This window comes from Streptococcus parasanguinis (assembly GCF_047463195.1).
GTDB lineage: Bacteria > Bacillota > Bacilli > Lactobacillales > Streptococcaceae > Streptococcus > Streptococcus parasanguinis_R.
The window spans coordinates 115,343-230,685 of sequence record NZ_JASHEI010000001.1 but is presented as its reverse complement, the minus strand read 5'-3'; the positions used below and the strand labels follow the sequence as shown (position 1 = coordinate 230,685).

At 42.2% G+C, this 115,343-nt stretch carries 111 protein-coding genes and 1 other annotated feature (1 of these 112 cut by a window edge); of the genes, 17 read left to right on the top strand and 94 right to left on the bottom strand.

Annotation, left to right across the window (positions count from 1 at the left end; translation table 11 throughout):
* Nucleotides 1-246 precede the first annotated feature (246 nt).
* Both QM870_RS01080 and QM870_RS01075 read left to right on the top strand, forming a co-directional pair.
* Nucleotides 247-1,056 (top strand): phage integrase N-terminal SAM-like domain-containing protein, encoded by an 810-nt coding sequence (locus QM870_RS01080; RefSeq protein ID WP_414368165.1) that lies wholly within the window; start codon nucleotides 247-249, stop codon nucleotides 1,054-1,056.
* A 305-nt stretch (nucleotides 1,057-1,361) separates the two neighbouring features.
* Nucleotides 1,362-1,661: a hypothetical protein gene (locus QM870_RS01075; RefSeq protein WP_003004863.1), complete on the top strand. Its 300-nt coding sequence runs from the start codon at nucleotides 1,362-1,364 to the stop codon at nucleotides 1,659-1,661.
* A 204-nt stretch (nucleotides 1,662-1,865) separates the two neighbouring features.
* Here the strand turns inward: QM870_RS01075 and rplL are convergent, their stop codons facing one another.
* The 34 genes from rplL to QM870_RS00905 all read right to left on the bottom strand — a co-directional run bounded on the left by rplL (nucleotide 1,866) and on the right by QM870_RS00905 (nucleotide 40,467).
* On the bottom strand, nucleotides 1,866-2,234 hold the full coding sequence (rplL, locus tag QM870_RS01070; RefSeq protein ID WP_003001622.1) for a 50S ribosomal protein L7/L12: 369 nt from the start codon (nucleotides 2,232-2,234) through the stop codon (nucleotides 1,866-1,868).
* Between the two features lie 74 nt (nucleotides 2,235-2,308).
* Nucleotides 2,309-2,809, bottom strand: coding sequence for a 50S ribosomal protein L10 (rplJ, locus tag QM870_RS01065; protein WP_003001722.1), 501 nt, complete (start codon nucleotides 2,807-2,809; stop codon nucleotides 2,309-2,311).
* A 38-nt stretch (nucleotides 2,810-2,847) separates the two neighbouring features.
* Nucleotides 2,848-2,982 (bottom strand) — a sequence feature (ribosomal protein L10 leader region).
* Nucleotides 2,983-3,043: 61 nt separating this feature from the next.
* Nucleotides 3,044-3,841 (bottom strand): formate/nitrite transporter family protein, encoded by a 798-nt coding sequence (locus tag QM870_RS01060; RefSeq protein WP_049472301.1) that lies wholly within the window; start codon nucleotides 3,839-3,841, stop codon nucleotides 3,044-3,046.
* 167 nt (nucleotides 3,842-4,008) lie between these two features.
* On the bottom strand, nucleotides 4,009-4,713 hold the full coding sequence (locus tag QM870_RS01055) for a glucosaminidase domain-containing protein (RefSeq protein ID WP_021153281.1): 705 nt from the start codon (nucleotides 4,711-4,713) through the stop codon (nucleotides 4,009-4,011).
* Nucleotides 4,714-4,862: 149 nt separating this feature from the next.
* Nucleotides 4,863-5,465, bottom strand: a complete 603-nt coding sequence (yihA, locus tag QM870_RS01050; protein ID WP_070662235.1) for a ribosome biogenesis GTP-binding protein YihA/YsxC — start codon at nucleotides 5,463-5,465, stop codon at nucleotides 4,863-4,865.
* 11 nt (nucleotides 5,466-5,476) lie between these two features.
* The gene (gene clpX, locus QM870_RS01045) at nucleotides 5,477-6,709 is read right to left on the bottom strand and encodes an ATP-dependent Clp protease ATP-binding subunit ClpX (RefSeq protein ID WP_003007442.1); all 1,233 of its coding nucleotides are present in this window, start codon (nucleotides 6,707-6,709) and stop codon (nucleotides 5,477-5,479) included.
* Between the two features lie 208 nt (nucleotides 6,710-6,917).
* Entirely contained in the window at nucleotides 6,918-7,427 is a 510-nt protein-coding gene (locus QM870_RS01040) for a dihydrofolate reductase (RefSeq protein ID WP_021153282.1), read from the bottom strand.
* 146 nt (nucleotides 7,428-7,573) lie between these two features.
* Nucleotides 7,574-16,135: a CshA/CshB family fibrillar adhesin-related protein gene (locus QM870_RS01035; RefSeq protein ID WP_414368159.1), complete on the bottom strand. Its 8,562-nt coding sequence runs from the start codon at nucleotides 16,133-16,135 to the stop codon at nucleotides 7,574-7,576.
* 203 nt (nucleotides 16,136-16,338) lie between these two features.
* Nucleotides 16,339-17,178, bottom strand: coding sequence for a thymidylate synthase (locus QM870_RS01030; RefSeq protein WP_070465999.1), 840 nt, complete (start codon nucleotides 17,176-17,178; stop codon nucleotides 16,339-16,341).
* A 79-nt stretch (nucleotides 17,179-17,257) separates the two neighbouring features.
* Nucleotides 17,258-18,217 (bottom strand): ROK family glucokinase, encoded by a 960-nt coding sequence (locus QM870_RS01025; protein WP_049493019.1) that lies wholly within the window; start codon nucleotides 18,215-18,217, stop codon nucleotides 17,258-17,260.
* 86 nt (nucleotides 18,218-18,303) lie between these two features.
* A complete protein-coding gene (locus tag QM870_RS01020) occupies nucleotides 18,304-18,822 on the bottom strand; it encodes a hypothetical protein (RefSeq protein WP_024055631.1) in 519 nt (172 codons plus the stop codon).
* A gap of 9 nt (nucleotides 18,823-18,831) precedes the next feature.
* The gene (locus QM870_RS01015; protein ID WP_414368156.1) at nucleotides 18,832-20,700 is read right to left on the bottom strand and encodes an ABC-F family ATP-binding cassette domain-containing protein; all 1,869 of its coding nucleotides are present in this window, start codon (nucleotides 20,698-20,700) and stop codon (nucleotides 18,832-18,834) included.
* Entirely contained in the window at nucleotides 20,697-21,908 is a 1,212-nt protein-coding gene (locus QM870_RS01010; protein ID WP_414368154.1) for a CCA tRNA nucleotidyltransferase, read from the bottom strand. Before QM870_RS01010 ends, QM870_RS01015 begins: the two co-directional genes overlap by 4 nt.
* Entirely contained in the window at nucleotides 21,905-22,672 is a 768-nt protein-coding gene (dapB, locus tag QM870_RS01005; protein ID WP_414368151.1) for a 4-hydroxy-tetrahydrodipicolinate reductase, read from the bottom strand. Before dapB ends, QM870_RS01010 begins: the two co-directional genes overlap by 4 nt.
* 10 nt (nucleotides 22,673-22,682) lie before the next feature.
* Nucleotides 22,683-23,531: a DegV family protein gene (locus QM870_RS01000; protein ID WP_003007460.1), complete on the bottom strand. Its 849-nt coding sequence runs from the start codon at nucleotides 23,529-23,531 to the stop codon at nucleotides 22,683-22,685.
* A gap of 3 nt (nucleotides 23,532-23,534) precedes the next feature.
* The gene (locus QM870_RS00995; protein ID WP_003001888.1) at nucleotides 23,535-23,909 is read right to left on the bottom strand and encodes a DUF1149 family protein; all 375 of its coding nucleotides are present in this window, start codon (nucleotides 23,907-23,909) and stop codon (nucleotides 23,535-23,537) included.
* Nucleotides 23,910-24,110: 201 nt separating this feature from the next.
* Nucleotides 24,111-24,548: a hypothetical protein gene (locus QM870_RS00990; RefSeq protein WP_414368148.1), complete on the bottom strand. Its 438-nt coding sequence runs from the start codon at nucleotides 24,546-24,548 to the stop codon at nucleotides 24,111-24,113.
* Nucleotides 24,549-24,685: 137 nt separating this feature from the next.
* Complete coding sequence (locus QM870_RS00985; RefSeq protein WP_414368146.1) at nucleotides 24,686-25,762, bottom strand: hypothetical protein; 1,077 nt, start codon at nucleotides 25,760-25,762, stop codon at nucleotides 24,686-24,688.
* 57 nt (nucleotides 25,763-25,819) lie between these two features.
* Nucleotides 25,820-26,257 (bottom strand): hypothetical protein, encoded by a 438-nt coding sequence (locus tag QM870_RS00980; RefSeq protein ID WP_414368143.1) that lies wholly within the window; start codon nucleotides 26,255-26,257, stop codon nucleotides 25,820-25,822.
* A 121-nt stretch (nucleotides 26,258-26,378) separates the two neighbouring features.
* Nucleotides 26,379-28,382 (bottom strand): PTS fructose transporter subunit IIABC, encoded by a 2,004-nt coding sequence (locus QM870_RS00975; RefSeq protein ID WP_414368140.1) that lies wholly within the window; start codon nucleotides 28,380-28,382, stop codon nucleotides 26,379-26,381.
* Entirely contained in the window at nucleotides 28,379-29,290 is a 912-nt protein-coding gene (pfkB, locus tag QM870_RS00970; RefSeq protein WP_049472531.1) for a 1-phosphofructokinase, read from the bottom strand. Before pfkB ends, QM870_RS00975 begins: the two co-directional genes overlap by 4 nt.
* On the bottom strand, nucleotides 29,287-30,030 hold the full coding sequence (locus QM870_RS00965) for a DeoR/GlpR family DNA-binding transcription regulator (RefSeq protein WP_414368136.1): 744 nt from the start codon (nucleotides 30,028-30,030) through the stop codon (nucleotides 29,287-29,289). The genes pfkB and QM870_RS00965 overlap by 4 nt, the downstream gene beginning before the upstream one ends.
* Nucleotides 30,031-30,264: 234 nt before the next feature.
* The gene (locus tag QM870_RS00960) at nucleotides 30,265-32,586 is read right to left on the bottom strand and encodes a CAP domain-containing protein (protein WP_414368133.1); all 2,322 of its coding nucleotides are present in this window, start codon (nucleotides 32,584-32,586) and stop codon (nucleotides 30,265-30,267) included.
* Nucleotides 32,587-33,002: 416 nt separating this feature from the next.
* On the bottom strand, nucleotides 33,003-33,719 hold the full coding sequence (trmD, locus tag QM870_RS00955; RefSeq protein WP_155167710.1) for a tRNA (guanosine(37)-N1)-methyltransferase TrmD: 717 nt from the start codon (nucleotides 33,717-33,719) through the stop codon (nucleotides 33,003-33,005).
* A complete protein-coding gene (gene rimM / locus QM870_RS00950; RefSeq protein ID WP_414368129.1) occupies nucleotides 33,709-34,227 on the bottom strand; it encodes a ribosome maturation factor RimM in 519 nt (172 codons plus the stop codon). Before rimM ends, trmD begins: the two co-directional genes overlap by 11 nt.
* A 53-nt stretch (nucleotides 34,228-34,280) precedes the next feature.
* On the bottom strand, nucleotides 34,281-34,613 hold the full coding sequence (locus QM870_RS00945; protein WP_049522796.1) for a MazG nucleotide pyrophosphohydrolase domain-containing protein: 333 nt from the start codon (nucleotides 34,611-34,613) through the stop codon (nucleotides 34,281-34,283).
* Between the two features lie 42 nt (nucleotides 34,614-34,655).
* Nucleotides 34,656-34,895, bottom strand: coding sequence for an RNA-binding protein KphA (gene kphA / locus QM870_RS00940; RefSeq protein ID WP_003001620.1), 240 nt, complete (start codon nucleotides 34,893-34,895; stop codon nucleotides 34,656-34,658).
* Nucleotides 34,896-34,915: 20 nt separating this feature from the next.
* Nucleotides 34,916-35,188, bottom strand: a complete 273-nt coding sequence (gene rpsP / locus QM870_RS00935) for a 30S ribosomal protein S16 (protein ID WP_003007475.1) — start codon at nucleotides 35,186-35,188, stop codon at nucleotides 34,916-34,918.
* 123 nt (nucleotides 35,189-35,311) lie between these two features.
* The gene (gene pynA, locus QM870_RS00930; RefSeq protein WP_049486146.1) at nucleotides 35,312-36,001 is read right to left on the bottom strand and encodes a pyrimidine 5'-nucleotidase PynA; all 690 of its coding nucleotides are present in this window, start codon (nucleotides 35,999-36,001) and stop codon (nucleotides 35,312-35,314) included.
* Entirely contained in the window at nucleotides 36,001-36,495 is a 495-nt protein-coding gene (locus QM870_RS00925) for a YkgJ family cysteine cluster protein (RefSeq protein ID WP_003001664.1), read from the bottom strand. Before QM870_RS00925 ends, pynA begins: the two co-directional genes overlap by 1 nt.
* Nucleotides 36,496-36,579: 84 nt before the next feature.
* Entirely contained in the window at nucleotides 36,580-37,224 is a 645-nt protein-coding gene (locus QM870_RS00920; RefSeq protein ID WP_049496258.1) for a hypothetical protein, read from the bottom strand.
* Between the two features lie 113 nt (nucleotides 37,225-37,337).
* Nucleotides 37,338-37,982 carry a hypothetical protein gene (locus tag QM870_RS00915; RefSeq protein ID WP_414368125.1) on the bottom strand — a complete coding sequence of 215 codons (645 nt, stop codon included), beginning with the start codon at nucleotides 37,980-37,982 and terminating at the stop codon, nucleotides 37,338-37,340.
* Between the two features lie 154 nt (nucleotides 37,983-38,136).
* Nucleotides 38,137-39,963, bottom strand: coding sequence for a translation elongation factor 4 (lepA, locus tag QM870_RS00910; protein ID WP_031577086.1), 1,827 nt, complete (start codon nucleotides 39,961-39,963; stop codon nucleotides 38,137-38,139).
* A 66-nt stretch (nucleotides 39,964-40,029) separates the two neighbouring features.
* The gene (locus tag QM870_RS00905; protein WP_414368122.1) at nucleotides 40,030-40,467 is read right to left on the bottom strand and encodes a GNAT family N-acetyltransferase; all 438 of its coding nucleotides are present in this window, start codon (nucleotides 40,465-40,467) and stop codon (nucleotides 40,030-40,032) included.
* A gap of 195 nt (nucleotides 40,468-40,662) precedes the next feature.
* Between QM870_RS00905 and QM870_RS00900 the strand changes: the two genes are divergently transcribed.
* From QM870_RS00900 to pepT, 3 genes are read left to right on the top strand one after another with little or no spacing between them, the layout of a single operon-like run.
* Nucleotides 40,663-41,418, top strand: coding sequence for a LexA family transcriptional regulator (locus tag QM870_RS00900; protein ID WP_414368121.1), 756 nt, complete (start codon nucleotides 40,663-40,665; stop codon nucleotides 41,416-41,418).
* Complete coding sequence (locus tag QM870_RS00895) at nucleotides 41,415-42,236, top strand: Cof-type HAD-IIB family hydrolase (protein ID WP_414368118.1); 822 nt, start codon at nucleotides 41,415-41,417, stop codon at nucleotides 42,234-42,236. The genes QM870_RS00900 and QM870_RS00895 overlap by 4 nt, the downstream gene beginning before the upstream one ends.
* Before the next feature lie 2 nt (nucleotides 42,237-42,238).
* On the top strand, nucleotides 42,239-43,459 hold the full coding sequence (gene pepT, locus QM870_RS00890) for a peptidase T (protein WP_414368115.1): 1,221 nt from the start codon (nucleotides 42,239-42,241) through the stop codon (nucleotides 43,457-43,459).
* A 37-nt stretch (nucleotides 43,460-43,496) separates the two neighbouring features.
* Here the strand turns inward: pepT and QM870_RS00885 are convergent, their stop codons facing one another.
* From QM870_RS00885 to QM870_RS00805, 17 genes are all read right to left on the bottom strand, one after another.
* Nucleotides 43,497-45,236: an ATP-binding protein gene (locus QM870_RS00885; RefSeq protein ID WP_414368113.1), complete on the bottom strand. Its 1,740-nt coding sequence runs from the start codon at nucleotides 45,234-45,236 to the stop codon at nucleotides 43,497-43,499.
* Nucleotides 45,233-46,324, bottom strand: a complete 1,092-nt coding sequence (locus QM870_RS00880) for a carbamoyl phosphate synthase small subunit (RefSeq protein WP_414368111.1) — start codon at nucleotides 46,322-46,324, stop codon at nucleotides 45,233-45,235. Before QM870_RS00880 ends, QM870_RS00885 begins: the two co-directional genes overlap by 4 nt.
* Nucleotides 46,325-46,448: 124 nt before the next feature.
* Complete coding sequence (locus QM870_RS00875) at nucleotides 46,449-47,372, bottom strand: aspartate carbamoyltransferase catalytic subunit (protein WP_049488079.1); 924 nt, start codon at nucleotides 47,370-47,372, stop codon at nucleotides 46,449-46,451.
* Between the two features lie 46 nt (nucleotides 47,373-47,418).
* Nucleotides 47,419-47,937, bottom strand: a complete 519-nt coding sequence (gene pyrR, locus QM870_RS00870) for a bifunctional pyr operon transcriptional regulator/uracil phosphoribosyltransferase PyrR (protein WP_003001719.1) — start codon at nucleotides 47,935-47,937, stop codon at nucleotides 47,419-47,421.
* A 259-nt stretch (nucleotides 47,938-48,196) separates the two neighbouring features.
* On the bottom strand, nucleotides 48,197-48,835 hold the full coding sequence (locus tag QM870_RS00865; protein WP_414368108.1) for a Pr6Pr family membrane protein: 639 nt from the start codon (nucleotides 48,833-48,835) through the stop codon (nucleotides 48,197-48,199).
* 44 nt (nucleotides 48,836-48,879) lie between these two features.
* Nucleotides 48,880-49,215 carry a zinc ribbon domain-containing protein YjdM gene (locus QM870_RS00860; RefSeq protein ID WP_003016288.1) on the bottom strand — a complete coding sequence of 112 codons (336 nt, stop codon included), beginning with the start codon at nucleotides 49,213-49,215 and terminating at the stop codon, nucleotides 48,880-48,882.
* A gap of 128 nt (nucleotides 49,216-49,343) precedes the next feature.
* A complete protein-coding gene (locus tag QM870_RS00855) occupies nucleotides 49,344-50,096 on the bottom strand; it encodes an HAD family hydrolase (RefSeq protein WP_277838722.1) in 753 nt (250 codons plus the stop codon).
* A complete protein-coding gene (locus QM870_RS00850; protein WP_003016342.1) occupies nucleotides 50,071-50,475 on the bottom strand; it encodes a PaaI family thioesterase in 405 nt (134 codons plus the stop codon). Before QM870_RS00850 ends, QM870_RS00855 begins: the two co-directional genes overlap by 26 nt.
* Before the next feature lie 84 nt (nucleotides 50,476-50,559).
* Nucleotides 50,560-51,657 carry a hypothetical protein gene (locus tag QM870_RS00845; protein WP_414368105.1) on the bottom strand — a complete coding sequence of 366 codons (1,098 nt, stop codon included), beginning with the start codon at nucleotides 51,655-51,657 and terminating at the stop codon, nucleotides 50,560-50,562.
* A 3-nt stretch (nucleotides 51,658-51,660) separates the two neighbouring features.
* Nucleotides 51,661-52,365 carry an ATP-binding cassette domain-containing protein gene (locus tag QM870_RS00840; protein ID WP_277838724.1) on the bottom strand — a complete coding sequence of 235 codons (705 nt, stop codon included), beginning with the start codon at nucleotides 52,363-52,365 and terminating at the stop codon, nucleotides 51,661-51,663.
* 291 nt (nucleotides 52,366-52,656) lie between these two features.
* Entirely contained in the window at nucleotides 52,657-53,127 is a 471-nt protein-coding gene (locus QM870_RS00835) for an 8-oxo-dGTP diphosphatase (RefSeq protein WP_414368101.1), read from the bottom strand.
* Between the two features lie 26 nt (nucleotides 53,128-53,153).
* The gene (locus tag QM870_RS00830) at nucleotides 53,154-53,585 is read right to left on the bottom strand and encodes a hypothetical protein (RefSeq protein WP_414368098.1); all 432 of its coding nucleotides are present in this window, start codon (nucleotides 53,583-53,585) and stop codon (nucleotides 53,154-53,156) included.
* A gap of 517 nt (nucleotides 53,586-54,102) precedes the next feature.
* The gene (locus tag QM870_RS00825; RefSeq protein WP_414368096.1) at nucleotides 54,103-54,726 is read right to left on the bottom strand and encodes an NAD(P)H-dependent oxidoreductase; all 624 of its coding nucleotides are present in this window, start codon (nucleotides 54,724-54,726) and stop codon (nucleotides 54,103-54,105) included.
* Between the two features lie 14 nt (nucleotides 54,727-54,740).
* A complete protein-coding gene (uvrB, locus tag QM870_RS00820; protein WP_414368093.1) occupies nucleotides 54,741-56,729 on the bottom strand; it encodes an excinuclease ABC subunit UvrB in 1,989 nt (662 codons plus the stop codon).
* Between the two features lie 262 nt (nucleotides 56,730-56,991).
* Nucleotides 56,992-57,681 carry a hypothetical protein gene (locus QM870_RS00815; RefSeq protein WP_023918263.1) on the bottom strand — a complete coding sequence of 230 codons (690 nt, stop codon included), beginning with the start codon at nucleotides 57,679-57,681 and terminating at the stop codon, nucleotides 56,992-56,994.
* Nucleotides 57,662-58,474 (bottom strand): hypothetical protein, encoded by an 813-nt coding sequence (locus QM870_RS00810; RefSeq protein ID WP_023918265.1) that lies wholly within the window; start codon nucleotides 58,472-58,474, stop codon nucleotides 57,662-57,664. Before QM870_RS00810 ends, QM870_RS00815 begins: the two co-directional genes overlap by 20 nt.
* Before the next feature lies 1 nt (nucleotide 58,475).
* Nucleotides 58,476-59,186 (bottom strand): ABC transporter ATP-binding protein, encoded by a 711-nt coding sequence (locus tag QM870_RS00805; protein WP_023918267.1) that lies wholly within the window; start codon nucleotides 59,184-59,186, stop codon nucleotides 58,476-58,478.
* 158 nt (nucleotides 59,187-59,344) lie between these two features.
* Between QM870_RS00805 and QM870_RS00800 the strand changes: the two genes are divergently transcribed.
* The gene (locus QM870_RS00800) at nucleotides 59,345-60,052 is read left to right on the top strand and encodes a response regulator transcription factor (protein ID WP_414368089.1); all 708 of its coding nucleotides are present in this window, start codon (nucleotides 59,345-59,347) and stop codon (nucleotides 60,050-60,052) included.
* On the top strand, nucleotides 60,018-61,094 hold the full coding sequence (locus QM870_RS00795) for a sensor histidine kinase (protein ID WP_023918271.1): 1,077 nt from the start codon (nucleotides 60,018-60,020) through the stop codon (nucleotides 61,092-61,094). Before QM870_RS00800 ends, QM870_RS00795 begins: the two co-directional genes overlap by 35 nt.
* Before the next feature lie 102 nt (nucleotides 61,095-61,196).
* Here the strand turns inward: QM870_RS00795 and QM870_RS00790 are convergent, their stop codons facing one another.
* Nucleotides 61,197-62,135, bottom strand: a complete 939-nt coding sequence (locus QM870_RS00790; RefSeq protein ID WP_414342496.1) for a CPBP family intramembrane glutamic endopeptidase — start codon at nucleotides 62,133-62,135, stop codon at nucleotides 61,197-61,199.
* Nucleotides 62,136-62,396: 261 nt separating this feature from the next.
* On the opposite strand from QM870_RS00790, the gene QM870_RS00785 reads away from it, so the two are divergent.
* Both QM870_RS00785 and QM870_RS00780 read left to right on the top strand, forming a co-directional pair.
* A complete protein-coding gene (locus tag QM870_RS00785) occupies nucleotides 62,397-64,580 on the top strand; it encodes an amino acid ABC transporter substrate-binding protein/permease (protein WP_414368085.1) in 2,184 nt (727 codons plus the stop codon).
* Entirely contained in the window at nucleotides 64,580-65,320 is a 741-nt protein-coding gene (locus QM870_RS00780) for an amino acid ABC transporter ATP-binding protein (RefSeq protein ID WP_023918276.1), read from the top strand. Before QM870_RS00785 ends, QM870_RS00780 begins: the two co-directional genes overlap by 1 nt.
* A 250-nt stretch (nucleotides 65,321-65,570) precedes the next feature.
* On the opposite strand, the gene QM870_RS00775 is transcribed toward QM870_RS00780, so the two are convergent.
* From QM870_RS00775 to QM870_RS00745, 7 genes are all read right to left on the bottom strand, one after another.
* Complete coding sequence (locus QM870_RS00775) at nucleotides 65,571-67,313, bottom strand: ABC transporter ATP-binding protein (protein WP_414368082.1); 1,743 nt, start codon at nucleotides 67,311-67,313, stop codon at nucleotides 65,571-65,573.
* A complete protein-coding gene (locus QM870_RS00770) occupies nucleotides 67,310-69,037 on the bottom strand; it encodes an ABC transporter ATP-binding protein (RefSeq protein ID WP_414368079.1) in 1,728 nt (575 codons plus the stop codon). The genes QM870_RS00775 and QM870_RS00770 overlap by 4 nt, the downstream gene beginning before the upstream one ends.
* A gap of 116 nt (nucleotides 69,038-69,153) precedes the next feature.
* Nucleotides 69,154-70,353, bottom strand: a complete 1,200-nt coding sequence (locus QM870_RS00765; protein ID WP_414368077.1) for an MFS transporter — start codon at nucleotides 70,351-70,353, stop codon at nucleotides 69,154-69,156.
* A gap of 78 nt (nucleotides 70,354-70,431) precedes the next feature.
* The gene (locus tag QM870_RS00760; protein ID WP_414368074.1) at nucleotides 70,432-71,148 is read right to left on the bottom strand and encodes a DUF1003 domain-containing protein; all 717 of its coding nucleotides are present in this window, start codon (nucleotides 71,146-71,148) and stop codon (nucleotides 70,432-70,434) included.
* 67 nt (nucleotides 71,149-71,215) lie between these two features.
* Nucleotides 71,216-72,562 (bottom strand): asparagine--tRNA ligase, encoded by a 1,347-nt coding sequence (gene asnS, locus QM870_RS00755; RefSeq protein WP_021153339.1) that lies wholly within the window; start codon nucleotides 72,560-72,562, stop codon nucleotides 71,216-71,218.
* A gap of 148 nt (nucleotides 72,563-72,710) precedes the next feature.
* Nucleotides 72,711-73,889, bottom strand: a complete 1,179-nt coding sequence (locus QM870_RS00750) for a pyridoxal phosphate-dependent aminotransferase (protein ID WP_414368071.1) — start codon at nucleotides 73,887-73,889, stop codon at nucleotides 72,711-72,713.
* 16 nt (nucleotides 73,890-73,905) lie between these two features.
* Nucleotides 73,906-74,319, bottom strand: a complete 414-nt coding sequence (locus QM870_RS00745; protein WP_214255040.1) for a cell wall elongation regulator TseB-like domain-containing protein — start codon at nucleotides 74,317-74,319, stop codon at nucleotides 73,906-73,908.
* Between the two features lie 291 nt (nucleotides 74,320-74,610).
* Between QM870_RS00745 and QM870_RS00740 the strand changes: the two genes are divergently transcribed.
* Entirely contained in the window at nucleotides 74,611-75,057 is a 447-nt protein-coding gene (locus tag QM870_RS00740; RefSeq protein ID WP_003001765.1) for a MarR family winged helix-turn-helix transcriptional regulator, read from the top strand.
* A gap of 120 nt (nucleotides 75,058-75,177) precedes the next feature.
* Here the strand turns inward: QM870_RS00740 and yaaA are convergent, their stop codons facing one another.
* The gene (gene yaaA, locus QM870_RS00735; protein ID WP_070846509.1) at nucleotides 75,178-75,903 is read right to left on the bottom strand and encodes a peroxide stress protein YaaA; all 726 of its coding nucleotides are present in this window, start codon (nucleotides 75,901-75,903) and stop codon (nucleotides 75,178-75,180) included.
* 99 nt (nucleotides 75,904-76,002) lie between these two features.
* Between yaaA and QM870_RS00730 the strand changes: the two genes are divergently transcribed.
* The 3 genes from QM870_RS00730 (at nucleotide 76,003) to QM870_RS00720 (ending at nucleotide 78,460) form a co-directional block, all read left to right on the top strand.
* Complete coding sequence (locus QM870_RS00730; protein ID WP_003011421.1) at nucleotides 76,003-76,470, top strand: DUF1836 domain-containing protein; 468 nt, start codon at nucleotides 76,003-76,005, stop codon at nucleotides 76,468-76,470.
* On the top strand, nucleotides 76,445-77,092 hold the full coding sequence (trhA, locus tag QM870_RS00725) for a PAQR family membrane homeostasis protein TrhA (RefSeq protein ID WP_003014710.1): 648 nt from the start codon (nucleotides 76,445-76,447) through the stop codon (nucleotides 77,090-77,092). Before QM870_RS00730 ends, trhA begins: the two co-directional genes overlap by 26 nt.
* 63 nt (nucleotides 77,093-77,155) lie before the next feature.
* Complete coding sequence (locus tag QM870_RS00720) at nucleotides 77,156-78,460, top strand: aminotransferase-like domain-containing protein (RefSeq protein WP_414368069.1); 1,305 nt, start codon at nucleotides 77,156-77,158, stop codon at nucleotides 78,458-78,460.
* Between the two features lie 18 nt (nucleotides 78,461-78,478).
* Here QM870_RS00720 and QM870_RS00715 read toward each other — a convergent pair whose 3' ends face one another.
* The 14 genes from QM870_RS00715 to QM870_RS00650 form a co-directional block, all read right to left on the bottom strand.
* Nucleotides 78,479-78,727, bottom strand: coding sequence for a hypothetical protein (locus QM870_RS00715; protein WP_414368068.1), 249 nt, complete (start codon nucleotides 78,725-78,727; stop codon nucleotides 78,479-78,481).
* Between the two features lie 92 nt (nucleotides 78,728-78,819).
* Nucleotides 78,820-80,574, bottom strand: a complete 1,755-nt coding sequence (locus tag QM870_RS00710; protein ID WP_414368065.1) for an ABC transporter ATP-binding protein — start codon at nucleotides 80,572-80,574, stop codon at nucleotides 78,820-78,822.
* Nucleotides 80,561-82,315 (bottom strand): ABC transporter ATP-binding protein, encoded by a 1,755-nt coding sequence (locus QM870_RS00705; protein WP_414368062.1) that lies wholly within the window; start codon nucleotides 82,313-82,315, stop codon nucleotides 80,561-80,563. Before QM870_RS00705 ends, QM870_RS00710 begins: the two co-directional genes overlap by 14 nt.
* A 1-nt stretch (nucleotide 82,316) precedes the next feature.
* Nucleotides 82,317-82,982, bottom strand: a complete 666-nt coding sequence (locus tag QM870_RS00700; protein ID WP_155167682.1) for an MmcQ/YjbR family DNA-binding protein — start codon at nucleotides 82,980-82,982, stop codon at nucleotides 82,317-82,319.
* A gap of 103 nt (nucleotides 82,983-83,085) precedes the next feature.
* Nucleotides 83,086-83,721, bottom strand: a complete 636-nt coding sequence (locus tag QM870_RS00695; protein WP_021153351.1) for a copper homeostasis protein CutC — start codon at nucleotides 83,719-83,721, stop codon at nucleotides 83,086-83,088.
* Nucleotides 83,722-83,742: 21 nt separating this feature from the next.
* On the bottom strand, nucleotides 83,743-84,345 hold the full coding sequence (locus tag QM870_RS00690) for a hypothetical protein (RefSeq protein WP_414368058.1): 603 nt from the start codon (nucleotides 84,343-84,345) through the stop codon (nucleotides 83,743-83,745).
* 272 nt (nucleotides 84,346-84,617) lie between these two features.
* Nucleotides 84,618-85,574 (bottom strand): ABC transporter permease, encoded by a 957-nt coding sequence (locus QM870_RS00685; protein ID WP_070594886.1) that lies wholly within the window; start codon nucleotides 85,572-85,574, stop codon nucleotides 84,618-84,620.
* Nucleotides 85,574-86,635 (bottom strand): ABC transporter permease, encoded by a 1,062-nt coding sequence (locus tag QM870_RS00680; protein WP_049518412.1) that lies wholly within the window; start codon nucleotides 86,633-86,635, stop codon nucleotides 85,574-85,576. Before QM870_RS00680 ends, QM870_RS00685 begins: the two co-directional genes overlap by 1 nt.
* Nucleotides 86,628-88,163, bottom strand: coding sequence for an ABC transporter ATP-binding protein (locus tag QM870_RS00675; protein ID WP_070594887.1), 1,536 nt, complete (start codon nucleotides 88,161-88,163; stop codon nucleotides 86,628-86,630). Before QM870_RS00675 ends, QM870_RS00680 begins: the two co-directional genes overlap by 8 nt.
* 128 nt (nucleotides 88,164-88,291) lie before the next feature.
* Nucleotides 88,292-89,353, bottom strand: a complete 1,062-nt coding sequence (locus QM870_RS00670; protein ID WP_414368054.1) for a BMP family lipoprotein — start codon at nucleotides 89,351-89,353, stop codon at nucleotides 88,292-88,294.
* A 75-nt stretch (nucleotides 89,354-89,428) separates the two neighbouring features.
* Entirely contained in the window at nucleotides 89,429-89,818 is a 390-nt protein-coding gene (locus tag QM870_RS00665; protein WP_003007631.1) for a cytidine deaminase, read from the bottom strand.
* On the bottom strand, nucleotides 89,805-90,467 hold the full coding sequence (gene deoC, locus QM870_RS00660; RefSeq protein WP_125826917.1) for a deoxyribose-phosphate aldolase: 663 nt from the start codon (nucleotides 90,465-90,467) through the stop codon (nucleotides 89,805-89,807). Before deoC ends, QM870_RS00665 begins: the two co-directional genes overlap by 14 nt.
* A gap of 17 nt (nucleotides 90,468-90,484) precedes the next feature.
* Nucleotides 90,485-91,762, bottom strand: coding sequence for a pyrimidine-nucleoside phosphorylase (locus QM870_RS00655; protein ID WP_070588912.1), 1,278 nt, complete (start codon nucleotides 91,760-91,762; stop codon nucleotides 90,485-90,487).
* Nucleotides 91,759-92,352: a class I SAM-dependent methyltransferase gene (locus QM870_RS00650; protein WP_070594890.1), complete on the bottom strand. Its 594-nt coding sequence runs from the start codon at nucleotides 92,350-92,352 to the stop codon at nucleotides 91,759-91,761. The genes QM870_RS00655 and QM870_RS00650 overlap by 4 nt, the downstream gene beginning before the upstream one ends.
* Before the next feature lie 90 nt (nucleotides 92,353-92,442).
* Between QM870_RS00650 and coaA the strand changes: the two genes are divergently transcribed.
* The 3 genes from coaA (at nucleotide 92,443) to QM870_RS00635 (ending at nucleotide 94,281) form a co-directional block, all read left to right on the top strand.
* A complete protein-coding gene (coaA, locus tag QM870_RS00645; RefSeq protein WP_070466090.1) occupies nucleotides 92,443-93,363 on the top strand; it encodes a type I pantothenate kinase in 921 nt (306 codons plus the stop codon).
* Nucleotides 93,364-93,459: 96 nt separating this feature from the next.
* Nucleotides 93,460-93,708: a 30S ribosomal protein S20 gene (gene rpsT / locus QM870_RS00640; RefSeq protein ID WP_003007640.1), complete on the top strand. Its 249-nt coding sequence runs from the start codon at nucleotides 93,460-93,462 to the stop codon at nucleotides 93,706-93,708.
* Between the two features lie 66 nt (nucleotides 93,709-93,774).
* Complete coding sequence (locus QM870_RS00635; protein WP_223324642.1) at nucleotides 93,775-94,281, top strand: DNA topology modulation protein; 507 nt, start codon at nucleotides 93,775-93,777, stop codon at nucleotides 94,279-94,281.
* A 33-nt stretch (nucleotides 94,282-94,314) separates the two neighbouring features.
* Here the strand turns inward: QM870_RS00635 and ldcB are convergent, their stop codons facing one another.
* The 17 genes from ldcB to hemW all read right to left on the bottom strand — a co-directional run bounded on the left by ldcB (nucleotide 94,315) and on the right by hemW (nucleotide 110,376).
* The gene (ldcB, locus tag QM870_RS00630; RefSeq protein WP_070587317.1) at nucleotides 94,315-95,094 is read right to left on the bottom strand and encodes an LD-carboxypeptidase LdcB/DacB; all 780 of its coding nucleotides are present in this window, start codon (nucleotides 95,092-95,094) and stop codon (nucleotides 94,315-94,317) included.
* A gap of 9 nt (nucleotides 95,095-95,103) precedes the next feature.
* On the bottom strand, nucleotides 95,104-96,891 hold the full coding sequence (locus QM870_RS00625) for a TcaA second domain-containing protein (protein WP_223324641.1): 1,788 nt from the start codon (nucleotides 96,889-96,891) through the stop codon (nucleotides 95,104-95,106).
* 66 nt (nucleotides 96,892-96,957) lie between these two features.
* A complete protein-coding gene (locus QM870_RS00620; protein WP_342983789.1) occupies nucleotides 96,958-98,145 on the bottom strand; it encodes a DUF6574 domain-containing protein in 1,188 nt (395 codons plus the stop codon).
* Between the two features lie 322 nt (nucleotides 98,146-98,467).
* Nucleotides 98,468-98,752, bottom strand: coding sequence for a rhodanese-like domain-containing protein (locus QM870_RS00615; protein ID WP_342983790.1), 285 nt, complete (start codon nucleotides 98,750-98,752; stop codon nucleotides 98,468-98,470).
* 15 nt (nucleotides 98,753-98,767) lie between these two features.
* Nucleotides 98,768-99,259, bottom strand: a complete 492-nt coding sequence (locus tag QM870_RS00610) for a prolyl-tRNA synthetase associated domain-containing protein (protein ID WP_024056127.1) — start codon at nucleotides 99,257-99,259, stop codon at nucleotides 98,768-98,770.
* 12 nt (nucleotides 99,260-99,271) lie between these two features.
* Nucleotides 99,272-99,856, bottom strand: a complete 585-nt coding sequence (locus QM870_RS00605; protein ID WP_414368046.1) for a uracil-DNA glycosylase family protein — start codon at nucleotides 99,854-99,856, stop codon at nucleotides 99,272-99,274.
* Between the two features lie 52 nt (nucleotides 99,857-99,908).
* A complete protein-coding gene (gene pepV, locus QM870_RS00600; protein WP_272106796.1) occupies nucleotides 99,909-101,315 on the bottom strand; it encodes a dipeptidase PepV in 1,407 nt (468 codons plus the stop codon).
* Nucleotides 101,316-101,349: 34 nt separating this feature from the next.
* On the bottom strand, nucleotides 101,350-101,955 hold the full coding sequence (locus tag QM870_RS00595; protein ID WP_414368043.1) for a nitroreductase family protein: 606 nt from the start codon (nucleotides 101,953-101,955) through the stop codon (nucleotides 101,350-101,352).
* A 148-nt stretch (nucleotides 101,956-102,103) separates the two neighbouring features.
* Nucleotides 102,104-102,946, bottom strand: a complete 843-nt coding sequence (locus QM870_RS00590; protein ID WP_045759546.1) for a metallophosphoesterase family protein — start codon at nucleotides 102,944-102,946, stop codon at nucleotides 102,104-102,106.
* 10 nt (nucleotides 102,947-102,956) lie between these two features.
* Nucleotides 102,957-104,792, bottom strand: a complete 1,836-nt coding sequence (gene uvrC, locus QM870_RS00585) for an excinuclease ABC subunit UvrC (protein WP_049487518.1) — start codon at nucleotides 104,790-104,792, stop codon at nucleotides 102,957-102,959.
* Between the two features lie 117 nt (nucleotides 104,793-104,909).
* On the bottom strand, nucleotides 104,910-105,317 hold the full coding sequence (locus tag QM870_RS00580) for a hypothetical protein (RefSeq protein ID WP_223141808.1): 408 nt from the start codon (nucleotides 105,315-105,317) through the stop codon (nucleotides 104,910-104,912).
* Between the two features lie 129 nt (nucleotides 105,318-105,446).
* The gene (locus tag QM870_RS00575; protein ID WP_414368040.1) at nucleotides 105,447-106,430 is read right to left on the bottom strand and encodes a CPBP family intramembrane glutamic endopeptidase; all 984 of its coding nucleotides are present in this window, start codon (nucleotides 106,428-106,430) and stop codon (nucleotides 105,447-105,449) included.
* Nucleotides 106,427-107,047, bottom strand: coding sequence for a TIGR01906 family membrane protein (locus QM870_RS00570; RefSeq protein WP_223141806.1), 621 nt, complete (start codon nucleotides 107,045-107,047; stop codon nucleotides 106,427-106,429). The genes QM870_RS00575 and QM870_RS00570 overlap by 4 nt, the downstream gene beginning before the upstream one ends.
* A complete protein-coding gene (locus QM870_RS00565) occupies nucleotides 107,040-107,810 on the bottom strand; it encodes a TIGR01457 family HAD-type hydrolase (RefSeq protein WP_254726810.1) in 771 nt (256 codons plus the stop codon). The genes QM870_RS00570 and QM870_RS00565 overlap by 8 nt, the downstream gene beginning before the upstream one ends.
* On the bottom strand, nucleotides 107,811-108,497 hold the full coding sequence (locus tag QM870_RS00560) for a hypothetical protein (protein ID WP_021153378.1): 687 nt from the start codon (nucleotides 108,495-108,497) through the stop codon (nucleotides 107,811-107,813).
* A complete protein-coding gene (locus QM870_RS00555; RefSeq protein ID WP_414368037.1) occupies nucleotides 108,487-109,242 on the bottom strand; it encodes an acyl-ACP thioesterase domain-containing protein in 756 nt (251 codons plus the stop codon). The genes QM870_RS00560 and QM870_RS00555 overlap by 11 nt, the downstream gene beginning before the upstream one ends.
* A 3-nt stretch (nucleotides 109,243-109,245) precedes the next feature.
* Nucleotides 109,246-110,376 (bottom strand): radical SAM family heme chaperone HemW, encoded by a 1,131-nt coding sequence (hemW, locus tag QM870_RS00550; RefSeq protein WP_129824562.1) that lies wholly within the window; start codon nucleotides 110,374-110,376, stop codon nucleotides 109,246-109,248.
* 318 nt (nucleotides 110,377-110,694) lie between these two features.
* On the opposite strand from hemW, the gene QM870_RS00545 reads away from it, so the two are divergent.
* Nucleotides 110,695-112,218: an ATP-binding cassette domain-containing protein gene (locus tag QM870_RS00545; RefSeq protein WP_201037457.1), complete on the top strand. Its 1,524-nt coding sequence runs from the start codon at nucleotides 110,695-110,697 to the stop codon at nucleotides 112,216-112,218.
* Nucleotides 112,219-112,667: 449 nt separating this feature from the next.
* On the opposite strand, the gene proC is transcribed toward QM870_RS00545, so the two are convergent.
* The 3 genes in view from proC to proB are tightly spaced (at most 10 nt apart) and all read right to left on the bottom strand, a layout consistent with a single transcriptional unit that may run on beyond the window.
* Nucleotides 112,668-113,483, bottom strand: a complete 816-nt coding sequence (gene proC, locus QM870_RS00540; protein ID WP_195529671.1) for a pyrroline-5-carboxylate reductase — start codon at nucleotides 113,481-113,483, stop codon at nucleotides 112,668-112,670.
* Between the two features lie 3 nt (nucleotides 113,484-113,486).
* Nucleotides 113,487-114,734 carry a glutamate-5-semialdehyde dehydrogenase gene (locus tag QM870_RS00535; protein WP_201037456.1) on the bottom strand — a complete coding sequence of 416 codons (1,248 nt, stop codon included), beginning with the start codon at nucleotides 114,732-114,734 and terminating at the stop codon, nucleotides 113,487-113,489.
* A gap of 10 nt (nucleotides 114,735-114,744) precedes the next feature.
* A protein-coding gene (gene proB / locus QM870_RS00530; protein WP_195529669.1) for a glutamate 5-kinase crosses the window boundary here: on the bottom strand, nucleotides 114,745-115,343 show its 3' portion. 511 nt of this gene lie beyond the right edge of the window; only the last 599 of its 1,110 coding nucleotides appear in the window; its start codon lies off the right edge, out of view — the gene reads right to left on this strand; it ends in the stop codon at nucleotides 114,745-114,747.

Sequence of the window (115,343 nt, the reverse complement as noted above, 5' to 3'; positions counted from 1 at the left end):
GTTTAGTAAAGCAAAAGAATAATGTAAAAAAAAAGTAAAATAGAAAAGTTTTATAAGCTCGAACAAGCAATGACATCTTTATGATCCTTCCAAACATAGATCACGGTGAGTACTGAAAATCTATCGCAAACATTAAACTTCAAGAGTTAGCCTCGATGGGAAGTATCAAAAGCATACCCAGCTTTTAAAAAAAGGGTGGGAGGCAGTTTAACAATAATATGTAATTATTTTAGAAAGGAATGTATAATGCCAAGAAAAAGGAATTCTCTCAAGCACGATTTATTTATTGCAGCTTCAAAAAATATCACAAACAATCGAACGAGGACAAGCTATAAAAGAGCAATTACTCGATTCACAAAGTGGGCTAAAGAACACAATATTAAGAAAATTTCAGATATTACAGAAGAAGTGATTCAATTATATCAACTAGATCTAAACGATGATCCAAAACAATACTCTGTTGCTACCATTCATACTTATTTAGCACCTGTTTGTAAATCAGTTGATATCAACATGAATCGTATTAGAAAAGACAAGCGTTCTAGTGACAAAATTATCCGAGGTCGTGTAAAATCAAAAAACTCACAAGGTAAACATCAAGAAACAGACTCTCGCTTCTCTCGGCTGGTTAATTTTCAGAAGGCAGTTGGGATTCGTAGATCCGAATTAAAAAAATTAAAAGGAAAAGATATTCGAAAAGATAATAATGGAAATTACTATGTTTTAGTTCAGCGTGGGAAGGGAGGAAAATTTCAACCTCAACTTATTCTTCCTCAGGATGTTCCAGTAGTCCTCGATACCTTTAAAAATAAACAAGAGGATGATTATATCTTTACAGATGTGGAAATGAATAATCTAATCAATCTACATGGGATGCGAGCCCAACATGCAAGAGAGTGTTATTACTTCTACTTGAAGAAACTCCAAGATAATCCTAATTTCAAAGTGAATTTAAAAAATTTTTTAATAGAACGTTGGGAAGTTGGCCACCAAAATTTAAGAAATAAATCATTAAAGAAATTTGAGAAACAAAAAAAACCTTCATTAATGAACTAAGAGATGAACCCTATAAAATTCGTGGATCAAACTATAAAAAAGCCTTAAATTCAGCCATGCCTACAAAATATAATCGTTTAGCCTTGATGGCGGTCTCGGTCTTCCATCTTTCCCATTGGCGTCTATCTGTTACAGTGACCAACTATATTCTTTAATGTTTCTCATTTTCTACTAAAAAATGAAGAAAAAAAACGGAAAAAAACAGTTTTTCAGCGTTTTTATGGCATACTTAAAATATGGGTTGTTGTATGGCTAATAGTTTTAACACATTTTACAGACATGGTATAAATTTAAAGGAGAAAAAGATGTCAATTAAAAATCAGTTACAAAGAGAATTCAAAGGTTCAAATTTTGAAATTCGTGAAAAATTAATAACAGATACCTACTTCACTAGCTTTTTAGAATACGTTAGTTCACCTGAATCAATCTCAAAATTAATTGAAGAAGGCTATGCTGATAAAAGAAATCAGTTAGATGAATACATTGATTTTGCACTTTATCATAATTTAATTACTATGCGAAATAGTATTATTCAAGCTACTGATCTTGGTTTAGCTTGGGTGTGGTGGGCATATGCACCAGTCGAAGGCGATGATTGGATTTAGGTTAAAACATCACCATGCTTTCTGCATAAGGTAAAACTAACAAAGGAATTATATAGTCTATTTTGTTGTAGAAAAAAATCCCCGCCAAGATCTAACTTGGCGGGGATTTGGTGGGGAATAACTCCCCTTTTTAAGATTTAAATCACCTTAAGCAATTCTTAACCTTAATATACTAGGCTTTCGCATTCAATTTGCGTTACTCTATTATTTAAGAGTAACTGAAGCTCCAGCTTCTTCCAATTTACCTTTGATTTCTTCAGCTTCAGCTGCAGCAACACCTTCTTTGATGACACCAGGTGCACCATCAACAAGTTCTTTAGCTTCTTTAAGACCAAGACCAGTGATTTCACGTACAACTTTGATAACGCCGACTTTCTTGTCGCCTGCAGATGTCAATTCGATATCGAATGAATCTTTAGCAGCACCTGCGTCAGCAGCACCAGCTGCAGCAACAGCTACAGGAGCAGCTGCAGTTACACCAAATTCTTCTTCGATAGCTTTTACAAGGTCGTTCAATTCAAGGATTGAAGCTTCTTTAATTTCAGCAATAATGTTTTCAATGTTCAATGCCATTGTTATTTCCTCCAAATAAGTTTTAATTTTATGTTTTTATTTTTTGTAGCTAGGCTACGCTGCGTAGCTTAAGATTAAGCTGCGTCTTCTTTGTTGTCTGCAACCGCTTTGACTGCAAGAGCAACGTTGCGCACTGGCGCTTGAAGTACAGAAAGGAGCATAGAAAGAAGTCCTTCGCGGTTTGGAAGAGTTGCAAGTGCAAGAATCTCTTCTTTAGATGCGACAGCGCCTTCGATTGCACCACCTTTGATTTCAAGTGCTTCAGCGTCTTTTGCAAAATCGTTCAAGATTTTCGCAGGTGCGATAACATCTTCGTTAGAAAATGCTACTGCAGAAGGTCCAACGAATACAGATGCAAGATCTTCAAGACCAGCTTTTTCAGCTGCACGACGCAAGATTGAGTTTTTGATAACTTTAAACTCAACTTCGCTTCCGCGAAGGTTGCGACGGAGAACTGTATCTTGCTCAACTGTCAAACCGCGAGAATCTACAACGACGATTGATGCAGCAGCTTTCATTTTTTCAGCTACCACGTCAACAAGTTCCGCTTTTTTAGCAATAATTGCTTCACTCATTAGTGTGTTCACCTCCGTAATTATTTTGCTTGGGGAATTTTTCCAAAAGAAAAACGCGCCCAAACCTAGACACGAAAGTACAATACGCTTCTTTTAATTGATACGTTTTGTCCTCGGTAGGATCTTTATGAGTCGAGCTCCCCTACTGTCTTAGGCAGTTTTTTCAAACCGTAGATTAGTTTATCATATATAAAAAAAGAATGCAAGTACTTTTGCAAACTTTTTTTATATTTTTTAATCGTTATAAAGACTCTTGATATTATTCAACCAAGCATAGGCTAGTCCCATTAGGACTCCTCCTCCTACCCAGTTGGCAAAGAAGGTTACGCTATAGTGACGTAAAATATTTAAAAACTCAAAATGTGGCAATTGGCTAGAAACTGAATTAAAGCTCAATAATGAGAAGGAAGCAAAGTTTGCAGCCAAGTGTTCATTGGTCATAAAGACAAACATATAAATAGCAGAGAGGGCTAAGAGCACCTTGGCTGTTTCATCTTTGAAATATAAATAAGAAAGAATAGCAATATTTACAAAGATATTGGCAATAACCCCTTCAAAGAAAACCACTTGATTGCTTCGTTGGAGTTTATTTTCTGCCACCGTAGCTAGGAATCCTTTTGGATCGATATGTGCGAAGGCAGTTGTTTGATTGAAAAGAAAAGCGACGATTAAAGCACCAATTAAATTAAAGAAGGTACAATAAAGAAGAATTTCCAGCGCTTTCTTCCAATTAATTTTCTTTAGATAGGTCCCCGCCGTCAAATACATCATATTTGAGGTGGTTAATTCCGCATTTAAGAATAAGAGGTATACCAAACCCCAGGCAAAGATGAATGGAAATAGAAAACGACCAGATCCAGGTACAAAGGTATTTAATAAGTCAGCTGCAACTGCTCCGACCGCCGTACTTAAAGTAAGAAATCCTCCAGCAAAAATAGAACGGACTGCATAGCGCGTTTTAGATTTCTGATAGAGATCTTCCTTCTTATTACACGCCGCTCCAACTTTTTGAATAAAATTAGATTCAGACATACTATTCTCCTTATATAATGTTTGTGAACAAAATCATTATATCATAGAGAGAAAAGTTTGAAAAGGTTTTCAGGAAGAATTCTTAACTTTTCATCATATACGTTTTATATCGAATATCACTGTGTGCTAAAAACAAATAAAAAAACAGGCATCTGCCTGTTTTAGTTTTAATAATTCAAACGGTTTGCCCAAGCGATATCCAAATTCAAGATTTCTTGTGAAGTGAACTGTTGACGATATGGATTGTATACCGAACCTGTAATACCACCTTGAACATTTGGTGAATCGTATTGAGTTAAATTATAAGTTTCAATGATGTTATTAAGTTTTGCATAGTAGCTTGTGTCTGTCGCATAAACACCTGTCAAAGCTGCTGTTGCATCTTGATAACTAGAGGTGTTGCTCTTCCATGCACCTGCAAAATGTCCTTGTTTCAAAACAGCTACGTAGTCCTGCAATGATTCGTAGTAAGATGGGTAAGAACGAAATGCGTCATTAATCGTATAGGCATTTCCAGCACCATCATCTTCCCAAGTTTGCATTACTGCAGATTGACCAGCATAACTTCCTTTTATCCCGAAAAGGTTGTAATGCGGATAAGAAGACAAGCCAGACTGACCTGATCCACTTTCAAGAATGGCTTGTGCGATCATAACGGAAGCATAAAGGTCATTCTCTTGACCGAGCTGACGAGCTGACTCACCAATTTGTGAGATGAAAGCTTCAGTAGGGTCTGAATAAGCTTGGTAAGTTCCATCATTAGCACCAACTGATGTGACGTGCTCGCTCATAGCAGCAGCAAATGTCCCCACTGCTAATACAGAAACGAACAAACCAAATAATTTCGTTTTATTCCGTATTTTCTTTTTCATAATACAATTTATCTCCAATTAATTTTTTATCATCTTTTATCTTTATAGAGATTATACCATATAAATAGAAGAAAACAAAGGCACTTATATTACACTTGTATTACAATTGCGAGATAAATCCAAAACAAAAATGACATTTTCATGTCATTTCAATTTATTTCGTAAAACGCATTTTCTAAAATAGCATCCCATGACTTCTCTAGTCCTTCTTTGGTGACCGAAGAAAAGACAATAAAGGTGTCAGCTGGATCAAAATCTAGTTTTTTCTTGATAATCGATTCATGTTTATTCCATTTTCCACGCGGAATCTTATCTGCCTTGGTAGCAACTAAGATCACAGGAATCTCATAATATTTTAAGAACTCATACATCTGAACATCATCTGCAGAAGGTTCATGACGAAAATCGACTAGGCTAACGACTGCTTTTAAGTTCTCACGACTAGTAAGGTATTCTTCGATCATCCGCCCCCACTTCTCGCGCTCTTTTTTCGAGACTCGTGCATAGCCATAACCAGGTACGTCTACCAAACGGAGTTTATCATCGATATTGAAGAAATTGAGCAATTGGGTTTTTCCTGGTTTCCCAGATGTTCTGGCCAGGTTCTTTCGATTTAAGAGAGTATTAATAAAAGAAGACTTGCCGACATTGGATCGACCGGCAAGTGCAACTTCTGGAATCTCATCTTGAGGATAATGACTCTTATTTGCAGCGCTTAAGAGGATATCCGCATTATGTGTGTTAATTTCCATATTTTATCTTTCTAGGCTGTTTCGAGAATTGGTTTTTCAGTTCCATCTACAGCTTCTTTTGTAATTCGAACAAGTTTGACATTTTCTTGACTTGGAATTTCAAACATGACATCCATCATCGTTTCTTCGATAATCGAACGAAGTCCACGAGCTCCTGTTTTTCTTTCGATGGCCTTATTAGCAATCTCTTGAAGGGCTTCATCATCAAATTCCAATTCAACATTATCATAAGAAAGCAAGGTTTGGTATTGTTTTACCAAGGCATTGCGTGGCTCTTTCAGAATACGGACAAGGTCGTCAACTGTCAATTGCTCAAGGGCCGCAAAGACTGGAAGACGTCCGATCAATTCTGGGATAATCCCGAATTTTTGAATATCTTCTGCCACGATTTCTTGCATGTAAGAGCTTGATTCATCAATAGCTTTATTGTTCTTACCAAAACCGATGACTTTTTCACCGAGACGTTGTTTGACAATTTCTTCGATCCCGTCAAAAGCCCCACCTACGATGAAGAGGATGTTCTTGGTATCCACTTGGATCATCTCTTGTTGAGGGTGTTTACGTCCCCCTTGAGGTGGGACACTAGCGACGGTTCCTTCGATGATCTTCAAGAGGGCTTGTTGTACCCCTTCACCAGAAACGTCACGTGTGATAGAGACATTTTCACTTTTCTTAGCGATCTTATCGATTTCATCGACATAGATAATGCCTCGTTCAGCACGCTCGATGTTGAAATCAGCTGCCTGAAGAAGTTTCAAGAGAATGTTTTCAACGTCTTCTCCCACATAACCAGCTTCTGTCAAGGCTGTTGCATCTGCAATGGCAAATGGGACATTCAAGCTACGTGCTAAGGTTTGGGCCAAGAAAGTCTTACCTGAACCAGTAGGACCAATCATGAGGATGTTTGATTTTTGCAATTCAACATCTGTCTCGTCTTCGCGCGTATCATGGAAGTTGATGCGTTTGTAGTGGTTGTATACCGCTACAGCAAGGGCACGCTTGGCGCGATCTTGACCGATGACATAGTGGTTCAAGATATTGAGCAATTCGATTGGTTTTGGAACTTCACTAAGGTCTGCAAGAACTTCTTCTGCTAGCTCCTCGCGAATAATTTCTTGTGCTAACTCTACACATTCATTACAGATAAACGCGTTGTTTCCTGCAATGATTTTTTGGACTTCATCTTGACTCTTTCCGCAAAATGAACAATAAACCATCATATCATTATTTTGATTCGTTGGCATGTATTTCCTCTTTCTGTCATTTTCTGTTTCTATTTAGTTTAAAATAAGGTCATGTAAAAGGCGTGAATGGAATTCACAAGATTGGTAAAAGCATTTAGTAAGAATAAAATAGCGAGGCCGAACCGTTTTTTACGAAAGGTTTGTAAGGCGCAAATCAAACAGATGACACATAGGACAGCTGTAAAAAAACCAAAGACACTTCGCTCCATTAGTCTAAATCCTTTCTCTTATAATAGTTGACCGTAAAATCATAGGGGTTCTTCTCATCTTTTGGATGATGGACTTGACGGACTCTTTCATAGCGATTCTCTTCAAATCTCGGTGCCAATGTATCGCCATCAATATCCGCATGAATCATGGTCTGGATCAACTCTTCTAACTGGTCAGAAAAGAGCCTTAAAATCTGACTGCCTCCAATAATATAAAGATTCTTCTCTTGCTTCTGATACCACTCCAAGACTTCTTCCTTACTGTGCATGACGAGTACAGCATCGTTTTCAGGATCATAAGCTTGATCTTGCGTTAAGATAATGCTAGTCCGACCTGGTAGAACCCGTTTTTTCATACCATCAAAGGTCACTCTTCCCATGAGAATGGCTTGTCCCATGGTTGTTTCTTTGAAATGCTGAAGCTCAGCAGGCAGATGCCAAGGCATCACTTGGTCTTTTCCAATAATGCCATTTTCAGTCTGAGCCCAGATACCAATTATCTTTTTCATTCTCTCATCCTTTACACTGATACTTCTATTTTATCAAATTTTCTTATAAAAGACTGATTTCAACTATCTAGTTTGGAGGATATTTTTTTAAATACAAACAGAAAAAACCGCGAGATTTTCGCGGTTTTTCTTAGCCACAAGTTAGCTTAGTCTTCTTTTTTGCGTTTTGCAAATCCGAATAATGAGAGACCTGCTAAAGCACTAAAGATTGCAAGACCAGCAGTTGAAGATTCTTTTGTTCCTGTGTTTGGAAGTTGTGCAGTAGGATTTTGTGGATCAATATACTTCACTTCTTCTTTCGCTTCTGGAACGACAGGAATCGTTGGTTCTTCTGGTTTTGGTTGTGGAGTAGGTTGTGGTTGTGGTGTTGGTTGCGGTTGTGGAGTAGGCTGTGGCTGTGGCTCTGGTGTCGGAGTTGGATCCGGCATTGGAGTTGGTGTCACAGTCTTCTTGTAGATATGTTGAGTGTTTCCATCTTTATCTACAACAGTCTTCACGAAGTCATAACCTGGGATATCCTTCTTCGGTTGTTCCCCATCTTCTGTTGGGTTACCTGGGATTGGGTCCCCATTTTCGTCTACATATGAAGTCGTAACTTTTTCATAGACGTGTTCTGTATCACCATTAGGCAATTTCTTCGTTTCCACAAAGCGGTAACCTGGAATTTCAGCTTTTGGTTCTTCTCCATCAACTGTAGGATATCCTGGGATTTCCTTACCTTCTTTATCAACAAACTTAGTGATTGGAAGGACAGTTGGTGTGTAAGTTGCGGAAGCTTTGGTTCCGTTCACATCTTCGCGAACCACTGTTACAGCTGGTGCAGTTCCAGTGAATTCAGGTTCTGGTGTGAAGGTTACGGTTCCGTCTGCTGCTACTGTGTAAGTACCAACACCTGGAATTGTCTTCGTAGTTGAACCATCTTCAAAGGTTGCTGGAACCTTATCATTCATTGGTACACGGCTATCACCTTCTGTGAAGGTTGGTTTGCCTGTTTGGGTTTGACCCTTCTTACCAATTGAAGTAACTGATTCTGCAGTTGGTGTAACTGGTGTTACTGTTGGTGTGTAAGTAGCGGTAATTGATGTACCGTTCTTATCAACACGTTTCACGGTTACGCCTGTACCTGTTCCTGTGAATGATTTTTCTGGTACAAAGGTTACAGTTCCGTCTGGAGAAACGGTGTAAGTTCCTTCTCCTGGAATAACTTTAGTAGTTGATCCATCTTCAAAGGTTGCTGGTACATCATCATCCATTGGTACACTTGGGTTACCAGGCGTGAAGCTTGGTTTACCAGTTTGTGTTTGACCTTGGATATCTGTAGATGTTGCAGGATCAGCTGTTGGAGTCACAGGAGTTACTGTTGGTGTATAAGTTGCGGAAGCTTTGGTTCCGTTCTTATCTTCACGAACCACTGTCACTGCTGGTGCAGTTCCGACAAATGATTTCTCTGGTACAAATGTAACTGTTCCGTCTGGGGCTACAGTATAAGTACCAACACCTTCAACTGTCTTCGTAATTGAACCATCGTCAAATGTTGCTGGAACATCATCGTTCATTGGTACACGGCTGTCACCTTCAGTGAAGATTGGTTTGCCTGTTTGAGTTGCACCTTGCACATCAGTAGATACTGCTGGAGTTGCAGTTGGTGTTACTGGTGTTACAGTTGGTGTGTACTTAGCTGTTACTGGTGTACCGTTCTTATCTACACGTTTAACAGTCACGCCTGTTCCTGTTCCTGTGAATGATTTTTCTGGTACGAAGGTTACTGTTCCGTCTGGAGCAACTGTGTAAGTTCCTTCACCTGGAATGGTCTTCGTAGTTGAACCATCTTCAAAGGTTGCTGGCACATCATCATCCATTGGGATTGCAGGGTTACCATGTGTGAAGCTTGGTGTACCTGTTTGTGTTTTACCTTGGATATCTGTAGACGTTGCAGGTTCAGCAGTTGGGACAACTGGAGTGATCTTCGGTGTGTAAGTTGTTTCAGCAACTGTTCCGTTTGTATCTTTACCTTGAACCTTAACTGGAACCACATCACCTGAGTAAGATTTATCAGTTGGTGTGAAGGTTACAAGGCCTGTTTCTTTATCAACTGTGAAAGTACCAATTTCTTTACCTTCTGGTGATTTAGCAACTACAGATTCTGCTGGCTGACCATTTTCATCAAGAAGAGTAATGGTATCTTTGTCAATTGGTGCAACTGGGTCACCTTCAGTGAAGGTTACTGTTCCAGTTTGAACCACACCTTGAGGTGCTTCTGATGTAGCTGGAGTTGCTGTTGGTGTTACCGGTGTCACAGTTGGTGTGTACTTAGCAGTAACTGGAGTACCGTTCTTATCGACACGTTTAACTGTTACGCCTGTACCTTCTCCTGTGAATGATTTTTCTGGAACAAAGGTTACGGTTCCGTCTGGAGCAACAGTGTAAGTTCCTTCACCAGGAATAGTCTTGGTTGTTGAGCCATCTTCAAATGTTGCAGGTGTATCATCATCCATTGGAACATTTGGATTACCTGGTGTGAAGGTTGGTGTACCTGTTTGCGTTTGACCTTGTTTGTCAGTAGATGTTGTATCTTCTGCAGTTGGTGTAACTGGTGTTACGGTTGGTGTATAAGTCGCAGAAGCTTTTGTTCCGTTCTTATCTTCACGAACCACTGTTACGGCTGGTGCAGTTCCAACGAATGATTTTTCTGGTACAAAGGTTACTGTACCGTCTGCTGCTACTGTGTATGTACCAACACCATCTACAGTCTTCGTAGTTGATCCATCATCGAAGGTTGCTGGAACATCATCGTTCATAGGTACACGGCTGTCACCTTCGGTGAATTTAGGTTTACCAGTTTGAGTTGCACCTTGGATATCTGTTGATTCAGCTGGTGTTGCTGTTGGGGTTACTGGTGTCACAGTTGGTGTGTACTTAGCTGTGATTTCAGTACCGTTCTTGTCCACGCGTTTCACTGTTACGCCTGTAGCAGTTCCAGTGAATGATTTTTCTGGTACGAAGGTTACGGTTCCATCTGGAGCAACAGTATATATTCCTTCACCATCTACTGTCTTAGTGGTTGAGCCATCTTCGAAGGTAGCTGGAGTATCTTCATCGATTGGAACATTTGGATTGCCTTCCGTGAAGGTTGGTTTACCAGATTGTGTTTGACCTTGAATATCTGTCGATGTAGCATCTTCAGAAGTTGGAACAACCGGAGTAATCTTCGGTGTATAAGTTGTTTCAACTGTAGTTCCATTTGCATCAGCTGCCTGAACCTTAACTGGAACCACATCACCTGAGTAAGATTTATCTGTTGGTGTGAAAGTAACTACACCTGTGTCTTTATCAACTGTGTATGTACCGATCACATCACCTGCTGGTGATTTCGCTTCTACTGATGCTGCTGGTTGACCATTTTCATCAAGAAGAGTAATCGAATCCTTGTTAATTGGAGCTACTTCATCACCTTCAGTGAAGGTTACAGTGCCAGTTTGAACAAGACCTTGAGGTCCAGTAGATTCAGCTGGTGTTGCAGTTGGAGTTACTGGAGTTACAGTTGGTGTGTAAGTTGCAGAAGCTTTAGTTCCGTTCTTATCTTCACGAACAACTGTTACGGCTGGTGCTTTACCTGTGAATGATTTTTCAGGAACAAAGGTTACAGTTCCGTCTGCTGCTACTGTGTAAGTACCAACGCCATCAACTGTCTTAGTTGTTGAACCATCATCGAAGGTTGCTGGAACATCATCGTTCATTGGCACACGGCTGTTGCCTTCAGTAAATACAGGCTTACCTGTTTGGGTTTGACCTTGCTTACCTGTTGTTTCAACTGGTGTCGCTGTCGGTGTGACAGGAGTTACAGTTGGTGTATAAGTTGCAGAAGCTTTGGTTCCGTTCTTATCTTCACGAACAACCGTTACGGCAGGTGCTTTACCTGTGAATGATTTTTCAGGAACAAAGGTTACAGTTCCGTCTGCTGCTACTGTGTAAGTACCAACGCCATCAACTGTCTTGGTAGTTGAGCCATCGTCAAATGTTGCTGGAACATCATCGTTCATTGGCACGCGGCTGTCGCCTTCAGTAAATACAGGCTTACCAGTTTGTGTAGCACCTTGGATATCAGTTGTTTCAGCTGGTGTCCCAGTAGGTGTTACTGGAGTTACAGTTGGTGTGTACGTTGCAGAAGCTTTAGTTCCATTCTTATCTTCACGAACAACAGTTACGGCTGGTGCTTTACCTGTGAATGATTTCTCAGGGACAAAGGTTACAGTTCCGTCTGCTGCTACTGTGTAAGTACCAACGCCTTCTACTGTCTTGGTAGTTGAACCATCGTCAAATGTTGCTGGAACATCTTCATTGATTTCTACTGTTTTCTCAACGCCATCAACTGTTACGGTTCCACCCTTGAATTCAGGTTTACCTTTTTGAGTTGCACCTTGAATGTCAGTTGTTTCTGCTGGAGTTGCAGTTGGAGTCACAGGTAATACAGTTGGTGTATAAGTTGCAGAGGCTTTGGTTCCGTTCTTATCTTCACGAACAACCGTCACTGCTGGAGCAGTTCCGACGAATGATTTCTCTGGAACGAAGGTAACAGTTCCGTCTGCTGCTACTGTGTAAGTACCAACGCCATCTACTGTCTTGGTAGTTGAACCATCGTCAAATGTTGCTGGAACATCTTCGTTGATTGGCACACGGCTATCGCCTTCAGTAAATACAGGTTTACCAGTTTGTGTAGCACCTTGGATATCTGTCGTTTCAACTGGTTTCGCAGTTGGTTTTACTGGAGTCACAGTTGGTGTATAAGTTGCAGAAGCTTTGGTTCCGTTCTTATCTTCACGAACCACTGTTACAGCTGGTGCAGTTCCGACGAATGATTTTTCTGGTACAAATGTAACAGTACCGTCTGCTGCTACTGTGTAGGTACCAACACCTTCAACTTTCTTAGTTGTTGAACCATCGTCAAATGTTGCTGGAACAGCTTCATTGATTTCAACAGTCTTCTCAACGCCATCAACCGTTACAGTTCCACCCTTGAATTCAGGTTTACCTGTTTGAGTAGCACCTTGGATATCAGTTGTTTCAGCTGGTGTTGCTGTTGGGGTTACTGGAACGATTTCTGGTGTGTAAGTTGTATCCACCTTGATACCGTTTGAGCTTTCAGCTTGAACCTTAGCTGGGGTGACTTTACCAGTGTATGATTTGTCTGTTGGTGTGAAAGTTACTTGACCTGTTGCTGGATCAATAGAGAAAGTACCAATTTCAGTTGTACCATCTTCAGCAAAGGCTGGTGTGCTTGAAACTTCGTTACCATCTTTATCTAGCAATGTGTAGCTATTGTCTTTAATGGTAATAGCTTTATCTTCACCATTTACTTGAACAGTAGTTCCTGCAAAGGTTGGTGTACCAGTTTGAGTTGCACCTTGAACATCTTTAGAAGTTGCAGGGTTTGCAGTTGGAACTGCTGGCACAACAGTTGGTGTGTAGGTCGCATCTGAAGTGATGGTTGCTGTCTTACCGTTCGCATTGGTAATCGTTGCAGTTGCTTGAACTGTCACACCAGTTGCAGTTCCAACGAAGTCTTTTTCAGGTGTGAAGGTCACCGCTCCTGTAGTAGGATCGATTGTATAGCTACCTTCTCCTGCTACTGTCACAGTTGTTTCATCAGTCGGTTGACCAGTTGCGGGATCCACCAATTTCTTACTAGTGATTTCAGCAGTCTTATCATTACTCAAATCAAAGGTTGGTGTTTGTGTTTGAGGAACATTTTGAACATCCTCAGAAACCTTGTCTGTAGGAGTCACTGTGATAGGTGTTACAGTTGGTGTGTACTTAGCGGTTGCTGTCTTAAGGTATTCATCACGGACGGTACCGTCTTTATCTCTTCCGACAGGTGCTGTTACGGATACAGTAACACCTTGAGCTGTACCTGTGAATCCTGGTTCTGGAACAAAGGTTACTTTACCAGTAGCATCATCAATGCTGTATGTTCCTTCACCTGCTACTGTTACAGAGGTTGCATTGGTTACTTGACCAGTCGCTGGATCCACCAATTTAGCAGGGTATTCCAAGCTTGGAGTGACAGAGATCTTTTCGCCATTAGCATTCGTTGTAGTTGTGTTAAAGGTAGGTGTACCAGTTTGAGTCGCACCTTGGACATCTGATGAAGTCTTATCTACCCCTTCAATTTCCGTTGGTGTAACTGTTGGGATGTATAGACCGTCCATGGTATTGATGGCAGTATCGACATTGGCTTCATCGGCTGGGAATTTTGTTGACCAACCCGTATCGTAGCCATTGCTGTCTGTACGACGAATAGAGATACCATCCGCTGTTCCAAGGAAGTGATCTTCAGGAATGAACTCAACATCCACAGAAGTTCCGTTTGGAGTGATCTTGTACTTCCCTTGACCAGCTACAGCATAGTAGCCATCTGCGCCAGGTGTAACGACTTGCCCTGTACGGTTATCTATCATTTGTGGAGCTACTGTTTCATCAATTTTTGCTGGCTCAGTTAGGCTATAGCCTTGCAAACCACGAGCGGTAAAGGCTACAGTTGCAGTTTGCTTCGCCCCTTGAAGACCAGTTGTTTCTTTGAATTCCCCTTTAGGTGGGTGGGTGATTTGAGTCTTGAAGTCCTCAACTTCCCCTGAAAAGGCCATTCCTGTCGGACTCTCGATTTGATCAGCATCCTTAGCAATTCGTAACCGTACCCCTAATTCCTTAACACTAGGATCAATATAGGTTTTACTCTTTGTAAAGCTTAACGTAGCCGTTCCATCTTGAGTAATGGTTGTTAAATCAGACCGTTCATCTTCATCGAAGGTTCCGTTTTGGTTGAAATCTATCCAACCATAGATGTTAGCTTTTGCTGCTCCACCCGTATGAGCTTCCACTGAAATGGTGTAATTACCTGGACGTGTCCGGTCCATCTTGATCAGCTCATTAGTTTTTCCTTTGAGATCATTTGGAAGTAATTGGTCGATGCCTTCATCCGCAGTGGTCGCCTTGTCATCACCCGTCCAATCAAGGGTGTTGTTTTCATCCATATCTGGGCTCAAGTGACCGAGGTAAGGTTGATTGACTACCTTTCCACTCACTCCATCAACGGTTGCGATAGAGTGGATAGCCTTCCCATAAGACGCTGGTGCATCCCCTTCATCGAGCGGGAAGAATCCAAGCATGGCTGATTGTTTACCACTTGAAGCAATGTAAAGACCAACTTCAGAAGCTCCTTTTGTCATAACAAGAGGAACGGCAGAAGGACCTGCAGAAATATTTGGCCCGAAGACCCCTGTTCCGAGGCCTCCAGTTGTTAAATCAGCACTTCCAAAGTACTTCCAAGCAACCGCTTTTTTATCTGGCCCCACTTCATTTGCACGTTTAAGTAGGTTAAGGTTCGTCGAATAGTAATTCGTACCTTCTATATTAAAGGTAGGATTTGGGCCAAATAAATTGTCTGTATCTTGTGGAATAAAGGTTTTAGTAGATCTTCTTCCATATTTATACCACTCCCCAATTTGTTGCCAACCTTCTCCGTTTGTGGTGAAAATAACCGATTCACCAGGATTAGCGGACTCACCATCTGCCATGACTACAGCAGGTTTTACGGCTTTGCCACGGAAGGTAGCAGAAATTTCAAACTGAACACCAATATTGCCACCATCAAACTCGGAACTGATGGTTGTTTTTTTAGTGCCAGTATTGATGCCTTCACCTATTATTTCTGACCATCTGGTTTGAGCTTCGGCAATAATTTTAGCTTCTTCACCATTATTAAATGCTTTGTTAGTTGCAGCACTAGTAGTTGTTCCTATATATCCGTTCTTAGCATTTGGATCATAGGTTGCTTTTTCTGCTTCTGTTGCTCCTCGTTCTTCTAAACGCTTTTTGTAAATTTCTGTCGCTTGGAAGGGTTTTAAGGATTTAACCTTGATCTTGACCACATAGCCAGGCATGATTTCCTTGGTGTAGGTCGCGCCGACCTGGAGAGCAAGGTCACCTTTTGATGTTGTCGTCGTTCCTGTCCAGCTAGCTGTATCGCCAAAGTCCAACCAAGAAATTTGGCTGGCCAAGTCTGTAGCTTTGATATTTGTTGTAAAGCCTGGTTTTTCTACCTTTGGAGTTGAAGTGGCATCTTGGACATCATCTGCGATGAGGTTTGGATCGTTTGGATCTCCGATAGAACGACGGTTGCGACGTTTACCAGAAGTTTGAGCTGTTTCTTCTGTTGCTACTGTATTGCTTGTTGGTACACCTTGTCCAGCTGAAAGAGTTGTTTCTTCCTTCTTATCTGCACTTGTTGTAGCTGCTTCTGAAGCATTGTTTGCTGGCGTAGCAACCTCTAAACTTGGTGTCGCTGCAGTGTTTGATGTTGCTGGAGCAGTTGAAGTTGCAGATGCAGCTGTGCTTGTGCTTGAAGCAGCACTTGTTGATGCTGCAGCAGTTGATGATGCTGGTGCAGTGACGACTGGGTTTGCATCATAAGTCGATGTAGCTGGTGCAGTTGATGTTGCTGAAGTTGCTGTAGCTGTAGACGCTTCAGGCGCCTCTGATGCTGTCGCAACAGCTACTGCACTCTCACTAGTCGTATCTTTATTTTCATCGGCAGCTGCACTTGCTGCTGTACCAACCATAACAAGTGTTCCCAATAGTACTGAGCAAACCCCCACATTCAGTTTACGAATTGAGAATCTGCTAATACGATCATTAAATAAGTCTTTCCCCATCTAATGGACCTCCATATTTATCTATAAATTAACATTCTTTTTAAAATTGTTTAGTTTTTACAAACCTTATCTATTTTAACAAAATCCGAACGATTTTCAAAACATATTGACTCAAAAATGAGTAAAAATTTTTAGCTAAAATTGTTTTAATTCTAAAAGGATTTTACCAATTGATCAAGGTATCAAAAAACCTTGATTTATTACTAAATGGCAAGATCGAACTTCAATTGTGGCTTCACTGGATCATAATCGACCAGTTCAAAATCTTCTGGTTTGATGTCAAAGAAATTGGTTCCATCTGGTACATTCAAAACCAAGTGTGGCCGACAATCTGAAGGCTCCCGACGGAGTAACTCTTCAGCCTGTTCAAATTGATTGTCATAGATGTGAAGGTTATTAATGAAGTAAAAGAACTTCCCAACCTTCCAGCCAAAGTGCTTGGCAATCATCATCTGTAGGGCTACATATTGCATGGCATTGATATGGTGAGCTACCAACATATCATTCGAACGCTGGGTCAAGGTTGCATCTAGATAGATCTCTCCATCCACGCGCCGTACGTCAAACATGGTCTGAAAAGCACAGGGCAAGAGTCCTTCCGTCTCCTCGAAGGCATCATAATCCCAGAGGGAAATAATATTGCGGCGATTCCAAGGATTGGCTTCTAATTGCTTGAGGATCTTGTTCGTAATGTCATGCTTTTTGACAACAGCTCCGTAGCGCTGACCGATGGTACGGCTATCCCCTACTTCCCAGTCATTCCAGTAGTGGACATTGTACTTGTCTTCTAACAGATCTAAGCTATTCGACTGATCCTGGTAGATCCAGAGCATCTCTTTGATGGCTGATTTAATCGCGATGGGACGAAGGGTCGTGATAGGAAACTCGCCTTTTGAGAGGTCAAACTCCATAAAGGCTCCCGTGATGTACTTGGAGTTGGCCGTTCTGCCATCCTTGTACTTAGGTCGGGCCTGTTCAGACCAAACACCTTCTTCCATGATTTTTCGAATGTTTTCTTTGAAAATTGTATCTGCTTTTGTCATATACTCTCCTTGAATCCAGTTTTGCCTTCATTATATCATAGGACATAGAAAAAAAGGAGAGGCAAATCTCCTTTTAATCTTATTGTAATACTAGAGATGCGGCACCAATGACACCCGCATCATTTCCCAATGTAGCAAGCGCCAATTGGGTTGATTCACGTACTTGTGGGAATGAGTTTTCTTCAAAGACCTTGCGCACGCCATCCAAGAGGAAGTCTCCAGCCGCAGATACCCCACCACCGATAACGATCTTAGATGGGTTCAAGGTTGAACCAATATTGGCTGCAGCAAGTCCAAGGTAGCGTGAGAAGTTTCTGTAGACGATCAATGCAAGAGCATCGCCTTCTTTTGCTAGATCAAAGACTGTTTTAGCTGTCACTTCTTCACCGTTGTCGATCAAGACTTTCAATTGAGAGTCCCCTTCGTACTCATCGGCGTAACGACGAGTGAGGTTAACGATCCCAGTTGCTGAGGCAACCGTTTCAAGACAGCCTTTTTTACCACAGGTACATTGGATTGGATCATCAAAGTCAACCGTGATGTGACCAAGCTCACCAGCAGCTCCACGTACACCATGCAAGAGACGACCTTCAGCGACGATACCACCGCCGACACCTGTACCAAGTGTCATGAATACGACATCTGGTTGGTTTTCACCAGCCCCTTTCCAACGTTCACCCAAAGCAGCAACGTTGGCATCATTATCGATAAAGAATGGAATATGAAGGGCACTTTCGATCTTTTCTTTGACTGGTTGAAGAGTTTTCCAGTTCAAGTTGTAGGCACCGATAACTGTACCTTTTTCACGGTCAACGACACCAGGTGAACCCATTCCAATTCCTTGGAATTCAGAAGCATCAAGCTCAAGCATTTTCAAACGATGCGCGATGGATTCGATCATATCATCTACGATATGGCTACCTTCATCCAAGATATTTGTTTTAATAGACCATTTTTCTTGAACTTCCCCATCCAAAGTGAGGATAGCAAACTTAATTGAAGTTCCCCCAAGGTCAATCCCAATAATTTTTTTAGACATCTGTAACTCCTTTCAAACTTGTAAACACTTACAGATCTATTATATCAGACTTTTTATCAAACGCAAAGGTTTGCACGTAACTTTTCTTAACTTTTTAACAAGAGACTAAAGGATTGAAATCCTAGAATGAGGAAAATCAAGCCAATAATATTTAATAGAAAGACACTTATCGAGAGTGGACTAACGATTAAGAACAATCCAATAAAGAGTTGTAGCAAGGCAAAGAAAATATAACGCTTGGACAGTTCCTCAACCTTCCTCGAGTAGAAATTTGCTTTTCGGAAGTTTAAAATCGAACGGTAGATCAGCCAAATTCCTAAAGTAACGGGAAAGACAATCGGCAAGGTTTTGTAGCCATAGAGCAGTAAGTAGACCGCAAAAACCAAAGCGACCATACTGTGAAAGAGCTGTTGCTGCTGAATGATACCAGCCTGACGCAATCGGTAATAGCGTGAAAAACGCGAAAGGGAGATTAAAAAGAAACCACAGGAAATCAACCAGCTAAACGAGCCAATGTGCTCAATCGGATTGATAAACAAGACGATACCAATAATGGTAAAAATAGTAGCTGAAATCCCAAGGGATATCCGGTTCAATTGATTCATAGTGCCTCCTTATTCATCTAATTCGCTCAGGTATTCATAGCGATCGTACTTTTCAAGCAATCGCTCATTTTCCTGATCCAATTCCTTTTGAAGGGCTGACAATTTGCCAAAGTCAGAGCCGTTTTCATTCATCTCCACTTCAATCTCTGCGATCCGATTTTCAATGGCTTCGATATCTGCTTCAATACTCGCCCACTCCTGCTTTTCCATGTAGCTCATGCGCTTCTTCTCTTCTTTTGGCTTAACAGGTTTCTCTTTTTCAACCTTGTGACTGGCTGTTACTTGAGCTGCTTCAAAGGCTTTTTCATCCAGGTAATCCGTATAATTGCCAAAGAACTCACGAATGCCCCCATTTTCAAAAGCCAGGATCTTGCTCGCCACTTTGTCTAGGAAATAGCGGTCGTGGCTAACGGTAATGACGGGACCTCCAAAGTTTTGAAGGAAGTTTTCCAAAACCGTCAAGGTTGCGATATCCAAATCATTGGTTGGCTCATCGAGGAGAAGCACATTGGGTTTTTCAATCAAGAGTTTTAAGAGAAAGAGGCGCTTCTTCTCCCCACCGGAGAGTTTTTCAATCAAGGTTCCGTGCATAGAACGTGGGAAGAGAAATTGCTCCAAGAGATCTGCGATCGAAGTTGTTCCGACAGTAGTCTTCACTTCCTCAGCAACTTCCTGGAGGAAATTAATCACGCGCTTGCTCTCATCCAACCCATCAATCTGTTGTGAGAAATAAGCCACCCGCACGGTTTCTCCGATAATGACTTGCCCAGACTGAGGCTGGAGTCGCTCAGCGATCAGATTAAGTAGGGTGGACTTGCCGACGCCATTATCCCCGACGATCCCAATGCGGTCTTTGTTTTGCACCAAGAGGTTAAAGTCCTGTAAAATCGGCTTGTTTTCAAAAGCAAAACTCACATCTTTAAACTCGATAACTTTCTTTCCGATTCGGCTGGTCTCAAAGTTCATCTCCAAATCTGTCTGGCTGCTTTGACCAGACAAGTCTTGCTTGAGATCATGGAACCGATTGATGCGTGCCTGTTGCTTGGTCGCACGCGCCTGAGGTTGACGCCGCATCCAGGTCAACTCCTGCTTATAGAGTTGCTGCTTCTTATGAAGAAGGGCTGCATCACGCTCGTCTTGCTCAGCCTTTAAGCGGACATAATCCTGGTAATTGCCCTGATACTCAATCAAACTAGCCCGATCCAACTCAAAAATTCTTGTCGAGATATTATCCAAGAAATAGCGATCGTGGGTAATGAAGAGCACGGTTTTCTTAGAGTTCTTCAAGAAATTGGTTAACCATTCGATGGTATCAATGTCCAGGTGGTTGGTTGGCTCATCTAGTAAGAGCAGGTCGTGGTGAGACAGCAAAACTTGGGCCAGTTGCACCCGACGACGCAAGCCCCCAGATAGATCTCCAACTTTGGCATTCAAGTCTTCAATCCCAAGCTTAGAAAGGACTGTCTTGACCTGACTCTCGATTTCCCAAGCATTAAGCGAATCCATCTCCGCCATGACCTTTTCAAGACGTGCTTGGTTCTCTTCTCGGTAATCCGCCATCAAGTATTCATAATCGCGAATCAGCTGCATTTCACGCAAATCACTAGATAGCACCGTATCCAGAACCGTCTTTTGATCATCAAAATCAGGTTCCTGCGTCAAGTAGCCAATTGTATAATCACTCTTGGCAGAAAAAGGACTCACATCTCCATCAAAGCCAGAGCGACCTGACAACACATCTAACAGCGTGGTTTTTCCAGTCCCATTGACCCCGATCAATCCGATCCGATCCAAGTCGTGAATGATAAAGGAAATCTCACGAAAGACGGTCTTATCTCCGACAGATTTGGTTAATTTATCGACAATAAAATCGCTCATTTTTCCTCCTCTTTTGCTTGTTGGATATAGGCGATGATGGCTTCTTTCTCATTGGCCAGTTCCCCATCGACAATGGCATATTCAATTTTTGTCAAAATCTCTCCTAAAGCTGGACCAGGTTGAAAGCCGTAGTGCTTGATCAGCATACCGCCATTGACCACCACTTCATGCTTATCATGAATGGTCAAGCTATCATAAACGCGCTCAATGGCCAAATAATCCACACTCAAGGCATAGGCTTCCCGGAGCTCTTCTGCCACTAGCAACAAACGCTTCTCATACTTGTAACATGCACGCTTGTCTAGACTTCCTTTTTCTCGGAGCTTAAGAATCTCCACGATCTGCTCCACCGTCTTGGCAAAGTCTCTAGAGGTCTTCCATTTTTTAAAGAATTTTGGAATATCTTGAATCTCTAGTGCTAAGACCAAAGCAGCCCAGGCTTGCTCAGAAGTTGAAAAGGTATATTCCAGCTCTATGTCAAACAAACGCTCGATCGCTTCTTTACGATCCTTCATCTCTGGCAGATAGTGATAAGCTCCACTTGCCAGCATAGCCTCCAAGCCCTGTCTCCAGTATGGAGAAAGCAAGAGTTTATCAAACTCGATGAAGGTACGCTCTACGGAAATCTTCTCTAGTAAGGGAGCACACTCCTTCATGGCATCAAAGGTCGCCTCTTCTAATTCAAAGCCGAGACTGGCCTGAAAACGAAAGCCTCGCATGATCCGGAGTGCATCTTCGTTAAACCGTTCATGAGAAAGCCCAACTGCCCGAAGGACCCTGTTTTCTAAATCTTCTAGTCCATGAAAGAGATCAACAATTTCTCCTTTTTCATTTAAGGCAAAGGCATTAACCGTAAAATCACGACGCTTGAGGTCTTCTTCTAGCGAGCGTACAAAAGACACGGAACTCGGACGACGATAATCTACGTAGACATCCTCCGTCCGGAAGGTCGTAATTTCATATTCTTGACCATTTTCAAGAACCAAGACGGTCCCATGTTCGATACCGACATCTACTGTTCGATCAAAAATCGCCTTGGTCTCTTCTGGGTATGAGGAGGAAGCGATATCGACATCGTGAATTGGACGATCCAAGAGGGCATCACGGACAGATCCCCCTACAAAATAGGCCTCAAAACCAGCTGCTTTAATCTTCTCTAATATTGGTAAAGCCTCCTGAAACTCAGAAGGCATCTTTTCTAATCTCATAGTAAGTGTTCCAAACCATAAACAAGCTCATGACGCTTGACAACTTCTTTAATCCCTAGATTTACTCCTGTCATGAAGGAAACACGATCATAGGAATCATGACGGAGAGTCAACCCTTCGCCTTGGCTACCAAAAATCACCTCTTGGTGAGCGACTAGGCCAGGTAATCGAACCGAATGGATGCGCATCCCTTCAAACTCTGCCCCTCTTGCACCAGGCATCAACTCTTCTTCATCTGCTGCACCTTGCTGGATCTTCTCGCGCTTCTCAGAGATCAACTCAGCGGTCTTAATTGCTGTTCCACTCGGTGCATCTTTTTTCTTATCGTGGTGCAATTCGATAATTTCTACATTCGGGAAATACTTGGCTGCTTGCGCTGCAAATTGCATCAAGAGCACAGCTCCAATGGCAAAGTTCGGCGCGATCAAGCCACCCAAATCCTTTTCACGTGAAAGGTCTGTCAATTCTTGGATCTGCTCAGGAGTGAATCCAGTCGTTCCCACAACAGGCGCAAAGCCATTTTCAATTGCAAAGCGAGTATTTTCGTAAGCGACCTTGGGCATGGTAAAGTCCACCCAAACATCTGCCTCTAGACCCGCAACATCTTCTTTGCGGTTAAAGACAGGGACTCCTGCAACCTCTGTCTCATCAGTAAATGGATCGATCAAGCCGGCTAATTCTAGCTCAGGATCTTCTGAAACCATCTTGTAGGCTGCTTGCCCCATTCTACCCTTGAAACCCGCGATAATGACTTTAATTGACATAGAATTCTCCTTAAACGATGGGGATATACCCGACTGCTAAGCTATGGTCACCTAAGTGCGTCCCAATCACCCCTCCAAAGGTAGCAAAAGGAATGTCACCCTCCACTCCTTCTTCGATGAGCAGTTGGCGAAGTGCTTCTGCTTTTTCAGGGACATTGGCATGGATGACAAAGACTTGGTAATGACCATCTGCGATATCTGATACAACAATCTCTACCAAGCGTTTCATGGCTTTCTTTTCCGTCCGGACTTTCTCAAAGACCTCAATCACGCCTTCATCATTAAAATGAAGAATAGGCTTGATGCTCAAGAGGTTCCCAAGAATGGCAGCCCCATTTGACAGACGACCACCTTTAACCAAGTGGTTCAAATCATCCACCATGATATAGGCAGAGGTTCCATCAATCTGGTGTTGGACATTGGCAACAATCTCGTCGAAGGAACGGCCTTCACCAGCCCATTTCAAGCAGTCTTCTACCATCATCCCTAGAGGAGCACTGGTGATTTTTGAGTCCGGAAATTCGACGGTCAAGCCTTCGAATTCGTCCTTCAAATATTGGATATTTTGGTAGAAACCAGAAATACCAGATGACAAGAAAAGACCGATAGCATGCGTATAGCCCTTAGCTGTCAAACCAGATAAGACTTCTTCTAACTCTGCAACACTCGGCTGGCTAGTCTTTGGCAATTCCTTAGACGCAGCCATCTTTTGGTAGAACTCATCGTGTGTCAGGTTCTTCCCTTCTACATAAGACTCCCCATCGATATAGATCGGGATCTCTAAAATAAATAAGTCGTCGTGATGGAGCACGTCTTGCGGTAAATAGGCAGACGAATCCGTGATCACTGCTAATTTCATTGATTAAAACTCCAAATTAATACCCGGTAAATCGAGGGCAATTTCTGTGACTTCATAAGTCAAACGGTTGAGCATATTCAAGCAAGGACGAGCCAATTCTTCCACTTCGTCTTTGCTGAATTCACTTGGTTCATTGACATAACGACCAAACAAGTGGTTGATTTGAGTGATGGTTCCACTGATCACAAAACCGTCAAAAACGATCATGTAGCTCAAGATGACAATCAAAGAAGTCGTGTTTTGTTCTTGATCACGATTGATCAATTGAAAGTTTACATCTACTTTTGTTTCAGGGATGCCATTTTCTTTTTCCCACTCAAAATTACGAGCGTCATAGTGGTATTGGCTGACAAATTCTTTTTCACGTTGAATATCCATTTTTATTCTCCTAAAAATATGCGATAGGCTTATTATATCATAATTCAGCTCAAGATACCAACGCCGAATGAGGTGATTTTTTCACTTGTACAAGAAGAAAAGGCCGAGGAAGTTTGGCCATTCTTTAACTTGTTTTGCTCAATTCTTCGCTAACTCTTTTGTAAGGATCGAAAAAACAAGATAAAGACTTTTGAATGACGATTAGTCATAATAATACCAACCGCCATCCCTATAAATTCTTATGGGTTGCATCTCATAAATTCCAAATTCCTTTGGTGTGCTGGTAGCATTATCTAAAGAAAAGCCAACCATAAATTTCGTTTGTTCATTCTGATTCACCTTTCCTCGCAGTGTTAACATATAGCCACCGCCTTGAGGTGTTCCATTGCTTACCTGACCAACTTCCATACTCTCCCAATCAAACTGGACACTTTTAACTTTAGGACTCAAAGATTTTACAAAATCGGTCATATCTTTTTCATGTTCCCTTAAATAAGCCAGTTGCTTCTCTCTAGCGCTAAGTTGCTTACTTGATTGAGTGTCATTTGAAAAGATGCTTTGTTTTTGACTAGCAATGATCACACCCCCCGCAATTACAGCAGCGGTGGTTAAAAGAATTGCTAGTTTACCTTTTTTCATGCTTCAACCCCCTTGATAAGGAAAACTTATAATAATTGTATCGAAATATGAATAGATTGCAACAACATGACTAGATGATATTTATGTCGGAAAAGAAAAGGCCGGGGAAGCCCGACCATTCTTTAGACAGAGAATAACTAATTCTGTTCTACCAAAACCTTACGTTGCTTGGTTAGCTCATTGTCCTTTTCCACATCATAATAAGCTTCAAATTCTTCTTTGGTATTGACTTGATGGACTTGTCCATCTTTACTCAATTCTGCTGGAATTGTAATTCCTTCATAGAGATTAGTGTTCGCTGGGACCAATAGTTGGTACAAGTTGATAAACTCTTGGACATTGCCGTAAACAGTATCATAATTTAATTTAGCATCAAGCAGAATATATAATTGAGAATTCTTTTTACGGAGTAATTGGTAAGCTTTGGGATCAGACTTCTCTAGAACACTTCCCTTTAAATTATTAGGAAAGAAAGTTATTTGATTCTGCTTCATATCATCATATATAGTAGTGATTCCTACTGGGCCACGATTTTCAAGAATAACTTTTAATTTTCCTAAACCAACTAAAGGAGTTTCTATTCCTCTCAGTTCTTTTGAATCCTCCCATTCGATTTTCTTCGTTTCAAGATTGAGCCATAAATTTTTACTAACACGTTTGTTATCAGTAGTTCTATAGATTTTTATTGGGACATAATCTTTCCCATTAATTTCCTGGATATCTCCAGTCTCTGCTGGAAAATAATTTCTATTGTAATGTCTTACAAGCCGATAAAGATCTACTTCCTCCTTTTTAATATGCTTATTTTGAATTATATTAATAGAAAGTTTATAATATCCCTCTGATTCATCTTTTGGCCACTGATAGTCAGGTATATCCTTTAATTTTTTTAGAAATTCTCTAACAATATATTTCTGATTCGATGCACCATGGGCATTTAAAAGGTTCTCACTTGAATGTCGGTAGTACTTTGCAAATAACTTATCTTCCTCAGGAGTTAAAGACTTCCAATGGACAACAACTCCTCGACCATCCTCTAAAAATTGATAGGAATCAATTTCCCATTGTCCAGTGTAATAAAAATAATTCTCATATTTTTCACGTTCCTGCTTAGCTTTTTCTATTTTTTGCTGATGTTGATAGGTAAAAAGCCCAAAAACAGCGACTGCAATTGCTAGAACTAACGAAGTAGCAATAATTATTTTCTTTTTCATTTATCTTTTTTCCATTTCTATTATAAATCTAATAAATTGCTAAAAATTTTAAAAAGGCTACTCGTCAAAAAGTTTTCCTTCTACACGAAGTGGACTACCGCTACCAAAACCTTCGATTAAATCTTTCTCGCCATTTTTACCGTCTTTTAAATAGACCAAAACACTCCAACTTGAATTTTGGATATGATTAAATCCTCCATAGACCATAAGAATTTCGCCACCTCCTTGTGGCGTACCATTTCCTATCTCATCCCATTGCGTTTCATCCCAAGCAATCTGGACAGATTCAACTTTAGGACTTAACGATTTTACAAAATCTTCAATTTCTTTCGCATGCTTCTTTACATCTTCTAACTGTTGTTCCTTGGAACTGGCTTGCTTTGCTTGATGACTATTAATTGAAAACAAGTTTGGATGTTGAGAACCGATAATGTCCATTCCTGATAAAGTAATTGCTGTAAATCCCAATATGAGAATTTTCTTCTTTTTTCTCATTGATCCTCCAAGAAAAATGCTTTCTACTATCATATCGAAATCTATAGAGATAAGCAACTTCATCACTAGTTGGTATTTTTGCGCAAAAAAAGGTTGGGCATTCCCAACCTTTTAATCATACTTAGTTTTTAGGTTTGCGAAGCAATCCGAACAAGATACCACTTACGACTGCACCGATCAATACGAACAAGATGTAAAGAAGTGGATTTGATGTAAGGGCGATAACGAAGATACCTCCGTGAGGAGCCATGAGTTTCAAGCCTGCAAAACCAACAAGGGCACCTGTCAAAGCTGAACCTGCAATGAAGCTAGGGATGGCACGAGCTGGGTCAGCTGCACCGAATGGAATGGCACCTTCTGTGATGAAGGAAAGACCCATGATAATGTTTGTCAAACCAGAATCGCGTTCTTCTTGTGTGAATTTATCTTTGAACAAGACTGTTGCCACAAAGACTGCCAATGGAGGAACCATACCAGCTGCCATAACGGCCGCCATAACTACTGAACCACCTGAAGTTAATGTAGCTGCTAGAGTACCTGTACCAAAGACATATGCTGCTTTGTTGACTGGTCCACCCATATCGACAGCCATCATACCACCGACAAGAAGACCAAGAAGGACTGCTGAGCTACCTGACAAGCTTGTAAGGAAGTTATTTAGACCAGTATTGATTGCTGCCATTGGAATATTTACAGCAAGCATTGCAAATCCAGTTAATGCCACACCAATTAGAGGCATCAATAAAATTGATTTCGCACCTTCAAGCGAACGAGGAACTTTTACGTATTTTTTAACTAACAAAACAATTCCACCAGCTAAGAAACCACCAACGAGAGCGCCGAGGAAACCTGATGACACCTGATGTGAAGTAATCTTCATAATCGCTTCTTCAGCTGCTTTTGGATCCAAGTCAGCAATTTTTGCATAAGCGACAATATTTCCAAATGCAAGACCTGCTTTTGCAATAGCACCAGCCACAAATCCAGCAATTAAACCTGGTTTTTCAGCAATTGAATAGGCGATAAATCCAGCAAGGATAGGTAACATAAAACTAAAAGCAGTATCACCTATTGCTTTTAATAGAGCTGGTAATTCGTGGTAACTACCTAAATGCGACAATTGTCCTTGAGGAACTCCAAGGATTTGGTCGAACAAGAAGGCAAGGGCGATCAAGATACCACCACCGATAACGAATGGAAGCATTTGAGAAACCCCACTCATCAGGTGTTTATAGAAGTCTCCACCTAAGCTCAATTTTTCTTGGCTAGCGCTAGCTTGTGCAGCATTTTCAGCGTGGAAGACATCTGCTTTGCCATCCAAGATGGTTTGGACCAATTCTTCTGTCTGACGGATACCGGCTGCGACTGGTTTAGAGATCAATTTTTTGCCATCGAAACGAGCGGTTTCAACTGCTTTATCAGCTGCAATGATGACCCCTTCAGCTTTGGCGATTTCTTCAGCTGTCAAGCGGTTGCCGACACCAGATGCACCGTTGGTTTCAACGCGGACCGTAACACCCATTTCTTCCCCTTTTTTGATGAGGGCTTCTTCTGCCATGTAAGTGTGGGCGATCCCTGTTGTACATGCTGTAACGGCAACGATCAGAGGTTTGTCAGATGAAGCTGCTTCTTTGACCGCTTCTGCTTTTTTCGCTTCTTCAGCTGCAGCTTCTTGCTCTTCTGCATCAAAGGCAGCGATCACTTGATCAGGAGTGCTTGCTTGGCGAAGTTTGTCCGCAAATCCTGGTTTCATCAAGTACTTAGACAATTCAGCTAGGGCTGCCAAGTGAGTGTCGTTTGCTCCTTCTGGAGCTGCGATCATGAAGAACAAGTCTGTTGGTTGGCCATCAAGAGAAGCATAGTCCACACCCTTGTTTGATTTTGCAAACAAAACTGTTGCTTCTTTAACTGCTTCATTTTTGCTGTGGGGCATAGCAATTCCGTCACCCAAACCAGTTGAAGTCTGTGCTTCACGGTTCATGATTCCAGCCTTGAAGGTGTCAAAATCTGTCACCACACCATTGTCAACGAGCGATTGAACCATCTCATTGATTACGCCCTCTTTATCTGTTGCCTGAAGGTCAAACAACATCACGTTTTTATTTAAAACGTCTTGAATTTTCATAGTTTTTCTACCTCTACTTTTTCATAAGTTTCTTTTATATAGTCAGCTGTTGCCAAATCATCTGAGAAGGTGGTCGCTGTTCCACAAGCCACGCCCCATTTGAAGGCTTCGATGACATCTCCTGTTGTTGCGAGCTTCCCAGTGAAGCCTGCCACCATGGAATCTCCAGCCCCAACAGAGTTCTTGACTTGTCCTTTGATTGGTTTTGCAAAGTAAGTTCCACTAGGACTGACAAGGAGAGCACCATCACCCGCCATGGAAATAATGACGTTTTGTGCTCCTTTGGCTAAAATTTCTTTAGCATAGCGTTCAATTTCTGGCAATTCCGTCAAGGTAACGCCAAAAATATCTCCCAACTCATGGTTGTTTGGTTTGACCAATTGGGGATTGAACTCCAAGGAATCAATCAAGGTTTGCCCTTCAAAGTCGCAAACCACTTGCGCACCTGTCGCACGAGTTGCTGCGATCAATTGTTTGTAAACGGCATTTCCAAGTGAAGATGGGGCAGATCCTGCAAAGACTACCACATCATCCGCTGTTAAGCTCGATAAGATGTTGAGCAATTCTTGCAACTGAGCTTCTGTCACTTCTGGGCCATTCCCATTGATCTCTGTTTCCTCATCAGCTTTGATCTTGACATTTATCCGTGTATCTTGGTCTACTGTCACAAAGTTGGTTGAAATGGCTTCGCTGGTCAGTACGTCTTCAATGAAGCGTCCTGTGAAACCACCGATAAATCCAGTTGCTGTGTTCTCGATATCGAGCCGCTTCAAAACCCGACTGACATTGATTCCCTTACCACCGGCGAACTTATCTTCCGAAGCCATCCGATTGACCGCCCCTGTCTCTACATGATCGAGACGGACAATATAGTCAATGGCTGGATTTAATGTTACTGTATAAATCAAACCTCAATAACCTCCGTTTTTTCTTTTAAAACCTTTAATCGTTGCGGATCACATAGATTGGTAATGATCATGGCTCGCTTGATTGGAGCTACTTTGACAAAGGATGTCACTCCAATTTTTGAATCATCCGCTAGGATATAGGTTTTTTTTGCATTTTCGATAATCGCACGTTTGACAGATCCTTCTTCCAGGTCTGGAGTGCTGTAAAATTCATCATCGATTCCATTCATCCCAAGAAAGGCCTTGTCAAAATTCAACTGACCGATCTGATTGAGCGCGATCCCTCCGATACTTGCATCTGTAGAAGATTTTACCTTTCCACCGATGATGACCGTCGGAACATTTCGCTCGACCAACTTAGTCGCATGGTGAATCGAGTTGGTCACCACGGTTACAGTTGGATTGACAATTTCTTGTACCAAAAGTTCATTGGTCGTCCCGGCATCGATAAAGATTACGTCATGATCTTTGATCAATTCCGCCGCTTTTACAGCGATCTTTGACTTAATTTGAATGTTTTTGATAGATTTTTCTTTGTTGCTTTCTTCCTCTTGAAGAAAATGCAGGCTTTCCGCACCGCCGTGAACCCGGCGAAGTTTACTTTCAGCTTCTAATTCATCCAAGTCACGTCGAACCGTTGATTCAGACGTCCCCAGCTCTTGTACAAGGGTTTCTAAGGAAACAAACTTTTCCTTCAGTACCTTCTCGAGGATGAATTGTTTTCGTTCCGACTTAAGCATTTCTCCTCCTTTTGCAATCGATTACAAGGACTATTATACTCCTTCTTCAAAAATTGTCAACATTTTTTATCACTTTCTTTCACTTTCTTTCAACCTTGGACAAAAAAAGAGCGGGAAAGAACTCTCTTTGGTAAAAGAGTTCAGTTTCCCACCCCTGCGCAAGGCAGATCACATCAACTTTCGAGCTTAAAAGCCGACAAAGAATCCAATCCACCACCGCGCTTTCCATATTTCTTACTCATTTTTTGAAGATTGTTTCTTTTTCTTAAAGCCAAACAATCCAGCAAGTAGCCCGACAGCAACACCTGTTGTTGCTACTGCATATTTGGAAGAATCAGATCCAGCCACAGCTTGGCTGTTTTCTTTTTTCGGTTTGATTTCTTCTACCTTGGCTTCTTGTTTTGGAGCCGGAGTAGCTGTTGGTGCCTGCACTTGCGGACTATTGGTAGTTGTTGGAAGAACGGTTGGTCTATCCGAGAAAGTTGTTGGATTGCTTGAGCGGATATCCATTGGCATATCTGCTGCTTCTAAAATAGCTGGATCCATCCTTGACGCTAGATCTTCATATTGGGAATTCAACAGTTCCACGACACTTTGATACGATTGAAGAGTTGTGAATTCTGCTTCCAATTTTTCTTTTTTATTCTCTAAATTAGCCACTGCAGCTGATAAAACGGATTGGGCTTTGACCAATAATTCTGGAGCATTTTTAAAGTCAGAAAGACGTTTTTCAGCAGCAACCAGGCGCTCTTGAGCTGCCTTCAAGCCCTCATGCGCTTCTTGAACGACTTGTGCTTTTTCTGCTTCTTCTGCTTTTAAAAGATCTAATTTTTCACGCGCGGCCGCTAACAAATCCTTCGCTTTTTGAAGGGCTGCTTCTTTTGGCTGGATAGCTGCTTCAATCCGACCTCGAGATACATCAAGAGTCGCTTTTGCTTTTTCAACTGCATGATCCTTGCTAACGAGAAGAATCTTGTAATTTTGGATGGTCTTTTGGACATTGGCCATCTCTACTGCCACATTTGAATTAGCATGACGGGCATCTTCTAGTTTCCCTTGCAAGATAATGATTTGAGACTCTTGATTGGCCTTGTCTAGCTTGAGATTAGCGACTTCATCAGATTTTGCTTTGACATCTGATCTTGTCGTCGTAGCCCCAGCTCCCTGACGCAATTGATAAGCGAGTGCACTGGTTGACACTGCTGATTTGACAGGACTGTGTAAGAAAGCTGCTTCTGACATGGCATTGCTAGGGTCATAAGCGACTGATAAAGCTGTCGCTTTGTTGTCTACCATTTGGAGGTAATGACCAACCTTAGCAAAGGCCTCAGCCCCAATCTTCATATAGATATCGTTGGCATCAATTTGAGTTTCGTCTGTTGGTAGACCATATTGAGCCGCTACTTCTTGATAAGCCGCTTTTTCATTGTACCAAAAGTCAACCGCACCAGCAGGTGAGAAGCCATATGCAATGTTCTCGTTTGGCAAATACTTAAACATATGCCAGTTGGCTTTTTTGAAGTATTCCAACTGTACTTGACTGGCAGGAAGGGAATAAGGATCCAGCTCCAATTCAGGCAAGCCGGCATTGCGACGATAGCTATTGATGGCATCCGCAATTTCAAGAGCTCGAAGGTTGGCTTGCAAAGATCCAGACTCTCCAACTGTCAAGCCATCTTCTTCCCGACCACGCTTGTAGAGGGCTAAAGCACTCGCTGCAGCTTCATTGCCATTCTCGGCTAAGTGTTGCAAATAACCTTCATAAGTCGCTTGACTCAACTGAACTGGGCTATTGGCCGCTGCTTGTTCTAAGGCTGCCAATTCTGCTTCCTTGGTAGCGATGACCGCTTTCAAATCTGTCAGACGCGTTTGAGCCAGTTGAATGTCGCTCTCAATTTGAGCCACTGTATCTGAGCCAGTTTGCTGACTCGCTTGCAAGGTTGCAAGGTAATTCTGAGATTCTCGGATACTTTGCTCGACTTGGCTTTGCTCCAACAAGGCTTGGTTGAGCACATTCTCATCATTTGAAATCGGTGCTTTGGCTTGGTTCAATTCATTTTGTGCTACATCGACCAAAGATTCCTGAGCAGTAACTTGATTTTCCTGTTGACGAACAGCCTCTACAACTTGGTCATGTGCAGCTTCTGCTTCTCGAACCTTATTTTCTTCGATAGTCACATAGGCTTGCGCCACCTTAACGTCATTTTCTGCGTTCTGAATTTGTGCATTCGAAGTCGTTGCGATCAGGTTTTCGGCATCCGTCACTTCTGCTTTCTTTTCTTCCAGTTCTTGTCCAGCCGCCTTAACTTCCGTTTGAGCATCGATCACTTTTTGCTCTTGGTAGTGGACATCTTTCACCACTTGCCCTTTTTGAGCTGTAATTTGCTTCAACTCATCAACTGTAATTGGTTTTTCGACTACTTCCGTACTGTTAGTTTCTGCATTTTCATTTTGCTTCACTTCTTCCGCACTAGCCTTATGATGAAACATTCCAGACAGTACCGTTGTCGCCGCAACTCCTGTCGTAAAAACCGATTTTCCTAATTTCTTTCCCATTAAACTCACCCCCAAAACTGAATCATTTTCTTGAAGTTTCTCTACCCCCTAGCATACCACATTTTGTTACCAATAACTAGTAGGTTTAAAAAGTTTTTTTCATAAAATTTTGAGGCAAAAGAAAAACAGCTAAGGCTGTTATAGAATGTAGACAAACTATTTTAAAGTAAAATAAGTTAAATGATTCTGTAAAAAAATTAAAATGAGTTTTAATTTTAATATCGATTCAGAGGAATACCGAAACTTTCCACTGTGAGAAAAGTGCCTGAAACAATAACGTTTCAGGCACTCGGAATTATTGAGACCTTAGGCTCAATAATTAGTCATGGAACTTCGTAGAAGTTCGCTGACGTCCGTACTCACCTAAGGAAAGTTTTTAATATGACTTTGTCTTCAATCTGAAACAGCTGACGCTGTTAGTCTTCTTGTTTAATTTGTTCCAACATCTTCACTTCTTCTGCTGTCAATTCGTAGTTTTCTAGCAGGTCAGGGCGACGCTCCAAGGTCTTTTTCAAACTCTGATAAAGGCGCCATTGACGGATATTTTCATGGTGCCCACTCATGAGAACATCTGGAACTGTCATTCCTCTGTATTCATAAGGCCGTGTGTATTGAGGGTATTCTAGAAGACCAGAGGAGAAACTGTCATCCTGGTGACTAGACTCTTTGCCGATCACTTCTGGAATCAAGCGTACCGTCGCATCAATCATGGTCATGGCAGCAAGTTCCCCACCCGTCAGGACATAATCGCCAAGAGATATCTCATCCGTTACCAAGGTCTTGATCCTCTCGTCGTAGCCCTCATAGTGGCCACAGATAAAGATCAATTCTTCTTCCTGAGCCAACTCTTCTGCGTAGGCTTGGTCAAAGGTCCGACCAGCAGGATCCAGCAGGATCACGCGCGGATTCTTCTTCTCAATCGCATCAAAGGCATCAAAAATCGGCTGAGCTCGCAAGAGCATGCCTTGCCCGCCACCATAGGGTTCATCATCCACATGCCGCGCCTTCTCTGCATTTTCGCGGAAATTATGGTAGTTGATCTCTAATAGACCTTTTTCACGAGCCTTTCCGACGATGGAGTGCTCCAGGGGTGAAAACATCTCTGGAAAGAGGGTTAAAATATCAATCTTCATCGTCTAACCCTTCCAAGATATCTACATCCACTCGGTTTCCTGGAATATCAATATGGAGGACCACTGGTGGGATATAAGGCAAGAGAAGGTCTCGTTTACCTTTGCGTTTGACCACCCAGACATCATTGGCACCTGGTTGAAGGATCTCCTTGATCTGACCGATGAGCTGGTCATTTTCATAAACATCAAGGCCAATAATCTCGTGGTAGTAAAATTCACCCTCCTCCAAATCCGTCAAGTCTTCCTCGGAAACCTTGAGACTAAAACCCTTGAACTTTTCGATGGCATTGATATGGTACATATCCTTAAACTTGATGATATCAAAGTTCTTGTGCTTACGGTGACTGGCAATGGTCACTGTTTGGACAAACTGATCCTTCTCATCGAAGAGAGCCAACTCCGCTCCTTTTTTAAAGCGCTCTTCCGCAAAGTCTGTCACAGACAAGATCCGCATCTCCCCTTGTAAGCCTTGGGTATTGACAATTTTCCCAACATTAAAGTAATTCATGATTTCTCCAGTGTAGTTTATTCACTCTATTTTATCACGTTCAAGAGATTTTCTCAAATGGACTTATCTGCTAGAAACTGCTCCAAATCCCGCTCGTGCTGGTATTTTACGGCTGCTGTTTTATCTTTTTCAAAGATAGTTTTAGTAAGGTCGATTTCATTAATGGCCGCGATAGCGACCGTGTAGTGAATCATATCAGCTAGTTCTTTAGCCAATTCCTCATTTGAATCTTGGACACCCGCTTTCCGTCCAGAACGTCCATTTAACACCTCGGCTACTTCGCCAACCTCTTCAACCAGCTTGATAAACAAACCTTCTTCCGTCCGGGTATTCTGGTAATGTTCTTGTAAATAGGCTTGTAACTGGCCAATGGTCACTTCTTTCATTCTTTCTCCTTCCAACAAAAAACGGGACCAAGTCCCGCCTTTTTATTTTTCGTCAATAACGATTCTTACTTTTTTATCTTCAGTTGGGACAGAGTAGACAATCGTTCTTATCGCAGAAATGGTGCGACCTTTTCGACCGATTACACGACCAACATCGCTAGGATCAAGGTCAAGGTGGTACTCCAAAAATTCAGGAGTATCTTCGATCTTGATGGTTAAAGCATCCGGTTGTGAAATCAAGGGTTTCACAATTGCAATAATGAGATTTTCAATCGTATCCATACATCAACCTACTTAAAAAATTATTTTGAGAATTTAGAATCGTGGAATTTCTTCATCACACCAGCTTTTGAAAGGATGTTGCGAACTGTATCTGAAGGTTGAGCTCCATCAGCCAACCATGCAAGAACGCGGTCTTCTTTCAAAGTTACTTGGTTTTCTTCAACAAGTGGATTGTAAGTTCCAACTGTTTCGATGAAACGTCCATCACGTGGTGAACGTGAATCTGCTACGTTAATACGGTAGTAAGGTTTTTTCTTAGAACCCATACGAGTCAAACGAATTTTAACTGCCATTTTTATAAGTCTCTTTTCTATATTTTAATTTTCGGTGAAATAGACAAGCTATTTAGCACATGATCTATTATAACACATTTTATAGAGCTGTCAAGAAAAAAACTTGACAGTATTTAAAATTTTTTATTTTATCAGTAAATCGGCGATTTCTTGATAGTTGCTAACGGTATAAGTCGGTACTACCAGGCTGGTATTTTCCTTACGATCAGGATTATACCAGACGGTATCAATCCCCGAAGCATTTCCTCCTGCGATATCCGCCGTCAAGGAATCTCCGATCATAAGGGTCTCTTCCTTGCTAAAACCTGGAATCAGTTGGCCAACTTTGTCAAAAAATGCAGGTTCTGGTTTCTGAGTATGAAGCTGTTCAGAGATAAAGACCTCTTTGAAATAAGAAGCAATTGTAGAATGAGCTAAGCGTCCTTCTTGAATGGCAGTCACTCCGTTCGTTGCACCATAGAGCTGGTAACCTGCTTTTTCAAGTCGAGCCAGTAAGTCCTCCGCACCGTGGAAAGACTGCCCCTGAAGACTGATGTAATCTTGGTAGCGAAGAGCCATCTCAGCCCCATCAACCGTGATCCCAAAGTGGGCAAACCCAATTGCAAACCGACTATCCACGAGCTCTTGCTTGGTTAATTTCTTTTGTTCCAAATCCTTCCAGAGCCCTTGGTTCATGGGTTTGTAGTAATCCTTAAAGGCCTGTACATCTGGAAAATTCATGTCTTCTAACATCTGCGTCAAGGCTGTTTCTTCAGCAGATTCAAAGTCCAACAAGGTATGGTCCAAATCAAAAAGTAAAAATCTATATGCCATTACAAACGATCCTTCAATTTTTCTACAAATAAATAAGCCGCTGGGCAAGTGAGGGTATTCTTGATGGTTAGATGGTTGATCTGATAAATCTTCTTGCGATCGGTGTGAGGGAATTCCCGACAAGCTTTTGGACGAACATCATAAATGGAACAGAGATTGTCCCCACCAAGAAAGGGGCAAGGCATGGATTTAAAAACCTTGTCCCCATCTTCGTCAACTTGAAGAAATTCTGCCTCAAAAGCAGGAAGTTTCATCTTGAAATATTTGGCGATCCGCGTGATATCGGCTTCCTTAAAATCGGGCCCTAAGGTCTTGCAGCAATTGGCACAAGCCGTACAGTCGATTTCTTGGAAAACTTCATCGTGGATTTCTTGCGCTATTTTATCTAAATTCTTAGGTGGCTTCTTCTTGAGATTCGCCAATACCTTGCGGTGCTCCTTTTGCTTTTGGAGAGCTAACTGATGGTATTTTTCAATATCAATTTCCTGTGTCATCCTCTATTTCCTCTTCTAAACAATAGAAAGATTATACCACAAAGACTCTAAAAAAAGATAGATCCTGAGATCTATCTCACTTGATTAATCCGTTACGGCACCCGTTCCGTCTAGGCTCCAAGTGTTTTCGACATAAGGAGTAAATTGAGTTATTGTTTTCTCAAATCCTTCAACAACAATCAAATAAACCTTATCATCTTTTTGGAATACCCAACCAGCAACCTGCAGGCCTGACTTGAGAAAAATATGTATTTTAAGCGACTCATTTCCTCCAACAGTCGTCGTAGATTTTGTCATTTTCTCAACAATTTTATAATCATTCCACTTACTCTCCAATCTTTGAGCTATTAGCTCTGCATTAAATTCCACTCCTTCAGGGACATTTGCTTTTTCTCTAGTGGCAGCATTTAAAACAATAATATTGAAGGCGTTTTTATCTGTATACTGAATATTATCTCCGACTTGGATACTATCATTCTTTTTCCAGTCACTTGGAATATTGACATAGCCATAATCTGCTGATCCAATTCGTTTCGTTTTCACATTCCCCTTATCACTATCTGGAATTTTTTTCTCTACATTACTACTTGAATTTGTTGTCTCTTTCACCACATTCGTGGAACTAGATGCTGCCGATGATTTACTAGACTCTTTCTTTGGACTAGTACAAGCAGAAAGGCTTACAACAGACAAAAACGTAACAGACGCGAGTAGGAACTTATTTTTCATATTCTCTCCTCAATGATGTATTTACTTTCCTCTAGTCTACCATGATTTTCTAGGATTTGAAAGTACGATTTCTATAGCATAAAGAGACTAGAAATGATTCTAGCCTCTCTTCATCAATCCGTCACAGCGCCTGTACCATCTAGACTCCAAGTGTCTTCAATGTATGGGATAAAGGTTTTCAAGGTTTCTGCATCCCCTTCAAAAGAAATGGTATAAACTTTTTCACCCTTCTGGAAGATCCAAGTAATCAGGTATTGTCCAGATTTCATGACAATTTGAAGCTGGTAAGCATCCAGACCTGAGACTTTAGTCCGCGCTCCCGTCATCTTATCAACATCCTGGTTATCTTGCCACATTACGGCCAGTTTCTTGGCTAAAAATTCTGCATTAAACTCGATATCCGCAGGAACTTTGGCCTTTTCCCGCGTAAAGCTATTCAAGGTGACAATATTATAGCCGCTCCCATCCGTATACTGGACAGCTTCTGTCCCATCGATATCCGTGAACTTGAACCATTTACTTGGAATATCGATGTATCCATAATCTGCATTTCCAATCCGCTTGGTTTCTTGACTGGAAGTGTTTTTCTTTGTAGAAGCAGTATCCTTTGACGAAGAGCTGCTTGTTTGCTTTTCGACTTTGCTGCTACTTTCTTTTGTAGAAGAAGCTGCTGTGTCCTTTTGAGTGGTGTGACTACAAGCCATGAGTGTGCAGGTAGAAAGAATCGTCAGTGATGCGGTCAATAATTTGTGTTTCATGCTCAACCTCCTTGAGAACGTTTTCTTTCTTCTAGTCTACCATGAAAGTGGGTATTTTAAAATAGGATAAGTGTCACATCTGATGGAACCTTTCTCATTCAGTCTATTTCTTTTATACCTAAAACAAAAGTGCCCTTTTGAGGCACTTTAAATGTTATTCTTCATCCATTGACAAGACAGATAAGAAGGCTTCCTGTGGTACTTCTACAGATCCAATGGCCTTCATCCGTTTCTTACCAGCTTTTTGTTTTTCAAGAAGCTTGCGTTTCCGTGAGACGTCCCCACCATAACACTTGGCCAAGACGTTCTTACGAAGGGCCTTGATATCTGTACGGGCCACGATCTTATGACCGATCGCTGCTTGGATAGGCACTTCAAACTGTTGACGAGGGATAATTTTCTTGAGTTTCTCAACGATCAACTTACCACGTTCATAGGCAAAGTCCTTGTGAACGATAAAGCTGAGGGCATCGACGGTATCGCCATTGAGAAGGATATCCATTTTAACCAATTTAGAAGGACGGTATTCAGACAACTCATAGTCAAAGCTCGCATAGCCACGAGTAGAGGATTTTAATTTATCAAAAAAATCAAAGACAATTTCTGCCAGGGGAATTTGATAGATGACATTAACCCGATTTTCATCGATGTAATCCATGGTCACAAAATCCCCACGTTTGCGTTGGGCCAGTTCCATGACAGCCCCGACAAACTCTTGCGGCACCATGATTTGGGCTTTTACATACGGTTCTTCGATCGAAGCGATCTTGGTTGGATCTGGAAACTCAGAAGGGTTGGAGACATCCAGTGCTTCTCCATCTGTCAAATTGACCTTGTAAATAACAGACGGCGCTGTCATGATCAAGTCAATGTTGAACTCACGCTCCAAACGCTCTTGGATAACGTCCATATGAAGGAGACCCAAGAAACCACAACGGAAACCAAAACCAAGGGCTTGAGACGTTTCGGGTTCAAATTGAAGACTGGCATCATTCAATTGCAATTTTTCCAAAGCTTCACGAAGATCATTGTATTTGTTAGATTCAATTGGGTAAAGACCAGCAAAAACCATTGGGTTCATTTGCTTGTATCCATGTAGTGGCTCACTTGCCGGATTGGAAGCTAGGGTCACCGTATCCCCGACACGGGTATCCGCAACGGTCTTGATAGAGGCCGCTATATAGCCAACATCCCCAGTTGCCAGGAAATCGCGTCCAACTGCTTTAGGAGTAAAAATCCCAACCTCGGTGACATCAAATGTCTTACCATTGCTCATGAGTTGGATCTTATCGCCTGGTTTGACCATTCCATTGACCACTCGGACCTGAAGGATTACCCCACGATAGGCATCATATACAGAGTCAAAGATCAAGGCTTGAAGAGGGGCTTCAACATCACCCGTAGGTGCTGGAACTTTCTCAACGATCTGCTCCAAAATTTCTTCAATCCCGATACCAGCCTTGGCAGAGGCTAGGACAGCTTCACTAGCATCCAGACCGATGACATCTTCTACTTCTGTGCGCACCCGTTCTGGATCTGCAGCTGGCAAGTCAATCTTATTAATGACTGGCAGGATTTCCAAATCATTGTCCAAAGCAAGGTAAACATTGGCTAGAGTCTGGGCTTCAATCCCTTGAGCGGCATCTACTACGAGAATGGCACCCTCACAGGCAGCGAGCGACCGCGAAACCTCATAGGTAAAGTCCACGTGTCCTGGTGTGTCAATCAAGTGGAAGATATAGGTTTCCCCATCTTTAGCCGTGTAGTTCAACTCTATGGCATTCAGCTTAATGGTAATCCCACGTTCCCGTTCCAGGTCCATACTATCTAAAAGTTGGGCTTGCATCTCTCGACTAGATACGGTTTCGGTTTTTTCTAAAATTCGATCGGCCAAGGTTGACTTTCCATGGTCAATATGGGCGATGATCGAGAAGTTCCGAATCTTCTCTTGTCGTTTTTTTAATTCTTCAAAATTTGGCATAATCATCTTCCTAGTAAATTTAATCGTACTCTTCATTATAACAAAAAAGATAGGCCTTTGCCTATCTTAATTCATTATTTTCAAAAATCGCTTCTGCGTTTTATTTCCCTCATAGCCAATGCGTTCGTAAAAGAGATGAGCTTCTTTTCGATGAGAGGCAGAATTTAAACGGATAAAAGCAGAATGCTTGCTTTTAGCAAGATCTTCTACTCGCTCCATCAATTGGCGACCGATCCCACGTCCTTGAGCAGATGGAAAAACCGCTAGCCCCAAAATATTTAGACCAGCATCACTATAGAGACTTTCATAAACTTCTGCTTCCACATAACCAAGAATATGGCCTGTTTGGTCCTCTTCATAAACAAAGCAAAAATGATCTGAATCTGGCAAATTAAATTTATCAATCTGAGCTGCCACTTTCTCCAGGGTCGAATCATACCCCAATGCTTGGTGACATAAATCTCTAATTTGACCTGCATCTTTGACTTGAACAGTACGAATCATAGCTCCACCTCCATGAACTCTTTGCTCTTATCTTAGATCTTTTTCCTCAAAAAGTAAAGGAATATCTGATAAAATTTAAAATGAAAATCCGATTTAGATCAAATTCATCTTTTTTCGCATTTATCAGGGATTTCTATTTACTTTTTCGATTTAATTCATTATAATAGTAAGGGTAGATACAAGGAGGTGAGTACGTTGGCCAGAGGTCGTGGAAAAGCAAGCCCTCAAGACAAAGAGGCATTACGGATTATATCGGAAAAGATCAGAGAATTACTGAAAGAACAAGGAAAAAAGCAGATCGAATTATCTCGTATTACTGGAATTCCTGCAAGTACCTTGACTGGATATGTAAAAGGAACTTCTCTTCCCGTTCCCGAAAATTTAGAGAAGATTGCAGCCTTTTTCCAGGTAGCAGTTGCTGATATTGACCCTCGATTGCGCAATGATTTTGTGGTCATTGATTCAGAGATCGAACGATTGTATAAACAGCTCGATGAAGGAAATCAAGAAAATCTTCTTTCTTATGGAAAGAGTCTCTTGACCCATCAAAAAGAAAGACAGAAAATTGAAAAGCAATACCACTCGTATTCTGTCTATGATTCTTTTGCGGCCTACCAAAATCAGAAGCAAGCTGATATCGTCTGGTTTGATCAAAAGATTCCTTACGATTTGGCTTTTTGGATTCATACGGATTCCCTCGAGCCTAAATACGAAAAAGGGGCGGTTGTGTTAATCAAGCAAACCTATTATGATCAGGCAGGGGCTATTTATGCCATTGATTTTGATGGACAGACCTTGATCAAACGTGTCTTTCGTGAGGCCAACGGTATTCGACTGGTTTCCCTCAATAAGAAATATAGTGATCAAATCATTCCACTAGATGAGGAACCTGGGGTGATTGGAAAAGTGATTGATGGCTTTGTTCCTCTTGATTTGGAGGAACTCAAATGATTCAATTAATCGCGATTGACTTGGATGGAACCCTCTTGCATGAGGATAAGACTCTATCTAAAGGCAATATTGAAGCTCTTCACCGAGCCCATGAAGCCGGCTATGACATTGTGATCTGTACGGGGCGCCCTTTAGCGGGTGTACGTCCTATCTTTGAAGAGATTGGACTTCCTGATGGTAACTACTATATGATTATCAATAACGGGTGTACAACCTTGTCGACTCAGAATTGGGAAATCATTGGCAAGGAAGAATTGAGCCTTGAGGACATGCACCGGTTGCAAGTTTTGACGGAAGATACAGACGTCCAGCTAACCTTATTTGACATGGATCACTATCTAGTGGTTGCACCTGAAGCCAGTGAACTTGTCACGATGGATGCGGGCATTGTTAATAGTAAACCGACACCTGTCTCAGAAGAAGATCTGCCTGACCTTGTTCCTATTTTTCAAGCCATGTACGTAGGAGCTCCTTCTGCTATTGATGACTTCCAAGCTCAGTACGAGGCTGCATTAGAGGCCGATTTTAACACTGTACGTTCACAGGATATCTTATTTGAAATCCTTCCTAAAGGAGCGAGCAAGGCTTCTGCTCTTCAAGCATTAAGCCAAACATTAGGCTACAGGAGAGACCAGGTCATGGCTCTTGGAGATGCCAATAATGACCTTGAAATGCTACGTTTTGCTGGCTACAGCGTCGCTATGGGAAATGGCAATGCTGCTGTCAAGGAAATCGCAGACTTCATCACCTTGACTAATGATGAGGATGGCGTGGCCCATGCTATTCACAAATTAATTGAAACTGAAAAAGGAGAATGATCATGAAATACCAAAATTTGTTAGACCGTTTTATTACCTATGTAAAGGTTAACACACGCTCAGATGAAAATTCTACAACCACTCCAAGTACCCAATCACAAGTTGATTTTGCAACAAACGTCTTGATCCCTGAAATGAAACGCGTGGGTCTTCAAAACGTCTACTATTTGCCAAACGGCTATGCTATTGGAACACTTCCAGCTAATGATCCAAGCTTTACACGCAAGATTGGATTTATCTCTCACATGGATACCGCTGACTTCAATGCCGAAAATGTCAATCCACAAATTGTTGAGAATTATGATGGGGGTGTCATTGCCCTTGGTGACTCTGGTTTCACACTCGATCCAGCTGATTTTGCTCATTTGAACAACTACAAGGGACAAACCTTGATCACAACTGACGGTACTACTCTTCTGGGTGCAGACGATAAGTCAGGTATCGCTGAAATCATGACAGCTATTGAATACCTGACAGCTCATCCTGAAATCAAACACGGAGAAATCCGTGTCGGCTTTGGTCCCGATGAAGAAATCGGAGTCGGAGCAGATCAATTTGATGCAGAGGATTTTGATGTAGACTTTGCCTATACTGTCGATGGTGGTCCTCTCGGAGAGCTTCAATACGAAACCTTCTCAGCAGCTGGAGCTGAAATCACCTTCAAAGGACGCAATGTCCACCCAGGTACAGCCAAAGGTCAAATGATCAACGCTCTTCAATTGGCCATTGATTTTCATAACAAACTCCCTGAAGGAGCACGTCCAGAATTAACTGAAGGCTATGAAGGCTTCTACCACTTGATGAACATCGATGGAACTGTCGAGGAAGCAAGTGCCAGCTACATCATTCGGGACTTTGAAACTGAAAGCTTTGAGAAACGCAAAGACCTTATGCAATCTATTGCCGATCAGATGAATGCGGAACTCGGTAGCGAACGCGTTCTCCTCACCCTCAAAGATCAGTACTATAACATGAAGCAAGTAATTGAAAAAGATATGACACCGATTACCCTTGCTAAGGAAGTCATGGAAGATCTTGGAATCACTCCAATCATTGAACCGATCCGCGGTGGTACAGATGGCTCTAAAATTTCCTTTATGGGGATTCCAACACCAAATATCTTTGCCGGTGGTGAAAATATGCATGGTCGTTTTGAATACGTTAGCCTCCAAACCATGGAACGCGCAGTTGATACCATTATCGGTATTGTGACCAAAAAATAAGAAACAAAAAAGGATTCGGATAGTTTGTCCGGATCCTTTATTGTCTATTAGAAAGCTTGACAATATCTTTGACCTGATCAATGGTCTGAATCAGGCGAAGGCTTGTCTCATTGATCGAAAGATAATAGACTTTATCTGCCAATGATTCTGTAAAAGGACGATTTGTGAGTAAGATCACCTGTTGTCCTTTTTCTTTCAGCTCTTTCGCCTTCTTTCGTACCTTTTGGTAAAAACTCTCATCGCAGATTTCTAGATCATCCACCAAGACACAAGCAGCATCCAAACTCAATGATTCATTGGTTCCGTTTTGGGTCAGATAATAGGCTGCTCCCGCTTTGACCTCATATAAGCCAGCTGATGGCTCAACCGGAAGAAAGGCTGGACTTGTCTCAGCCTCTATTCCTTTATCTAACTCCACTAGATTGGCCAAGACCTGCAAATAAACAGGTGCTAATTTACTCAAATCCAAGAGTTCCTCAAACTCAAAACCACGTTTCAAAGCTTCTAAGATATAGAAGAGCCGGTGTGGCATATGACGAGCAATTTTCTGGATTAATTCATCATCGCTCATTTCCTCAGGAAGGATGGTCAGCAAGTTCTTATCTTTAATGGTTTCTAGGGCTTGTTGATAAGCTTCATCGATTCTCTTCCCAAATCCATAAACTGCCCCATAAGAGTGAATTTGGGTATTGAGACGGGCATTTTTAGCAGCATCAGAAAAAATCGGGATCTTAAAGAAGATATAGTCCAAACTCGGTTCGTAAACAGCCTTTAGATCTTTTAATAGGGGATGAGGCAAATGCTCGAGAGACCGCCCTAATTGCAACTGTACTCCTTGCTCAAACAAGGAATAGCCCAAGCCCATAGAGGCCATCGAGATACTATCTGAAGCAAATGGATTAACTTCTAGGATATAAAAAGCATAGCTCGTCGGATCCAAAGCAAACTTGATCGAAATGGCTCCTGTCAGCTTCAAATAGCGACTGATGTGGATCGCTGCTTCACGAAGATTTTGAAACTCCCGGTCTGTCAGGGTGACCGCTGGCATAAATTGATAAGAGTCACTAGAGTGGATCCCGACAGGATCAATGCTTTCAATAGAGGCCGCCAGATAGTGATTGTCATCGCGATCGCGCATGACTACAAAATCCAATTCCTTAAAGCCATAGGTCGAAAATTCTAGCAAACACTGCTGACTTGGAGAGACCGAAAGTCCCGTTTCTACTGCTTCGCACAGATCATCCAGGTTATGAGCAATCTTTCGCCCCTGCCCTTGCTTACTCGCTACCGGCCAGATCATAATGGGAAATTGAATGCCTTCAGAAAACTCGATGGCTTCGCGAACCGAGCCAACCAGTGCGGAAGCGGGTACCTGATAGCCCAACTCTTGAAAGAGTCGTCGTTGATCCGCCTGCTGATAAAAGGTCCGGTAGCGTTGGAGGCTCGGTCCAATAATCCTAATCGATGCCTCTTTGAAAAATCCAGTTTCTTCCAATCGAAATAAGAGATTTAAAATCTGTTTATCCGCAAAAGCTAAGAGCAAGCGAGATCCAGTATAGGAAAGAAGAGTCGTCCTAAGAGCATCCAGCTTGAGCTTACTGACTACAACCTGTTCTCCAGCTTCTTGTGTGATAGCATTTTCTTCGCCCAGATAAAGGACAAGAGCATTCCCATCCTTGGCATTAAGTTTTTGTGCTTCCTTTACCGCAGCCAAGAGGCTAATATCCTGATAAGAATCTCCACATAGGAGAAGCAATTTCTGGTTTTCTTTCATCATTCCTTCTCCCTTCTACTTTCGTGAATTTTGGCATCAATCAATTCTAAAAATTCATCGTAAAAATAGAGATTTTCCCTTGGCCCTGGACTCGCATCCACTTGGAATTGAACCCCTAAAATCGGTTGGTAACGATGGCGAAAAGCTTCGATACTATGGTCATTGACGTTTTCATGCGTGACCAATAAATCATGGGGTAGGCTATCGCGTGCGATACTATACAAGTGATTTTGACTAGTCATCTCAATTTTTCCTGTCGCAATTTCACGAACAGGAATATTTAATCCGAAGTGTCCAACTTCCATGGGAGCTAGCTCCGCTCCATAAGCTTGAGCTAGTACCTGTGCTCCCAAGCCCATGCCCCAGATCGGAATTTGACCATTGATTTTTTGGATCAAGCGACAGAGTTTTTTCACCTGATGGGGATCTCCAGGCCCACTGGATAAAATAACGCCATCGGGCTGCTGTTCCATCAGTTCATCATAAGAGATGTCATAGGGATAGACCGTGACATTACAGTCCCTTTGACTCAGCTGGCGTAAGACAGAGTGTTTGACACCTAAATCAATCAAGGCAATACTCTTACCAAAACCCGGTACAGCATAGGCCGTTTTTGTCGAGACTTGACGCACTTGGTCTTTGGGAAGGACCGTTGCTCGCAACTGATCCAAGATATGCTCGATCGAATCCCCCTTGTTAATGACAGTCGCCTTCATCCGTCCATACTTGCGGACAATTTTTGCCACCTGTCTCGTATCAATCCCTACAATACCAGGGATTTTTTTTCGCTTCAAAAATTCATCCAAGGTCATCTGCTGCCGCCAATTGCTTGGCATCTCCACCAAATGCTGAACGACTACTGCTAAACAAGTGGGTGTAATCGATTCAGAATCGTCCCGATTGATCCCTGTTGCGCCAATAACTGGAAAGGTAAAAGAGAGTATCTGGCCACTAAAAGCCTGATCCGTGATCAATTCTTGATAACCAGTCATGGCTGTGGTAAAGACCAATTCACCCGTCACATATAGGTCTGCACCAAAGGCTTCTCCTTCAAATACAGTCCCATCCTCTAGGACCAATAATCGTTTCATCGAACCCCTCCCTTCTTTTACACTAATCCAATTTTATCATAGTTCCTCAAAAAAAGGAAAGTCAGATTCCATGTAGCTCTCTACTCTGTCCTCTTTCTTTCCTTTCAATGAATTGTCAGTTATCTTATTTTGCTCCGCGACCTTTAAGGACGGCTTCAATGATGGCCATACGGACAAAGACACCATTTGTCATTTGTTCTACGATACGTGATTTTGGTGCTTCTACCAAGTGGTCCGCAATTTCAACGTCACGGTTGACTGGTGCTGGGTGCATCAAGATCGCAGTATCTTTCATACGGTCATAACGTTCTTGTGTCAAACCGTGAAGACGGTGGTAGTTTTCTTTAGAGAAGAGTGATTCGTAATCATGACGTTCGTGTTGCACACGCAAGAACATCATCACATCTACATCTTCAATGACTTCATCGATAGTGACGAAGGTTCCATAGTCTTCAAATTCCGCACTTCTCCATTCGTCTGGACCTGCAAAGTAGAGGGTTGCTCCCAAACGTTTCAAGATTTGCATATTTGATTTTGCCACACGTGAGTGATCCAAGTCCCCAGCGATACAAACTTTCAAGCCATCAAAGTGACCGAATTCTTGGTAGATGGTCATCAAATCAAGCAAGCTTTGGCTTGGGTGTTGACCTGAACCGTCCCCACCATTGACGATAGATGCAGTGATCGTTGGGCTTTCAACCAATTCTTTGTAGTAGTCCACTTCAGGGTGACGGATGACGCAGACATCTACACCAAGAGCTGACATGGTCAAGATGGTATCGTAAAGTGTTTCCCCTTTGTTCACAGAGCTTGTCTTCACATCAAAGTCAAGGAGATCACATCCCAATTTCAACTCTGCCACTTCAAAGGCTTTGTGGGTACGAGTTGAAGGTTCAAAGAAAAGGTTTGAGATGATGTGTTGGTCTTCGTAGGCTGCTTTAGCTCCGTTTTTGAACTCAATCCCACGTTTGATCAATGCCATTACTTCTTCATTGGTAAGAGTTTCCATTGAGACAAGGTTTTTAAGAGCGATTTGATTTTCAGACATGTTGATTCTCCTTTTATAATGTGAATGCAAATAGTTTACAATTTGTTTAAGCTTCTTTGATGAGGACGCGGTCTTGACCGTCTAGCTCCACCATCTCGACAATGATTTCCTCTGACTTACTTGTCGGGATATTTTTCCCAACAAAGTCCGGACGAATCGGCAACTCCCGATGCCCACGGTCGACTAGAACCGCCAGACTCACTCGAGCAGGACGACCGTGACTGACCAAATTGTCAATGGCAGCGCGAATCGTGCGACCTGTATAGAGGACATCATCGATCAAAATGACTTCTCTATGAGCGATATCAACTGGTAAGACCGTCGTATCCTCTGTCGCCTTCATATCATCTCGGAAAGGCTTGGTATCTAGTTCTGCTACAGGGACATCGATTTGTTCCAGCTGAGAGAGGCGTTCTTGGATCCGGCGAGCGATGTAAACACCACGCGTCTTGATCCCCACCAGCACAATCTGGCTTAAATCTTTGTTTCGTTCAATGATTTCGTAAGTGATCCGGGTAATGGCCCGTTTCATCGTCAAATCATCAACGACTTCTTTGGTTTTCATTCAGTCCTCCTTAGTTGTAAAAGAAAAACCTCCTTTTTCAAGGAGGTTCAGCAAATGAATGGTCTAAGAGGATAGAGTCTCGCTCTATGGTCCTAGCCATTGTTTTTCACAGTCTCCTTGCCTGCCTCACGGGACAGGATTAAAGGATTTATTTAATTGAGATAACTATATCACAGTTTCAAACGACATGCAAGAAAAAACTCAACATTTTTCAAAAAAATTTAAAAATATTTCTTTTCGTCCGAATAACGTTCGGCTTTTACTCAGAAACAGCCGATTTTCGCTTAATATTTTTGATCCCATAGAGCACATAGCCAGCCAAGAGATAGGCGATAAAAATGATCACCACCCATTTGCCAACAAAGGCCCAGCCGTATTTATTAACATTGATAAAGAAATAGGCAAACGGACTATCTTTTGCACCTGGAATTGGCCACTTCAAGACCAAACCATTGAGAAGAGCAAAGAGCATGTAAGCCAGTGGAATCAAGGTCCAAAGGAAGGGATCGAGCTTACGGTATTGCTTGGCTTTATCAACCACTAGGGTATCAAAGAAGAACATCAAAGGAACGATGTAATGACAGAGGAAGTTTTCCAAACGATAAAACTTCTCAGGTGTCGCGATGGGTGCTAGCATAAAGTGGTAGATGACACAGGTGATCATAATAGACATGGTAACAGCCCCCTTCATACGAAGGTAGCCCTGAGTCTGGGTCGAACGACCTCGAACCATGCGCCAAACCATGTCTCCCATAAAGAACATGACCAACATGTTGGATAAAATGGTGTAATAGAGCATCATGCCAAAACCACCATGCTTGGTCAGTTGTAGATAAACGCCAAGTACACTCAAAATAAACAATAGAAAACGATAGCTAAATAATAGTTTGAATTTCATAGTATTCTCCTGAAAGAAAAGGGGCTAGGCCCTTCTTCTCATCTTTAGATTTTCTTCACAAATTCTGATTTGAGTTTCATTGCACCAAAGCCATCAATCTTACAATCGATGTTGTGGTCTCCTTCCACGATACGGATATTTTTCACGCGCGTACCTTGTTTCAAATCTTTCGGTGCACCCTTAACCTTCAAATCTTTGATCAAGGTCACCGTATCGCCATCAGCCAATTTGTTTCCATTGGCATCAATCGCTACGACACCCTCTTCTTCTTCGACCTCAGCTGGGTTCCATTCATACGCACACTCTGGGCACACCAAGAGCGCTCCATCTTCATAGACGTATTCAGAGTTACATTTTGGACAGTTTGGTAAGTTATTCATTTTTATCTCCTTATTCAAATTAACTTTCATAGTATACCATGAAAGCGAAAATTTGACAAATCCTGCTCGACTGTAGCATTTTCATGAAAAAAAGAGGCGACTTGGCCTCCCTACATGGATGATATTTCTCAATCTTCCTGCAATTCTTGAATATCTCGAATCACCCGCACACCTGCTTGATTCTTCTCGCGCAGTTCAGCATCAGAGTACGGGAAGGTATTGATCAAGATACTCTCCATCCCGATACTTTGGGCAACAGCGACATCTGTTGTAAAGTCATTCCCCACCATGACCGTTTTCTCAGGGTTCAACTGGTGTTCTTTCATCACTTCCAAGAGAAAATCTGGCTGAGGTTTTCGAATACCTGCATCAGACGACAAGTAAATGGCATGGAAAAGTTCTCTCAAGCCAACCAAATCAATCTCCGGATTGGTAAAAACTGCTTGAGCATTGGATAAGAGAAAGATTCGGCAACCTGCGGCTTTCATATCCTCTAATACTTCTTTCGTGTGAGGATAAAGCTCCAACCGTTTGCGAGAAAGGACACGGAAAGTCCGCGCAATCAAACGTCCCCACTCTTTGAGGTGGGAAACACTATTCCCGCTTGGATGACCTTCTAAATACAATTGCACAAAAATGACCGTCAGATCAATCTCTGGGTAGGCAACTTGTTTTTCCTTAGCCAAGTCTTCTTCGGCTTGTTGCACCAACTCTTTATAACGCAGTCGCAAGACTTCTCCTGTATAGCTTGCCCCGTAGGATTGGTAGATCTGAGCCATGGTATCCCATAAAATGGGACTCGACTCATCGGTTTCGATGTCGACCAAGGTTCCATAAAAATCAAAAATATAGTTTTTAAATGCGTACTTGTGCGGATTCATCTCTCACTCCCGTAACAAACATCGTAAAGGTTGCCTTGCAGACATTGGCCCCGTCTTGATTGGTAATATCGACATCCACTACTCGAGTCGTCCGTCCACTGTGGACACATTCGCCATGGATCGTGAGGACATCCCCCAGACGCCCTGCTTTCAAGTAATTGATCGAGGATTGCAAGGTCACCCCATCGACCCCTTGAGAAACCACGACCAACCCACTAACTTGGTCACACAGGGTAAAGAGATAGCCTCCGTGCGCATTTCCATAATAATTGAGAGATGATTCCACGACCTTGGTTGTCACCACTACATGACCATCTCTCATCTTTTCGATTTCGTAATTTTCAAATGCAGCAATTGCATCAAAGTGAAAATCTTTCATATTACTTGCCACCTTTTCTAGCATCTTTTCAACTCCTCTATCATACTACAATTAAGAAGCAGATACAAGCAAAGGGGCAATTCCTTAGAAGCAGAAAAGGAGACTCCAACTAAGTAAGAAGACGATACTAGGCACAATGTATTTTCTTGGGTGCTTCCAACATTCCCTCTTTAAATTCCATTTTCTTAAAGGGAAATAGATTTCAATAAGTAAGTGCAAAAAAGCTTCCACTACTGCTAGAATCATGACTCCTAGTAAAAATAGAATCCCCAAATTAGGCATGACCACCATTTTTAATAATAGAGCAACAAATAGATTCACAGCTAAGAAATAAGTCAGCAATACACGGTAATACATCAAGTAAAAGAACCGACTCTTAGGAAGTGACTTAACATGATCAATCAAATCTTTATCAGCGGAAATGAGAGTGGTTAATGGCGTATTGACAGAAGCAATCGTTAAAAGGATGATGATTTTTAATGGAGCCTCATAATCCTGTATCAGAATGAGAAGGAGGAAGATGAGAGTAAAGATAAAATTGATGGAAAAATAGCGCTCTTGAAACAAGGAAATCCAAAAATAATTTCCACTTCTTCTCTTTGAAACGAGCAGCTGATCATTTTTTGAAATCGCGATCAAGTCCTCATTTTTAAAAATAAAGACAGCAACGAGGGCTGAAAGTAAGATCATATAGGACACTTGTTGGACCCATAAAGAAGATACTGTGAGAACAGTCGTTACAAAAATGATACCCCCTCCTAGAAGACTTGGCCTGGTATTGAACTGGATAAAGACATATAACACACTTAGTATCACCAGTAAAGAAAGAAGGACGAGCTTAAAGGATTGTAGCAGGTCTAACCTGACTCCTAAAAAGAGGATCAATAACAGCACGCGCTCTAGTAAATTGAGAAGAAAGGTTACCGTCAGAAAAGACCCTTTAAAACGATTGAGAGACAAAGGAAGCTGGTAGTATGCTTGGACCCTGTCCATCGAAAAATAGGAATACAGTAATTGAAAGGTTGATAGAGCAGTAACAATAGCCGTACTGATCAGCAAGACTTGAAAGCTTGTAGAAAATTTTGCCCCAACAAGATGGTAATAAAGAGCAAAGGCTAAGGAAGTTAAGAACAAGAAGAGCCGATTTTTGGATACCAAATCTCTAAAAATAGCTAGTAGCATGCTCTACCCCCTCTGACGATTGACGTCACGAAACCAATCTTCTAAATTCGATTCGATCGCGTCTAGGTGACCATCTTCAATAGAATAAGCTGTATCACACACCCGAACGATACTCTCTGCGATATGCGAACTCATCAGAATAGAGCCTTCTTCTTTATACTGCAATAGCAAACCATATAGAAATTCTGTCGCATCAAAATCAAGGCCATCAAATGGTTCGTCCAAAATAAGGAGAGGAGTTTTGAGATAAAAAGCTGTGATCAAGAAGACTTTCTTCTTATTTCCCGTTGACAAACTACCAATGTCGATGTTGAGAAATTCTTCAAAATGAAAGCCTGAGATCAGGTCCTGCAATAACGTTTCATCTCTCTTTCGATGATACAAACGACAGACAAAATTAAAATAGTGAACAAAATCCCAGTTTAAAAAACTATTGTTTTCAGTAAAAACTGTATAGGTACGGCTCTTATAGAAATTCGTATGAAAAGAGGTTGCCTTGTCTTCTATGGTAACAGTCTCAACTGCATACTGCCGATGATCAAAAACACTACTTAAAGCTTTTAGCAAGGTTGTCTTCCCAGCTCCATTTCGACCAATCAACCCTACTACAGAATGATTGGGTACAAGCAAATTCGTGTCTTTTATAACGGGCTTGTCTTTTTTATACCAAACATTTAGCCCCTTGATGTTTAAACACTCACTCTTCATCGACGTACTCCTTTATATAGGTAATAAGCCCCAACCAAAAGCAACAGCAAAGCGTATAACCATTCCTTTTTAAAGGCAAAGACTAAGGCACCGATCAAGAAGCAAATTCCTATCAGGATTCTAAATTGTAATTTCATATCTTGCCTTCTTTCTATTCACAGTATGAAAGATTACAATTGTATTTTATGCTTATACTATAGTACTTTTTCTGAGCAGATTCAAGCACGAATAGAATATTCTTTCTTCTTTTACCTTACAAGCAAAAAAAGCTAGATCCCTCTAGCCCTTTGCTTAAAATCTTAATTTTTCCCAGCCGTCATCTGTCCGTTTGCGATAATAGTACTCGGACAAATCTGGGTCTTCCATCACTTCCAGCAAAGGAAGCATGTCGTAGGATAAATCCAACTTTTCTAATTGGTCTTTCTCAACCCAAGAAACTTCTCCTTCTTCAGATGATCTGAGTTGGCCTGAGAATCTTGTTGCCTTGTAGCAAAAGACAATATAGCGGCCTCCATCGTCTAATGGCCAATCTTTGACTGCGACGAGTTTTGGATCTGCAATTGTCAGTCCTGTCTCTTCGTAAACTTCACGAATGACGGATTCTGCAAGACTTTCACCTTCCTCGATATGACCTCCAGGAAAGGCATAGCCAGACCATTTCTTGTAACGCTCTGGCGAGCGGTATTGGAGGACTACTTTTCCATCCTTAGGATCTTCTACCAAACAAAGATTAGTAAGTACAGTAGATGTTGCGCGTGACATAAATTTCCTTTCTATGATATTAACAATTAATCAATATAAACCTTCTTTTGTATCTCTTTCTTCATCACAAAGGGATTTACCAGCTCATGGTATTCATCAAAAATATCCAAAAGAAAGCCTCTCTCAAAGACAATGGTCTTCTCTTTTAACGAATATTCCGAGTGAATTGTTACCGGACCATGGCCATCAAAGGTAAAGAACAACTCAATGAAAAATACCAGAATCACCATAGCAAAGAGACTCAAAAGAACACTAACAAGGTTCTTCCAATTTGGAGTATGTTTTCGATAGAAACGATACCAAATGTGACTAATAGCCGTCACAGCTCCAAGATACAGCCAGGGATTCCAAAGAAGTGGAGTAAATGCGTAGCCAAAGAATCCTAAAAGAAAATTAGCTAGCATGAAAAGTAAAAGAATAAGATACAGGATCCTAAACAGGTACAAATACTTTCCCATAATTGAGCTCTCCTATGTAAACATTGGTTCAAAGCTTAAAAAAACAGTAATCTTCTTATCTTAGATTATGATCAACAGAATATGGACTGCCAACCGTAGCCAATGATCAATTAGAGGCGTATCCGGATCACTTTTTTTGCTGTCTAATAATAGACTTAGTGATAACAATAGTAATGCAAGGGCAATAACAATTTTCAGAGATAGCATCATGCCGCCAAGAACAAGAGAGGCTAGAAAGCCAAAAAATGGCAAAGGAGAAAATAAAAATGCCAAAAAACTGAAATACATCATAATCAATGATAAAACCAATAAACCATAGACGACAATCTTCGTAAGAATAGAGACCTTTTTACCTTCATTTTTCATTTTTGATAGTGAATAAATGACATAGATCATATAGATAAAAAGTAGCATATTGAATCATTCCTATGTTTTATAGATTATGTTAATAGTTTAACCAAAAGCCAATCAAAATACAACAAAAGACACTAACTTATCAGTAGTCTCCAATCTCTGATCAAAGCTTCTTTACTTCTTCTGCTACCTTTTGAAGATGCTTCTCTCGCATGCTAGCGGTGTTCACATCGCGGCCGACTTCTCCCAAGATGCAGACGCGCTTGGTTTTGATCCCACAGTGGTTCAAGACTGCATTCTTCAAGACAGAGATACCATAACTATCCGGAATGTTGAGAGGGCCTGAAAAGATCTTGTACCACCAAGTAGGCGCCATGGAGGTCGCATAAATACTGGCCGTTTTCCCTTTGAGCAACTTCTTAAATTGCTTGCCTCTGAGGTAATTCCAGATAAAGCTTCCCTGATCATTGGCCGAGTATGCAATCCCAGGTGTAAAGACCCGATCGATCCAACCTTTCATGAGGCTCGGCATACTACTCCACCAGATGGGATAGACAAAGATCAGATGATCTGCCCACTGGATACATTCTTGAGAACTAAGGATAAAGGAATCTTCCTCCATCCGCTTTCGATAGCCGTAGCGAAGGACAGGATCAAAGTCCTCTTTATTGAGACTGATCACTTTAAGCTCGTGGCGATTTGAGTCAATAGTTTCAACAATGGTTTGAAAAATAGCCTGACAGTAACTTTCTTGATCCGGATGCCCATTGATGACTAGAATCTTCATTCGACTTCTCCTCCCTAATCCAAGGCCTTGACTTCCAACATCATATCGCGGATTTGTGCTGCCAACTCGAAATCAAGCACTTCGACGGCTTCTTGCATTTGGCCTTGCAGTTTCTTGACCAGTTCCTTGCGCTCTTGGCGGTTGAGACTGGTAATATCCACTTCCTTATCCTCTTCTTTGGCAACAGCCTTGGTAACAGAAATAAGATCACGGATTCCCTTTTTGATGGTTTGTGGGACAATGCCATGCTCTTCATTATAAGCCATCTGAATTTTCCGACGACGGGCTGTTTCATCGATGGCTTTTTGCATAGACTGGGTCATGGTATCCGCATACATGATGACATGACCTTCGCTATTACGGGCTGCACGACCGATGGTCTGGATCAGTCCGCGTTCATTACGGAGGAAACCTTCCTTATCCGCATCGAGGATGGCAACTAGGCTGACTTCCGGTACGTCAATCCCTTCCCGAAGCAGGTTGATTCCGACCAAGACATCAAAGACCCCTAAACGCAAATCACGAATAATCTCCGTCCTCTCTAGGGTTTTAATGTCCGAGTGCATGTATTTGACCTTGACTCCCATTTCTTTGAAGTAGTCGGTCAAGTCTTCCGCCATCTTTTTGGTCAAAGTCGTGACAAAGGTCCGCTCTCCACGTTCTACACGTGCATTGATCTCACCCAAGAGATCGTCCATTTGACCCATGGTAGGGCGTACTTCTACTTCTGGATCCAGAAGACCAGTCGGACGAATGATTTGCTCGATGACGGTGTCCGTTTGTTCCATCTCATAGTCACCTGGTGTCGCTGACACATAGACAATCTGGTGGACATGGCTTTCAAACTCCTCACGACGCAGTGGCCGATTGTCCAAGGCAGATGGCAAACGGAAACCATAGTTGACCAACATCTCCTTGCGTGAGCGGTCTCCATTGTACATGCCCTTGATTTGCCCCATGGTCATGTGGCTTTCATCGATCATGATGAGGAAATCTTCTGGGAAGAAGTCCAAAAGGGTGTACGGTGGCTCTCCTTCACTTCGGCCATCCATGTGACGAGAATAGTTCTCCACCCCGTTGGTGTAGCCCATCTCTCGCAACATTTCAATATCGTACTCTGTCCGTTGTTTCAAGCGTTGAGCTTCTAGGAGTTTTCCTTCTTTTTCAAAGACCTTCAACTGCTCTTCTAGTTCCGCTTGAATCTTGGCAATGGCTACTTCCATATGGTCATCATTGGTCACGAAGTGAGTGGCTGGGAAAATAGCCAAGTGGTCCACTTCACCAAGGACTTGACCCGTCAAAGCTTCAACCTCACGGATGCGGTCAATTTCGTCCCCGAAAAACTCCACCCGGAAGGCATGTTCATCACGCGAAGCTGGGAAAATCTCGACCACATCCCCACGAACACGGAATTTCCCCCGTTGAAAGTCGATGTCATTGCGCTCAAACTGGATATCCACTAGGTCATTAAGCAGTTTATCACGAGAAATCTCCAGACCTGGGCGCAGGCTGACCACGCTGTCCGAGTATTCTTTGGGAGAACCCAAACCATAGATACAAGAGACAGAAGCGACAACGATCACATCGTTACGCTCTAACAATGCTGATGTTGCTGAGTGACGAAGCTTGTCAATCTCATCATTGACCGAACTATCTTTTTCGATATAGGTATCGCTAGAGGGCACATAAGCTTCTGGCTGGTAGTAATCGTAGTAAGATACGAAGTACTCAACCGCATTCTCAGGGAAAAATTCCTTGAACTCTCCATAGAGCTGGCCTGCTAGGGTTTTATTGTGGGCAATGACCAAGGTCGGCTTATTGACCTGAGCGATGACCTGGCTCATGGTGTAGGTCTTCCCCGTACCAGTCGCCCCCATCAGGATCTGAGCCTTTTCTCCTCCCTCGATGTTATCCACCAGTTGCTCAATAGCCTGCGGTTGATCCCCAGACGGTTGGTATTTGGATACTAGTTTAAATTTGTTATCTGTTACTCGATTAATCATCTCTTTGTCCTCACATATATAGACCTTATTTTACCATAAATCACTAGAATTCTCTGAGATGAGGAATGAAAGGGAAAACAACATATTACAAAATAATTAATTGGACACAAATTAGAGCGAAAACTAAACAAGACTCTCGCAATTACTTCGAAAGTCTTGTCTTTTATTCTAAAACAATGCAATACGTAATAAACATCAGTGTCCATGATATACAAAATTAGCAAGGTTTGCTCATCAGTATTGTTTTTACGTGATCAATTTACTACTTAACTTCTTGATTCCTTACCAAGAGGTAGAGAGTTGCTCCAAATGAGCATACAAGTCCAATAACGTAAGTACAGAGTTGCAAATTGGAAGCACTACCTAAAATGGTATCCGCAACAATATTATAAAATAGATAACTAGTCAATGGTTCCACTACTCTTTCTATGAATGGTTGTACCAAAATAGGAAATAGCAGCAAAATAGCTAAACTCCCCATTGGACTTTTGAAAAAATAACTTAAGAAGTAAGAAATTAAAAAATATTGGATGGAGCCAATCAAATAGAAACTGAAAAGTTCTAAACTGACACCATTTTCGCTACTAAAAAAATGAAACCATACAAGCAGTACAATGAAATATAAGGTTGATTGGATTAGTACATCACATAACTCTACGAACAGGATCCTAATTGAACTTAAGATCCTTTTTCCGCTTACCAAATAAACCAGTTTTGTTTCGTGAGCTTGTAACTCAACAAATGCATTAACACACCCAATACTAACAGAGAGCATTGATGCAAAAACAAGAGCTTGCTTTATAGATAATTGTACAACAGTATCATTGATTGAAACTGGTAAAACACCTAAGAGACACACAAAACCTATAAAAAGTGACTGTATAGCTATCTGGTACTTTACGGGTTTTAAACTATATTTTTTGACAATAAGACTAAAAAATATTCTTGCCATTCTTCCTCCTCATTCGAATCATTTCTACAAGCATTATGAATACCAAGAACAAGATCCCTTCAACTACTAAAAGTGTAAATCCATACAATTGGCTCGTTTGAGTCCCTTCAATTCGGCCAAAAGCAAATGACTTTGCTCCAATCAAAGGCAAGAGATTTTCTATTTTAGAGGAAATTCCTCTTAAAATACCTGATAAAGTGATTACCAATAACAAAACGTCTGCAATTAATGAAGTCATTGATTTTTTCGTTACTATTACTAAGAGTAAAGCTAATAGAGTAAGAACGATTGCAAATATCATAACTCTTACCGTAACATCTAAGAACAAAGTCAATTCTAAATAATTCTTTAAAGTTGAATCCAGAAAAACGAGTAAAACAACAGCATTTACTATAGAAAATACTAAAGTAGAAAGTATCGATAAGACAACCGAACTTGCAATAAAACCAGTAAGACGAACTTTCCAGTTAGGAATCAATAACTGAGTAAAACTATCATCACCAAATTGGTAATGGGTTGAATAAACAAGTGAAACCAAGATTGGTAAGAAAATAACACTTGCTTGGTAGGGGGAAGATAAAAGAGCATCCCTGACTGTATAGACTGGATTCGATGATAGCATAGATGGATCAAGGTTAACAGCCTGTCCATTTCCTTCTACTAAAGCATTTATCACCTGGATATTTTGAATTGAAAAAAATATGCTGACTCCCAAAATAAGAAAAAAAGTGAATTTAAAAGTAGGTAAACTACAATATTTATAGAGGTCACTAAAAAAGGAACGCTTCAACATATTATTCACCTTCTTTCCCTTCGAGTGCCTTAAAATATGCCTCCTCAAAAGATCCAAACTGTTTCAAAATGTCTTTGGTAGGAGCATCAATAACAATCTTCCCATTAGAAATCCCAACCAAATGATCTACAGTTAATTCTAACTCACTCATATAATGACTTGTCATTAATACAGTCTTACCTTCATTGACAAAAGACTGCAAAAAATTGCGTACCCAGCGTATTCCTTCTGGATCTAGTCCATTGATTGGTTCATCTAAAATTAAGATGTCAGGATTTGCTAATAAGGCTGTTGCTAAACCAAGACGTTGCTTCATTCCTAATGAATAGTCTTTTACTTTTTTATTTTTAGCTTCACTTAACCCCACCAACTCTAAACATTCGTTGCACCTATTTTTGTCAACGCCACAAGCCAAGCCAATCCACCGAAGATGCTGAAATCCTGTTCTAGTTGGATAAGGTTGACAACTATCTAGGAATGATCCAACAATACAAAAAGGATTATCTCCCAATTGAGAGTATTTTTTTCCATCGATCAACGCCATTCCCATTTGACTATTTTCTAAACCAAGTAAAATTCTAATTAAAGTTGATTTTCCAGATCCATTCGGTCCAATCAATCCGGTAATCTCACCTTTTTTGGCTTTGAAAGACACGTTTTGAAGGACAATTTTATTATTATATTCCTTATGTAGCTTTTGAATTGTTATCATTCATTCTTTTTCCTTTCTGACTTTTAGTGAAATTCCACCTTCACTTGGAGCAAGTATAACAGGAGAAAATCAGGAAATTCTCAGAATAATTATTTTTTTCATTTTCAACAAATTGCATTCTAGATTTGCTATAATATGCTCATATAATTGGAGGAACTATGAAGTATAAAATTTTAGCCATTGACGATGATGAAAAAATCTTACGATTAATAGCGAATACATTAAAAGCGAACAACTTTCACGTGGAAACTCGTAAAAATATAGAGGAGATTAATATCTGTGACTTTACTGGATTCGATCTAATTTTACTTGACGTCATGATGCCTATTTCTGGTTTAGAAATCTGTCGTTCCATTCGTTCACAAATTACTACTCCAATTCTATTTCTAACAGCTAAAGATTTTGAAGAAGATTTACTAAAAGGAATACAAGCCGGAGCCGATGATTACATCACAAAACCATTCAGCATAAAGGAATTGATTGCAAGAATTCAAATGCATCTTCGGAGGGAAGAAAGATCTCACAACGCCTCTAAAGAAGAGATGGATTCAAATATAACTTTTTATCGAGATAGTCAAGAAGTTTATTATCAATCAAAGAGAATTTCATTAACCAAGCGAGAGTTTGATTTACTTTATCTTTTAGCAAAAAATGAAAACCGAATATTTAGCATAGAAGAACTTTACAATTATCTTTATCCTGTAGACTCTGATGCACAACTACGATCCATTACTGAATACATCTATCAAATCAGACAAAAATTTAAGATTCATCAAATTGATCCCATCAAAACAGTATGGGGAGGAGGATACAAATGGGAGGAGGATACAAATGGAAAAAGAATTGACAATCAAGCAACTCATTAAGCGTACCTACCTTAAAATCATTTGGCAATTTCTTCTATGTCTGATACTTTTTTACATAGTTCCAGCTCTTCTATCTTCTGTATCTGGAATCAATGAGAAAAATGCTAATCGCTTTGCTTTATTTTTTAGCGTCAGTTCTTGGATTTATCTTTGCATCATTTTAATTTTTATCATTGTAATAAATATTAGACAATTATTAACCAAGATTCAAAAAGAAATGAACATGGTTTATCATAGTGGACTATATTTCACCAAAAATGAACATCACCATTTGCAGATTAAAGAATTCATTGAAACAAACGATCTGATTGAAAAAATGCAATCTGATATAAAAAATAGAATTCAAAATGAAAAAGATCAAAAAAAAGAACTCATGTTTCAAGTATCTAGCGCTGCACATGATCTTCGTAGCCCTCTAACTGTTATCAGAGGAAATGCTGAATTCTTACAATCCACTGAGCAAACACCTCAAACAATGGAATGTCTAAAAGATCTTGAGCAAGCAAGCATTCAGTTAAACGATTATTTTAACCACTTTATCCAATATTCCAAAACCTTTTACGACCATGATATTCAACTTGAAAATATATCGATTCAACAATTAACTCATCAATTGAAGGAACATATTACTCCGTTACTCCCTAGAAGTACACAATTTGTTTTTTCAAATACAGTAACTCCATCAACACAAATTGCCATTCATTCCAATCTATTTTTTCGAGCAATCACCAATATTATTAATAATGCAATACAACATCAAAAAGAAAATGATGCAAAGATCCAGCTAACAATGTCACAAGAAAATAATCGATTAGTTCTAACCATATGGAATAATCAATCTACTTTTTCAAAAAATGTATTACACCATGCTGGAAATCTTTTCTATAAAGAGGACCAAGCAAGAACACCCTCTCAAGAAAGTCACTTTGGACTTGGTTTATCTTTCGTGAAACGCGTCATGAAACTTCATAATGGAACTATGCATTTAGAAAATATTCATAATGGTGCACAAGTCAAGCTAATCATTCCCATTATTATATAGAAAAAGCCGAACTCATCAATATGTGTTCGACTCAGAAGGCAGACAAACGTCATTTTTGGTGTTTGTCTTTTTCATATATGACTTTCAGACATTACACAGAGGTTAGTCATCAAACTTTTCTTTCCTCTCCCCTAAGCGATAGACAATCACTAGGGATACAAGAAGAACCAGAGTGGTGATGATTGATCCTTCTGCTCCAAATGCCCCTCCGGTCAACCAGTCAGGTCCATCTCCCATGGTAAAACTAAAGATAGACGCATCTGCGCCTGTGCCACTGACTTGAAAACCAAGGAGATTTCCTTGTACATAGTTCCAAGTTCCGTGTTGGGCGACCACTAGCCAGATACTATCCGTATAGATAAAAAGCAGACCAGCCAGCACTCCATCGAGGATGATATTCAGAACGGATAAGAAGGTCACTCCTGCATTTCCCATATGCAGAATGCCAAAGAGACTACTAGAAATCGCGATCGCTAAAGGCAGATTAGTTCTTGCAGCAATCCGAGTCAGAAGCCACCCTCGCGTCGCTACTTCCTCCGTCCCTCCTTGGAGGAGCCAAAATGGAAATAATCCTAGGATAAAAAGCAAGGGCTCTAAACTGAGCTCATTTAACACAAAAGACCCGATGCCACTTACTTGGTAGACAAGCGCGATCACTCCCATTTGAACAAGTGAAATCATGATCCCCCAGACTAGATACTTGAGCCAATTTCTTTTTACAAAGCCTAAGCTTGATAAAGCATTCTTCTCTATGACCTTCACCCAAAAAATAAAGAGAAATAGTATGATTACAAAACTGAAAAGCTCATAATAGAGAAGATAATGGTAGAAAAATTCTTGAATACTTGCTGTCCCATATCCTGGTGAAAAGAACTCCGCCAGAAAACCTATCACTAAGGAAAATGGTCCCACAAGTTCACTCCCAATCCAAAGTCCTCCTTCTATGAAGAGGGAGGCTAATAATATATAGAATAGTGTAGAAATAAGAACTGGCCATGAGGTGTTAGTTTTTATATCCTGAATCATCTTTCCTTTCTTCATGATCAACCTCCATTTATCTGATAGGTCCATTGTAGCAAAGAAAATCTAGAGCCGCAATATCGTTTCATGTTAGAAAACCTAACATGAAAACTCGATTTTTCTTGCAAAGCAAAGTCTTTTATGATATAATAGCTTTTGTAGAAAAACATAAGACCATTCATACTCGTTTTGGTATGAATGATTTGTTTTTTTAAGGCCATCCTTTGGTCAATGTGCTCATGGGTCAAATCCCCTAAGAGAAAGAATTAGAAGGAGACAGAAATGAAGAAAAAATTACTAGCATGTTTGCTTTTCTTATTTCCAATCGTTGCATTCGCTGGTCATGCTCATGCTGAAACGATCAAGGTCGTTTTCGACACAGCATATGCACCGTTTGAATTTAAGGATTCAGATCAAACCTATAAAGGAATTGACGTAGAGATCTTGGACAAGGTCGCTGAAATCAATGGCTGGGATTTGGACAAATCCTTCCCTGGATTTGATGCAGCGGTCAACGCAGTTCAAGCTGGTCAAGCGGATGCCATCATGGCCGGAATGACCAAAACAACCGAGCGTGAAAAAGTCTTCACCATGTCTGATACTTACTATGATACAAAAGTTGTCATTGCGACTACGAAAGCTGACAAAATCACGAAGTACAGCCAATTAAAAGGGAAGACAGTCGGTGTTAAAAACGGAACTGCAGCCCAACGCTTCCTCGATAAAAACAAGGACAAGTACGGCTACAAGATCAAGACTTTTGATACGGGTGATCTCATGTACAACAGTTTATCAACTGGTGCAGTGGATGCAGTCATGGATGATCAACCCGTCATTCAATATGCCATCCAAAAGGGTCAGGACCTAGCGATAAATATGGACGGGGAAGCAGTCGGTGACTTTGCCTTTGGTGTTAAAAAAGGTGGAAATCATGAAAAGTTGATCACTGAATTTAACAAGGCCCTCGCTCAAATGAAAGCTGATGGAACACTTGATGAGATCATCAAGAAATGGACCGGTGAAAGCCAATCAACTGCTAACAGTGCTGTTCCAACAACAACTACTCCTGCTGGACAAAAAGCAACGCCTAAAAAGTCAAAATATGTAATTTCAAGTGACTCATCTTTTGCACCATTCGTTTTCCAGAATGGGAAAAATAAGTATACAGGGATCGATATGGACTTGATCAAGGCCATTGCCAAAGACCAAGGATTTACCATTGAAATTGATAACCCTGGATTTGACGCTGCGGTAAGTGATGTCCAATCTGGTCATGCGCAAGGAATGATCGCAGGGATGACCGTGACCGATGCTCGGAAAGAAACATTTGATTTTTCTGAACCATACTACACAGCCAATTCTATTCTAGCCGTTCAAGAAAGTAGCAAGATTGATTCTTATGATGACCTAAAAGGAAAGACAGTCGGTGTTAAAAACGGTACTTCCTCACAAAACTTCCTTGAAGAAAACCAAAAGAAATATGGTTACAAGATCAAAACGTTCTCTGACGGAGCTTCTATGTATGACAGTTTGAATTCTGGTTCTGTTGCAGCGATCATGGATGACGAACCTGTTATCAAATACGCCATTAAACAAGGACGTAAATTCAAAACACCTATCAAAGGAACTCCAAGTGGTCAACTAGCATTTGCCGTTAAAAAAGGTGAAAATCCTGAATTGATCGAAATGTTCAATAACGGTCTTGCAAACTTGAAGAAAAGTGGTCAATACCAAAAGATTCTCGATAAATACCTTAAAGCAGATAGCAAGTCAAGTACTTCAAGTACAACAGCAGATGAAACAACGATCTGGGGCTTGCTCCAAAATAACTACAAACAATTGTTAAGTGGTTTGGGTGTTACTCTTGCCCTTGCGCTTCTCTCTTTCGCGATTGCTATGGTGATCGGTGTTATCTTTGGGATGTTTAGTGTTAGCCCATATAAATGGCTCCGCTGGACTGCTGAGATCTTTGTCGATGTTATTCGTGGGATCCCACTCATGATCCTCGCCGCCTTCATCTTCTGGGGAATTCCAAACTTGATTGAATCGGTCACAGGTCATCAATCCCCAATCAACGACTTTGTTGCAGGTACCATCGCCCTCTCCCTCAATGCTGCTGCCTATATTGCAGAAATTGTTCGTGGGGGGATCCAAGCTGTACCGATTGGACAGATGGAAGCCAGCCGAAGCCTTGGAATCTCTTATGGCAAGACCATGCGTAAGATCATCTTGCCACAAGCAACCAAACTCATGCTTCCAAACTTTGTTAACCAATTCGTCATTGCCCTGAAAGATACGACTATCGTTTCTGCGATCGGATTGGTAGAACTCTTCCAAACTGGTAAGATCATCATCGCTCGAAACTACCAAAGTTTCAAGATGTATGCGATCCTTGCCGTCTTCTACCTCGTGATTATCACCTTGCTAACACGATTTGCAAAAAAATTAGAAAAGAAGGTTAACTAATGGCTAAATTAAAAATTGATGTCCATGACCTCCACAAATACTATGGTGAAAATGAGGTCTTAAAAGGAATCTCAGCAAAATTCTACGAAGGGGATGTGGTCTGCATTATCGGACCGTCTGGTTCTGGTAAATCGACCTTCCTTCGTAGTCTCAATCTCCTCGAAGAAGTTACAAAAGGTCAAATTACAGTTAATGGATATGATCTAACCGATCCAAAAACCAATGTTGATTTGGTCCGTGAAAATATTGGGATGGTTTTCCAACACTTCAACCTCTTCCCGCACATGAGCGTCCTTGAAAACATTATGTTTGCGCCAGTAGAGCACAAACTGATGACTCGCGAAGAAGCTCAAAAAGTCGGAATGGAATTGTTGGAAAAAGTTGGACTCGCAGATAAAGCCGATGCCAATCCAAACAGCCTTTCCGGTGGTCAAAAACAACGTGTGGCTATCGCACGTGGACTTGCCATGAATCCAGATATTATGCTCTTTGACGAACCTACTTCTGCCCTTGACCCTGAGATGGTTGGAGATGTATTGAACGTTATGAAAGAGTTGGCAGAGCAAGGCATGACCATGATCATCGTTACCCACGAGATGGGATTCGCCCGCCAAGTAGCCAACCGCGTCATCTTCACCGCAGACGGTGAATTCCTCGAAGATGGCAAACCAGACCAAATCTTCGACAACCCACAACACCCACGTTTGAAAGAATTCTTGGATAAGGTTCTAAACGTTTAAAAAGATAAAAACGAGTGGTTCCTAAAGCATCTAGCAATTTTGCTAGATGTTTTTTTAGACGAAAAAAGAGGCTGGAACAAAAGTCCTAGCCTCTCAATTATTTTTGGATTGTCGAGCAAGACGCAGTGGTTGAGTGGGCTCTACTACGCTGATTTCATCAGCTTTTAAAGCCCTACTCAACTGTGCGGAGGTGGGACGACGAAATCGAATTCTAACGAATTACCGATTTCTGTCCCACTCTCTTTTCATTTTAACTAATCTGTTGCTGAGCTGTCTGCATCTTGTAGTACACACCTTTCGCTTGCATTAGCTCTTCATGAATACCATGCTCAACAATATCGCCATCCACCATGACAAGGATCATATCGGCATTTTGAATGGTCGACAAGCGGTGTGCAATGATAAAGCTAGTCCGTCCCTTCATGAGCTGATTAAAGGCATCTTGAATCAAGACTTCCGTCCGAGTATCGATAGAGGATGTAGCCTCATCCAAGATCAAAATCTTAGGAACTGAAAGGAAAACTCGCGCAATCGTTAAGAGTTGGCGTTGACCTTGGGACAAAGACTCTCCAGCATCTGAAAGATAGGTATCGTAGCCTTGTGGTAACTGCCGAATGAAGAAATCTGCATTGGCCGCTTTGGCTGCTTCTATGACTTCTTCTCTAGTTGCATCTGGACGAGAAAAGGCGATATTTTCATGAATCGTCCCGACCTTGAGCCAGGTTTCTTGTAGAACCATACCAAACTGTTGGCGGTAAGAAGCACGGGTGTAGTCCGTAATTGGCACCCCATCAATCGTGATCTCACCAGAGTTAACAGGGTAGAAACGCATGAGCAGATTAATCAAGGTCGACTTTCCTGCTCCTGTAGGCCCTACAATGGCAACTTTACTGGCGGCTGGAACCTGAATGGTTAGATCTTTAATCAAAGTCCGCCCCAAATCATAGCCAAAAGTGACGTGTTCAAAACCAATCGCACCTTTGACATTCTGACTTTCCAGAACCCGTTGCCCTGTCTCTTCGACCTCAGCTTGATCCAAGACGCTGTACAAGCGCTCTGCGCAGGCAAGGGCACTTTGGAGTTCTGACAAGACAGAGGAAATGTCATTAAATGGCTTGGTGTATTGGTTGACATAATTGAGGAAGGTCACTAATTGACCAACTGTAAAGTGAGAACCTGAAATGATTCGAACCGCACCAAATCCAGCCACTACTGCATAAATCAAGGCATTCACAAAGCGAGTGGCAGGGTTGACAGTTGAGGAATAAAAGACAGCGGATTGGGAATAATTGGCATAGCTTTCATTCGTCCCCTTAAAAGCCTTACGGAATTGATCCTGAGCGTTAAAGGACTGGATCAAGCTTTCCTGGGTCAAGGACTCTTCGATCAACTGGGTTTGAAGACCACGCGCCTTGGTCTGCTTTTGGAAAAGCGTATAAGAACGCTTGGCAATAAAACGAGCAATCAACAGGGATAAAGGGGTCAAGACCAGAACCGCCACCATCATAAAGAAATCCAATTCCGCCATCGTCACGATAGCGACAAGAATGGTTAAGAGGCCAACAAAGAACTGGTTAAAGACCATCAGAAGACCACTATTGAGTTGCTCTACATCGGTCGTGAGGCGACTGACGAAGTCCCCGCTCCCTTGTTTATCTAGATAAGACAAGGGCAATCGGTGTACTTTTTCCATCACCTCTGCTCTTAGGCTTTGGCTAAACCGATAGACCAATTGATTGTAGAGAAGAGGATTGATCCATTGGATCAAGGTATTGGCCACAATGACCAGAACCATTTGGATCAAAACGGGCCATAAGACTTTCATCCCTTGAGGATTGATGACTAAATCAACCGCATGTCCGATCAGGATCGGTAGCCAAACCGTTAAGGCCACTTGAACGATGGTTCCGATACTGGCTAGAATCAGGAGCCCGGGATGGTGAGCAAAATCTCTAAACAGATGTTTTACATAACTAGAACGTTTTTGACTCATGCTTCCTCCCTCCCGTGTTGTGAATAATGAATTTCTTGATAAATCTCATTGGTAGACAAAAGGAAATCGTGATTTCCCAGTCCTACTTGATGTCCCTTGTTCAAGACTAAAATCTGATCAGCAGACTTGAGACTATTGGTTCGTTGAGATACTAAGATCAAACTCGTATCACTCAATTCTTCTTTTATCGATTTTAAGAGACGTGCTTCCGTCAAATAATCCAAGGCAGAAGTTGAATCATCCAGAATCAAGAAAGGGGCCTTCTTCAAAAGGGCACGCGCAATGGTCAACCTCTGACGTTGGCCTCCTGAGAAATTTCGACCAAAGGCTTCCACTGGCTCATCGAGTTGTCCTTCTTTTTCACGGACAAAATCAGCCGCCTGAGCTGTTTCTAGGGCCCACCACAAATCATCATCCGATAGATTTTCTTCCATCCCTAGTAAGAGATTCGAGCGGATAGTCCCTCTAAAGAGCTCTGCCTTCTGTGGGACAAGAGCTACCCACTCCCGCCACTCCTTAAGAGTTTTAGGAGAGTGACCTTGATGAAAGAGGGCTAATTTTCCCTGACTCACGGCATACAAATGACTCAATAACTGAACAAGGGTAGACTTCCCAGATCCTGTACCACCGATAATTCCCAACATCTGTCCATGATCCAGATCAAAGGAAATATTTTCTAGAGCTGGGTTTGAAGCCGTTGGATAAGTGAAAGAAACTTTCTCTGCGCTGATTGCTTCTTGCTCTGTTGCAGTTTCTACTGGCAAAGCTTCTAAGAGGTCTTCTTCCTTCAAATCGAAAATCTCTTGGACACGCTTGGCTGAAATATAGCTGACATTTAAAGACGTGACCAGCATCGCCAGTTTGATCAATTCTGTTAAAATTTGTAATAAATAATTGACCAAAGCGACCAACATCCCTTGGGTTAAAAGACCAGCAGAGATATTCAATTGTCCTTGCCAAATGACACAAATCAAGGTCGTATTGACCACAAGGAAGGTCAAGGGACTCACCAAACTAGACCAGATACCAGCACGAATTTGCCAGATCTTATAGTCTTGATTGACTTCTTTAAATTCGTCCAATTCACTCACTTGCTGTCCAAAGGCTCGAATCACCCGCATCCCTTGAAATTGCTGACGCGTCACCGTAACCATCCGGTCTGTGATTTTCCGAATCTTAGCAAAGAGCGGATTGACAATCCGTGACATGATCACAATAATCAGGGTTAAAATCGCCACCATCCCCAAGAACCAAAGGGTTAGTTTAGGACTGATGGTGAAAGCCATGATGATAGAACCAAAGACAATAATCGGTGCCCTCAAAAAGAGGCGCAAGAATTGGTTGATCCCAACCTGGATTTGATAGGTATCAGAAGTGAGACGAGTTACCAAACTAGAAGTACCGATCCTATCGCGCTTGTCCTTTGGAAGTGATAAGATCTTCTCATACAAATCCTTGGTCATCTCGCGGGTAAAACCGACAGCTGCCTTAGAAGAAAAATACTGGGCCGTAATAGCTACGACAACACCAAAGCTCGCAAATAAAAACAAAACACCAACCGTCATCACCACTGCGCTCGTTTCCTTTTTCGGAATGACCTGATCGACTAAGTGGGCGATGATTAAGGGGACACACAATTCAAAAATAGCTTCTAAAAGTTTAAACACGGGCCCTAGAAACGTTTCCCATAGATAGCCCTTAAAATACTTCAATAATGATTTCATACGACTCGATTCTTTTTTTAATGAATATACATATTTTACCACAAATTCTTAAGATGAAAAAACTCCCCCTACAGAGCAGAGAGAGTTGAATACTGACCAGATGAAGGTCAGAAATCTTATTCCTTCTTTGTTACCTTGCTTAAGGTCTTACCCATTTTCCCCAATCCAATCAGTAGTAGTGGGAAAGAAAATAGTGTTATAAGGCCTAATACAAGAAAGACTGCTACAAAGCCACAGCTATCAATGAACCAACCAGTCAGTGGGAAAATGACAATCATAGATAGACTAAACATCATCGAATTGATACTCAGCATGGTTGCTCGCACACTGGAAGGCAGATAAGCTTGTAAATCATTGTAGTAGATGGGTTGATAAACGGCATAAAGGGCATTGGTCAAGAGATAGACACTCAGATAGGCAAATGGAGTCTTTAAACCTACCAAAAGCAAGGTCAACCCTGTCAGTGCAACCAGAATCGGAAAGACTTGATTACTATTCCATTTTTTCCCGATTTGACTAGCCAAATAAACCGCTAGGAGATTGAATCCACTACCAATTAACATGATGAGCGAAACTTGCCAACTAGCTAAGTCACTAATTTTCTGTTGGTAGTAAAAATAAAACATACACATGATGGTCCCTACCAACTGATAGGTGAGCATCCAGTAAAACAAGACTGGTTTTTCCTGCCATTCTTGTTTCACTACCTCCAATATCCGCTTTAAGGTCAAATGATTTCTTTCATCACTCTTGCTCTCTGGCTCTTTCATGAGAAAGATCAAAAGAATGGAAAGCAAGGAAAGCCCAATAGCAATATAATAGGTCCAAGCCAATGCTCCGTGAATAAAGAAGCCTGCCACAACTGTCCCTAAAGTTCGGGTGACTTCGGCCACACCAGACAAGAAGCTAGAAATCTGAAGATAACGGTCTTTTTGACCTGCTTCCACCGCTGAATCAAATAAGAAAGCGGTACTGGTCCCCGAGTCAAAATTATAAGACCAAGCATTGACCATCATGGCAATGGCATAGATCCAAAAATTCCCCTGACCAAATAAAATCAAGATAGAAGATCCAATACTGGACAAGCGAGCCAAATAGAGATTGGTCTTGTAGCTAAAGCGATCAGCTAACATACCAGATGGGATCTCACACAAGAGACTCGTCCCATGAAAGATACTCTCTAATAAACCAATCTGAAGCAAAGAAAGACCATTTTGAATAAAAAAGAGAATCCAAAAACTGGTAATTCCAAAATAAGATGTAAATTCCAAACCTGCTAGGAGTGAAATATTGCGTTTGTAAGTTCTTTTAAACATTGTTTTTCCTCTTTCAATAGATTATATGAGTGTTTCTAAAAGACTTACTTAGATTTGCCTACATCTTCTCCACCTCCTTCATTTTTCTTGATTCATTTCTTGACGCAGCTGGGCCACTTGATTAGACAAGGACACCAACAATTCGGTTTGCAACTTTTGAATTTCCAGTAAATCCGTCTGGTCTTGTTGCACCATATGGTCAATTTTCGTATGCAGTAAGCGAATTTCCCGTTCAGACTCCATATTGACGTTAAAGTCATTTCGCGCTTGCAGGCGATCATAATCTGCTGCCCTGTTTTGGCTCATCATGATCAAAGGAGCTTGAATCGCCGCAATCGTAGAAAGTGCTAGATTCAGCAAGATGAAAGGATAAGGGTCAAAATTCCAGCCAAAGGGATGCAAGACATTAATCAACATCCAGATAGCCATCATCAGGATAAAACTAATAATAAAGGTCCAAGAACCACCGAAGCGTGCAACAGAATCAGCCACCCGCTGACCAAAAGTATAGCTGGCTGTCAAGCGGTCTTCAACGTTAAAGGGACGCTCGCTTTCAGGCATGACAGCTGTCACCTGCTGTTTAATGGCTTCGTTTTTATCATTGGCACGCTCAATAATCTGACCTAGATAATCCATACAATATTGGCTCAAATTTTTATACGTGATAAAATCATTCATTTGACTTTCCGGGTAGGATGTCTTGAGCATTTGTTGAATGCTATGGTCTAGATCTGCGATCAAAGCCCCCTGACCATCCTCGTATTCTTTCCCATCGATGATGTCTATTTTCAGCATTGAGTTTCCTTTCATAGTTTTTGGAGCAGATAAAAGTGAAAAACGCCTAATGGCGTTTTTACGTCTATTAAGGTTTGATACGATGCAACATACGTGGGAATGGAATGGCTTCACGGATATGTTTTGTACCAGCTGCGAAGGTTACCATACGCTCGATACCGATACCAAATCCACCGTGTGGAACTGTACCATATTTACGAAGGTCAAGGTAGAATTCATACTCTGTAAGATCCATGCCAAGAGATTCCATCTTCGCAACAAGGGCGTCGTAGTCTTCCTCACGCATAGATCCACCGATGATTTCTCCGTACCCTTCTGGTGCGAGCAAGTCTGCACAAAGCACGCGGTCTGGGTTACCAGGAACTGGCTTCATGTAGAAGGCTTTGATATCTGATGGATAGTTGATCACGAAGGTTGGTACACCAAAGTGGTTTGAAATCCATGTTTCATGTGGTGAACCGAAGTCATCTCCATGTTCCAAATGCTCGTAGTCAGCATCTTCATCGTTTTCATGCTCTTGCAAGAGATCAATGGCTTCATCGTAAGTGATCCGTTTGAATGGCTCAGCAATGTAGCGTTTCAAGAGCTCCGTATCACGCTCCAAGGTTTCCAAGGCTTGAGGAGCACGGTCCAAAACACCTTGAAGCAAAGCTTTGACATAAGCTTCTTGCAAGTCAAGTGACTCATCGTGTGTCAAGTAAGAGTACTCAGCGTCCATCATCCAGAACTCAGTCAAGTGACGACGAGTCTTAGATTTTTCAGCACGGAATACTGGACCAAAGTCAAAGACGCGACCAAGGGCCATAGCACCAGCTTCCAGATAAAGCTGACCTGATTGGCTCAAGTAGGCTGGTGTTCCGAAGTAGTCTGTTTCAAACAATTCAGTTGAATCTTCCGCCGCATTTCCTGAAAGAATGGGGCTATCAAACTTCATGAAGCCATTCTTATCAAAGAACTCATAAGTTGCATAGATGATGGCATTACGGATTTGCATAACAGCAACTTGTTTGCGTGAACGCAACCACAAGTGACGGTTGTCCATCAAGAAGTCTGTCCCGTGTTCTTTTGGAGTGATTGGGTAATCTTGTGATTCACCGATCACTTCAATATCTGTGATATCGAGCTCATAACCGAATTTTGAGCGTTCGTCTTCTTTGACAATACCAGTCACAAACACTGATGTTTCTTGGCTCAAACGTTTGATGGTGTCAAATTTTTCAAGCCCCACTTCTTCGCCGAATTTTTCTATAAAGTTTGGTTTAAAAGCCACACCTTGGAAAAAGGCAGTTCCGTCACGCAATTGCAAGAAAGCAATTTTTCCTTTACCTGATTTATTGGCCACCCAAGCACCGATGGTCACTTCTTGACCTACATAGTCTTTTACTTCGATGATAGTAATCCGTTTTGTCATCATTCATCTTCCTTTTCTCGTTAAACTTGTCCGAAGACATTATCTTCTTAATTGTATCATAAAAAGGCTTTCAGTGCTAGGTTCTACCTGTGAAAACCAGATTTTTTTTAAAGAAAAAGATCCTCAGCTCATTACTAAGGATCTTGCGATTTTATTTTTCCATAAAGGCCTTGAGTCGGCGAACAGCTTCTTTCAGGGTATCCAAATCTGTCGCATAAGACAAGCGAACATTTTCAGGGGCACCAAAGCCAGCTCCCGTTACCAAAGCAACCTCTGCTTCTTCTAAAATTGCTGTGGTAAATTCCGTCACATCTGTATACCCCTTCATCTCCATGGCCTTCTTGACATTTGGGAAGAGATAGAAGGCTCCTTGAGGTTTGATGGCTTCAAAACCAGGTACTTCATTCAACAAAGGATAAATAGTATTCAAGCGCTCTTCAAAAGCTTGACGCATGATCTCAATAGAAGATTGATCTCCTGTAAGGGCTTCGATTGCAGCATATTGGGAAACGGTTGTTAAGTTGGATGTTGTTTGGCTAATCACCTTGGCCATAGCTCCGATAATCTCAGGATCTCCTACAGCAAAACCAACCCGCCAACCAGTCATAGCATAGGTTTTAGAAACTCCGTTAATCACGATAGTTTGCTTGCGAATCGCTTCTGATAAGCTAGAAATAGGCGTAAAGGTATTGCCATTATAGACCAATCGCCCATAGATATCATCTGCCAAAATCAAGATGTCATGTTTGACAGCCCAATTTCCGATTGCCTCGAGTTCTTCTTTACTGTAGATCATTCCTGTTGGATTGGATGGCGAGTTCAGCAAGACTACCTTGGTCTTGTCTGTCCGTGCTGCTTCCAATTGCTCTACCGTTGCCTTGAAGTGATTTTCTTCTGTTGTTTGGAAAGTAACAGGTGTGCCTTCTACCATCTTAACCTGGTCTACATAAGAAACCCAGCATGGGGTTGGAATGATGACTTCATCACCTGGATTGATGACAGAAGTAAAGAAGGCATAGAGGATAAACTTAGCACCAGTACCGACCACAACCTCATTCCGGTTCACTGCATAGCCATAAAATTCCTTCATATAGTCGCTAATGGCATCCTTCAATTCTGGAAGTCCAGATGCGACCGTATAAAAGCTAGCGCGGCCATCCTCGATGGATGCGACTGCTGCTTCTTGAATATTTTTTGGAGTCGCAAAGTCAGGTTGACCCAGGGTCAAACTTAAGATATCACGACCTTCTGCTGCCAAAGCTTTGGCACGCGCATTTGCAGCCAAGGTCACACTTTCTTCCATTTCCAATACACGATTTGATAATTTCATATTTCCTCCTCAAATCTTAAAAAACACCGGTGACTTTCCCAGTCTTGAAATCCACCACATAATAAGAGCTCCCAGCCTTGACTTCCCAGATCGGTTTGCCTTTAAAGCGCCCAAAAGTTACCCGATCAATCGCGTCCTGACTCTTCTCTTTGACGACGGAAGCTGCCTCTTTGGAACTAACTCCTTCTTTCAAAGGGTAGGTATAGACTGCATCATCCGCCTGCGCCACCAAAACCGCTAGTTCTTGCCCCTCTTGGTCCTTGCCAATAAAGGAAAGATAGGCTTCTTTGCCATGAAAGAAACTCTCCGTCTCAATAGTAGCAATCGAAGAGTGAGACAGAGCTATTTTTCTTGCTTGCGCCATTTGATCCTGCAAGCGATCAGAAGTTTTTTCAGCAAGAAATAGCCAAGAAAAAAGGACCGTCAACACTAAGATACAGATTCCTATTATATGTTGCCATACTATAAAAAGATTATTTTTCTGTTTCACTCCCTCATTATACACCAAAGCCACCTAGAATTCTATAGATTTTCAAGAAAGAATTGTTACTAATATTTCATACCTGTTACAATGTTTTAGTATAAAATTGTTTGATAAACAAAATAAAATTAACACCTTCGCTATCATTTGTTCATAGTTTAATAAATTTGTCACAATTTTGTAACTAATTTGAAAATAAAATTAAACGACAGAAATACTATTTATTGATAAAATATAGATATGGAAAATTTAAAGAGATTATTCAAAGAAGCAAACGTAGATTTAAAAACCATGATCGTCTTCCACAAGGCAGAACGATTGATCCGTGCGTCTGAGGCTCATATCTTTAAAAAGCACCAGTTGACACCAACTCAATTCTCTGTACTTGAGACCTTGTACAGCAAAGGCGATCTTCGCATTCAAGATCTGATTGATAGCATTCTTGCGACCTCTGGAAATATGACTGTGGTTATTCGCAATATGGTCCGCGATGGTTGGATTACACGCGAAACTGATCCAGAAGACCGCCGTGCTTATCTTGTATCTATTACAGATGCCGGTCGTAAAAAGATCGAAGAAGCTCTTCCAGATCATATCAAAAATATTCAACGCTTGATGCAAGTCTTTAATAGTGGCGAGCAAGCTGAGTTGACAGAACTCTTGAAGAAATTCAAACATATCGCCTAAGCCTTACTGCTCAAGTCGATTCTGACTCCAAAATCCTCTATTTTGGAGTTTTCATCGTGCATTCTCTTTATCTAACAGATCAAAAAAAATATTCCTGACGCTTCTCAGGAATATTTTTATTTATTCTTTCACAAAGATCCATTCTTTCTCTTGCGATAAATCCTCACGATAAGAGAAACCTGCTACTTCTAGTGATTTCAGATCTTCTAGATGGGTGATTTCTTCCTTCATCATGGCTGTCACCATAGCCCCACGTGCTTTCTTTGAAATCGTCGAGTGAATCTTTAGTGTCCCACCACGATTCTCCATGAATTTGATCCGAATCATTCGTTCACGAATGGCTTTTGAAAAGACCTGTTCAAACTCAGAAGACAAAAGGGATAAGATCTGTTCTTCACCTTCTACTGCCTGATCATAGTCCTCTTTCCAGAATTCCTTTAGAGATTTTCCAGCTGGTTTTAGCTTCATCATAAAATCCAAGCGATGGGGAGCAATCCCTTTATAGGCAGGTAGCACACCGTATAAAGCAGTCGTGATCAACAAATGCTCCTGCAGATAAGTCTGCTCTTTTTGGGATAAGTCTTGACGCTCGATACTACGATACATAAGGCCATCAAACAGTTCCAAAGCAGGATAGGTCTTGGCACTCCCAGCTAACAGAGCCTCAATTCTTTCCTTTTCTACTAGAGCTCTTTCCTCTGAGATCCCGTAAAAGGTCGCTAATTCTTCTAGGGAGAATGCCCTCAAAGCTTGGAGGATGGTTTTTGTGTTCTCTGACAAGGGTTGGGGCTCGACGATACGAGCCTGTTCGTTCAGTTCTTTAGCGGATGGAATTAATAGTTTCATAGGTCTATTGTACCATATTTTTAAAATTTTCTTGACAGGAGTTTTTATTAATGTTATTATCTAGTTATGAAAACTAGATAAAAGAAAGGTGAAGATTTCGTGTCCACTTTTTCCTATCCAACGTGGGAGCAACTACCTGAACTAGACCTCTATCTTGATCAGGTCCTACTTTATGTCAATAAAACCTGTGCACCTGTTCTCTCTTCTTCAGACAAGGGCTTGACGGCTGCCATGATCAACAATTACGTAAAACATGGCTATGTCGAAAAACCAGATAAGAAGAAATACCAGCGTAGACAGGTGGCTCGCTTAATCGCTATTACAACCTTAAAAACGGTCTTTTCTATTCAGGAGATCGCTTCTACCTTAAATTTCTTGCAGGACCAGGCGAGTTCAGATCTTCTCTATAATAGCTTTGTCGCTTATCTCAATGAGCAAAAAGAGCCGATCGCTCCTATCATTCGCTCTGCCTGTCAGACCGTTCAACTTTATCTAGAAACCCTATCTTATATTCAACCAGTAAAAACGGAGGAAGAAACTGATGAATTACACCATGAAACTAAGTAAAAAATTATCCTTTGGAGAAGAGATCGCAAATAGCGTAACCCATGCTGTTGGCGCCCTCCTCATGTTGATCTTACTTCCGATCTCAGCAGTCTATAGCTTTGAACAACACGGTCTGCTCAGTGCTTTTGGGACTTCTATCTTTGTGATCAGTCTCTTTTTGATGTTTCTGTCTTCGACCGTCTACCATGCTATGTCTTACGATTCGCCTCAAAAGTATGTGCTTCGTATTATCGACCATTCCATGATCTACATTGCGATCGCAGGTAGTTACACACCGGTTGTCCTTACCTTGATGAACAACTGGATGGGCTACAGCATTATCTTGATCCAATGGGGGACCACCATCTTTGGTATTCTCTACAAGATCTTTGCCAAAAAAGTCAATGAAAAGTTCAGTCTCGCTCTTTACTTGATCATGGGCTGGTTGGTCATCTTTATTATTCCCCAAATCATTAGCCAAACCAATCCGATCTTCTGGGGTCTCATGCTCATGGGCGGTCTGTGCTACACGGTTGGAGCTGGCTTTTATGCCAAGAAAAAACCATACTTCCACATGATTTGGCACCTCTTCATCCTGGCAGCTTCTGCGCTTCAGTATTTAGCCATCGTTTACTTTATGTGATACGCTCACCACTCTTATGAGTGGTTTTTTTGTGATTTTTTCTGTACAATAGTAAAAAACTGTATGGGGACAGTCAGGATGAAGACAAGCAAATACCAACAAATCATTCATGTACTAAAAAAAGCTATTCAAGATGGAGAACTAGAAACTGGACAGAAAATTCCCTCCGTTCGCCAGCTAGCTAGTCAATTTTCTTGTAGTAAGGACACAGTGCAACGGGCCTTGCTGGACTTGACTTACCAGCACTTTCTCTATGCTAAGCCTCAAAGTGGCTACTATGTTTTGGAGCAAGAACCTAATCGACATGAGGATCTTCCACTAAAATTAGAGAAAGACCGCAACCAGGCTTTCGAGGACTTTCGGACTTGTATCAATGAAACCTTGATTGGACGGGAGAATTATCTCTTTAATAACTTTTCGGACCAAGCAGGCTTACTCGAAGTACGCCAATCCATTCAAGGCTTATTGAAGGAAGAAGGTATTTATTCGACTGCAGATCAGATTGTTTTGACTGCTGGTACTCAACAGGCGCTTAATATCCTCAGCCAGATTGACTTTCCCAATAAAAAATCGCAGATCTTGATCGAGCAACCGACTTATCACCGGATGAACCAACTCTTAGATTCACAGCAACTTGCCTACCGTACCATTCAACGTAATTTAACGGGGATTGATCTTGAGGAGCTTGAAGAGATTTTCAAAAGTGGCCATATCAAATTCTTCTACACGATCCCCCGTTTTCACTATCCGCTTGGCCATAGCTATTCGACCAAGCAGAAAGAAGCGATCTTGCAACTAGCTGACCAATATGATGTCTACCTTGTTGAGGACGACTATTTGGGAGATCTTGATAGCAGTAATGCTCCATCTTTTCATTATTTGGATCAAAAGGACCGGGTCATCTATATCAAATCTTTTTCGACCAATCTCTTTTCTGCTCTTCGCATCACTTCCATGATCCTTCCCCAAGCCCTTCTTAAGCCGTTCTTGACCTATAAGACGATCCTGGACTATGATAGCAATCTGATCATGCAAAAGGCCTTGAGTCTCTACATTGATAACGGTATGTATCTGACCAATAAAAAGCGACTCCTAGCCAGAAAAAAAGAGGAAGAAGCCAGTCTAAAGACCTTAATGGCCCAGTCTCCTCTTCTCCCTCATCTGACCCTGACCCACGATGGGATCCTTCTAGAACTCGACCAAGTTCAATCTCTTGCTGCCTTAAAACACAGTGGACTCCCGCTTGATTTCTTTGAAGCAGCCTACATCACTTCTTGTCCTTATCAACTCGCCAAGATCAAATCGGCAGATGTGGGCAATGTTTTACCAAAGCTTACGCCTTTTTTTGAAAGAGAAACCCTCGTATAGACTATACGAGGGTCTTTCTTATTTCTTCAATTGCTCATAAACAAGTTTGGCATTTTGAAGGCCGATCCGATAATCGAGGCGAATCAGGCGAATCGCTTCCATCTCTGGTTCTTTGAGGTACTTCTCTCTTTGTTCCTTTGAAATACTACCTGGTTTTAGAAGATAGTAGGTAAATTGATTTCTGACTTTATTGAGCTCAACTTGAAGGGTGAAACAGAGTCCAAATAAGACAATGACAACTCCCATCATGATCAGATCGTTTGACATGGTTTATGCTCCCTTTTTCTGTTCTTTTCTTTATTTTACAGCTTTCAAGAAAGAAAAACAAGGTTAAATTTGCATTTAGACCTTGTTTATCCTTATTTCATCATACCAGCCTGGAGGTCATACATTTTCTTATACGTTCCTCCTAGAGTAATGAGTTGGTCGTGGTTGCCTGATTCGATGATTTTTCCTTTATCGAGAACATAGATGCAATCGGCATCTTGGATGGTAGAAAGGCGATGGGCAATGGCAATGGTTGTCCGCCCTTGGCGCATCTTCTTCAGAGAATTTTGGATCATCTCTTCCGTCTCTTGGTCGATATTGGCAGTGGCCTCATCCAAAATGAGGATCTTAGGCTGGGCAGCAATCGTTCGGGCAAAAGCCAGAAGCTGACGCTGACCGGTCGATAAGGTAGAACCCCGCTCTGTTACCGGATGATCATAGCCACCAGGTAGACTCTCAATAAAGTCTGCTACATCCACAAATGCAGCTGCTTGTCGGATTTCCTCATCTGTCAGTTCTTCATGATACATTCGGATATTAGAAGCAATGGTTCCATGATAGAGGAAGGGTTCCTGCAACACTAGACCAATGGACTTGCGTAAGGCTTCCTGGCTGTAGTCCTTGATATCCTGTCCATCAATCAAGATCTGGCCACGATCAAATTCATAAAAGCGCATGAAGAGATTGATAATAGAGGATTTACCAGAACCAGTATGGCCAACAAAAGCGATGGTTTGTCCGTTTTTGACCTCAAAGGAGATCTCTTTTAGGACATCCCGTTTGCCATCATAAGAAAAAGATACATGCTCAAAACGAATATCCCCCCGCTCAATTTCTTTCAGGCTACCAGCTTGCTTGGGCTCATAGTCGTCTCGATCCATCATTTCAAAGACACGACCTGCAGAAATGGTTGAGGTCTGCAAGGTAGCAAAGTTCTGCGTAACATCAATCAAGGGTTGGAAAAGCTGGCTAACATACTGGATAAAGGCATAGATAAGACCGGCTGTAAAGCCAGAGTTACGCCAATTTAAGCCGAAAAAGGTTAGAATAACCGCATAAGCCAGGACCTGTAACAGGGTCATAGCTGGCCTCAAAAAGAGGGAATTGACATCTACAGATCGGTTGGCATAGTCCAAATGTTCCCCATTAATCTGTTCGAATTCATCCGTCAAGCGCTTTTCTTGACGAAAGGCCTGCACGATCCGCATTCCTTCAATGGATTCCGATAATTTCACATTGATATCTGATAATTTTTGTCGGGTCATCTTGACCAAGCGATTGGATAACTTGCGATAGAGACGGATGGAAAACCAAATGATGGGAAGAAAAGGCAGGATCCAAATGGTCAAATGCCAGTCCAAGCTAAACATGGTTACCAGGGTGACTAGAAAGAGTAAAAAGGATGAAACCAGGCTTGAAAAGACCGTAGAAAACATATCTGCGACTGCCTGGGTATCATTGGTCACTCGAGAAACAATCGAACCTGCTGCTGTCTGGTCATAAAAGGACATACCCAGCCTTTGAAGATTTTGGAAAATATCTAGACGAATGTCTCTTACGATAGAATTGGATACACGCGCAAAGGTTAACTGACTCAGGTAGGTCGCCAGCACACGCCCAATGAATAACCCATAGTAGAGAATCAAAAACTGAAAAGCTGTCAGAACTGGTGAGCCTGCTTCTGTTGGATCCACTAGGTGGTCAATATACCAGCGAGCTGCAAGAGGGATCGCCGTCAATAACAGACTAGTTAGAAAGGTAAAGGCTAAGGCTAGGGCTGTTAACCATTTATAACGCCACATGTAAGTCAAGAGCCGCTTCATAACATGAGCTTCAGATGTTTTCATTCAGCTTTCCCTCCATTTCTTCTGATAATTGTTGGGCTTGGTAGGTTTCATAGTACCAACCTTTTTGAGCCATTAATTCCTCGTGATTTCCTCGCTCCTTGATCTGTCCATTCTCCATTACTAGAATCAAATCCGCATGAACGATCGCTGATAGGCGGTGGGCTGTGATGATCGTTGTTTTCCCCTTGCGTTCCTGCTTCATATTTTCAATGATTTGGTGCTCCGTTTTAGCATCTACTGCAGACAAGGAATCATCCAGAATCAAGATCTCAGGATTAATGACCAAAGCACGACTCATGGCAATTCGTTGCTTTTGCCCGCCAGAAAGAGAGACTCCTCTCTCTCCCAACACTGTCTCCATCTGGTCTGGCATGGCCAGAATATTCTCATAGACCCCACAAGTTCTCAGAGCCTTTATCACCTCTTCTTCCTGGATCTGTGGATCTGAAAAAGCTACATTCTCGCGAATGGTCATGGCAAAGAGGATCTGATCTTGAGGGACGTAGCCGATCAAGCTTCGAAGATCTTCTAAACGATAGTCTTTGATAGAGATTCCATTGAGCAAGATATCTCCCTGCTCCAAGTCATGCTCTCTAAGCAAGAGACGCAACAAGGTGGTCTTTCCAGATCCAGTTGGACCAACAATCCCAAGGGTTTGCCCTTTTTCTAAATGAAAGGCTACCTTTTCAAGGACAGGCTCTTTCTCATAGGCGAATTCTTCAATGTCATATTCCAGATCGCCGTTTTGGATGTCTGTGACTGGTTGACTTGGATCTTGGATATCAGGTATTTCTGCTAAAAGTGTCTCAATCCGATCATAGGAGACGCTAGCCCGCTGACTAATATTAAACAAGAAGCCCATGGCTTGAAGGGGCCAGACGAGCATATTGAGATAGGTAATAAAGGTTACAATTTGTCCAACCGTCAGGCTCCCTTCCTGAACAAATAGCCCCCCGAAGTAGAGCGTCAAAACATAGGAGAGACCTACAAAAAGAAGAGTGGTCGGATCAAACAAAGCATTGTAACCGGCGGAAGTCATATTTTTTCGAAAGACCATTTGATTGGTTTTTTCAAAAGCCTGAATCTCATCTGCCTGAAAGCCAAAGGATTTGGTCACCTTGACTCCTGATACTGATTCCTGAACAAAGTTGTTCAGCTCTGAGAAGCCTTCTTGGGCCTCTTTGAAGGCTTTGTGGTTTTTGCGGCCAATAGCTGAAGTCACTACCACCATAACCGGTAGGGGCAAAATAGCCAAGAGGGTTAAGCGCCAATCAATCATGAAAAACATGCTGACTAGAGTCACCAAGGCCGTCACGGAAGCATCCACTGCAGACATAACGCCGCCACCAGCAAACATGGTTACCGCATTGATATCATTAGTAGCATGGGCCATGAGATTCCCTGTCCGATAACGCTGATAAAAAGACGGAGACATGAGCGTAAATTGCTTAAACAAACGGTAACGCAAGATCCGAGCCAACTTATTAGCCGTCCCAAAAATATAGCGTCTCCAGACAAAACGAAGACCATACATGGCTAGAGCTGCGAGGAGCAAAAGGGCGATATCCACAACTAACTGCCCCAGTGTCAGCCTTCTTTTATCGATCAAATCGATCACAAGTCCCATGATTCTTGGAGGAATGAGGTTTAAAAAACTAACCAAGATCAAGGACCCTATCCCGATCAAGTATCGCTTCTTCTCTAAATTAAAAAACCAAGATAATTTCCTCAACAGATTCATCTTATTTCCCCTTTTTGGTGAGTTGCCAGCTACTATCCACCAGAGCAAACAAGTCCTCATCAGCAATTGTTCCATCTAAGGGGATACTCACCCAATATTTTTTATTCATATGAAAAGCTGGATAAATCCCTTTCTGCTGGATGAAATGGGCTACTTGATCAGACTTAACATTCAAAACTTCTATTTTCCCAGACTTGCCAGCATCCAGTTTTTTCCAATCAATGGTCATAAAGACACCATACCACTTGAGGGTGTCTCGGTGGCGAATAGCGCCGGATTCCGGAGATCTTTCCCACAAATACTCAATCGTTCCCTGATAGTGCAGGGAGATATAGGCCATGAGACGCTTGGCTTGAGGATAGAGAAATTCTTCTACCTCAAAACAAGCTTGGCGGATCCTTGCAAGACTTTCCTGACAAGCTTCTCTGACTTGGCCAACGAAATTTCCTTGTAGCTGTTCCAGATGGATCTGGATATACTCGTCCCCTGTATCCTGATCATAGACCTGAAAAGAAATCTTCCGGTCGCAGACCTGGACATTTAAGAGAAAAGTGTCCGATAAGACGGGACACTGGTACTCATAGCCTGCCCCTTTCTTCTCAAATCCGTAAGCCAATCCCTTTTCTGGCTGAAAGGTGTACCGGTCAAAATAATGCTCTAAAAACATTTCCTCTCCCTTATTCATTTTTACACTAGAAGAGGCTGGAAACAACGTCCCCAACCTTGATAACGGATCTTCAAAACTACTTCAAGCAGTGATCGTTTCTTTTTTAAAACACAATGCGCGTGCCATGCAGTTGACAAACGCCCAATTGCTCCAAAAAGAGCTGACGATTGTCAAGGGTCACACCTCCACCTGGCAGGATCTGAATCTTTCCCTTAGCCGCATCTAATAAACGATGATAGTGGGCAAAACGTTGCTCTAGTGGGTCACCTGGACTTCCGGCTCGTGTTAAAATGCGGGCTACACCTTGATCAGAAAGCCACTCAATCGCTTCTAGCTGATCTGTATGAGCTAACTCATCAAAGGCCATATGAAAGACCACCTCTGCCTCTCCACAGGCTGCTAGTAAAAGCTGCATGACCTTCTGGTCCAACTTTCGATCGCTCGTCAGCGCACCCAGCACAAAACAAGTAACCCCTATTTCTTTCGCAGCACGAATATCCGTCAGCATAGCTTCGACTTCCAGATCAGTGTAGACAAAATCTCCACCACGGGGCCGAATGATCACACATAGATCCACAGACTTCGCTCTTGTCAGTTTGATTGCTTCATTGATCACACCTATACTCGGTGTGGTCCCGCCTACTGCCAGGTTGTCGCACAGTTCAATGCGACCTGCCCCAGCAGCAATCGCCTTATCAATATAAGTTAAATTCTCTGCACAAAATTCAAAGACAAGCATGACAACTCCAATTACAAAGACTTAAAACAAGGATATACTAACAGTTACCTTAGCATTGCCATTTTCCACTCTCGCTTTTGAGATACTATAGCCTGCTTGAGGAATCTCAAGGGTGATTTGATCACCATTCACTTTAAAGCCGCCTCCATTTTGATTGGATTGATCCTTCAAATAGTTGAGAACCAAGAATTTTGGAATGGGCATTTTCCCTAATTTAGCACCGGTCACATTCAAATTCATGACATTGTTTTCAACTTGACCGGTCATGGTTAAATCTAGATAGCTATCAACTGGCCCTAATGATACAGGAACTTTGACGTGAAGGTCATTGCCATCCATTCCTAGTGCCATCTTTTGATAGTCAGAATTGTCAAGGGCGGATCCAGCACTTGTTTTTACGACCTGACTCAATTGCACTGAATTGAGACTTAGCTCAGTTGAGAGCCCTTCAGTGCTCACAGAGGCATTTGAAACAGCATTTTGAGCCAACTCAATCAAAGAACTCCCTGCCTGCACATTTCTCAGTTGCTCCCCTTCAGGGATAGATCCAGGAACCAACAAGATCACTAATAACATAAATAAAACGATCACCATGCCAATCAGGCGTCTCATCCACTTAAACATCTGCTCCTCCAATACGTGAAAAGTTGTATTCTTATTGTACCCTAAATCTATAGAAATTGCGACTAAGAGGGGCCTTTAGAAAGCAAAAGAGAGCGTGGGACAGAAATCGGTAATTCGTTAGAATTCGATTTCGTCGTCCCACCTCCGCACAGTTGAGTAGGGCTGTAAAAGCTGATGAAATCAGCGTAGTAGAGCCCACTCAACCACTGCGTCTTGCTCGACAATCCAAAAATAATTGAGAGGCTAGGACTTTTGTCCCAGCCTCCTGTGCATTATTTCGATTTAATATAGTTAACACCATCTGCTTTTGGCGCAACTGCTTGTCCAAAGAAGGCTGCCAAGACAACCATGGTCAAAACGTAAGGTGCAATTTGCAAGTAGATGGATGGGATCCCTTTAAGCAAAGGCAATTGATTCCCGATAACAGCCAAACTTTGAGAAGCTCCAAAGAAGAGACTAGCAAGCATGGCCCCGATTGGGTTCCATTTCCCGAAAATCATAGCCGCAAGGGCGATAAATCCAGGACCTACAATAGTCGTCACCGCGAAGTTAACAGAAACTGACTGAGCGTAAATGGCTCCTCCGATTCCTGCAAGGGCACCTGAGATCATCACTCCTAAGTAGCGCATTCTATATACATTGATTCCCAATGTATCTGCTGCTTGTGGGTGTTCACCAACTGAACGAAGACGCAATCCAAATTTCGTCTTGAACATGATAAACCAAGCAAAGAATGAAAAGAGAATTGCAACCCAGCCAATGATGCTGGCATTGTTGAAGAAAATATCTCCAATCACCGGAATTTTAGATAAGACCGGAATCGATGTTTTCCCGAAGGCAACTTTGATATTATCAGTTTGTCCCTTGTTATACATCGCTTTGACAAGAAAGACTGCCAATGGAGGTGCCATCAAGTTCAATACTGTACCTGAGACGATATGGTCAGCACGGAAATGAATGGTTGCCACCGCGTGGATCAAGGAGAAGAGTACTCCAATCCCTGCAGCAACGATCAAGGACAACCATGGTGTCAAACTTCCTAACTCAGGCTCAAAAGTCAAGTTAAAGACAATACCTGAGAAGGCTCCCATAACCATGATTCCTTCTAGACCAACGTTAACAACCCCAGCGTGCTCTGAGTATGCTCCTCCGATACTTGTGAAGATCAGCGGCGCCGCATACACAATCATAGAGGAAACAAGAATACTTAAAATCGTTACAATACTCATTAGTTTGCTCCTCCTTTTTTAGCTGAACGCATCGAGATCATCTTTTCGATAATGTAGTGAGCACATACGAAGAAGATAATAGATGCTGTCACAATTTGAACGACTTCTTCAGGGATTGCAGCTGGCTTCATACCAACTCCTCCAATTTGAAGCGCTCCAAACAAGAAGGCAGCAAATGGAATACCAATTGGTGAATTCATCGCAAGAAGGGCTACGGCCATTCCGTTAAATCCAACACTCATCGAGCTGGTTTGAACGTAGACATTTGAGTAAATACCAAGACCTTCTGCTACCCCACCGATACCAGCAAGAGCACCAGAAATGATCATAGAAAGGATAATGGTCCGTTTTGCAGACATCCCTGCATATTCCGCTGCATTCGCATTGAGACCAACGGCACGGATTTCAAAACCAAGTGTTGTTTTCTTCATCAAGAACCAGATGACCACCAATGCGATGATGGCAAAGAAGATCCCGATGTTCATTTGTGATTTGTCCGTCAAATTACGCAACCACTCCGTCTGGTAGACAGCATTGGCTCCCACATCAATGGTTGAGTCCTTGTTTTCCATCAAGGAAGCTGGGAAGCTATGAATCAAGGCATTCCCACCATAGAGAACAATGTAGTTCATCATAATGGTGATGATGACCTCACTGGTTCCGAGATAGGCACGAAGGAAACCAGGAATCGCTCCAATAAATCCACCTGCGATAGCCGCAATCAAAACGGTCATCGGAATCATTAGTAAACGAGGCATATTTGGGAAGGACAGGGCAAACCAAGTCGCCATGATCCATCCTGCAAAAGCCTGACCTGGAAGTCCAACGTTAAAGAAGCCGGCCCGGCTGGCTACTGAAAATCCAAGAGCAACCAAAATCAGTGGCCCCATGGCACGGGAAATATTTCCCCAACTCTTAATCGAACCAAAGGCTTTTTTAAACAGCAATTCATATCCCCAAAGGGCATCATAGCTAAAGGCCCACATAATAATGGCACCCAAGACCAGTCCTAAAAGGACAGACACCAATGGAACGGCAATTTGTTTTAAATTCTTATTCATTTGATGCTCCCTCCTTTACTTGTCCTCCTGCCATGAGGATTCCAAGTTCTTGCTTATTCGTTGTTTCAGGGGTTACGATCCCTTGGATCTTCCCATCATGAATAACCGCAATACGATCAGAAACATTCAAAATTTCATCTAATTCAAAGCTGACAACCAGAACGGCTTTTCCATTATCCCGTTCTTGTATCAAACGTTTGTGGATATATTCGATCGCTCCAACGTCCAATCCACGAGTCGGCTGGCTGACGATCAAGAGATCTGGATCGCGATCGATTTCCCGAGCGATAATGGCTTTTTGCTGGTTCCCTCCAGAGAGAGCCTTAGCAGGTACCACTTCACTGGCTGCACGAACGTCAAACTCTTCCATCAACTTCTTGGCATAAGAGGTAATATTTGGATAATTCAAAATACCATTCTTGCTAAGAGGTTCTTTATAGTAGGTTTGAAGGGCAATGTTTTCAGAGATCATCATGTCAAGGACTAATCCATCCCGATGACGGTCTTCAGGGACGTGCCCTACCTTCATTTCTGTGATTTGACGTGGACGAAGACCTACAACATCCTTGCCTTTAATCTTGATTGAACCGGATTTCACCTTCCGTAGACCGGTAATCGCTTGGATCAACTCAGACTGACCATTTCCGTCAATCCCTGCGATCCCAACGATTTCACCAGCACGAAGTTCCAACGAAAGATTCTTAACAGCTGGGACACCCCGATTTTCGTTTACAACCAAGTTTTCGATCGACAAGACGACTTCTTTCGGTTGAGAAGGACCTTTCTCCGTTTTAAAGGAAACTGAACGACCGACCATCATTTCGGCCAAGTCTTGGTTGGTAGCTCCACCAATCTCGACTGTCTCAATCGATTTACCACGACGAATAACCGTTACGCGGTCAGAAACAGCACGGATTTCATCCAACTTGTGCGTAATCAAGATAATAGACTTCCCTTCATTCGCCAAGTTCTTCATGATTGTCATCAATTCTTCGATTTCAGCTGGTGTCAACACCGCAGTAGGTTCATCGAAGATTAGGATGTCGGCTCCACGATAAAGCGTCTTTAAGATTTCCACACGTTGCTGCGCACCAACGGAAATATCCTCCACTTTAGCATTTGGATCCACTGCTAAGCCATATTTTTTAGACAAATCAAGGATATCTTGACTGGCTTTCTTAAGATCCAAAACACCATGTTTAGTGGTTTCAGACCCAAGGATGATATTTTCAGCAACAGTGAAAGCTTCAACCAACATAAAGTGTTGGTGCACCATTCCAATTCCTAAAGAAGCTGCTTTTGAAGGTGAGTCTAGGTTAACAGTTTTTCCATTTACCACGATGTCTCCGCTAGTTGGTTCCAACAAACCAGCCAGCATATTCATCAGGGTAGATTTCCCTGCACCATTTTCTCCAAGAAGTGCATGGATTTCACCTTTGCGCAATTGAAGATTAATCTTGTCATTTGCTACAAAGTCACCAAATTTTTTTGTAATCTCACGCATTTCGATGACATATTCATGTGTCATGGGGTGTTTCCTTTCAAAAATTTTTTATTTCAATAAAATCTGCTAGGCGACTAACAGATTTTATTGAGACAAAAATGTCTCACTTTAAAAGAAACGGCCCTTAAAGGGAGGGCCGCTCCAATCAAATATTATTTTTCAGGAACTTTAAGAGACCCATCAAGGATTTTAGCTTTAGCATCTTCGACTGCTTTTTTAGCATCTGCAGAAAGGTTGTCAGTTGTCAAATCAACTCCACCATCTTTCAAGCTATAAGTAATCACTTTACCGCCAGGGAATTTACCTTCAGCAGTTTTCTTAGCCAAGTCTTTTACAGATTCTCCGACTTTCTTCAAGCTTGAAGCCAATACAAAGTTAGATTTTTTACCATCATTAGAAGTGTATTCACCTTCAGCTTTTTGGTCACGGTCAACACCAAGAACCCAAACTTTTTCGTCTTCATTTTTCTTCTCGTTCAAGTCTTTAGCTTCAGAGAAGACACCCGCACCAGTACCACCAGCTACTTGGTAGATAACGTCTGCACCTGCAGCATATTGTGCAGCAGCAATTGTTTTACCTTTAGCAGAGTCACCGAATGAACCAGCGTAGTCTACTTGAACTTTGATAGATGGGTCAACAGATTTAACACCAGCTTCAAATCCAGCGCGGAAACGAGTGATAACTTCACTTTCCATACCACCTACAAAACCAACTTGTTTAGTTTTTGTAGTTTTTGCAGCAGCAATACCAGCAAGGTAACCAGCTTCGTTATCGGCATAAACAGCAGATGCTACGTTCTTTTGTCCTTCAATACGGTCATCGATGATGACATAGTTCACATCTTGGTTGTCTTTTGCAGCTTTTTTAATAGAGTCGCTCAAGGCAAAACCAACACCAAAGATCAATTTGTAGTCGTTAGAAACAGCTTCATCAAGGTTTGTCGCATATTGAGATTGATCTGTTGATTGGAAGTAGTCAAATCCGTTCCCTTTAGAAAGACCGTTTTCTTTACCCCAAGCTTGCAAACCTTCCCAAGCAGATTGGTTGAATGATTTGTCATCCACACCACCAGTATCGGTAACGATAGCAACTTTCAAATCTGATTTAGATTCTGAGTTTGCGCTATCTTTTTTAGACGCACGATTTCCACATGCTGCAAGTCCGATAGCAGCGACAGTTACTAGACCTAGGCCTAGCCATTGTTTCTTGTTCATTACTGAACCTCCTAAATTATTGTGCAACATTGTTGCGAAGTGTTGAAAGGGTCAAAAGACCGCCTCACAGACCCATTAAGTCAGGTCTGTAAAGGAATATGGAAGTAATTCCTTGACCGTCATCACGACCGTCGATTTATCTTTAGATACTAAGGTTACAGGAAGGTCTGGCTCAAAAAATTCAGCCATGACCTGGCGACAAGCACCACATGGAGAGATGGGCTTTTCTGTTTGCCCGTAGATAATGAGCTCTTGAAACTCACGAGCTCCTTCAGAAACAGCTTTAAAAATGGCTGTCCGTTCTCCACAGTTGGTTAATCCAAAACTGGCATTTTCGATATTGACACCTGTATAGATTTCTCCATCCTTCGTTAGCAGTACAGCTCCAATTGGGAAATGAGAGTAAGGCACATAGGCTTGTTGACTCACTTCAACTGCTAAGTCAATCAACTCAGTAGTCGCCATGAGCCACCCTTCCTTCCATGATGGCTACACCAGAAGAAGTCCCGATACGGGTCGCACCTGCTTCGATAAAAGCAAGAGCATCTTCATAAGAGCGAGCACCACCAGAAGCTTTAACACCCATGTCGGGTCCAACAGTTTGACGCATTAAGGCCACATCTTCAACCGTTGCTCCTCCAGTTGAGAAGCCAGTTGACGTCTTCACAAAGTCTGCGCCAGCTAACTTAGCGATTTGACAAGCAACGATCTTTTCATCATCTGTTAAGAGACAAGTCTCAATGATGACTTTGACCAGCTTATCACCGCTCGCTTCGACTACAGCTTGGATATCTTCTTCAACTAGTGCTAAATTCTTAGACTTAAGAGCCCCAATATTAATGACCATGTCAATCTCATCGGCACCATTTTGAATCGCATTTTTTGTTTCACACGCTTTGACAAATGGTGTATTTGCTCCTAAAGGAAAACCAATGACGGTACAAACTTTAACGTCTGAATCGCGCAAGCCCTCAGCCGCAAAATTCACCCATGTCGGGTTCACACAGACACTCGCAAAATCATAAGCCTTGGCTTCTTCGATCAGCTTTTCGATCTGTTCTTGTTGCGCATCTGGTTTTAAAAGAGTGTGATCGATATATTTATTTAACTTCATACAATCTCCTGAGCTGCTTAAGATATTATTTCAATAATTTCTTTAACGCTTTCAGCCCTTTCTAGTATTTTAACATTTTTTTTGAATTCTGTAACTCTTTCTTGTGAATTTTTTTCATTCATGAAAATACGGGCAATGCGTTCCCCTTTTTTGACGTGCTCTCCCACTTTTTTGTCAAACACAATTCCTGTTTCGTAATCGAGGGGATCTGATTTGACAGCACGGCCAGCACCCAAGCGCATGGCAAACAAGCCAAACTCCATGGCAGGTAAAGCAGCAATGACGCCATCTTTGTCCGCTGTTACTTCAAGGACCTGATCCACTTTGACGGGACGATGCAAATCTTCTAAGTCTCCACCTTGAGCCACCACCATTTCTTCAAACTTCGCTAAAGCCTGACCATTGTTCAAGTGTTCATGGATGGCTTCAATCGATTGTTCTACATTGGCCAATTTCAACATGATTTGCGCTAACTCACAAATAAACTCCGTCACATCAGCTCGCCCTTGTCCTTTCAGAATATCCAGGGCTTCTAAAATTTCTAAACGATTGCCAATACTGGTTCCCAAAGGTTGGCTCATATCTGTAATGACAGCGATGGTTTTCCGACCCACTGCATTTCCAAGATCCACCATGGTACGGGCTAAGCGACGAGCATCCTCAATATTCTTCATGAAGGCACCCTCGCCTACCGTCACGTCCAAAAGAATGGCATCCGCACCTGCAGCAATTTTCTTACTCATGACGGAGCTAGCAATCAAAGGAATGGTGTCCACTGTCGCTGTCACATCACGCAGAGCATACAAGAGTTTGTCTGCTTTTACGAGTTGGTCGGATTGACCAATGACCGATAATCCAATCTCCTGCACCTGCTGGATAAATTCCTCTTGGGTCCGTTCAATCTGGAAGCCTTTAATGGACTCCAACTTATCGATGGTCCCACCTGTGTGTCCTAAGCCACGACCGCTCATTTTGGCAACCGGCACTCCGAAACTTGCAACCAAAGGCACCAAGACTAAGGTCACCTTATCTCCGACACCACCAGTCGAGTGTTTGTCCACCTTAATACCTGGAATTGCTGACAGATCAAACTGTTGCCCTGTTTGGACCATCTTCATGGTCATATGAGAGATTTCTTCCGTCGTCATCCCTTTAAAATAAACAGCCATAGCAAAAGCAGACATTTGGTAATCTGGAACCGTTCCAGCAACATAGCCCTCAATCAGCCATTCAATTTCTTCCTTGTTTAAGGCAAGACCATCTCTTTTTTTCTGAATGATATCTACTGCTCTCATGATTCTTTCTCACTTCTTAAAATATAATAGCCTTTGTCTTTTTTTACGATTTCACAATTGCCAAACGTCTCTTCCATCTTGGCCTTAGCGCTCGGAGCCCCTTGTTTTTTCTGAATGACAATGGTCAAGTCTCCACCTGGTTTCAAATGTTCAAAACTACCGGTGATCACTTGGTGGACCACTTTCTTACCAGCTCGGATCGGCGGATTACTGATTACATGGTCAAAGACCCCTTCGACTGCTTCATAGACATCCGAAGAAAAGATCTGAACTTCCACGCCGTTTCGGCTAGCATTTTTCTTAGCCAAGTCTAGTGCCCTCTCATTGACATCGACCATGGTCACTGCGACTCCCTGGGCTTTAGCTAGAGAGAGGCCAATTGGACCATAGCCACAGCCAACATCGAGGACACTTTCCCCTTCTTGAAAATCCAGGGTTGATAAGAGCACCTGGCTTCCATAGTCAATCATTTTTTTACTAAAGACGCCGGCGTCCGTATAAAAATTCATCTTTTGTCCCAATAAAACAACAGCCAGATCATGAATATCATGGGCTGCATCTGGGTTTACATCGAAATACATTTTACTCATAAGGTTATTTTATCATAATTCACTCCTTTTTTAAATCGTTTACATGACCTCTAAAAATTGGTATACTAAAGACTACAATAGGAGTGACATATGGACAAAGAATTTCTACATTTTGAAAAAATTAATCGGGAAACCTGGCAAAATTTGCACCGCAAAACCACCCCACCACTCTCTCAAACAGAGCTCAATTCTATTAAAAGTTTTAACGACCGCATCAACCTCCAAGATGTACGTGACGTCTACCTGCCTTTGACAAACCTGATTGGAATCTACAAGCGTTCCAAAGAAGATTTGGCCTTCTCAAAAGGTATTTTTCTTCAAAAAACGAGTGAGCGCCAACCCTTTATCATTGGTGTTTCAGGAAGCGTAGCGGTTGGAAAATCTACCACTAGCCGTTTACTTCAAATCCTGCTGTCACGAACCTTCGAAGGCTCGACTGTAGAGTTGGTAACAACGGATGGTTTTCTCTATCCAAATGCTATCTTAAAAGAACAAGAGATCCTCAATCGAAAAGGATTTCCGGAAAGCTATGATATGGAATTGCTCCTTGATTTTCTCAATCAAATTAAAAACAACAAGAGAGTAGAAATCCCTGTCTATTCCCACGAAATATACGATATTGTCCCAGATGAGAAGCAAACCATTTTACCGGCTGATTTTGTCATTGTCGAAGGGATCAATGTCTTTCAAAATCCACAAAATGACAGTCTCTATATGACCGATTTCTTTGATTTTTCGATCTATGTGGATGCCGCGGTCGACGATATCGAATCTTGGTATATCGATCGCTTCCAAAAACTCCTTGCATTAGCTCAGAATGATCCTAATAACTACTACTATCGATTTACAGAGCAACCCCTAGAAGAAGTTTTAAGCATGGCCCATCAGGTCTGGGAATCCATTAATTTAGTCAACTTGCAGCATTACATCCAACCAACCAGAAACCGAGCTGATCTGATTCTCCATAAGGCAACCAACCATGAAATCGACGAAATTTATCTCAAACGCTAGAGAAAATGGCCTTTTAACGGTACTTTTTTAAGGAAAAGCTATTTTAGGCTTGTCAAATCTTAACTTTTCATATATAATGAGATAGTTAGATTATCAATGGAGGTGAATAACTTGGCAAACATTAAATCAGCTATCAAACGCGCTGAATTGAACGTTAAACAAAACGAAAAAAACTCAGCTCAAAAATCAGCTATGCGTACTGCAATCAAAGCTTTTGAAGCAAACCCATCTGAAGAACTTTACCGCGCTGCTAGCTCAGCTATCGATAAAGCAGAAACTAAAGGTTTGATCCACAAGAACAAAGCTAGCCGTGATAAAGCACGTCTTGCAGCGAAACTTGGTTAATCAAGAACAGCATAAAAATCAAGCTCTCCGGAGCTTTTTTTGTGCCTAATTTTTTGAAAGGTGCTTATGAAAATCGTTATTATCGGCTATTCTGGCTCAGGTAAATCCACCTTGGCTGAAAACTTAGCCCGCCACTACTCCATTCCAAAGCTCCACATGGATACCCTTCAATTTCAACCGGGCTGGATAGACAGTGACCGGGATTGGATGGAGAAAGAGATGAGACAGTTTCTCGGCGATCATAAAGACTGGGTCATTGATGGCAATTACTCTTGGTGCTGCTATGAGGAAAGAATGGAGCAAGCGGACCAGATTATCTTTCTCAACTTCTCTCGTTGGAACTGCCTCTTTAGAGGCTGGAAACGATACCGCCGTTATAAAGGCCGAGTCCGTGAGAGTATGGCGGCAGGTTGCCCCGAACGCTTTGACTGGGAATTCATCCGTTGGATCCTTTGGGACGGTCGCCAAGCTAGACAGGTCACACGCTATCAGACTGTCAACCAAACCTATCCAGACAAATTTATCTCTCTTAAAAACCAAAAAGAACTGGATGCGTTTCTAAAAAACATATAATAAAAAGGTTGGGATATCAATCCCAACCTTTTCTTATTTATCAACGTAATCGCCACCGGTGAAGCCATAGTATTCTTCCAGACTCAAACCTGAGTCCGCGATATCTTGCGCTTCTTTTCCGATATAGCGGAGATGCCAGCTTTCTGGCATGTAGCCTGTCACTTTTTCTTTTCCTTCTTGGTAACGAACCACAAAGCCATATTTAGCAGCATTCTTGAGCAACCACTTACTTGGTCCAGGTTCGGTTACCAAATTACCACTGGTATCGATTAAATCAAAGGTCAAACCAGTTTGGTGTTCACTATAACCCGGTCTTGCAGAATAACGATCGGCGGCTTCCTGACCATCTTGATTGACATAGTTTTGGTAGAGGCCAACTTGGGTATCGTAGCTACGAAAACCACTATATTGGTCACTGATCGGATATCCTTCTGCCTGCATGGCTGCGATCAATTCATGAAGGGCTGAAACAGCTTCAGGATCTTCACCTGGGTTAAAGTCAGGCGACAAGGGATAATGTTTGTTGGCGATCATAACCTCACCATATTTCCCTTTGACACTATAGTAAGAACCATTATAGCTGACACCAGAGTCCACTTTGACATCTGACTTACCAGCTTTTGAAGACTCTTCTTTGCCAGTCTCTTTTGACGTATCCTTTGCAGAAGACGTTTCTTTGGAAGACTTGGTTTGCGTTTGTTTGCTTTCTTCTTTTGCAGAAGATTTAGAACTAGTGGAATGAGATTGGGAGCAAGCTGTCAGGGTTAACAAGGCAACTGTCACCAAAGTTAATTTGGAAAATCTTGCTTTCATGGGAATCTCCTATGATTCTTTTGTTACGACAATATCTGTAATCACATAACTTGCACCTACTTTTTTCAAGGTGTAGGTCTTGTACTTGCGGTTTTGTGAATCTGGATGGCTATCTGTATAATGCACGGTAAAGTCTTCATAAGTCTTGATCGTTACCACACCATTTTCTTCCGTGACACTTTGAATGTCCAAAGCTCCTGGAGTATAGTAGTCAATCTTAGCCTTTCGAACACCATCACCAGTTGTGAACTCAACCATGTCTTTGTAGGCTTGACTTTGTGTGTCATAGTATTTAGAGTAGGTGTTATTTCGATTTGAAACGGAGCTAAAGACAGCGTCGCGGTACTCTTTCAAGAATTCTTCCGCCAAGGTCCGATTTTGTTCTTCTTTGGCAGCTTGCGCTTTCTTAGCATCTTGTGCACTCTTGATGCGTTTTAGGGTATCTTTGGCTAGTTTAAGTTCGATCGGATCGTTCTCACCCTCTTCAATCGTCACCTTAGCCTTTTCAGTTGTATAGGTTTCCCCATTCATGTTGAAGACGGCATGTACTTCAATTTCTTGATAAGGAATGCTGTCTACTTCAAAGGTCGTGCTGGTTCCGACTTCTTTGCCGTTGACCACAACCTTCACATCCGTTGGGTTTTCAACTTCATCTGGGAACTCAACTTCTAAATTGCGTTTTTCAGAATTCAACTGCAATTCTAAATTATTCTTTGTTGCTTTTTTAGGATTGAGATGGATCTTAGAAGTAACATTTCCGACCTCTGTTTTAGCAGTCAATTCCATTTCTTTTGTATTGTAATGGAAATAACCAAGGTCTGTCACTGCATCTTTCTTCAAGGTCACTGTTTTATTGGCAGCCACTTTGAGTTTGGCTTGATCCAAATTGGTCTTGACCTTCACTTGCACTGGATAGCTGGCCACACGGTATTCTTGGAAGATTCCAAATTTCTTGTCCGCTTTTTCCAAACCAAAGATCTTGTTTCCAGATTTATCCGTATAGCTGCCTTCTCCACCATTATCAATGATCTTGTTCAACTCTGTGCCGATATCGACCCCTTGATCTTCCATGCTGGTAATAAAGCTTTCGGCTTCATCCTTTGTCCATTTATCGTTATCGGTTGAAAGCAGATCTGCTGCTTCGCGATAATCCTTGGTGTCCACTGCCTTAATAAATTTATCTGCAGTCACTTCGACACGCGTTGTTGACTGGAAGTAAAAGAAGGCTGCTACCAAAGCTATCACAAGGACTGCAATAGCAGAAATAATCCCAATTTTCTTCTTGGAAAGTTTCTTTTCACCCTTCGTTTTAGGGGCCTTTTGTTTTTTCTGAGCTGGGCCTGCTTCTGTAACATTTGGACCAGCAAAGACCTGCGTTTGCTCAGCGGCAAGTGGAGCTGTATACTCTTTAGTTTGCTGTTGAGGGACATATTCCTGTGTTTCTTCTGTTGAATCTGGGGTCGCAAATTCTGCTTCAGGCACAGGTCCTACAAAAAACTCGAAGTTTTGACTTTTAGCCGCGGTAAATTCTTCTGCACTTGGCTTGCGGCCATAGGTTTCTTCAAAATGTTGCAACCAAGCCTGTCGAGGTGCTAGAAGTGGATCGACATTCTTCACTTCTTCAACTGGTTCAACCACTGGTTCCTCGACAGGAGCTACTTCCTCTGCTGGGGCATTCCCAGCGATATACTGAATTTGTTTCAAATCAAATCCACAAGCTTTCCCAGCCATAAACTCTTCTGGTGACGGTTTGCGACCAATCACTTTTTCAAATAATTCAACCCATTTCTTTTGCATGGATCTCTTCTCCCTCATTATAAAATAGGGAAAGTGGGTTCCCCCACCTTCCGTTTTGTGATATTGTTAGAATCCAAAGTTAGAGAAATTTGGAGCACTTGGAATAAATCCTACGGCTACTTGTTCTAAAATACGAGCATTCACATAAATGACAAAGATGGCAATGAGAAGCAAGACAACAGATGATGCTACTAGAAGCAAGAATTTATCTGCTTTAAAGCTTGTCTTGTTCAACCCTTGATGAACGACATAGCATGTTCCAACAAAGAACAAGAAGAAAATAAGGAAGTTTACAAAGCCATAAAATTCATAAACTTTTACAAGACCTACTAAGAAAGCAAGGAGGGCAAGTGGCAATGTGTAAACAGACAAACGTCCAAACTCTTCAAATGAACGACCGTAACTGTATTCCTTATCTTGAAGAACCACACGACGAACAAAGAATCCAGCTACTTGGAAGGCGTAAAGGCTAAAGAATAGGGAAATCAATGTCAACATAAAGGCACGGAAATCCATTCCATAACCACCTGTAAATCCACTAGCTGTGAAGAATGTCCCCAAGGTCAAGACAAAGGCAGTCAAGACATACTGTAAAATTCCGTTAAGTGCTTTTGGATTTTCTACAGCCGTTGGACGTTTCAAAGCTGAAAGGAACCAATTCCAGTAACCACCAACGGCTACACCAAATTGACTTGGTTGGGCAGGATAAGGTTGTCCTGGTTGACCTTGGTAAGGAGCTTGTTGATAAGCTGCTTGAGTCGGTTGTTGGTAGGCTTGTTGGAAAGCTGGCCCATTCGCTGGAGCAGCTTGAGGAGCCGGTTCTTGAACTGGAGCTGCAACTGGTTCTTCTGCAGGAGCAGCTGGCGCTGCGACAAACTCTGGAGCTTGTGGAGCTGCGACTGGTTCTTCAACAGGGGCAGTTGGTGCTGCGACAAACTCTGGGGCTTGTGGCGCTGCGACTGGTTCTTCAACAGGGGCAGTTGGCGCTGCAACAAACTCTGGAGCTTGTGGAGCAGCAACTGGTTCTTCCACAGGGGCAGTTGGTGCTGCGACAAATTCTGGGGCTTGTGGAGCAGCAACTGGTTCTTCCACAGGGGCAGTTGGTGCTGCGACAAATTCTGGGGCTTGTGGGGTTTCTGGAACCACTACTTCTTCTTGAAATTCTCCTGCAGCCAGTGCTTGAGCAATTTCTTCTGCACTAGCAGAACGACCATTTACGGCTTCGAAATAATCCAGCCAATCTTGTTTTGACATATTTTAATCTCCTTAACTATTGTTCATACTAGGGTATTATACAAAATTTCTGAACCATTTTCAATGAAAGACTGGAAAATCCCTGTAATATCTTTTGAAAAACATACAAATTCTACTCATTTTTAGAAATTAGTAAAGAAAAAGGCTGGGACAAAAGTCCTAACCTCTCAATTATTTTTGGATTGTCGAGCAAGACGCAGTGGTTGAGTGGGCTCTACTACGCTGATTTCATCAGCTTTTACAGCCCTACTCAACTGTGCGGAGGTGGGACGACGAAATCGAATTCTTAATGAATTACCGATTTCTGTCCCACTCCCGTTTCTTAGGATTCAAATGCATCCATGCCACCTTGGACGTTGGTCACATCATAGCCTTGCTCTTCCAAAAATTGGCAAGCACGTGCTGAGCGTCGACCTGACTTGCAGATGACATAATAGGGATGATCCTTCTCTAATTCCTGGTAGCGATCTGCTAATTCGGATAAGGGAAGAAGACGAACCCCATCTAAGTGAAGGGCATCATATTCTTCCTGCTCACGGACATCAAGAGCCTGTATGTCTCCTTTTTGATAAGCTTGGTAAAAGCTTGAAAATGGAATTTCTTTCATGATTTCTCCTATAAGTTATGGAAGGGTTAGAATTTCATAGTTAAAGTCAATAGACTCTATAAAGCGGAATAGATCTTGGGTTTTGATAAAGATGGTCTTTTCATTGGTATTGGGATGGAAGGTCATGATTTCCTCTGACACAATGTCTTTATCGAAATAGACTCGAATATCTTTTTCTTCATTGTTCAATAAACCAAATGGAGAAACCGTTCCTGGCGGTAATTGCATTTTTTCAGCTAAAGAATCTGCTGAAGCCATGCGGATCCGGTTGGCTTCCACTTGCTCTTTGAAATCATCCATATCCAATGGCTTCTGGTCATCCATGATGAGCAGATAGTATTGGGTTTTCTTCTTGTTGGTCAAAAACATGGTCTTGGTCCGGACGCCTTCTAAGCCTTCAATATAAGAATCCGCCTGCTCAGTCGTGAATGCAGGTGGGTGTTCCACCACATCAAATGAAATTCCTAACTCATCTAATTTTTCTTTAACTTGTTGATAAGGATCCATCTTCGCTCTCCTTTATTTTTGAATGATCTCTTGTACTAAGGTTTGCAATTCTGGCACCACCTCTGCCTCAAACCAAGGATTTTTAGCCATCCAGATTTGATTGCGAGGGGAAGGGTGAACAAGTGGAAAATAGGTTGGCAAATAGTCTTTAAAATGGTGAACGCGTTCGGTTACTTTGCCACTAACCTTCTCATGAAGGTAGTATGCTTGGGCATATTGTCCAATTAAGAGGGTCAACTCAATATCCGGACACTCCTTGAGGAGTTGAGGGTGCCACTTTTCCGCAAAGCCTTTGCGAGGTGGAAGGTCACCAGATTTTCCATGACCTGGGAAATAAAAGTCCATGGGGATGACCGCAAACAAACCAGAATTATAAAAGGTGTCTTCGTCAACTCCTAACCATTCGCGCAGGCGGTCACCACTCTTATCCTTCCAGTAAATACCGGCTTCTTCCGTCTTCATTCCTGGAGCTTGTCCAATAATATTGATGCGAGCAGTTTTTGGAGCTGCAAAGAGTGGCTCAATCCCTCTATCCGTATAAGCTTTATTTTGAGGGTCTGCCATAATAGCTTCTTTAATGGTTTCAATCCTTGACATACGAACTCCTTCTATGGAAAAACTCAGCCAGAAAACCTGGCCGAGTAGTGGATTATTTGATTAATTCGTAGATGGCTTCTGCGTAAATAGCTGCTGCACGATAGAGATCTTCAACATCTGTGAATTCATTAGCTTGGTGCATGGTATTGACATAATCTGGGAACATAGCTCCAAAGGCAACACCACGTTTCAAGAGGCGACCAAAGGTACCACCACCGATCACTTGTTCGTGTCCTTTGAGACCAGTTTGTTTTTCATAAACACGCAAGAGAGTGGATACCAATTCATCATCCATCGGAACATAGTGAGGTGTGTGACCATGGGCTGACAAGCTCACTGTAGCCACTCCTTCGATCTTTTCAAGGATGGCTTTGATGGTTTCAGGATCTGTTCCTTGAGGGTAACGGATATTGAGGGCAATGGTATTGTCTGCTTGGCTTTCATCAAAATGGAAGACACCCGCATTCATGCTCAATGGTCCCATTTTGGCATCTGTATGGGCAATACCTAATTTTTCACCGGCAAAATCTTCGTGAAGAAGTGAAGCTGCGACATGAAGATACGCTTTTGCAGCGCCACCAAAATCAAATTGGTTCAATAAGAGCGCTAAGTAGGTTGCACCATTGATCCCATCTTCAGGAGTTGATCCGTGAGCTGATTTCCCAATAATTGTAACGGTATAGGTTTCTTCATCCACAGTTGAGATTTCATACTGAAGCTGGTGTTCCTTAGCAAAGGCATCTAAGAGGCCAGCAAGATCTGGAAGTTGTCCAGAAACGACTGCAGTCGCTGACTCTGGCACCATGTTTTCACGAAGACCACCTGTAAAGCTATGAAGTTTAGCCTTCCCAGTATTGTCATTTCCAAAATGAAGGTACTCCGTGATGTTTCCTTTTTCCCCATTGATGATTGGGAATTCCGCATCTGGAGAGAAGCCAAAATCTGGCTCTGGAAGACCGACATGTTTGAAATAGTAGTCCATGTCAGCCCAACCTGATTCTTCATCCGTTCCGACTACAAAACGCACGCGCTTAGAAACTGGAAGCCCTAAGTCTTTAATGATCTTCAAACCATAGTAGCAAGCCATTGTAGGACCTTTATCATCAGATGAGCCACGCGCATAGAGCTTGCCATCGATAATTTCTGGTTTGTAAGGGTCTGTCTTCCAACCACTACCTGCAGGCACGACGTCCATATGGGCAAAGATCCCAAGCTCTTCTTCTCCTTCACCAAAGGTAAAGTGACCGGCATAATTGTCCACATTCTTGGTCTCATAGCCATCACGCTTAGCAATTTCCAAGAATTTTTCAAGAGCTTTTACAGGACCAGGTCCAAAAGGATGCTCTGCATCTGCCTTGCTGTCATCACGTTCCGAATTGATTTCCAAAAGGCTGTATAGGTCAGCCATCATCTCTTCGCGACGTTTTTCTACTTCTGCTTTAAAATCAACTGTTGTCATGCATTCCTCCTCTATCTTATATTTGCTGAATGACTTAGCGTTTTTCAATGATTTCGTCTACTGGCAAGCGGTAGCTAGGTTCTACCTTCTCAGCAGCATAGCCGACCGTAATCAAGAGTTCTGGACGGAAACGCTCTTCAATGTCCAATACTTCATTGATTTTTGATTTATCAAATCCCAAGATAATATTGGTTCCAATGCCTTGGTCCGTCAAAGCAAGTACCAAGTTCATGGCCACAAGACCAGCATTCAAAGCCAAGTAATCACTTGTTTGTTGGGCATCATAGCGTGCAAATTCAGCAGGAAGATTTTGCATAAAGTATTGCAACTGCTCGTCTGTGAAGTTTTTCACCCCACCGACACGCGCAATCTTGCGAGCCCGTTTTTGCAAATCAGTATCTGTAAAGAGGGCGATGGTCACAGGTGCTTCCATGACTTGATCGTAGTTTGCACCATAGGCTAATTTTGCCAATTCAGCATTTTTTTGACGAACGACCACAAATTTCCAAGGTTGGCTATTGTGAGCACTTGGAGCTAAGGTCGCAATTTCGATAGCTGTCCGTACATCCTTTGGATCGACCGGCTGGTCAGTAAAATGCTTGATCGTATGACGTTTTTTGTTGAGCTCTAGAAATTTCATAAGCTTCTTCCTTTTCTATTTCTGTTACCTCTATTTTAACACAAAATGAAAGAGCTTGCAGGGTTTTACAGCCTAAGATTGTGAAAAAAGAAGCAGACATTTTGAAGATCCGCTTCTTTGTTATAGGTTGAATACATAAGAGACCCATCTATGATTCATTAGAAAGATTGAAATAGGCAGCTACTTCTTTGGCATAACCGTATTTCTCAATTAAGCTAGTTAGAAGCTCGATGTTATGGCCCCGATAGTTATCCTCGCGTCTCAATTCTTCGTACATCTCAATAAAGGGGAGGCCCTTGTCCTTGGCATCTTGGAGCTCTGCTTCATAGTCATAGGCCACCTTACGAAATTGCAGGTTGGTCACCCCATCTGCTTCGACATCGATTAGCGCATACTGAGCTCTGTGGTTTTGAATTGGTTCCCAGTCAAAATAAGGCATGCCAATAGTCCCCGGATTGAGGATCTGCTGACCCTGGCTGCCATAGCGAAGCAACTGCTTGTGGACATGACCGTAGATCGCCAGATCCGTCTGGTCATCCAGCAATTGGTCAAAGTTCTCCGTCGCATTAGCTGGACGCAAATCCCCACCATAATTCTTTTCTGGCAAATTGTGGGTCAGTGAAAAGCGAATGCCATTGACCTCCTTCTTCTCTACCAATGGAAGGGATCGAAGCCAATCAATTCGCTTAGGATCCAGTCCTTCCATAAGGTACTGAGTGAGGCGAAGGAGTTGGATCTCCTGCGGATCCTCAAGTCCGTACTCGCCATCCAAGGCTTCTAAGAGACAATCGTCCCAATTTCCCCGAACAGCCGCTGTGATCGGAATCGCATCCAGCAACTCAAAAAGGTCATCTCTTCCAGGCCCAGGAAGCAAAATGTCCCCTAAAAGCCAGTATTCTGTCGCGCCTTGAGCACGCGCATCCCCAATCACTGCCTCCAGGGCTGTCGTATCTCCGTGGATATCAGATAAAATAGCGATTCGATGGTTCATTTTAAACTCCTTATGATTGGTATGATTCAGAATCCTCCGCAACTTCCATCAAGGGACTTGCTTCTTCTTGCTTTCCTTGATGGAGCTTGGCTTGCACTGCCTCCGCGACTGCTCGTGGGATGCCAACCGTGACAATCTCATCTACAGTAGCTTCTTTGATCTTGGTCAGCGACTTGAAGTGCTTCATCAGCAATTGCTTGCGTTTTGGTCCCAAGCCTTCGATCCCATCCAGCTGGGAGGAGAAGGAATTCTTAGACCGAAGCTGGCGGTGGAAGGTGATGGCGAAACGGTGGACCTCATCCTGGATCCGTTGGAGGAGGAAAAATTCCTGTGAGGTGCGCGAAAGTTCAATAATTTGGAGAGGATCGCCAAAGAGCAATTCATGGGTCTGGTGCTTGTCATTCTTTTGTAGGCCTGCAATGGGAATATCCAGCCCTAACTCTTCTTGGATCACCTGTTTAGCGATATTAACCTGGCCCTGACCACCATCGATAACGATCAGATCAGGTGGCGTCAGGCCATCCCGCATAACCCGGCTGTAGCGTCTGCGAATGACCTCCCGCATGCTGGCATAGTCATCTGGTCCGACGACGGTCTTGATCTTGTACTTGCGGTAGTCCTTTTTGCTTGGCTTCCCATTGACAAAGACCACCATGGCTGAAACTGGACTGGTCCCCATGATGTTGGAGTTGTCAAAGGACTCAATGCGCACAGGAGTTGGAATTTGCAGGAGTTTTCCAAGATTTTCAATGGCACCTTGGGTCTTTTCCATGGATTTTTCAAGAAGATTGAACTTCTGCTCCAGACTGACACGCGCATTCTTGATGGCCAGATTGACCAACTGCTTCTTCTCCCCACGCTGGGGCTTGAGGACCTTGGTATCTACAAGGGCCTTGACCGCTTCCTCATCGATATCTTGAGGGATCAGGATTTCATTAGGGATCAGGTGGGATTTCTCCTGGTAAAACTGCCCCACATAGGTCAAGAAATCCTCATCTGGATCATTATAGTAAGGAAAGAGATTGACGTCGCGCTCGATCAGTTTGCCCTGACGGACAAAGAAGACCTGCACACACATCCAGCCCTTGTCCACGTAGTAGCCAAAGACATCCCGGTTCTGCAAATCCTTGGCCATGACCCGCTGTTTGGTCCGCAGGGTCCCAATAGCCTGGATCAGATCCCGATACTCGGCTGCCCGCTCGAATTCCATGTTTTGCGCAGCGGTATTCATTTTGAGCTTGAGCTCATCGATGATCTTATCATCCTGCCCCTTGAGGAAATCAGAAACCTCCTGGGCCATGCCCTTGAAATAAGCCTCATCCTTGTGGCAGACTGTATGAGCCATGCATTGCCCTAAATGGTAGTAAAAGCAGACCTTGGAAGGCGGATTGGTACACTTGCGGAATGGGAAAATCCGGTCCAAAAGCCGCTTGATCTCATTGGCTGCTCCCACATCTGGATAGGGACCGAAATAGAGACCACCATCCTTTTTGACCTGGCGCGTGATGATAAGACGCGGATAGCGCTCATTGGTAATCTTGATGAAGGGATAGGACTTGTCATCCTTGAGCATGATATTGTACTTGGGCTTGTTCTCCTTGATGAGGTTGATCTCAAGAAGCAAGGCCTCAATATTGGACTCAGTGACGATAAACTCAAAATCCACAATCTCAGATACCAGGGCTTCTGTCTTGGTATCGTGGCTTCCTCTAAAATAGGACCGCACCCGGTTGCGAAGATTCTTGGCCTTCCCCACATAGATGATGGTACCGTTCTTGTCTTTGTGAATGTAACAGCCCGGACTCGTCGGCAAGAGCTCGAGCTTGGATTTAATCAAGTTATTCATACTCTCTATTATAGCAAAAAAGAGAGGGGGTAGCCTCTCTCTAGTATGTTTGTATTATTGTTATCCACCTTCACCAAGTAAAAAATAATTATTAAAAGGTATATCAGATAGTCATCCTCAATCCTTTATCTTCACTTGCCCTTTTTCATATCCCGAATACCAACTACTATTCGGACTGACATATTCAGGTAATTCCTTTTGTGGTTGATCTCCTGAAAGGGTTAAAAGCCCATCATGTATCAAACAAGTGTACTTCTCTGAATCTCTAACAAATTCATTATTTTCAGTATCATATGAGTAAGTATGCTCTGAACTACCTTCCTTTATGGTTATCTGCTCTCCTTCTATTTTTATCCACGATGTTTTATCTAGGGAGGCCGTTTTAGTTGATTCATTTTTTACCGTCAGATAGTATATTCCATCTTTTGATTTCATCTCATCAAGGGTAGTCGTGATAATCCCTAAAATCATCAGTGCAGGAATAATCAACAGAAACCATTTCCATTTTTTAGATTTATTTTTCATTAGTAACCATTACTCCATTTAATTTTAAATTTCGTTTTTTTAAAGTTCAAATTTTGCATTTCTACTTTTTCTATTATAGCAAAAAAGAGAGATCTAAAACGATCCCCCTTTACTAGCAATCGATAATCTTTATCCTTTGAGATTAGCCATCTGGAAGATCGGAATCACATAAGGAACAATAGACATCAGGATAGTGAATAGCACGAAGAACCAGAACCAGAAGGACGCGAGGGCACGCTGGAAAACTCCCGGTTGAGGTTTATTGGCTTGAATATAAGCCTTGATAGTTGGCCATTTAGTCGCAAGAACCACTATCATCACAATGGAACCAATAGCTAAAACACCGATTTGGAGCCAATTCGCTAGTCCCTCATCCACATGATAGGCTACATAATGCAGGCCTTGGGAAATGACAAAGTTATTGAAAATGTGATAGAAAATAGCCCACCAGATATTGTATTCAAAGGCAATGTAGCCGAAACCTAGGCCAATGATACTCGCGAAAAAGAGCTGATCAAAATTGGCATGGAAGAGACCAAACAAGATAGCCGTCATGACAATGGCAAAGACCTTGCCATACCGTTCCAAGCCACGCAAGCCTGCTCCACGGAAGAAGAATTCCTCTGTGATTGGACCAAAAAAGCCAGCATACAAGAGCATGGTCCATGATCGCTCAATCGTAACACCTAGATCGGGTGTTGGAGAATGAAGGCCAATGGTCTCAAACATGCGCTCAATCACTTGTGTCATCACAGATGAAAAGACTTGAGAAAAGCCAAGAAAGGCGAGAAGAATAAAGAAGACTGAAAGAGTCATCTTACGTCCCTTGTGCTTAAGATCATATTTATAAAGGGCCTTCTTGCGATAAGCATTAAAGAGAAAGAGTCCAATGGAAATAGAGATAAGGTAGGGAATACCTGCCCAAACATTCAGGGCATTGAGTTTCTCCGTTACTTGACTTGGATCTTTTCTGAGAGAGCCTGCTATGGTCAATCCAAGGAGGACTTCCCACAGGACGGTTACCAAGGTCATTACCAAGAGATAAATGGCAAGGGTCCCAGAATACCTTCCTATATCTTTTTTAGGGTCTAATAATCGGTTGTATTGGTTCATTTCTTCCTCCTAGAAAATAGATAAAAACTTGCACACATTCCTTCGTATAAGACAAAGAAAATCAAAAAGGCATGCATAAAGTAGTCTTCTGGTAATGCAAGAATAATCGAATCCACGCGCGGATCAAAGAGCCAAGTATTGTCCCCAGCAAATAAGACCTGATGAAAGAGCGTAAAGAATTGATCAAAGCCAATCATAACAGCTATCACTGCAATCACCACTGGTAAAACCATCATCCAAAAGAAGAGACTACGGTACAAGGTAAGGTAGCCTTTTTTGACAACTGTCCGCATAAACTGGATAAAACCAGGGAGTGTGACCACGAAAACGACCGTCACTAAGTGAAATAGGTACTTGACGGCCTCAAAATGATGCAGTCCATTTTTTGAAGAGGGGAATTGAGGCATCTTCAACACCCATTGAAAAGGATTGGTCAAGTAGTTCATCAAGACATTAAAATTCTTCATGATGACAGAAGCCGAAAAACCAGTCCGGCTTTGAATCCCCAACCAATGAATCTCCATGGGATAGAGGGCCCAAGCGAGAGCAATGGTGAGAAGGATTGCAGCTGACAAGATAAAGAAAAATAGGTTAATTGATTTCAAACTTTTAAGCATCAAAATCCCACTCCGCTAGACTGGCAACAACATGTGTCGGTGAGATTGGTAAGGTTGGCACTTCTTCTGGTTTGGTAAAACCTGTCGTCACCAAAAGGGTCGGAATCCCATTGTCAATACCAGCACGAATATCTGTTAGATAATTATCCCCTACCATAACGACTTCTTCTCTTTCAAGACCCAAGTGTTCAATAGCCTTATCCATGATGATGGCCTTTGGTTTTCCAATGATCACAGGCTCTACCCGTGTTGCTGCTTCGACAAGGGCAATCAGGGATCCTGCCCCTGGCATCAAGCCACGCTCTGTTGGAATGTTCAGGTCCGGATTGGTCCCAATAAAGTGAGCTCCTTTTTGAATCGCCAAGGTCGCAAGAGCAAACTTCTCATAATCCACTTGCCAATCGAGGCCAATCACCACATAATCAGGTGCTTCTTCATCGATGATATAGCCAGCTTCTTCAATAGCATCTTTGAGCCCCGCTTCTCCGATCACATAGACCTTTTTGCCCAGATTTTGGTCATTCATGTAGTCAATGGTCGCAAGGGTAGCTGTATAGATAGTCGAAACTGGGGTTTTTATATTGAAATGAGTGGCCAGCATATCCCGAACAGTCTCTGGTGTGCGGGTAGTGTTATTGGTGACAAAGAGATAGGGAATCTCACGCGCCTGCAATTCATGGACAAAAGCTTCTCCTGCAGGAATTCGTGATTTTCCTTTGTAAATAGTGCCATCCAAATCAATCAAATAGCCCTTATAGTGCATTTATTCTTCCCTTTCTGTGTCAGCTTCTTCATGAAACTTCTCTGCATCGACTCGTCCACCAGAACCATATAAGAGCAATGCTCCAGCATAGAGGACAAATTGTAACACCAAACCTGTAAAATTAATCCCTTGACTTCCCGATTGGGTGAACAAGAAGGATGCTACCATGAGGATCACAATGGTCAATAACAAGCCTATCACGGTTGCCTGATCCACACTGATTTGATAAACCGTGCGTTTAGTGCTCCGATTTTTCCCGTCAGACTTAGTTTCTGGTTGCAAATTCTCCACAAAATCCGTCACTAAGGTCGCAGCGAGGCTGACTGTTGTGCTAAAGAGCACGCCTTGAGACAAGCGGTGATAGAAATTGGACCAGAAGGATCCTGATTGGCTAGTAATCCCAATCGAGAAGATCATGACCGGTAAAAGAAAGGCCAAGGTGAAATGGATCCAGACCCGATACCAGCGTATATCTTCTCTTAAAAAGCGATTAAAACTCTCTAAATTCAAGCGATAGCGGAAAAATTTATAAATTTCCTCTACCAGGATGATGCCCAAAGCACAAAGAGTCAAGAGCCAATCTCCCAACATGTACAAAGGGTTCTTTTGACGCTTGGCATAGGCCACAACCCGTTTTTGATAGCTTTCAAGTTCCTGTTTTTTATTTTTTAATCTTCTACTTTCCATAATTCCAACCCTTTTCTTCTACTTCTTCCCACTCAATTTCAGCTTGGGCATTGATCTGACCATCTGAAGTAATTTGGTGCTGAGTTTTCAAGCCCTCTTGTTCATATTGAGAGGTGATGAGACCTCCTGCCAGCACTTCTTTGACATATTTCAGATGAACTTTTTTAGGGACATGATGGGTCAAGAAGTCTGCTCCCATCACCTCAAAAACCCAGTCCAAGTACTTGCTATTGTTGACATGTCCGTTCATATCCAAGTCGTAAAACCGAACCCGGTATTCTTGTTCGACGCTGCCTTCTAATTCTTTGAAACGGGGACCACGGAGCATGGTTTTTGAAAATTCAGAGTCAAAGGCATCCGTGATTTCACTCATAACAGGATGAACCTTGCGTGTAACACGATCCATCAAGACAAAGGTCGCGACCATCTCAATGATAGTATTTCCTGCTTCATCCTTGATATTAAAGGCCCGGTAGCAGAAAAGTCGATTGTGACTCTTGGCATAGGTTTCGATAGTGATTTTCTCATCAAAAACAGGGAGACGCTCGATCTTCATATTGTAATCCGTGATAATCCAGACTAGATTGTAGTTCTCTAAAATGTACATATCACTCATACCCAGCTCAATCGATTGCATGCCCGATACCTGTAAAGACAGCAAGATCAATTGGGGAATCTTAATATAACCATTGACATCGCTCATATCAAACGGAATTTTCATGCTGTATTCAAATGTTTTTGCCATTTTCTACTCCAAAATAAACTTCTCTGCTACAGTGTCTCCTAAAAAGAGACCTTTCTTGGTCATTCGTACAATGTCCTTGTCAGGTACCAAAAGGCCCTGCTGGATCAATTCCTCAACCACTGATCCATATTGTTGGTCAAAATTCACACCAAATTTTTCTTCAAAACGCTTCTTGGAAACGCCTGTTTTCTTACGTAGTCCTAGAAACATCTCTTCTTCCATCATTTCTGTCTGAGTCAGATGCTCTTCTTGGACACGCGCATTTCCCTCTTCGACAGCTTGCATATAGTGACGAATGGGGCCATGATTCTTGTAGCGAATCCCATCGACATAGCCGGATGCTCCAGCTCCCAGACCATAATACTCAGCATTGTCCCAATACATGAGATTGTGTCGACTTTCAAAACCAGGCTTGGAGAAATTAGAAATTTCGTAATGCTCAAAGCCCGCTCGCTCCAACTCCTGAATAATGTATTCAAACATCTCTGCTTCCAACTCCTCTTTTGGTAGAGGAAGCTTGCCCCGTCTCATGCGATTCATAAAGACTGTGTGATTCTCCAGAATCAAGCTATAAAGACTCATGTGGGGAATGTCAAGGGCACGAGCCTTAGCAACATTCTCTTTGACCTGGTCCATGGTTTGTGTCGGAAGCGCATAGATGAGGTCGATCGAAATATTGTCAAAACCAGCCAGCTTCAGACGGTCGATATTGTCATAAATGTCCTGCTCTTGGTGACTTCGACCAATCTTCTTGAGCAAGCGATTATCAAAGGTCTGCACGCCCAATGAAACCCGATTAACTGGCGAATCCTTCAAGACCGCAATCTTATCCGGATCCAAATCACCAGGATTGGCCTCGATCGTCAGCTCTTCCATCTGAGACAGATCAAGCGACTTGGTCAGTTCCTTGAGCAGATAGGCTAGCTGATCTGCAGATAAGGCTGTCGGTGTCCCACCCCCAATATAGAGAGTCCGTAAGTGTGTGATTTCTTCCCGACGAAATTCTTGGATCAAATGATCCAAATAAGCATCGACTGGTTGGTTCTTAATAAAGACCTTCGAAAAATCACAATAAAAACAAATCTGGGTACAAAATGGGATGTGGACATAAGCGGACGTTGGTTTTGTATGCATATCTTTAATTATACCATAAAATCCCCCCGGGTCCGAAAAGAAAAGGGAATAAGAAGCAAGGAATTCCTTGACATTAACGAATAAAAGGAATAGAATAAATCTAATCATATTCGGAGGTAAGGAGATATGAACAACTAAGTTTCGTTAAATAAAATACTTTATTTAGTGGACTGCTTGTTCTATCTCTTTTTGTGTACCCTCTCGCCTATTCTCCAACCATTTGTTGGCTAAATAAGGTTTTTTTCTGCTTGGGTTCCACATGAATACAGCTCTACTAAATAGGTAGAGCTGTTTTTTGTCCCAGTAGAAAGGAATCTTATGCTAAAACTATCCCACCTCACTATCCGACATACAAAAGATTTACGCGATCTGGTTCGTGATCTGTCCCTAACCATTCATGAAGGAGAAAAAGTTGCCATTATTGGCGAAGAAGGGAATGGAAAATCTTCCTTACTTCAGGTCCTCATGTCCCCAAAATCTCTACCAGATTATCTGACCATAGAAGGAGAAATCACCACTTCCTTTCACTCCTATGCCTATATTCCCCAAACTTTACCGGAAGCTTTGAAGGGAAAAACCTTGGAAGATTATTTTTTTGGAGAGGACGAGCTAGACTATGCCAGCCTCTACAGATTGGCTGATCAATTGCATTTTAATAGCGAGCGCTTTGCAAGCGATCAAGCTATCGGAAGTCTATCTGGAGGAGAAGCCCTCAAAGTCCAACTGCTTCACGAACTTTGTTGTCCTCATGAATTGCTATTTTTAGATGAACCTTCAAATGATCTGGATTTGGAGACCTTGGATTGGCTCCAGCAGATGATCCAAACGAGTCCCCAAACCATCCTATTTATTTCCCATCATGAAGATTTTTTGACTCAGACGGCGGATACCATCATTCACCTCAGACAGATCAAACACCGCAAGGAGGCTGAAACCATTGTAGAGCACCTAGGCTATCAAGACTACAGTAATCAGAGGGAGCAACAATTCAAGCAACAGTCTCAGCAAGCGGCCAACGATCAACGAGCCTACAAGAAAACAATGGAGAAGCACCGTCGCGTCCGTCAGCAAGTCGAAACATCCTTACGAAACACCAAGGATAGCACTGCCGGACGTCTCCTAGCAAAGAAAATGAAGTCCCTCCTCTCACAAGAAAAGCGCTACGAGCGAGAATTCCAATCCATGACTTCCCAACCCTATGATGAGGAAATCATCAATCTGCATTTCCCTCCCCTCACTCCCTTGTCTCCTCAAAAACGAGTCCTTCTCTTAGATCAGGAAGAGCTCGCAATTGGTGACCGTGTCCTGGTCAAGAACCTCTCTCTTACTCTTCTAGGACAGGATAAAATAGGGATTATCGGTTCCAACGGTGTAGGGAAATCCACTTTTCTAAAAATGATCTGGGAGATCTTACGGAAGAATGAAAGTATTCGCACTGCCTATATGCCTCAAGATTACACTGAACGCCTTCCTTTGACTCAGACACCGGTTCAATTTCTACAGCATTCAGGCGATCGCGAAGAAATCAACACCATTCAATTGCATTTAGCCTCCCTCAACTTTACTTATTCTGAAATGCACCATCCTATCTCTGAACTTTCTGGTGGCCAGCAAGGCAAACTCTTTCTCCTTCAATTAGTACTCACAAGTCCCCAGTTTCTGCTCTTGGACGAGCCTACTCGCAATTTTTCCCCCACTTCCCAACCAGAAATTCGTCGCCTATTCGCAGACTACCCAGGCGGACTGGTTACAGTATCCCACGATCGGACCTTCCTCAAGGAAGTCTGCCAAAAAATCTATCGTCTGACTGAAAATGGTTTGGTAGAAATAGAGTCGCTCTAACGTAAAAAAGATTGGCCAAAACCAATCTTTTACATTGAAAATAAAGTCCTCTTAGAAACTTTCCTTAGGTGAGAACGGACGTCAGCGAACTTCATAGAAGTTCCATGACTAAATCAAGATACAGAGGGCGTCTGCGGATAAAGTCAAAATAGGAAGTTTGACGCAGAATCTTTAGATTCTAGGAGAACTTATCTTTTTGACACAATCCGCAGCCCGTGTTCAATTCGTTTTGAACCCCTTCGCTTTTCAATTTTTAGGCTCAGGCTAAAACAGTTCCCCGAACTGTTTTACTCTCAAAACTCCCGAGTGCTTGAAACCATTAAGTTTCAGGCACTTTTCTCACGGCGAAAAGTTTCAATAGAGGATTGGATAACTCTGAATTTGTTAGATTTGTATAAAAGAACAGTTCGTCAACGTTCTCCAAACTTGGTTTTGACCAATTATTTTATCTAATTTTGTCCTGCCTCTTGTCCCATTTCTTGGGTGCGTTTGTAGGCTGCTTCCACACCTGCAATAATATCGCCCCGAAGGCCGACTTGTTCTAAGCGATTGACTCCTGCTATGGTTGAGCCACCTGGGCTACAAACTGCATCCTTCAAGCTTCCAGGATGTTGCCCCGTCTCTAAGACCATACTGGCAGCCCCTTTGAAGGTCTGAGCCGCCATCTGAAGAGACTGACTACGTGGTAATCCCAAGGCTACTCCTGCATCCGCCATGGCCTCGATCATCTGATAGACAAAGGCTGGACCACAGCCTGCAACAGCCGTTGCAGGATCCATCAATTTTTCTTCGATTTCATAGAGAACTCCTGCTCCTGCTAGAAGCCGGTTGACTTGGGCTAGCTGTTGGTCTGTCACTACTTGGGAGCGGGCTAAACTGATGACACCCTGACCAATAGCTACGGGCGTATTAGGCATGATGCGGATGAGACCCACCCGCTCATTTTTAACTACACTTGCCATTTGCTCCAGTTCCAGACCTGCTGCCATAGAAACCAACAGGAGATTGGAACGTTGGCCCAAAATATCCTGGTACTCTTCAAGTAAAGGGCAGATTTGGTAGGGTTTGACACCTAAAAAGATGACCTCCGCCTCTTGAAAGACTTGTTCAAGATCAGACGCCGTTCCCCCATACTGGCTGATAAACTCTTCCACCTTTTGTGGGGAACGATTGACCAAGAGCAGGTCTGTGCTAGCCACTTCTTTTGCGACCGCTTTGGCCAGACTAGCTCCCATATTTCCAAGACCGATAAATGCTACTTTCATGACTTACCTCACTTGACCATTTCCACTGACGATATACTTGTAACTAGTCATCTCCCGCAGTCCCATTGGTCCACGCGCATGGAGTTTCTGCGTCGAGATCCCCATTTCACAACCTAGGCCAAATTGACCCCCATCTGTAAAGCGTGTAGACGCATTGACATAAACGGCTGCTGAATCTACTTGCTTTGTAAAATAAGCGGCTGTCTCAGGATTTTCAGTCACAATGGCATCCGAATGATGGGTGCTGTGGGCTTCTATGTGGTCCACCGCTTCCTCAACTCCATCAACGACCTTGACTGCTAATATATAATCTAAAAATTCGGTATCAAAATCCTGCTCCTGTGCTGCTGTTCCCGAAATGATGGCCTGTGCTTGCTCATCTAGGCGCAACTCAACGGATCTTTCTCGTGCATCCACTAAGCGCTCTTTGACCAAAGGCAAGAAATCAGACGCGATCGCTCGATCGACCAACAAGACCTCCATAGCGTTGCAGACAGAGGGGCGACTGGTCTTGGCATTTTCAATAATCGCTAGGGCTTTCTGGAAGTCAGCCTCCTTGTCCACATAGACATGAACAATTCCAGTTCCTGTCTCGATCACGGGGACAATGGCATTTTCAACCACCGCTTGGATCAATCCAGCACCACCACGTGGAATGAGCAAATCTAGATAGCCCTTAGCCTTCATCATAGCAAGGCTGGAAGCTCGACTCGTATCTTGGATCAATTGGAGAAGGTCTGGATTGAGTCCGACTTCTTCCAATCCAGCCTTGAGTGCGGTCACGATCGCTTGGGCAGAATGAAAGGCATCCTTTCCAGTACGAAGAACCACTGCATTTCCACTCTTGATGGCAAGCGCTGCAGCGTCTGACGTTACATTTGGACGGCTTTCATAAATGATCCCAATGACGCCCATAGCGACTCGAACTTTCTGGATTTCAAGGCCATTTTCCAAAACTTCAGTATCCAGCACTTCCCCAATCGGATCTGGCAGATCGATTAAAGCACGGATCCCTTCTGCCATCCCTTCAATCCGCTCTTGATCAAGAAATAGACGATCTAGCATGACTTCAGAGATCTTCCCGCGTGCCGCTTCCATATCGATTTGATTGGCTGCTAAAATGGCTTCCGTCGCTTTCAGAAGCTGGCTGGCCATAGCTTCTAAGGCCTGATTTTTAAGAGCTGTACTGGCCGTATTGATGCTTTTCTTAGCCGATCCCGCTAAGGCAAATTGTTCTTGTGTTGTTTCCATACATTTTCCTTTAGAATTCTGTAAAGAGTAAGTCAATCTCAGGAGTTACCGAGATCCAATCATCCCGGTGGATGAGGATTCCCTTGGCTTTTTTAGATTGGAGCATATCGCGCACAGCCGACTGGCCGAGACGAACTTTCCCTTTCCCTAGTAATTGTCCTGACTCTTGATGATAGACGCTGACGATGTCTTGATAAGAAAAATCCCCTTCTGCCTTAGTCACACCCGAAATTAATAAGCTCTTTCCATATTGCAACAAGGCCTCAGCCGCTCCAGCATCCACCCAAAGAGCTCCTTTACTTTCTGCATAAAAGGCTAGCCATTGCTTCTGGGTTTTTAAACCCTTGTCCTCTGCAAGGAAGTAACTGCCATCTGCTTGCTCTTGCGCCGCTTCGATCAAGGCATCAGGCTTGAGAGATGAGCAAATATAGACAGGAACCCCAGACTCTGTCGCCAGGGTCGCTGCCTTGAGTTTGGTCAGCATACCGCCAGTTCCATTGCTACTACCCGCACCTCCAGCCATCTCGATCATCTCGCGAGAAATGTGCTCGATCCGCTCCAAACGCTTGGCTGTTGGATCCTGAGAAGGATTGGCTGTATAGAGGCCAT

What these genes read in the sequence shown, in the direction of transcription:
- QM870_RS01080 (WP_414368165.1), top strand. Translation starts at nt 247, where the DNA reads ATGCCAAGAAAAAGGAATTCTCTCAAGCACGATTTATTTATTGCAGCT.
- QM870_RS01075 (WP_003004863.1), top strand. Translation starts at nt 1,362, where the DNA reads ATGTCAATTAAAAATCAGTTACAAAGAGAATTCAAAGGTTCAAATTTT.
- rplL (WP_003001622.1), bottom strand. Translation starts at nt 2,234, where the DNA reads ATGGCATTGAACATTGAAAACATTATTGCTGAAATTAAAGAAGCTTCA.
- rplJ (WP_003001722.1), bottom strand. Translation starts at nt 2,809, where the DNA reads ATGAGTGAAGCAATTATTGCTAAAAAAGCGGAACTTGTTGACGTGGTA.
- QM870_RS01060 (WP_049472301.1), bottom strand. Translation starts at nt 3,841, where the DNA reads ATGTCTGAATCTAATTTTATTCAAAAAGTTGGAGCGGCGTGTAATAAG.
- QM870_RS01055 (WP_021153281.1), bottom strand. Translation starts at nt 4,713, where the DNA reads ATGAAAAAGAAAATACGGAATAAAACGAAATTATTTGGTTTGTTCGTT.
- yihA (WP_070662235.1), bottom strand. Translation starts at nt 5,465, where the DNA reads ATGGAAATTAACACACATAATGCGGATATCCTCTTAAGCGCTGCAAAT.
- clpX (WP_003007442.1), bottom strand. Translation starts at nt 6,709, where the DNA reads ATGCCAACGAATCAAAATAATGATATGATGGTTTATTGTTCATTTTGC.
- QM870_RS01040 (WP_021153282.1), bottom strand. Translation starts at nt 7,427, where the DNA reads ATGAAAAAGATAATTGGTATCTGGGCTCAGACTGAAAATGGCATTATT.
- QM870_RS01035 (WP_414368159.1), bottom strand. Translation starts at nt 16,135, where the DNA reads ATGGGGAAAGACTTATTTAATGATCGTATTAGCAGATTCTCAATTCGT.
- QM870_RS01030 (WP_070465999.1), bottom strand. Translation starts at nt 17,178, where the DNA reads ATGACAAAAGCAGATACAATTTTCAAAGAAAACATTCGAAAAATCATG.
- QM870_RS01025 (WP_049493019.1), bottom strand. Translation starts at nt 18,217, where the DNA reads ATGTCTAAAAAAATTATTGGGATTGACCTTGGGGGAACTTCAATTAAG.
- QM870_RS01020 (WP_024055631.1), bottom strand. Translation starts at nt 18,822, where the DNA reads ATGAATCAATTGAACCGGATATCCCTTGGGATTTCAGCTACTATTTTT.
- QM870_RS01015 (WP_414368156.1), bottom strand. Translation starts at nt 20,700, where the DNA reads ATGAGCGATTTTATTGTCGATAAATTAACCAAATCTGTCGGAGATAAG.
- QM870_RS01010 (WP_414368154.1), bottom strand. Translation starts at nt 21,908, where the DNA reads ATGAGATTAGAAAAGATGCCTTCTGAGTTTCAGGAGGCTTTACCAATA.
- dapB (WP_414368151.1), bottom strand. Translation starts at nt 22,672, where the DNA reads ATGTCAATTAAAGTCATTATCGCGGGTTTCAAGGGTAGAATGGGGCAA.
- QM870_RS01000 (WP_003007460.1), bottom strand. Translation starts at nt 23,531, where the DNA reads ATGAAATTAGCAGTGATCACGGATTCGTCTGCCTATTTACCGCAAGAC.
- QM870_RS00995 (WP_003001888.1), bottom strand. Translation starts at nt 23,909, where the DNA reads ATGGATATTCAACGTGAAAAAGAATTTGTCAGCCAATACCACTATGAC.
- QM870_RS00990 (WP_414368148.1), bottom strand. Translation starts at nt 24,548, where the DNA reads ATGAAAAAAGGTAAACTAGCAATTCTTTTAACCACCGCTGCTGTAATT.
- QM870_RS00985 (WP_414368146.1), bottom strand. Translation starts at nt 25,762, where the DNA reads ATGAAAAAGAAAATAATTATTGCTACTTCGTTAGTTCTAGCAATTGCA.
- QM870_RS00980 (WP_414368143.1), bottom strand. Translation starts at nt 26,257, where the DNA reads ATGAGAAAAAAGAAGAAAATTCTCATATTGGGATTTACAGCAATTACT.
- QM870_RS00975 (WP_414368140.1), bottom strand. Translation starts at nt 28,382, where the DNA reads ATGAAAATTCAAGACGTTTTAAATAAAAACGTGATGTTGTTTGACCTT.
- QM870_RS00965 (WP_414368136.1), bottom strand. Translation starts at nt 30,030, where the DNA reads ATGCTTAAGTCGGAACGAAAACAATTCATCCTCGAGAAGGTACTGAAG.
- QM870_RS00960 (WP_414368133.1), bottom strand. Translation starts at nt 32,586, where the DNA reads ATGGGAAAGAAATTAGGAAAATCGGTTTTTACGACAGGAGTTGCGGCG.
- trmD (WP_155167710.1), bottom strand. Translation starts at nt 33,719, where the DNA reads ATGAAGATTGATATTTTAACCCTCTTTCCAGAGATGTTTTCACCCCTG.
- rimM (WP_414368129.1), bottom strand. Translation starts at nt 34,227, where the DNA reads ATGAATTACTTTAATGTTGGGAAAATTGTCAATACCCAAGGCTTACAA.
- QM870_RS00945 (WP_049522796.1), bottom strand. Translation starts at nt 34,613, where the DNA reads ATGAAAGAAGTGACCATTGGCCAGTTACAAGCCTATTTACAAGAACAT.
- kphA (WP_003001620.1), bottom strand. Translation starts at nt 34,895, where the DNA reads ATGGATACGATTGAAAATCTCATTATTGCAATTGTGAAACCCTTGATT.
- rpsP (WP_003007475.1), bottom strand. Translation starts at nt 35,188, where the DNA reads ATGGCAGTTAAAATTCGTTTGACTCGTATGGGTTCTAAGAAAAAACCT.
- pynA (WP_049486146.1), bottom strand. Translation starts at nt 36,001, where the DNA reads ATGGCATATAGATTTTTACTTTTTGATTTGGACCATACCTTGTTGGAC.
- QM870_RS00925 (WP_003001664.1), bottom strand. Translation starts at nt 36,495, where the DNA reads ATGACACAGGAAATTGATATTGAAAAATACCATCAGTTAGCTCTCCAA.
- QM870_RS00920 (WP_049496258.1), bottom strand. Translation starts at nt 37,224, where the DNA reads ATGAAAAATAAGTTCCTACTCGCGTCTGTTACGTTTTTGTCTGTTGTA.
- QM870_RS00915 (WP_414368125.1), bottom strand. Translation starts at nt 37,982, where the DNA reads ATGAAACACAAATTATTGACCGCATCACTGACGATTCTTTCTACCTGC.
- lepA (WP_031577086.1), bottom strand. Translation starts at nt 39,963, where the DNA reads ATGCCAAATTTTGAAGAATTAAAAAAACGACAAGAGAAGATTCGGAAC.
- QM870_RS00905 (WP_414368122.1), bottom strand. Translation starts at nt 40,467, where the DNA reads ATGATTCGTACTGTTCAAGTCAAAGATGCAGGTCAAATTAGAGATTTA.
- QM870_RS00895 (WP_414368118.1), top strand. Translation starts at nt 41,415, where the DNA reads ATGATTCAATTAATCGCGATTGACTTGGATGGAACCCTCTTGCATGAG.
- pepT (WP_414368115.1), top strand. Translation starts at nt 42,239, where the DNA reads ATGAAATACCAAAATTTGTTAGACCGTTTTATTACCTATGTAAAGGTT.
- QM870_RS00885 (WP_414368113.1), bottom strand. Translation starts at nt 45,236, where the DNA reads ATGATGAAAGAAAACCAGAAATTGCTTCTCCTATGTGGAGATTCTTAT.
- QM870_RS00880 (WP_414368111.1), bottom strand. Translation starts at nt 46,324, where the DNA reads ATGAAACGATTATTGGTCCTAGAGGATGGGACTGTATTTGAAGGAGAA.
- QM870_RS00875 (WP_049488079.1), bottom strand. Translation starts at nt 47,372, where the DNA reads ATGTCTGAAAATCAAATCGCTCTTAAAAACCTTGTCTCAATGGAAACT.
- pyrR (WP_003001719.1), bottom strand. Translation starts at nt 47,937, where the DNA reads ATGAAAACCAAAGAAGTCGTTGATGATTTGACGATGAAACGGGCCATT.
- QM870_RS00865 (WP_414368108.1), bottom strand. Translation starts at nt 48,835, where the DNA reads ATGAAATTCAAACTATTATTTAGCTATCGTTTTCTATTGTTTATTTTG.
- QM870_RS00860 (WP_003016288.1), bottom strand. Translation starts at nt 49,215, where the DNA reads ATGAATAACTTACCAAACTGTCCAAAATGTAACTCTGAATACGTCTAT.
- QM870_RS00855 (WP_277838722.1), bottom strand. Translation starts at nt 50,096, where the DNA reads ATGAATCCGCACAAGTACGCATTTAAAAACTATATTTTTGATTTTTAT.
- QM870_RS00850 (WP_003016342.1), bottom strand. Translation starts at nt 50,475, where the DNA reads ATGAAAGATTTTCACTTTGATGCAATTGCTGCATTTGAAAATTACGAA.
- QM870_RS00845 (WP_414368105.1), bottom strand. Translation starts at nt 51,657, where the DNA reads ATGCTACTAGCTATTTTTAGAGATTTGGTATCCAAAAATCGGCTCTTC.
- QM870_RS00840 (WP_277838724.1), bottom strand. Translation starts at nt 52,365, where the DNA reads ATGAAGAGTGAGTGTTTAAACATCAAGGGGCTAAATGTTTGGTATAAA.
- QM870_RS00835 (WP_414368101.1), bottom strand. Translation starts at nt 53,127, where the DNA reads ATGTCACGCGCAACATCTACTGTACTTACTAATCTTTGTTTGGTAGAA.
- QM870_RS00830 (WP_414368098.1), bottom strand. Translation starts at nt 53,585, where the DNA reads ATGGGAAAGTATTTGTACCTGTTTAGGATCCTGTATCTTATTCTTTTA.
- QM870_RS00825 (WP_414368096.1), bottom strand. Translation starts at nt 54,726, where the DNA reads ATGAAGATTCTAGTCATCAATGGGCATCCGGATCAAGAAAGTTACTGT.
- uvrB (WP_414368093.1), bottom strand. Translation starts at nt 56,729, where the DNA reads ATGATTAATCGAGTAACAGATAACAAATTTAAACTAGTATCCAAATAC.
- QM870_RS00815 (WP_023918263.1), bottom strand. Translation starts at nt 57,681, where the DNA reads ATGGCAAGAATATTTTTTAGTCTTATTGTCAAAAAATATAGTTTAAAA.
- QM870_RS00810 (WP_023918265.1), bottom strand. Translation starts at nt 58,474, where the DNA reads ATGTTGAAGCGTTCCTTTTTTAGTGACCTCTATAAATATTGTAGTTTA.
- QM870_RS00805 (WP_023918267.1), bottom strand. Translation starts at nt 59,186, where the DNA reads ATGATAACAATTCAAAAGCTACATAAGGAATATAATAATAAAATTGTC.
- QM870_RS00800 (WP_414368089.1), top strand. Translation starts at nt 59,345, where the DNA reads ATGAAGTATAAAATTTTAGCCATTGACGATGATGAAAAAATCTTACGA.
- QM870_RS00795 (WP_023918271.1), top strand. Translation starts at nt 60,018, where the DNA reads ATGGAAAAAGAATTGACAATCAAGCAACTCATTAAGCGTACCTACCTT.
- QM870_RS00790 (WP_414342496.1), bottom strand. Translation starts at nt 62,135, where the DNA reads ATGAAGAAAGGAAAGATGATTCAGGATATAAAAACTAACACCTCATGG.
- QM870_RS00785 (WP_414368085.1), top strand. Translation starts at nt 62,397, where the DNA reads ATGAAGAAAAAATTACTAGCATGTTTGCTTTTCTTATTTCCAATCGTT.
- QM870_RS00780 (WP_023918276.1), top strand. Translation starts at nt 64,580, where the DNA reads ATGGCTAAATTAAAAATTGATGTCCATGACCTCCACAAATACTATGGT.
- QM870_RS00775 (WP_414368082.1), bottom strand. Translation starts at nt 67,313, where the DNA reads ATGAGTCAAAAACGTTCTAGTTATGTAAAACATCTGTTTAGAGATTTT.
- QM870_RS00770 (WP_414368079.1), bottom strand. Translation starts at nt 69,037, where the DNA reads ATGAAATCATTATTGAAGTATTTTAAGGGCTATCTATGGGAAACGTTT.
- QM870_RS00765 (WP_414368077.1), bottom strand. Translation starts at nt 70,353, where the DNA reads ATGTTTAAAAGAACTTACAAACGCAATATTTCACTCCTAGCAGGTTTG.
- QM870_RS00760 (WP_414368074.1), bottom strand. Translation starts at nt 71,148, where the DNA reads ATGCTGAAAATAGACATCATCGATGGGAAAGAATACGAGGATGGTCAG.
- asnS (WP_021153339.1), bottom strand. Translation starts at nt 72,562, where the DNA reads ATGATGACAAAACGGATTACTATCATCGAAGTAAAAGACTATGTAGGT.
- QM870_RS00750 (WP_414368071.1), bottom strand. Translation starts at nt 73,889, where the DNA reads ATGAAATTATCAAATCGTGTATTGGAAATGGAAGAAAGTGTGACCTTG.
- QM870_RS00740 (WP_003001765.1), top strand. Translation starts at nt 74,611, where the DNA reads ATGGAAAATTTAAAGAGATTATTCAAAGAAGCAAACGTAGATTTAAAA.
- yaaA (WP_070846509.1), bottom strand. Translation starts at nt 75,903, where the DNA reads ATGAAACTATTAATTCCATCCGCTAAAGAACTGAACGAACAGGCTCGT.
- trhA (WP_003014710.1), top strand. Translation starts at nt 76,445, where the DNA reads ATGAATTACACCATGAAACTAAGTAAAAAATTATCCTTTGGAGAAGAG.
- QM870_RS00720 (WP_414368069.1), top strand. Translation starts at nt 77,156, where the DNA reads ATGGGGACAGTCAGGATGAAGACAAGCAAATACCAACAAATCATTCAT.
- QM870_RS00715 (WP_414368068.1), bottom strand. Translation starts at nt 78,727, where the DNA reads ATGTCAAACGATCTGATCATGATGGGAGTTGTCATTGTCTTATTTGGA.
- QM870_RS00710 (WP_414368065.1), bottom strand. Translation starts at nt 80,574, where the DNA reads ATGAAAACATCTGAAGCTCATGTTATGAAGCGGCTCTTGACTTACATG.
- QM870_RS00705 (WP_414368062.1), bottom strand. Translation starts at nt 82,315, where the DNA reads ATGAATCTGTTGAGGAAATTATCTTGGTTTTTTAATTTAGAGAAGAAG.
- QM870_RS00700 (WP_155167682.1), bottom strand. Translation starts at nt 82,982, where the DNA reads ATGTTTTTAGAGCATTATTTTGACCGGTACACCTTTCAGCCAGAAAAG.
- QM870_RS00695 (WP_021153351.1), bottom strand. Translation starts at nt 83,721, where the DNA reads ATGCTTGTCTTTGAATTTTGTGCAGAGAATTTAACTTATATTGATAAG.
- QM870_RS00690 (WP_414368058.1), bottom strand. Translation starts at nt 84,345, where the DNA reads ATGTTTAAGTGGATGAGACGCCTGATTGGCATGGTGATCGTTTTATTT.
- QM870_RS00685 (WP_070594886.1), bottom strand. Translation starts at nt 85,574, where the DNA reads ATGAGTATTGTAACGATTTTAAGTATTCTTGTTTCCTCTATGATTGTG.
- QM870_RS00680 (WP_049518412.1), bottom strand. Translation starts at nt 86,635, where the DNA reads ATGAATAAGAATTTAAAACAAATTGCCGTTCCATTGGTGTCTGTCCTT.
- QM870_RS00675 (WP_070594887.1), bottom strand. Translation starts at nt 88,163, where the DNA reads ATGACACATGAATATGTCATCGAAATGCGTGAGATTACAAAAAAATTT.
- QM870_RS00670 (WP_414368054.1), bottom strand. Translation starts at nt 89,353, where the DNA reads ATGAACAAGAAACAATGGCTAGGCCTAGGTCTAGTAACTGTCGCTGCT.
- QM870_RS00665 (WP_003007631.1), bottom strand. Translation starts at nt 89,818, where the DNA reads ATGGCGACTACTGAGTTGATTGACTTAGCAGTTGAAGTGAGTCAACAA.
- deoC (WP_125826917.1), bottom strand. Translation starts at nt 90,467, where the DNA reads ATGAAGTTAAATAAATATATCGATCACACTCTTTTAAAACCAGATGCG.
- QM870_RS00655 (WP_070588912.1), bottom strand. Translation starts at nt 91,762, where the DNA reads ATGAGAGCAGTAGATATCATTCAGAAAAAAAGAGATGGTCTTGCCTTA.
- QM870_RS00650 (WP_070594890.1), bottom strand. Translation starts at nt 92,352, where the DNA reads ATGAGTAAAATGTATTTCGATGTAAACCCAGATGCAGCCCATGATATT.
- coaA (WP_070466090.1), top strand. Translation starts at nt 92,443, where the DNA reads ATGGACAAAGAATTTCTACATTTTGAAAAAATTAATCGGGAAACCTGG.
- rpsT (WP_003007640.1), top strand. Translation starts at nt 93,460, where the DNA reads ATGGAGGTGAATAACTTGGCAAACATTAAATCAGCTATCAAACGCGCT.
- QM870_RS00635 (WP_223324642.1), top strand. Translation starts at nt 93,775, where the DNA reads ATGAAAATCGTTATTATCGGCTATTCTGGCTCAGGTAAATCCACCTTG.
- ldcB (WP_070587317.1), bottom strand. Translation starts at nt 95,094, where the DNA reads ATGAAAGCAAGATTTTCCAAATTAACTTTGGTGACAGTTGCCTTGTTA.
- QM870_RS00625 (WP_223324641.1), bottom strand. Translation starts at nt 96,891, where the DNA reads ATGCAAAAGAAATGGGTTGAATTATTTGAAAAAGTGATTGGTCGCAAA.
- QM870_RS00620 (WP_342983789.1), bottom strand. Translation starts at nt 98,145, where the DNA reads ATGTCAAAACAAGATTGGCTGGATTATTTCGAAGCCGTAAATGGTCGT.
- QM870_RS00615 (WP_342983790.1), bottom strand. Translation starts at nt 98,752, where the DNA reads ATGAAAGAAATTCCATTTTCAAGCTTTTACCAAGCTTATCAAAAAGGA.
- QM870_RS00610 (WP_024056127.1), bottom strand. Translation starts at nt 99,259, where the DNA reads ATGGATCCTTATCAACAAGTTAAAGAAAAATTAGATGAGTTAGGAATT.
- QM870_RS00605 (WP_414368046.1), bottom strand. Translation starts at nt 99,856, where the DNA reads ATGTCAAGGATTGAAACCATTAAAGAAGCTATTATGGCAGACCCTCAA.
- pepV (WP_272106796.1), bottom strand. Translation starts at nt 101,315, where the DNA reads ATGACAACAGTTGATTTTAAAGCAGAAGTAGAAAAACGTCGCGAAGAG.
- QM870_RS00595 (WP_414368043.1), bottom strand. Translation starts at nt 101,955, where the DNA reads ATGAAATTTCTAGAGCTCAACAAAAAACGTCATACGATCAAGCATTTT.
- QM870_RS00590 (WP_045759546.1), bottom strand. Translation starts at nt 102,946, where the DNA reads ATGAACCATCGAATCGCTATTTTATCTGATATCCACGGAGATACGACA.
- uvrC (WP_049487518.1), bottom strand. Translation starts at nt 104,792, where the DNA reads ATGAATAACTTGATTAAATCCAAGCTCGAGCTCTTGCCGACGAGTCCG.
- QM870_RS00580 (WP_223141808.1), bottom strand. Translation starts at nt 105,317, where the DNA reads ATGAAAAATAAATCTAAAAAATGGAAATGGTTTCTGTTGATTATTCCT.
- QM870_RS00575 (WP_414368040.1), bottom strand. Translation starts at nt 106,430, where the DNA reads ATGAACCAATACAACCGATTATTAGACCCTAAAAAAGATATAGGAAGG.
- QM870_RS00570 (WP_223141806.1), bottom strand. Translation starts at nt 107,047, where the DNA reads ATGCTTAAAAGTTTGAAATCAATTAACCTATTTTTCTTTATCTTGTCA.
- QM870_RS00565 (WP_254726810.1), bottom strand. Translation starts at nt 107,810, where the DNA reads ATGCACTATAAGGGCTATTTGATTGATTTGGATGGCACTATTTACAAA.
- QM870_RS00560 (WP_021153378.1), bottom strand. Translation starts at nt 108,497, where the DNA reads ATGGAAAGTAGAAGATTAAAAAATAAAAAACAGGAACTTGAAAGCTAT.
- QM870_RS00555 (WP_414368037.1), bottom strand. Translation starts at nt 109,242, where the DNA reads ATGGCAAAAACATTTGAATACAGCATGAAAATTCCGTTTGATATGAGC.
- hemW (WP_129824562.1), bottom strand. Translation starts at nt 110,376, where the DNA reads ATGCATACAAAACCAACGTCCGCTTATGTCCACATCCCATTTTGTACC.
- QM870_RS00545 (WP_201037457.1), top strand. Translation starts at nt 110,695, where the DNA reads ATGCTAAAACTATCCCACCTCACTATCCGACATACAAAAGATTTACGC.
- proC (WP_195529671.1), bottom strand. Translation starts at nt 113,483, where the DNA reads ATGAAAGTAGCATTTATCGGTCTTGGAAATATGGGAGCTAGTCTGGCC.
- QM870_RS00535 (WP_201037456.1), bottom strand. Translation starts at nt 114,734, where the DNA reads ATGGAAACAACACAAGAACAATTTGCCTTAGCGGGATCGGCTAAGAAA.